This is a genomic window from Synechococcus sp. PCC 6717, from assembly GCF_022698185.1.
Lineage (GTDB): Bacteria > Cyanobacteriota > Cyanobacteriia > Thermosynechococcales > Thermosynechococcaceae > Thermosynechococcus > Thermosynechococcus lividus.
On record NZ_JAKLTV010000006.1, the window covers coordinates 1 to 115,343 of the forward strand.

95 protein-coding genes, 1 tRNA gene and 1 pseudogene (1 of these 97 running past the window's edge) are annotated in these 115,343 nt (G+C 54.1%); 52 read left to right on the plus strand and 45 right to left on the minus strand.

Features of this window, described 5'->3' with window-relative positions; translation table 11 throughout:
• From L5470_RS05785 to L5470_RS05795, 3 genes are all read left to right on the plus strand, one after another.
• The coding region (locus tag L5470_RS05785) for a hypothetical protein (RefSeq protein WP_499498755.1) at positions 1 to 235 on the plus strand (235 nt) is incomplete at its 5' end.
• 116 nt (positions 236 to 351) lie between these two features.
• Positions 352 to 654, plus strand: a complete 303-nt coding sequence (locus L5470_RS05790) for a carbon dioxide-concentrating mechanism protein CcmK (RefSeq protein WP_099799273.1) — start codon at positions 352 to 354, stop codon at positions 652 to 654.
• 124 nt (positions 655 to 778) lie between these two features.
• Complete coding sequence (locus L5470_RS05795) at positions 779 to 1,675, plus strand: CoB--CoM heterodisulfide reductase iron-sulfur subunit B family protein (RefSeq protein ID WP_099799272.1); 897 nt, start codon at positions 779 to 781, stop codon at positions 1,673 to 1,675.
• Positions 1,676 to 1,681: 6 nt separating this feature from the next.
• Here the strand turns inward: L5470_RS05795 and L5470_RS05800 are convergent, their stop codons facing one another.
• Positions 1,682 to 2,077, minus strand: a complete 396-nt coding sequence (locus L5470_RS05800) for a hypothetical protein (RefSeq protein ID WP_499498757.1) — start codon at positions 2,075 to 2,077, stop codon at positions 1,682 to 1,684.
• A 252-nt stretch (positions 2,078 to 2,329) separates the two neighbouring features.
• Positions 2,330 to 6,316 carry a magnesium chelatase subunit H gene (locus tag L5470_RS05805; RefSeq protein WP_499498759.1) on the minus strand — a complete coding sequence of 1,329 codons (3,987 nt, stop codon included), beginning with the start codon at positions 6,314 to 6,316 and terminating at the stop codon, positions 2,330 to 2,332.
• A gap of 302 nt (positions 6,317 to 6,618) precedes the next feature.
• Between L5470_RS05805 and L5470_RS05810 the strand changes: the two genes are divergently transcribed.
• The 3 genes from L5470_RS05810 to L5470_RS05820 all read left to right on the plus strand — a co-directional run bounded on the left by L5470_RS05810 (position 6,619) and on the right by L5470_RS05820 (position 10,268).
• Complete coding sequence (locus L5470_RS05810; RefSeq protein WP_499498761.1) at positions 6,619 to 9,504, plus strand: CHASE2 domain-containing protein; 2,886 nt, start codon at positions 6,619 to 6,621, stop codon at positions 9,502 to 9,504.
• A gap of 87 nt (positions 9,505 to 9,591) precedes the next feature.
• The gene (locus L5470_RS05815) at positions 9,592 to 9,900 is read left to right on the plus strand and encodes a hypothetical protein (RefSeq protein WP_499498763.1); all 309 of its coding nucleotides are present in this window, start codon (positions 9,592 to 9,594) and stop codon (positions 9,898 to 9,900) included.
• A gap of 2 nt (positions 9,901 to 9,902) precedes the next feature.
• Positions 9,903 to 10,268: a YtxH domain-containing protein gene (locus L5470_RS05820; protein WP_448515443.1), complete on the plus strand. Its 366-nt coding sequence runs from the start codon at positions 9,903 to 9,905 to the stop codon at positions 10,266 to 10,268.
• Here L5470_RS05820 and L5470_RS05825 read toward each other — a convergent pair.
• The 3 genes from L5470_RS05825 to L5470_RS05835 form a co-directional block, all read right to left on the minus strand.
• Positions 10,257 to 11,021, minus strand: coding sequence for an HAD family hydrolase (locus tag L5470_RS05825; RefSeq protein WP_499498765.1), 765 nt, complete (start codon positions 11,019 to 11,021; stop codon positions 10,257 to 10,259). The genes L5470_RS05820 and L5470_RS05825 overlap by 12 nt on opposite strands.
• Positions 11,022 to 11,041: 20 nt before the next feature.
• Positions 11,042 to 11,113 (minus strand) — tRNA-Gln (locus L5470_RS05830).
• Between the two features lie 73 nt (positions 11,114 to 11,186).
• Positions 11,187 to 12,203, minus strand: a complete 1,017-nt coding sequence (locus L5470_RS05835; RefSeq protein WP_448515441.1) for a sulfate/molybdate ABC transporter ATP-binding protein — start codon at positions 12,201 to 12,203, stop codon at positions 11,187 to 11,189.
• 389 nt (positions 12,204 to 12,592) lie between these two features.
• Between L5470_RS05835 and L5470_RS05840 the strand changes: the two genes are divergently transcribed.
• Positions 12,593 to 12,814 carry a DUF4327 family protein gene (locus tag L5470_RS05840; RefSeq protein WP_448515440.1) on the plus strand — a complete coding sequence of 74 codons (222 nt, stop codon included), beginning with the start codon at positions 12,593 to 12,595 and terminating at the stop codon, positions 12,812 to 12,814.
• A gap of 82 nt (positions 12,815 to 12,896) precedes the next feature.
• Here the strand turns inward: L5470_RS05840 and L5470_RS05845 are convergent, their stop codons facing one another.
• Positions 12,897 to 13,265, minus strand: coding sequence for a hypothetical protein (locus L5470_RS05845; protein ID WP_499498767.1), 369 nt, complete (start codon positions 13,263 to 13,265; stop codon positions 12,897 to 12,899).
• A 62-nt stretch (positions 13,266 to 13,327) separates the two neighbouring features.
• The gene (locus L5470_RS05850) at positions 13,328 to 14,869 is read right to left on the minus strand and encodes a bifunctional pantoate--beta-alanine ligase/(d)CMP kinase (RefSeq protein WP_499498769.1); all 1,542 of its coding nucleotides are present in this window, start codon (positions 14,867 to 14,869) and stop codon (positions 13,328 to 13,330) included.
• Positions 14,870 to 15,038: 169 nt separating this feature from the next.
• Between L5470_RS05850 and clpS the strand changes: the two genes are divergently transcribed.
• From clpS to L5470_RS05865, 3 genes are all read left to right on the plus strand, one after another.
• Positions 15,039 to 15,329 carry an ATP-dependent Clp protease adapter ClpS gene (gene clpS / locus L5470_RS05855; protein ID WP_448526002.1) on the plus strand — a complete coding sequence of 97 codons (291 nt, stop codon included), beginning with the start codon at positions 15,039 to 15,041 and terminating at the stop codon, positions 15,327 to 15,329.
• A gap of 114 nt (positions 15,330 to 15,443) precedes the next feature.
• Positions 15,444 to 17,159, plus strand: coding sequence for a diflavin flavoprotein (locus tag L5470_RS05860; RefSeq protein WP_499498770.1), 1,716 nt, complete (start codon positions 15,444 to 15,446; stop codon positions 17,157 to 17,159).
• Positions 17,160 to 17,268: 109 nt separating this feature from the next.
• Positions 17,269 to 19,002 carry a diflavin flavoprotein gene (locus tag L5470_RS05865; protein ID WP_099799261.1) on the plus strand — a complete coding sequence of 578 codons (1,734 nt, stop codon included), beginning with the start codon at positions 17,269 to 17,271 and terminating at the stop codon, positions 19,000 to 19,002.
• Here the strand turns inward: L5470_RS05865 and L5470_RS05870 are convergent.
• The 4 genes from L5470_RS05870 to L5470_RS05885 form a co-directional block, all read right to left on the minus strand.
• Positions 18,999 to 19,577, minus strand: coding sequence for a J domain-containing protein (locus L5470_RS05870; RefSeq protein WP_499498773.1), 579 nt, complete (start codon positions 19,575 to 19,577; stop codon positions 18,999 to 19,001). The two genes, L5470_RS05865 and L5470_RS05870, sit on opposite strands and share 4 nt — an antisense overlap.
• A gap of 103 nt (positions 19,578 to 19,680) precedes the next feature.
• Positions 19,681 to 20,820 (minus strand): CO2 hydration protein, encoded by a 1,140-nt coding sequence (locus tag L5470_RS05875; protein ID WP_499498775.1) that lies wholly within the window; start codon positions 20,818 to 20,820, stop codon positions 19,681 to 19,683.
• The gene (locus L5470_RS05880) at positions 20,817 to 22,313 is read right to left on the minus strand and encodes an NADH-quinone oxidoreductase subunit M (RefSeq protein WP_499498777.1); all 1,497 of its coding nucleotides are present in this window, start codon (positions 22,311 to 22,313) and stop codon (positions 20,817 to 20,819) included. Before L5470_RS05880 ends, L5470_RS05875 begins: the two co-directional genes overlap by 4 nt.
• Positions 22,298 to 24,127, minus strand: coding sequence for an NAD(P)H-quinone oxidoreductase subunit F (locus tag L5470_RS05885; protein WP_499498778.1), 1,830 nt, complete (start codon positions 24,125 to 24,127; stop codon positions 22,298 to 22,300). The genes L5470_RS05880 and L5470_RS05885 overlap by 16 nt, the downstream gene beginning before the upstream one ends.
• Before the next feature lie 108 nt (positions 24,128 to 24,235).
• Here L5470_RS05885 and L5470_RS05890 point away from each other — a divergent pair, with 108 nt between their 5' ends.
• The gene (locus tag L5470_RS05890) at positions 24,236 to 24,958 is read left to right on the plus strand and encodes an ABC transporter ATP-binding protein (protein ID WP_499498779.1); all 723 of its coding nucleotides are present in this window, start codon (positions 24,236 to 24,238) and stop codon (positions 24,956 to 24,958) included.
• Here L5470_RS05890 and gmk read toward each other — a convergent pair.
• Positions 24,955 to 25,530, minus strand: coding sequence for a guanylate kinase (gmk, locus tag L5470_RS05895; protein WP_448515430.1), 576 nt, complete (start codon positions 25,528 to 25,530; stop codon positions 24,955 to 24,957). The genes L5470_RS05890 and gmk overlap by 4 nt on opposite strands.
• Positions 25,531 to 25,612: 82 nt before the next feature.
• Between gmk and L5470_RS05900 the strand changes: the two genes are divergently transcribed.
• Genes L5470_RS05900 through ureG form a run of 3 tightly spaced genes read left to right on the plus strand, consistent with a single transcriptional unit; the run spans position 25,613 to position 27,647 of the window.
• Positions 25,613 to 26,104: an ExbD/TolR family protein gene (locus L5470_RS05900; RefSeq protein WP_499498780.1), complete on the plus strand. Its 492-nt coding sequence runs from the start codon at positions 25,613 to 25,615 to the stop codon at positions 26,102 to 26,104.
• Positions 26,105 to 26,116: 12 nt separating this feature from the next.
• On the plus strand, positions 26,117 to 27,040 hold the full coding sequence (gene era / locus L5470_RS05905; RefSeq protein ID WP_499498781.1) for a GTPase Era: 924 nt from the start codon (positions 26,117 to 26,119) through the stop codon (positions 27,038 to 27,040).
• 4 nt (positions 27,041 to 27,044) lie between these two features.
• Positions 27,045 to 27,647: an urease accessory protein UreG gene (gene ureG / locus L5470_RS05910; protein ID WP_099799255.1), complete on the plus strand. Its 603-nt coding sequence runs from the start codon at positions 27,045 to 27,047 to the stop codon at positions 27,645 to 27,647.
• Positions 27,648 to 27,692: 45 nt separating this feature from the next.
• Here the strand turns inward: ureG and L5470_RS05915 are convergent, their stop codons facing one another.
• The 7 genes and pseudogenes from L5470_RS05915 to egtC form a co-directional block, all read right to left on the minus strand.
• Positions 27,693 to 30,131 carry a molybdopterin-dependent oxidoreductase gene (locus L5470_RS05915; protein ID WP_499498782.1) on the minus strand — a complete coding sequence of 813 codons (2,439 nt, stop codon included), beginning with the start codon at positions 30,129 to 30,131 and terminating at the stop codon, positions 27,693 to 27,695.
• A 7-nt stretch (positions 30,132 to 30,138) separates the two neighbouring features.
• Positions 30,139 to 30,954 (minus strand): ABC transporter ATP-binding protein, encoded by an 816-nt coding sequence (locus tag L5470_RS05920; protein WP_499498784.1) that lies wholly within the window; start codon positions 30,952 to 30,954, stop codon positions 30,139 to 30,141.
• Positions 30,955 to 30,987: 33 nt separating this feature from the next.
• A complete protein-coding gene (locus L5470_RS05925; protein WP_099799253.1) occupies positions 30,988 to 32,991 on the minus strand; it encodes an ABC transporter ATP-binding/substrate-binding protein in 2,004 nt (667 codons plus the stop codon).
• A 20-nt stretch (positions 32,992 to 33,011) separates the two neighbouring features.
• Positions 33,012 to 33,851, minus strand: coding sequence for a nitrate ABC transporter permease (gene ntrB, locus L5470_RS05930; RefSeq protein ID WP_099799252.1), 840 nt, complete (start codon positions 33,849 to 33,851; stop codon positions 33,012 to 33,014).
• A 57-nt stretch (positions 33,852 to 33,908) separates the two neighbouring features.
• Positions 33,909 to 35,210: a CmpA/NrtA family ABC transporter substrate-binding protein gene (locus tag L5470_RS05935; protein WP_499498787.1), complete on the minus strand. Its 1,302-nt coding sequence runs from the start codon at positions 35,208 to 35,210 to the stop codon at positions 33,909 to 33,911.
• Positions 35,211 to 35,273: 63 nt separating this feature from the next.
• Positions 35,274 to 36,845 (minus strand): annotated as a pseudogene (locus L5470_RS05940) (ferredoxin--nitrite reductase); the annotation flags it as partial.
• Between the two features lie 471 nt (positions 36,846 to 37,316).
• Positions 37,317 to 38,171, minus strand: a complete 855-nt coding sequence (gene egtC / locus L5470_RS05945; RefSeq protein ID WP_499498789.1) for an ergothioneine biosynthesis protein EgtC — start codon at positions 38,169 to 38,171, stop codon at positions 37,317 to 37,319.
• 107 nt (positions 38,172 to 38,278) lie between these two features.
• Here egtC and L5470_RS05950 point away from each other — a divergent pair, with 107 nt between their 5' ends.
• Positions 38,279 to 38,989: a DUF2232 domain-containing protein gene (locus tag L5470_RS05950; protein WP_499498791.1), complete on the plus strand. Its 711-nt coding sequence runs from the start codon at positions 38,279 to 38,281 to the stop codon at positions 38,987 to 38,989.
• On the opposite strand, the gene fni is transcribed toward L5470_RS05950, so the two are convergent.
• Positions 38,986 to 40,014: a type 2 isopentenyl-diphosphate Delta-isomerase gene (fni, locus tag L5470_RS05955; protein WP_227517353.1), complete on the minus strand. Its 1,029-nt coding sequence runs from the start codon at positions 40,012 to 40,014 to the stop codon at positions 38,986 to 38,988. The two genes, L5470_RS05950 and fni, sit on opposite strands and share 4 nt — an antisense overlap.
• 54 nt (positions 40,015 to 40,068) lie before the next feature.
• Positions 40,069 to 41,667 carry a trypsin-like peptidase domain-containing protein gene (locus L5470_RS05960; protein ID WP_499498795.1) on the minus strand — a complete coding sequence of 533 codons (1,599 nt, stop codon included), beginning with the start codon at positions 41,665 to 41,667 and terminating at the stop codon, positions 40,069 to 40,071.
• A 146-nt stretch (positions 41,668 to 41,813) separates the two neighbouring features.
• Here L5470_RS05960 and gltX point away from each other — a divergent pair, with 146 nt between their 5' ends.
• Positions 41,814 to 43,271: a glutamate--tRNA ligase gene (gene gltX / locus L5470_RS05965; protein ID WP_499498797.1), complete on the plus strand. Its 1,458-nt coding sequence runs from the start codon at positions 41,814 to 41,816 to the stop codon at positions 43,269 to 43,271.
• On the opposite strand, the gene L5470_RS05970 is transcribed toward gltX, so the two are convergent.
• From L5470_RS05970 to L5470_RS05995, 6 genes are all read right to left on the minus strand, one after another.
• The gene (locus L5470_RS05970; protein ID WP_099799246.1) at positions 43,268 to 43,777 is read right to left on the minus strand and encodes a pentapeptide repeat-containing protein; all 510 of its coding nucleotides are present in this window, start codon (positions 43,775 to 43,777) and stop codon (positions 43,268 to 43,270) included. The two genes, gltX and L5470_RS05970, sit on opposite strands and share 4 nt — an antisense overlap.
• A 128-nt stretch (positions 43,778 to 43,905) precedes the next feature.
• The gene (locus L5470_RS05975; RefSeq protein ID WP_499498799.1) at positions 43,906 to 45,570 is read right to left on the minus strand and encodes a hypothetical protein; all 1,665 of its coding nucleotides are present in this window, start codon (positions 45,568 to 45,570) and stop codon (positions 43,906 to 43,908) included.
• A gap of 137 nt (positions 45,571 to 45,707) precedes the next feature.
• A complete protein-coding gene (locus tag L5470_RS05980) occupies positions 45,708 to 45,911 on the minus strand; it encodes a phycobilisome linker polypeptide (protein ID WP_099799245.1) in 204 nt (67 codons plus the stop codon).
• A gap of 144 nt (positions 45,912 to 46,055) precedes the next feature.
• On the minus strand, positions 46,056 to 46,541 hold the full coding sequence (gene apcB, locus L5470_RS05985; RefSeq protein ID WP_099799244.1) for an allophycocyanin subunit beta: 486 nt from the start codon (positions 46,539 to 46,541) through the stop codon (positions 46,056 to 46,058).
• A 56-nt stretch (positions 46,542 to 46,597) separates the two neighbouring features.
• Positions 46,598 to 47,083: an allophycocyanin subunit alpha gene (gene apcA / locus L5470_RS05990; RefSeq protein ID WP_499498801.1), complete on the minus strand. Its 486-nt coding sequence runs from the start codon at positions 47,081 to 47,083 to the stop codon at positions 46,598 to 46,600.
• Positions 47,084 to 47,319: 236 nt separating this feature from the next.
• Positions 47,320 to 47,637, minus strand: a complete 318-nt coding sequence (locus tag L5470_RS05995; protein WP_099799242.1) for a DUF3067 family protein — start codon at positions 47,635 to 47,637, stop codon at positions 47,320 to 47,322.
• Between the two features lie 135 nt (positions 47,638 to 47,772).
• Here L5470_RS05995 and petC point away from each other — a divergent pair, with 135 nt between their 5' ends.
• From petC to L5470_RS06035, 8 genes are all read left to right on the plus strand, one after another.
• Complete coding sequence (gene petC, locus L5470_RS06000) at positions 47,773 to 48,315, plus strand: cytochrome b6-f complex iron-sulfur subunit (RefSeq protein ID WP_099799241.1); 543 nt, start codon at positions 47,773 to 47,775, stop codon at positions 48,313 to 48,315.
• Between the two features lie 17 nt (positions 48,316 to 48,332).
• Positions 48,333 to 49,268, plus strand: coding sequence for a cytochrome f (petA, locus tag L5470_RS06005; RefSeq protein WP_499498803.1), 936 nt, complete (start codon positions 48,333 to 48,335; stop codon positions 49,266 to 49,268).
• A gap of 24 nt (positions 49,269 to 49,292) precedes the next feature.
• Positions 49,293 to 50,699 (plus strand): tRNA uridine-5-carboxymethylaminomethyl(34) synthesis GTPase MnmE, encoded by a 1,407-nt coding sequence (mnmE, locus tag L5470_RS06010; protein WP_198406256.1) that lies wholly within the window; start codon positions 49,293 to 49,295, stop codon positions 50,697 to 50,699.
• A gap of 4 nt (positions 50,700 to 50,703) precedes the next feature.
• Positions 50,704 to 52,434 carry an ABC transporter ATP-binding protein gene (locus tag L5470_RS06015; RefSeq protein ID WP_499498804.1) on the plus strand — a complete coding sequence of 577 codons (1,731 nt, stop codon included), beginning with the start codon at positions 50,704 to 50,706 and terminating at the stop codon, positions 52,432 to 52,434.
• Between the two features lie 130 nt (positions 52,435 to 52,564).
• Complete coding sequence (locus tag L5470_RS06020; RefSeq protein ID WP_499498805.1) at positions 52,565 to 53,605, plus strand: rod shape-determining protein; 1,041 nt, start codon at positions 52,565 to 52,567, stop codon at positions 53,603 to 53,605.
• A 13-nt stretch (positions 53,606 to 53,618) separates the two neighbouring features.
• The gene (gene mreC, locus L5470_RS06025) at positions 53,619 to 54,383 is read left to right on the plus strand and encodes a rod shape-determining protein MreC (protein WP_099799237.1); all 765 of its coding nucleotides are present in this window, start codon (positions 53,619 to 53,621) and stop codon (positions 54,381 to 54,383) included.
• Complete coding sequence (gene mreD / locus L5470_RS06030; RefSeq protein ID WP_499498806.1) at positions 54,349 to 54,876, plus strand: rod shape-determining protein MreD; 528 nt, start codon at positions 54,349 to 54,351, stop codon at positions 54,874 to 54,876. The genes mreC and mreD overlap by 35 nt, the downstream gene beginning before the upstream one ends.
• Positions 54,877 to 54,939: 63 nt before the next feature.
• Positions 54,940 to 57,039 carry a M3 family metallopeptidase gene (locus L5470_RS06035; RefSeq protein ID WP_499498808.1) on the plus strand — a complete coding sequence of 700 codons (2,100 nt, stop codon included), beginning with the start codon at positions 54,940 to 54,942 and terminating at the stop codon, positions 57,037 to 57,039.
• On the opposite strand, the gene L5470_RS06040 is transcribed toward L5470_RS06035, so the two are convergent.
• Positions 57,031 to 58,677, minus strand: coding sequence for an ABC1 kinase family protein (locus L5470_RS06040; protein ID WP_499498810.1), 1,647 nt, complete (start codon positions 58,675 to 58,677; stop codon positions 57,031 to 57,033). The two genes, L5470_RS06035 and L5470_RS06040, sit on opposite strands and share 9 nt — an antisense overlap.
• Before the next feature lie 254 nt (positions 58,678 to 58,931).
• Here L5470_RS06040 and L5470_RS06045 point away from each other — a divergent pair, with 254 nt between their 5' ends.
• Positions 58,932 to 59,807: an S-methyl-5'-thioadenosine phosphorylase gene (locus L5470_RS06045; protein ID WP_499498812.1), complete on the plus strand. Its 876-nt coding sequence runs from the start codon at positions 58,932 to 58,934 to the stop codon at positions 59,805 to 59,807.
• Here the strand turns inward: L5470_RS06045 and L5470_RS06050 are convergent.
• Positions 59,804 to 63,835: a GAF domain-containing protein gene (locus L5470_RS06050; RefSeq protein ID WP_499498814.1), complete on the minus strand. Its 4,032-nt coding sequence runs from the start codon at positions 63,833 to 63,835 to the stop codon at positions 59,804 to 59,806. The two genes, L5470_RS06045 and L5470_RS06050, sit on opposite strands and share 4 nt — an antisense overlap.
• A gap of 221 nt (positions 63,836 to 64,056) precedes the next feature.
• On the opposite strand from L5470_RS06050, the gene L5470_RS06055 reads away from it, so the two are divergent.
• The 6 genes from L5470_RS06055 (at position 64,057) to cruF (ending at position 68,626) form a co-directional block, all read left to right on the plus strand.
• Positions 64,057 to 64,452 (plus strand): hypothetical protein, encoded by a 396-nt coding sequence (locus L5470_RS06055; protein WP_448515332.1) that lies wholly within the window; start codon positions 64,057 to 64,059, stop codon positions 64,450 to 64,452.
• 37 nt (positions 64,453 to 64,489) lie between these two features.
• Positions 64,490 to 65,326: a 1,4-dihydroxy-2-naphthoyl-CoA synthase gene (gene menB / locus L5470_RS06060; RefSeq protein WP_099799230.1), complete on the plus strand. Its 837-nt coding sequence runs from the start codon at positions 64,490 to 64,492 to the stop codon at positions 65,324 to 65,326.
• A 42-nt stretch (positions 65,327 to 65,368) separates the two neighbouring features.
• Positions 65,369 to 65,617, plus strand: a complete 249-nt coding sequence (locus tag L5470_RS06065) for a Ycf34 family protein (protein ID WP_099799229.1) — start codon at positions 65,369 to 65,371, stop codon at positions 65,615 to 65,617.
• Between the two features lie 17 nt (positions 65,618 to 65,634).
• Entirely contained in the window at positions 65,635 to 67,092 is a 1,458-nt protein-coding gene (locus tag L5470_RS06070; RefSeq protein WP_499498817.1) for a TrkA-related ion transporter, read from the plus strand.
• A gap of 4 nt (positions 67,093 to 67,096) precedes the next feature.
• On the plus strand, positions 67,097 to 67,636 hold the full coding sequence (locus L5470_RS06075) for a hypothetical protein (RefSeq protein ID WP_499498819.1): 540 nt from the start codon (positions 67,097 to 67,099) through the stop codon (positions 67,634 to 67,636).
• A gap of 81 nt (positions 67,637 to 67,717) precedes the next feature.
• Entirely contained in the window at positions 67,718 to 68,626 is a 909-nt protein-coding gene (cruF, locus tag L5470_RS06080) for a gamma-carotene 1'-hydroxylase CruF (RefSeq protein WP_499498820.1), read from the plus strand.
• On the opposite strand, the gene priA is transcribed toward cruF, so the two are convergent.
• The gene (gene priA / locus L5470_RS06085; protein ID WP_499498822.1) at positions 68,591 to 71,077 is read right to left on the minus strand and encodes a primosomal protein N'; all 2,487 of its coding nucleotides are present in this window, start codon (positions 71,075 to 71,077) and stop codon (positions 68,591 to 68,593) included. The genes cruF and priA overlap by 36 nt on opposite strands.
• Positions 71,078 to 71,305: 228 nt before the next feature.
• Between priA and hpsA the strand changes: the two genes are divergently transcribed.
• From hpsA to L5470_RS06125, 8 genes are all read left to right on the plus strand, one after another.
• Positions 71,306 to 76,372: a hormogonium polysaccharide biosynthesis protein HpsA gene (gene hpsA / locus L5470_RS06090; protein ID WP_499498824.1), complete on the plus strand. Its 5,067-nt coding sequence runs from the start codon at positions 71,306 to 71,308 to the stop codon at positions 76,370 to 76,372.
• A 16-nt stretch (positions 76,373 to 76,388) separates the two neighbouring features.
• Complete coding sequence (locus L5470_RS06095; RefSeq protein WP_499498826.1) at positions 76,389 to 77,039, plus strand: hypothetical protein; 651 nt, start codon at positions 76,389 to 76,391, stop codon at positions 77,037 to 77,039.
• An 18-nt stretch (positions 77,040 to 77,057) separates the two neighbouring features.
• Positions 77,058 to 78,050, plus strand: a complete 993-nt coding sequence (locus L5470_RS06100; RefSeq protein WP_499498828.1) for a prepilin-type N-terminal cleavage/methylation domain-containing protein — start codon at positions 77,058 to 77,060, stop codon at positions 78,048 to 78,050.
• Between the two features lie 13 nt (positions 78,051 to 78,063).
• Positions 78,064 to 78,612, plus strand: coding sequence for a prepilin-type N-terminal cleavage/methylation domain-containing protein (locus L5470_RS06105; RefSeq protein ID WP_499498830.1), 549 nt, complete (start codon positions 78,064 to 78,066; stop codon positions 78,610 to 78,612).
• 151 nt (positions 78,613 to 78,763) lie between these two features.
• The gene (locus L5470_RS06110; RefSeq protein ID WP_499498832.1) at positions 78,764 to 79,357 is read left to right on the plus strand and encodes an IS607 family transposase; all 594 of its coding nucleotides are present in this window, start codon (positions 78,764 to 78,766) and stop codon (positions 79,355 to 79,357) included.
• A complete protein-coding gene (locus tag L5470_RS06115) occupies positions 79,281 to 80,408 on the plus strand; it encodes an RNA-guided endonuclease InsQ/TnpB family protein (RefSeq protein ID WP_499498834.1) in 1,128 nt (375 codons plus the stop codon). Before L5470_RS06110 ends, L5470_RS06115 begins: the two co-directional genes overlap by 77 nt.
• 92 nt (positions 80,409 to 80,500) lie before the next feature.
• Entirely contained in the window at positions 80,501 to 81,826 is a 1,326-nt protein-coding gene (locus L5470_RS06120) for a TldD/PmbA family protein (protein ID WP_499498835.1), read from the plus strand.
• A gap of 45 nt (positions 81,827 to 81,871) precedes the next feature.
• Positions 81,872 to 82,621 (plus strand): Uma2 family endonuclease, encoded by a 750-nt coding sequence (locus L5470_RS06125; RefSeq protein ID WP_099799221.1) that lies wholly within the window; start codon positions 81,872 to 81,874, stop codon positions 82,619 to 82,621.
• A gap of 147 nt (positions 82,622 to 82,768) precedes the next feature.
• Here the strand turns inward: L5470_RS06125 and L5470_RS06130 are convergent, their stop codons facing one another.
• From L5470_RS06130 to L5470_RS06140, 3 genes are all read right to left on the minus strand, one after another.
• On the minus strand, positions 82,769 to 83,485 hold the full coding sequence (locus tag L5470_RS06130) for a biliverdin-producing heme oxygenase (RefSeq protein ID WP_499498837.1): 717 nt from the start codon (positions 83,483 to 83,485) through the stop codon (positions 82,769 to 82,771).
• Positions 83,486 to 83,583: 98 nt separating this feature from the next.
• Positions 83,584 to 84,975, minus strand: a complete 1,392-nt coding sequence (argH, locus tag L5470_RS06135; RefSeq protein ID WP_499498839.1) for an argininosuccinate lyase — start codon at positions 84,973 to 84,975, stop codon at positions 83,584 to 83,586.
• A 97-nt stretch (positions 84,976 to 85,072) separates the two neighbouring features.
• Positions 85,073 to 85,291 carry a hypothetical protein gene (locus tag L5470_RS06140; RefSeq protein WP_198405986.1) on the minus strand — a complete coding sequence of 73 codons (219 nt, stop codon included), beginning with the start codon at positions 85,289 to 85,291 and terminating at the stop codon, positions 85,073 to 85,075.
• Between the two features lie 248 nt (positions 85,292 to 85,539).
• Between L5470_RS06140 and L5470_RS06145 the strand changes: the two genes are divergently transcribed.
• Entirely contained in the window at positions 85,540 to 85,959 is a 420-nt protein-coding gene (locus tag L5470_RS06145) for a photosystem I reaction center subunit II PsaD (protein WP_099799217.1), read from the plus strand.
• Positions 85,960 to 86,134: 175 nt separating this feature from the next.
• Here the strand turns inward: L5470_RS06145 and L5470_RS06150 are convergent, their stop codons facing one another.
• The 3 genes from L5470_RS06150 to L5470_RS06160 all read right to left on the minus strand — a co-directional run bounded on the left by L5470_RS06150 (position 86,135) and on the right by L5470_RS06160 (position 90,802).
• Complete coding sequence (locus L5470_RS06150; protein WP_499498842.1) at positions 86,135 to 86,854, minus strand: NnrU family protein; 720 nt, start codon at positions 86,852 to 86,854, stop codon at positions 86,135 to 86,137.
• A gap of 109 nt (positions 86,855 to 86,963) precedes the next feature.
• Complete coding sequence (locus L5470_RS06155; RefSeq protein ID WP_499498844.1) at positions 86,964 to 89,186, minus strand: transglutaminase TgpA family protein; 2,223 nt, start codon at positions 89,184 to 89,186, stop codon at positions 86,964 to 86,966.
• A 128-nt stretch (positions 89,187 to 89,314) separates the two neighbouring features.
• Complete coding sequence (locus tag L5470_RS06160) at positions 89,315 to 90,802, minus strand: phosphoglucomutase/phosphomannomutase family protein (RefSeq protein WP_499498846.1); 1,488 nt, start codon at positions 90,800 to 90,802, stop codon at positions 89,315 to 89,317.
• 197 nt (positions 90,803 to 90,999) lie between these two features.
• Here L5470_RS06160 and sodB point away from each other — a divergent pair, with 197 nt between their 5' ends.
• Entirely contained in the window at positions 91,000 to 91,602 is a 603-nt protein-coding gene (sodB, locus tag L5470_RS06165; RefSeq protein WP_099799214.1) for a superoxide dismutase [Fe], read from the plus strand.
• 435 nt (positions 91,603 to 92,037) lie between these two features.
• Here the strand turns inward: sodB and L5470_RS06170 are convergent, their stop codons facing one another.
• From L5470_RS06170 to L5470_RS06185, 4 genes are read right to left on the minus strand one after another with little or no spacing between them, the layout of a single operon-like run.
• Positions 92,038 to 92,883 (minus strand): nitrate ABC transporter ATP-binding protein, encoded by an 846-nt coding sequence (locus L5470_RS06170; protein ID WP_499498868.1) that lies wholly within the window; start codon positions 92,881 to 92,883, stop codon positions 92,038 to 92,040.
• A gap of 42 nt (positions 92,884 to 92,925) precedes the next feature.
• On the minus strand, positions 92,926 to 94,902 hold the full coding sequence (locus tag L5470_RS06175; RefSeq protein ID WP_499498848.1) for an ABC transporter ATP-binding/substrate-binding protein: 1,977 nt from the start codon (positions 94,900 to 94,902) through the stop codon (positions 92,926 to 92,928).
• Positions 94,903 to 94,911: 9 nt separating this feature from the next.
• Positions 94,912 to 95,748, minus strand: a complete 837-nt coding sequence (ntrB, locus tag L5470_RS06180) for a nitrate ABC transporter permease (protein ID WP_499498850.1) — start codon at positions 95,746 to 95,748, stop codon at positions 94,912 to 94,914.
• Positions 95,749 to 95,779: 31 nt separating this feature from the next.
• Entirely contained in the window at positions 95,780 to 97,108 is a 1,329-nt protein-coding gene (locus tag L5470_RS06185) for a CmpA/NrtA family ABC transporter substrate-binding protein (protein ID WP_499498852.1), read from the minus strand.
• Positions 97,109 to 97,497: 389 nt separating this feature from the next.
• Here L5470_RS06185 and L5470_RS06190 point away from each other — a divergent pair, with 389 nt between their 5' ends.
• The 10 genes from L5470_RS06190 to L5470_RS06235 all read left to right on the plus strand — a co-directional run bounded on the left by L5470_RS06190 (position 97,498) and on the right by L5470_RS06235 (position 108,961).
• A complete protein-coding gene (locus L5470_RS06190) occupies positions 97,498 to 98,649 on the plus strand; it encodes an NAD-dependent epimerase/dehydratase family protein (RefSeq protein ID WP_499498854.1) in 1,152 nt (383 codons plus the stop codon).
• Positions 98,650 to 98,764: 115 nt separating this feature from the next.
• Positions 98,765 to 99,226 carry a VOC family protein gene (locus L5470_RS06195; protein WP_099799213.1) on the plus strand — a complete coding sequence of 154 codons (462 nt, stop codon included), beginning with the start codon at positions 98,765 to 98,767 and terminating at the stop codon, positions 99,224 to 99,226.
• Positions 99,227 to 99,236: 10 nt separating this feature from the next.
• Positions 99,237 to 99,509 carry a glutaredoxin family protein gene (locus tag L5470_RS06200; RefSeq protein WP_448526685.1) on the plus strand — a complete coding sequence of 91 codons (273 nt, stop codon included), beginning with the start codon at positions 99,237 to 99,239 and terminating at the stop codon, positions 99,507 to 99,509.
• A gap of 31 nt (positions 99,510 to 99,540) precedes the next feature.
• Positions 99,541 to 100,266 carry a potassium channel family protein gene (locus L5470_RS06205; protein ID WP_499498856.1) on the plus strand — a complete coding sequence of 242 codons (726 nt, stop codon included), beginning with the start codon at positions 99,541 to 99,543 and terminating at the stop codon, positions 100,264 to 100,266.
• An 8-nt stretch (positions 100,267 to 100,274) separates the two neighbouring features.
• Entirely contained in the window at positions 100,275 to 101,009 is a 735-nt protein-coding gene (locus tag L5470_RS06210; protein ID WP_448526686.1) for an energy-coupling factor transporter transmembrane component T family protein, read from the plus strand.
• A 440-nt stretch (positions 101,010 to 101,449) separates the two neighbouring features.
• On the plus strand, positions 101,450 to 103,225 hold the full coding sequence (locus L5470_RS06215) for a M48 family metallopeptidase (RefSeq protein WP_499498857.1): 1,776 nt from the start codon (positions 101,450 to 101,452) through the stop codon (positions 103,223 to 103,225).
• Positions 103,226 to 103,317: 92 nt separating this feature from the next.
• A complete protein-coding gene (locus L5470_RS06220) occupies positions 103,318 to 104,277 on the plus strand; it encodes an FHA domain-containing protein (protein ID WP_099799209.1) in 960 nt (319 codons plus the stop codon).
• 64 nt (positions 104,278 to 104,341) lie between these two features.
• The gene (locus tag L5470_RS06225) at positions 104,342 to 106,717 is read left to right on the plus strand and encodes an endonuclease MutS2 (protein ID WP_499498858.1); all 2,376 of its coding nucleotides are present in this window, start codon (positions 104,342 to 104,344) and stop codon (positions 106,715 to 106,717) included.
• Between the two features lie 12 nt (positions 106,718 to 106,729).
• The gene (gene asnS / locus L5470_RS06230; RefSeq protein WP_499498870.1) at positions 106,730 to 108,121 is read left to right on the plus strand and encodes an asparagine--tRNA ligase; all 1,392 of its coding nucleotides are present in this window, start codon (positions 106,730 to 106,732) and stop codon (positions 108,119 to 108,121) included.
• 12 nt (positions 108,122 to 108,133) lie between these two features.
• Complete coding sequence (locus L5470_RS06235; RefSeq protein ID WP_499498859.1) at positions 108,134 to 108,961, plus strand: inositol monophosphatase family protein; 828 nt, start codon at positions 108,134 to 108,136, stop codon at positions 108,959 to 108,961.
• Between the two features lie 38 nt (positions 108,962 to 108,999).
• Here the strand turns inward: L5470_RS06235 and L5470_RS06240 are convergent, their stop codons facing one another.
• The 5 genes from L5470_RS06240 to L5470_RS06260 all read right to left on the minus strand — a co-directional run bounded on the left by L5470_RS06240 (position 109,000) and on the right by L5470_RS06260 (position 113,446).
• Positions 109,000 to 109,209, minus strand: a complete 210-nt coding sequence (locus L5470_RS06240; protein ID WP_099799205.1) for a D-alanyl-D-alanine carboxypeptidase family protein — start codon at positions 109,207 to 109,209, stop codon at positions 109,000 to 109,002.
• A 509-nt stretch (positions 109,210 to 109,718) separates the two neighbouring features.
• Positions 109,719 to 110,639 (minus strand): NAD(+) kinase, encoded by a 921-nt coding sequence (locus L5470_RS06245; protein WP_099797676.1) that lies wholly within the window; start codon positions 110,637 to 110,639, stop codon positions 109,719 to 109,721.
• Between the two features lie 10 nt (positions 110,640 to 110,649).
• Positions 110,650 to 112,209: a circadian clock protein KaiC gene (kaiC, locus tag L5470_RS06250; protein ID WP_499498860.1), complete on the minus strand. Its 1,560-nt coding sequence runs from the start codon at positions 112,207 to 112,209 to the stop codon at positions 110,650 to 110,652.
• A gap of 62 nt (positions 112,210 to 112,271) precedes the next feature.
• Positions 112,272 to 112,589 carry a circadian clock protein KaiB gene (gene kaiB, locus L5470_RS06255; protein ID WP_448513874.1) on the minus strand — a complete coding sequence of 106 codons (318 nt, stop codon included), beginning with the start codon at positions 112,587 to 112,589 and terminating at the stop codon, positions 112,272 to 112,274.
• A 5-nt stretch (positions 112,590 to 112,594) separates the two neighbouring features.
• Complete coding sequence (locus tag L5470_RS06260; protein WP_099797679.1) at positions 112,595 to 113,446, minus strand: circadian clock protein KaiA; 852 nt, start codon at positions 113,444 to 113,446, stop codon at positions 112,595 to 112,597.
• 112 nt (positions 113,447 to 113,558) lie between these two features.
• On the opposite strand from L5470_RS06260, the gene L5470_RS06265 reads away from it, so the two are divergent.
• Positions 113,559 to 115,343: the 5' portion of an ATP-binding response regulator gene (locus L5470_RS06265; RefSeq protein ID WP_499498862.1), read on the plus strand. 366 nt of this gene lie beyond the right edge of the window; 1,785 of the gene's 2,151 nt are visible here — the first part of the coding sequence; the start codon lies at positions 113,559 to 113,561; its stop codon lies beyond the right edge, outside the window.

Here is a 115,343-nt window from a genome sequence, read left to right on the forward strand (position 1 = left end):
TGATAGGGTCAACAACCCGCTTGGCTTTGGGGAATATTTGCACCTTCCTCTTCATGGGGAAGGCGATCGAATGGAAACGATCGCGGCGGCCTTGTCTTTCGCGGTGCCACACAGTCCTTCCTCTTCATGGGGAAGGCGATCGAATGGAAACGGAAAAACCCAACAACTAACCACATTAAGTATGCAGGTAACCTTCCTCTTCATGGGGAAGGCGATCGAATGGAAACTTAATTAATAAGACGGCTGTGCAACTTCGAGCAGGGGGTAGATTTCTGTCGCCTCCTCGTTAGCATTGCCTTGGAACAGATTAGAATCGCAGCCGAAGGTGCTAGCTCTTAGGGATAGGGTGTCATGAGCCAACAAGCCGTAGGAATGATTCAGGTCATGGGATACCCAGCAGCACTTGCGGTTGCTGACACCTTGGTGAAAGCAGCTAATGTACAACTGGTGAGTTGTGAAGGGATTGGAAGTGGCTACTGGACGCTGGTGATTCGTGGCGCAGTTGCGGAGGTCAATGCAGCAGTTCAGGCGGTGCGATCGCACTCGCAGCCACCGATTCTGTCTCACCAAATTATTGCGCAGCCCCAATCCAACCTAGAGCAAGTGCTGCCCATTCGCTCTCCCCACGCTCCCCTTGACGATTTTCTTCTGTAGCAGAGGCAGGATGATCTTCTGCTCGATATTGGCCTCATTGCGCTTGACATCCTCCCCGCCGCAAGCGGACGGGGTTTTCCGCTCACATTCGATAAACTAAGAGTACCTGCTAGGGATGCTGTCGATGACCACTCTTCGCTATGCCTATTATCCGGGCTGTGTGGCTCAAGGGGCTTGCCGCGAGTTAGATCTTGCCACCCGGGCGATCGCCCCCCGCTTAGATATAGAACTCATTGAACTGAAACAGGCAGCGTGTTGTGGCTCAGGCACCTTTAAGGAAAATTCATGGTTGTTAGAAGACACGGTGAATGCCCGCAATATTGCCCTTGCTGAAGCGTTGGAATTGCCATTATTAACCCATTGCAGTACCTGCCAAGGAGTCATTGGGCATGTGGATGAACGCCTAAAAGAGTTCCAGCGCGATCGCCCCGACTATGTAAATAGCATCAACCAACTGTTAGAGGCAGAAGGTTGCCATCCCTACCGTGGCACCACTGAAGTCAAACATTTGCTGTGGGCAATCATTGGTGATGTGGGGTTAGAGCAATTGCGCTTACGGGTCACTCGTCCCCTAACCAACCTACGCTGTGCTGCTTTTTATGGCTGCTATTTGCTTCGCGCCCAGCGCACCCTTCCCTTCGATCATCCGACTCACCCCAGTTCCCTAGAGAATGTCTTTGATGCCCTTGGGGCAACTGCCGTTGAGTATTCAGGGCGTACCCAATGTTGTGGCTGGCCAATCTCTAGCTATGCAACTCCCGCCGCCTTTCGGATGGCAGCACAACGCCTCCAAGGGGCGATCGCCGCTGGGGCAGATTGCATTGTTACCCCCTGCCCCCTATGCCACCTGAACTTAGATTCCCGGCAGCCAGAAATTGAACACCTCATTGGCGAAAAACTAAACTTGCCAATTTTACATCTACCCCAATTAATTGGCTTAGCCTTGGGGTTGGCTCCTCACCTCTTAGGTTTATCAAAACACGTCGTTTCGGTAGAACCAGTCCTAGCAAAGCTGGCGTAGATTCAGCTAATGGGTATGACGCGATAATAATTGCTCTTCTAAGGCAGCAATTTGATTGTACGCCGCTGTGAGTTGTGCCGTTAACCGCTGGATTTGTACCTCGGCACTCAAGGGGCGATCGCCACTCAGATGGCGGCTGTGGCTATAGTCATCATCCACTAAAATATCCTTATGTTCGGGCATAACCCCAGGGGCACGAGCCGGCACAGTTCCCCTCACCACCTGCTCATTGGCAGCACCGGCAGCAGCTTTGATTCGCCCCTCAGCTAGCGCTTGGGAAACTTTTTGGTTCAGTTGTTCAACAATCTGGTATAAGGCATCGATTTTGTTGCTGAGCACCAATATCTGCTTATGTAGTAAATCCACGGGACACGTCCTCTTGCTGTGGAGTGCAACAGTCATCAACCCAACCTAGCGTTTCCCTCAAGCAAACCACTTGAGTTAGCCGTTACCCCAACCAGACGATGCACGAGAGAATTACTCTATCCGTTGGCTGTCAAGATGCGCCTAGTAATTAGCGTTGGATATTCTATTCCCACAGTAGAGAACATAAATAATATACTGCAACTTTTTCAACAAGACTTAAGGGTGAATAAACTTTTGTAAATATTACTCACCACCAACATAAAAAAGGGGGAACACCCCCCATCCCTGCTACTCCACCCCTTCGATCTTGTCCTCTACCTCTTGGTAAAGCTGGCGCAGTAAGTCCAGATTGGCTTCACTCGTCTGCCAGTAGCCACGACCATTCAGTTCAAGGAACGTACTCACCATCTTGCGGAAAGAGTGGGGGTTCGTATTCAGCAACCGCTGCCGCATCTCAGCATCGAGGATAAAGGTGGCATTGGCCTCTTCGTAAACCCAGTTATCCACCGCCCCCGCCGTGGCCGACCAGCCCATCGTATTGACCAGTCGCTTCGAGATTTCTCGTACCCCCTCGTAACCATGGGAGAGCATTCCCTCGTACCATTTCGGGTTCAAGAGTTTAGTGCGGCTGTCTAAACGCACAGTTTCCGAAAGGGTACGCACCTGGGCATTAGCTGTTGTTGTATCGGCAATGTAGGACTTAGGCTGCTTGCCGTCCCCTCGCAGTGAGCCGACCAGTTTGGTGGGGTCTGAGTCAAAATAGTGGCTCACATCCGTCAGGCTAATTTCGGCAGAGTCCAAGTTCTGGAAGGTGACATCAACGGTTTTGAGGGCAGTCTCAAACAGGTCTCGCGCCTGAACCATCGCTCCCGGTGAATCCGCAGAAAACGCAAAGGACTTGCGCGATAGATACATCTCCTGTAGCTCCGATTCTTGCTCCCAAGAACTATTTTCAACCGCAAGATTCACGTTAGCAGCATAGGAACCAGAGGCATTGGTGAACACCCGGGTGGCAGCTTGGCGCAGGTCAATCCCCAATTCAGTGGCCTGTTGCAGGGCATGTTTGCGGATAAAATTCAGTTCCGTTGGCTCATCGGCTTCTGCTGCCATCTTCACGGCACGGTCAATGAGCGCCATCTGGTTAATGAACAGATCCCGAAATACCCCAGAGCAGTTCACGACAACATCAATGCGGGGACGACCCAGCTCCTCTAGGGGAATTAGCTCCACTTTATTGACACGGCCCAAGGAATCTGGCAAAGGCCGTGCCCCCACTAACCACAGCACCTGCGCGAGGGATTCACCGTAGGTTTTAATGTTGTCCGTTCCCCACAGCACCATGGCAATGCTTTCGGGCCATTGGTCGTTGTTCTCAGCTTTTTGCCGTGCCAAGAGGCGATCCACCACCACTTTGGCAGATTGAATGGCGGCAGCGGTGGGAATGGCTTGAGGGTCAAGGGCATGGATATTTTTGCCGGTGGGCAACACATCGGGATTGCGAATCGGATCGCCGCCGGGGCCTGGGAGGATGTATTCCCCTTCGAGGGCTTGTAGGAGTGCCCCCAGTTCATTGTCCGCAACAATTTGCTGCAAACAGAACTCGAGGTATTCCATCAGGGGTTTGAGGGAGCCTACATCGATGTGGGGATAGCCCGATCCATGGAGGCTTTCAATCCACGGCGCTTTGCGCCCCATATTAAAGAAGTTCAGCTTCGAGACTTTAGACACGCGGCCATCGGCATCGGCTTGGGCTTGTACCAGTGCGGTGACGGCTGCCCGGGTGGCTTGGTTAATCTGCTGCAATAGTTCCACATCGGCGAGAACACCGCGATCGCTCCCGCGATAAATGTCATCAATATCGCGCCCCAAGCTTTCGGCAATCAGACGCGGGAGGCTCTTGATTTCCTCTTCAGGGCGATCCAAGCTGGCAATATTGACTAAGGTAGCCACGGCCTCTTCGGTGCTCGGTGGCTGACCAATGACGTGCAGACCACAGGGCAGCAGCCGACTTTCAATCTCCATTAACTTGATATAGACCTTGCCAACGAGGGTATCGCGCTCTTCGGCAGTGAGGTTGGCTGCATCCTGATCCGGTAGCGCCACATCCTGATCTAAATTGACCAAGCGGCATTTATCCATGATCGTATTCACGATTTGTACCCCGCGCCCGCTATCTTTGAGGCTTTGGTAAGAGCCAATGAGATCGCTGAGTTCCCGCAGCCCTTTATACAAACCAGCATTTTCGGCGGGAGGCGTTAAATAGCTAATGGTGTTGGCGTAGCTGCGTCGCTTGGCAATGGTGGCCTCTGATGGGTTATTGGCGGCGTAGTAGTAGAGGTTGGGAATACTGCCAATTAAGTTATCGGGATAGCACTCGCCCGACATCCCCATCTGTTTGCCGGGCATGAATTCAAGGGAGCCGTGGGTGCCAAAGTGCAGCACCGCATCTGCTTTCCAGATGTGGTTTAAGAATGTGTAGTAGGCCGCAAAGCCATGGTGGGGACTGGCTGAGCGCGAAAAGAGTAGCCGCATGGGATCCCCTTCGTAGCCAAAGGTGGGCTGCACCCCAATGAAAACGTTGCCGTAGGCTTTGCCATAGATCAAGAGGTTTTGGCCATCGCTGTTGAGATGCCCAGGGGGTTTACCCCAGTTCTCTTCTAGGCGTTTGGCGTAGGGGGTGAGCCGCTCGTACTCTGCTACACTCATGCGGTAGGCAATATTGAGTTCGGGGCTGCCCACTTGGGCGCGGGCATCGTGAAGCACCTCCTGCATGAGGGCTTCGGCATTTTCAGGTAGCTCCGGTAGGTCGTAGCCGTTATTTTTGAGGGCTTCCATAACCTTGTAGATGGAGCCAAAGACATCGAGGTAGGCGGCTGTACCAACATTCCCCTTATCTGGTGGGAAGCTAAAAATGGTGATCGCTATTTTTTTATTGACTTTGGGTTTGCGGCGTAGGTTAACCCACTTCAGGGCACGCTGGACAATCATTTCTACCCGATCCTGTAGGGCGATCGCCTTGCCTGTCACGCCATCGCGGCCAGAGAGGATAATCGGTTCAATGGCACCATCCAGTTCCGGTAGGGCAATTTGCAAGGCCACTTGGATAGGATGCAACCCCAGATCGCTATCTTCCCACTCCTCTGTGGTTTGAAAGACTAAGGGCAGCGCTACCATGTAGGGGCGATTGAGTTTTTTCAGGGCGGCAACGGCTTTGCCATGATCCTGCTTGGCAGGGCCACCGACAAGGGCAAACCCCGTCAGGGAGACCACCGTATCGACAATGGGCTTCTCTGGCTGTAGGGGGTCGTAGAAGAATTTCTCGAGGGGGGTGGAAAAATCTAGCCCACCGGAGAAGACGGGGATCACCCGTGCTCCTTGGGACTCAAATTCTTGGACAATGGCGACGTAGTGGGCATCATCGCCGGTGACAAGGTGGGTGCGCTGCAGCAGTAGGCCAATGGTGGGCACCAAGGGATCCTTGAGGTCGTTGCCAATGTCGCCACGGCTGTTGAACCAGTTCAGGTATTCCTTCAGATCTTCAAACATCTGAGGGGCAAGGGGATGCCAAATGCCTGTATCCGGATAGGTGACCGGTTCTTGATAGGTGAGGGTATGACTGCTGTCTAACTGTCCTTTGAAGACGTAGCGATCGCCCAGCATCAGGAGGAAGTTTTGTAGGTTTTCGGGGGAGCCTCCCAGCCAGTACTGGAAGCTGAGCATGAAGTTGCGTGCATCTTGGGCTTTGTCGATGGGCAAATACTTTAGTACCTGTGGCAGGGTGCGCAATAGCTTGAGCATGGCATCTTGGAAGCCTGCTCCGGACTTCTCTTTGCGCTTTTTCATGAAGTTGGCAATCACGCTCTTGGATTGGCCGATCTGCGCTAAGGAAAAGCTGCCCATTTTGTTGAGGCGCATGACCTGTGGCAGGGAGGGAAACACCACGGCCACATCGAGGCGATCGCGGTAGGGCTGAACCGCTTCCACCACCTTGTCAGCTAGATCCTCAATAAAAATCAATGACGCAATAAATACATTCGCCCGCGCCACATCTTCACAAAAAGCCGCGTAGTTCTCGGAATTCCGCAGTTCTTCGAGGAGATAACCACTAATTTCAATGGCAACGTGGGGATGATTGTCGTTAATGCTGCGCACGGCTGCCGAAAGGGCACTTTGATACTGCGCTTCAAGTACCACATACACCACTCGCAAGAGCGATCGCCCCTTTAGCGCCGCTGGTGCGATATGCCGAATCGTGGACTTGACGTGGGTGAACATGCGTTCGGACTCCTTGTAACAACCGATAACAAACCCAAGAAGCGGGATGTACCTCTTGTGGTTGTAGCAGAAAATCAAGCTGTAGAGAGACTTTGCGCTGCTTCAGTAACAAATTGCAAAGTTTTACTGCCTAGGTATTAAAACTTATTACATCCCTTGACAAGAGCTTGCTGTTTGTGAATTTGCCAAAGCTAGAGGTGTGGTTCACTATAGGAAGCAACGTTAGTGCCCGGCCACGGCTTGGGCAGCAGCGATCGAGTTTGGTGTTGAGTATGGTGCCTTCGCCACAGCAACAGAGGTTGATGCCGTATTTTGCAGCTGGTATCGCGGCGGCGATCGCCACGGTGGGAGTGGTGGGGTTACAGGCACTGACCCTACTAGAGCCGCTGGAACTCAGGGTGTATGATCAATGGCTGCGCTGGCGACCCGCCACAGCCTCTGCTGATCGAATGTTGATTGTGGCTATTGGCGAAGAGGATATTCAAGCCCTGAAGCAATATCCTGTCCCTGACGAGGTACTGATCCAAGCCGTGGCAGAGTTACAGAAGCACCGCCCCAAGGTCATTGGGATTGACATTTTTCGGGACTTCCCTGTGCCGGATCGCTTTCGCCCCTCCACCCAGACCTTGCCATCCCTAGGGCGAGCAATGATGACCCAACCCAACACCGTCATTGTCTGTAAAGTGGGTCAAGGGGCTGAGCCGGATATTGCCCCCCCCGCTGGACTCTTGCCAAACCAAATTGGCTTTGCGGATATTCCGGTGGATAGTGATGGTGTCGTGCGCCGTGCCATTCTGGCCACCACTCCAGAGGCCAAGGCTCGCTGTCATACACCGCAGTCCTTTGCCCTTGCCCTCGCCAGCATTTTTCTGGGGACAGCCCCCCAACGTCGCGGTAAGGATGGCTTGGCGTTGGGGACGGCTCGCTTTCAGGCACTGACCCCTAACTGGGGAGGCTACAGCAACCTAGATGCAGCGGGTTTTCAGATCCTCATTAACTATGGAACTAGCCCACGCACCTACAAAACCGTGAGTCTCACAGATGTCTTGAGCGAGCGGGTGTTGCCCTCCCAAGTGCGCGATCGCGCCGTACTGATTGGGGTGACCGGCAGTAGCAGCAACGATAAGCTCCTAACGCCCCTTAGCCAACCTGAGCAGGGAAATCGCTTCACGGCTGGGGTGGTGGTGCAAGCCGCTATTTTAGACGACCTTTTAGCTGCTGCCCTTGACAATCGCCCTCCCCTCTGGACATGGCCGCAAGGGGCGATCGCCCTGTGGATTTTTGGCTGGTCACTCGTGGGGGCGCTGATTACCCTCAAAGGTCAGCGCTGGCTGGCTCTGCCCCTCTTTGTGACTGGTGGGGTTGGCCTTGGGGGTCTCACCTTTTTGCTATTTTTACAATCCGGCTGGATTCCTCTGGTCGCACCAGAACTGGGGTTTGTCAGTGCTGGGGTTTTGATGCTGGCGTACCGCGCCTTGGCCGTTTCCCCTTCTCAACGCTCGCGATCGCCCTCGACGGATGAACCAATGTCTGTTCCCCCCTTCGCATTGGTTAATGACCGCCCCTCCACCGCCCCGCAGGCCTTGTCTGAAGCGGCAGCTGATTCGCTCCTGATGGCGGATAACAACACAGATGTTACCCCCGATGCCAATGCCACCGTTGTGCAACCGGACACCTGCATTCCCTTTMCCCCTGTTCCCCAAGCCGCTGAAACCACCGTCAACCCAGATTTGACCGCTGCTGAGCCAGCGAGTCGCGAAACACTCTTGACCCCCGTTGTGGATGAGGTACCCGTCACCGAGATCCCCAGTGCCGCCGGCACAGCTACTAACCCCACGGAAATGGAAACCTTTCTCGTTGTAGAGCCTACAGACCCAGAAAGTGTGCCCACTGCCATCCAAGATGTCATCCCAGAGACCCAACTCACCCTAGACCCTTCAGACACAGCGTTGACCGCTGCAAGCAAGCTCACTGCCGCAACCTCAACAACTCCCTTAGAAACCCAGCTAGAGCTACCCGAGCATCCCGTGTCAGCCCCCTCAGCAGCAGAGTTACCAGAAACCCAAGTATCACTGCCAGAGCCGCTGCCTCCAACTTCTGCCCCAACCACGACTCGGTGGTTTACTGAGGTACCGGACACCCAAGTCGTTGTCCCCGAGGAGGGATCTGCCGTCAGCACTGATGTTGCCGTTGACAGCAGTTCCAGTGATCTCCTGTCGCCAACCCTAGTCAGCGAGGTAGCGGTCAACCTTGATCTAGAGCCGGTTGCCGCACCGGATACCACCGACACCCTTGCACCCCCTAGCACTTGCCCGTCTCCAGTTCCCAAAACCACGGTGCTCACGGATATTGAAGCGGCGGCAACCGAGTCCCTGCCCCACATTTTGGGGGGGCGCTACCAAGTGCTCAGCCAGTTGGGGAAAGGCGGATTTGGACGGACATTCTTAGCCGCAGACCAGCATTTGCCCGATCATCCGATCTGTGTGATTAAACAGTTAGTGCCCTCCCGCAAGGATGAGCGGTTTCTGGCCATTGCCCGCCGCTTGTTTCAGCGCGAAGCCAAAGCACTTGCCCAGCTAGGACAGCACCCGCGCATTCCACGGCTGTTGGCTTACTTTGAGGAGGAGGGGGTCTTTTACCTCACTCAAGAGTACGTGGAGGGGGAATCGCTCAAGGAAGAGTTTGAAAAAAAATTAACTCTGTCCCAAGCAGAGGCGATCGCCATCCTCAGAAGTATTCTTGAGCTACTCGAGTACGTGCATCAGTTAGGGGTAATTCACCGCGATATTAAACCCGCCAACATCATGCGCCGCCGCAGTGATCAACAACTATTTCTCATTGATTTTGGTGCGGTGCGCCACGTTCAACCGGAGGATCTACAAAAGCACGGCAAATATACAATCTCGATTGGCACCCGTGGGTACGCCCCCAGCGAACAGATGGCGGGTCGGCCAGTCATTGCCAGTGACCTCTACTCCTTGGGAATGGTGATTATTGAAGGCTTAACGGGGTTAGCACCCATGGATCTGCCCAATGATCCGACCACAGGGGATGTGGTGTGGGAGCCTGGGACGCATCTTGCACCAGCGTTTGTGGCTATTTTGAACCGCATGGTTCGGTACAATTTCCGCGATCGCTACCAGAGCGCCGCAGAGGTGTTAGCCGCTTTGGCAGCCGCGGGTCTCTAGATTCGCGGGCTAGTTGCCCCTACACTTGTGGCAATCTATGAAAAGATGAACCAGTAGTTGAAGGCAATGATGATACCCTCCACCGGCATGGTCTGGATTGTTGTTGGTTGTAATTGCCTGATTGCGATCATTGCCCTTTGGGTGGCTTGGCAATTGGTGAAACTGCGGCAGACGTTGCGGGGGGTTGCCCGGGCGCTGTTGGATGCCGAGCGCAGTACCCATGGCGTATTGGGGGGAGCGCCACAGGTCATTATGATTGGTCAGCGTGGGGTCGCGGGGTTGCGATCGCAACTGCCCCGCTGGGGACGGCAGCAGCGTAATGTCCGCCTGTTTTTAACCTTGATAAGCTGGATAAGTCGGTATAGTACCCCGTGGCTACGGCAACGAAGGAGATAACCATGGCAAATCAGCAAGGAAGTGGCGGTGCCTTTTTGGGGGGGCTGCTTCTGGGGGGGGCAATTGGCACAGTGGTTGGTCTGCTGGTTGCCCCGCGCTCTGGCAAGGAAACGCGACAACTGTTGAAAAAATCTGCCGATGCTCTGCCGGAGCTATTGGAGGACATTAGCAGCAGTTTTGAACAGCACCGCGATCGCCTCTCGGAAACCACCCAAGAGCGTTGGCAGGCCACCCTCGATCGCCTGAAAGACGCGATCGCCGTCGGCATTGAAGTCACTCAGCAGCAGCGCCAAGCCTTTAGCCGCGAAGCCAATGGCATGGCACTGAGCGATCTCGATGAGGAAAATTCTGGGGATCTACGGCGTTAAGAGGGCACAAAATTCGCCCAAGGTTAACGGCTGAATGCGGGGGTGCGCCTGCGCCTGTTGGCAATCGTCTGCGGTTGTGTAGCCCCACGTGGCCAAAAAAAGGCGAGTGGATACCAACTCTGGGGTAGCAGCGACCTCTAGGAGCGCCCCCAAACGATCCTCCACAAACCACAGTGGTGTACCGTAGGCTGCTTGCAGTTGCGAAAGAATCATCGGCTTGGGCTGCTGTTGCTCCTTGCCGTAGATAGCCGTAGCCGGAACAGTGATCCCCGCCTGCTCTAGCAAATAGGTCACAAAGCGCTGTTCTTTGGTGGTCACAATGGCCATCGCATGGCCTTGGGCTTGCCAGCGCTGCACAGCGGCCACCACTCCATCATAAAAGTCATGGAGCATCAACCAGTGTTGCCAGTCGTTGCGGATCCACTCATCCCGCAGCCCATCGACCCGCTGCCCCAGATCCGCTGCACTAAGGTGATAGGTGTGAAGAAGGCGATCGCGCACCTGGGGCCAATGGGTGCTGATCTCCGCAGTGGGGATTTCCTCAAGGATGGCTCGCAACAGAACTGGCATTTCCCAGCCCACCGTAATCACAGGCCGCAGTTGGTAAAATTGCTGCTCTAGGTCAGCAAGGGCAACATCAGAGGTCTGCCATACCTGTTGATACACCCGCCAACTGGTTTGAAAATACTCCCGCAGGCCATTACAGAGGACTCCGTCAAAGTCTAGAGCCAGCAGACTCGGCAAGACATCCATACCTTCGGATCAAAAAGGAACTGGGGCGGGAGGATTCGAACCCCCGAATGGCGGGACCAAAACCCGCTGCCTTACCGCTTGGCGACACCCCATTGCATCGCTTAGTTAGCATAGCAAGTTTGGCGCAATTTGTTCAAGCGATCGCTCCACTTTTCTCAGGCCGCCCTAAATACTGTAGTAGAGCGGAAACGACTTTGCTTCCTTCAGTTTAATAAACACCTGCTGCTGTGGCTCTAGGGTGAGATCATCAAATCGCTCTCGCGATAAGTGCGCCATTAACTCCTGCCCATCGTCTAGGCGTAATTCCACTTGAATTTCCCAGCCCAGATGAATAATGCGACTAATGCGCGCAGGCACGGTGTTGCCATTGGGGCGAGTTTCAATGAGAATGTCGCGGGGGCGCAGAAAAATATCGCAGTGCGGCGCACTATTGTCACTTTGCTCAAAGATGCGGGAGGTGCTGCGCAGAACATTCACCGGCCCAATAAAGCTCATGACAAAGGGACTCGCAGGGTGATCATAAATCTCAGCCGGCGTGCCTACCTGCTCCACTTGGCCTTTGTTCATCACCACAATCTGATCGGCAACCTCCATCGCCTCTTCTTGGTCGTGGGTGACAAATACCGTGGTGACATGGACATCATCGTGGAGGTGGCGCAACCATGCCCGTAGTTCTTTGCGAACCTTGGCATCGAGGGCACCAAAGGGTTCATCCAGCAACAGGACTTTGGGTTCTACTGCTAACGCCCGCGCTAAGGCCACCCGCTGCCGCTGCCCACCGGATAGCTGGGAGGGATAGCGATCGCCCAACCCAGCAAGCTGAACGAGATCCAGTAGCTCCTCAACCCGAGCTTTGATTTTAGCAGCAGGCACTTTGCGCAGCTCAAGGCCAAAGGCGACATTTTGGCGCACGGTCATGTGCTTAAACAGGGCATAGTGCTGAAATACAAAACCAATGTTGCGCTCCTGCACACTCTGGTAGGTGGCATCTTTGCCGGTGAGGAGAATACGTCCTGTATCCGGCATTTCTAAGCCAGCAATGAGCCGTAGCAGTGTTGACTTGCCGGAGCCTGAAGGCCCAAGTAAGGCCACCAGTGAACCGCTGGCAATTTCTAGATCCACCTGTTTGACCGCTTGAAAGGTACCAAACGACTTGGAAACATTGTCAATGGTGATGCCCATCGCTGTCCTGCTGCTAGCTATACTCTAGTTTCTCTATAAGATTACCGTAGTTTTTATACGATAGCGTCCTCGGTACCCTCAATTTGCCTGACGACCGTTAAAAGACTGGTTGAGGCGTGGCTGTGGCCAAGAGACAATGTCGCCCTAGCGAGTTGTGCCCCCAGCATTTGGGTTGGGGAGTATGTCAAGCAAACTGATTGAGTCCTGCTGACCTAGCAGCTCGAAAATTTTACGTCAAGACCCCCTGACCTAGGAAACATTTGTTATTATGAGCAGTAGTTCCCTAGAGCAAAAATAAGAATGGTTCAGTATTACAGACTACAGTTTGTTAATTCTGGCTGTTAACTCTGAATGCACTGCTAGGGTATCTTCCGCCAAACGAGGATGTTATGGTTCAATCCCTTCAATACTCCATCGAGCTAGTTCAAGACGAAGCCCGTCAACTGGTGGCCAAGGGAGTGGTCAGTCGGCAGCAGCCTATCTACACCCTCTGCCAGTACGTGCCAGTTCGGGAGTGGCCTCTGATTGAGGCGGAGCTAGAGCGTTGCGACTTTATGCTGCGAGATCGCATCGGTGATCTGATTGGTCGTGAGTGCTGGGATAACGATTAAACTTTGGTAACCTMCCCCGCCGCGTCGGGGGGTAGGCAATTCCACAAAACTAGGCCAACTGTTGTCTAGAGCGAACCTAGGGTTAGGGTGCAGGCGAGTTTTGTTCCTGCTGCAGATCGTGGCGAATAGCCCTCAAGGTTTCGATTAAAAGCTTAATATCAGCTTCTATGGCCTTAGCCTGAGCAGAGCTGGTCGGTTGGGGCGTAGAGGCTGCTGTTTGTTGGGTTACAAATGACTCAATTAACCTGCGAGCTTCTGCTTCAGTAACTCGACCCTTTTCAGCCCAAAGACTGGCCAGTTGGCGAAGATCGAGGCGCAGTTGGGCAAGATTTTCTTGGCGCTTGCCTTCGTCTTGGAGCGACTCAACAGCAGCGGTGACTGCCCCAATACCAGCATAATAGACTTGCTGTAGTAGTTCTAAGGGATTGCGATCCATGGTGTTGTGAGACATCTCCCAAAAAGGGGCATATGAAAGTATCTTCCTGACACTGTAAGGGAAGATTGCTCTGAGGATCAAGCCTGCGGATAGCGACTGCGGTAAAGGTGAACAATTTTGTCAATGACATCGGCAATACTCAAGTTGTCGGTACACACTTCGATGGCATCCGCTGCTTTGCGAAAGGGCGCACAGGCACGCTGCTGATCAGCGGTGTCCCGCTCAATTATTTGCTGTAGCAAGTCTTCGTAGGTGATCTCCTGTTGTCCCTGCTCCTGTAGTTCGTGCCAGCGACGCTTTGCCCGTTCCTGGGAGGAAGCAGTGAGGAAAATTTTCACGCCTGCCTCCGGAAAGACATGGGTGCCAATATCCCGTCCTTCGGCAGCTACCCCCCCCTGAGCGCCCATCTGCCGCTGTTGCTGTACCATCAGGCGGCGGACTCCTGGCAGGGCAGCCACCTGTGAGACCCGCTGGGTGACCTCAAGGGAGCGAATGGCTGCTGTGATGTCTTGGTCATTGAGCCATACTTGGGACGGTTGATTGGGATCGCGGCTGTCTAAGCGAATCCGACACTGGGCAACTGCTTCAACAACGGCCACTTCATCCGTGAGATCAATGTGATGCTGCAAACACCACCATGTGGCAGCACGGTACATTGCACCCGTATCTAGATATTGCAGTCCTAAGGCATGGGCCGCTTGCCGAGTGACGGTGGATTTGCCTGCACCAGCGGGGCCGTCAATGGCTAAAATCCCAAGGCGACGGTCTAACAAACAGTTATCAATAAGCCGGGTGTTGCCTACCCAAGCGGCGATCGCCAGCAAGCCAACGGTATCCACCTGCTCTAAAGGCACCAGCGTATCTGGGTGCACCAGTTCGGCATAGTCCAGACGCAGATCAGGAAACTGTTGCAAATGAGTCGTCACCTGCTGTCGCAGAATAGCCGCCGTAACACAGCCGTTGCGAAACGCCTGAGTTGCTAGTTGTAAGGCTTGGCTCAGAGCCAATGCTGTGGCGCGTTCTCTCTCACTGAGGTACTGATTCCGAGAACTGAGGGCGAGGCCATCGCTATCGCGCACAATTGGGCAGGCAATAATTTCCACAGCAAGGTTCAAGTCAGCGACACAGCGGCGGATGATGGCCAATTGCTGGGCATCCTTTTGGCCAAAGTAGGCGCGATCGGGTTGGATAATATGCAATAGCTTCAGAATAACTGTGGCAACGCCGCGAAAATGGCTAGGGCGAGAACGACCACACAAGCCGGTGGTTAACTCTCTTGGGGGGTCAACGGTTGTCAATCCGTCCAAGCCATGGGGGTAGAGTTCATGAACACTAGGGGTAAACACAATATCCACACCCAAGTCACGGCAGAGTTGCAGATCCGCTGTCAGTGACCGCGGGTAGCGCTCTAGGTCTTCGTGGGGGGCAAACTGAAGTGGGTTGATAAAGATACTCACAACTACCACATCACAGTCTTGGCGTGCCCGCTCAATGAGGGATTGATGCCCACGGTGCAGTGCCCCCATGGTTGGCACAAAGCCAATGGTTCTGGGAGGAGTCAGATGGCTCAGTGCTGTTTGCAAGCCAACAATCGTGTTCACATGATGAAAGGTACCCATAGGTTCATCACTGGTTCACAGCAGGCGATCGCCAAAACATTCTCCATCCTAGTCCAGATTGGTCACGCTAATCATTTGACTAAAATTGCTGTCAGAAACAAATCTCTTTCTGTTGCGGAACGGCTTGAGCTACACTAGGGGGTAACAGTGCTGAATTCGTATCTAGCCTATGCCTACTGTCTTACCGCAAGAGCGCCAATCACAGCAGGTGATTCGCAAGCACTACCCCAATTACAAAATCATTGTTCTTAACGATGACTTCAATACGTTTCAACACGTAGCAGCTTGCCTAATGAAGTACATCCCCAACATGACGAGCGATCGCGCTTGGGAGTTAACCAACCAAGTTCACTACGATGGCCAAGCAATTGTTTGGGTTGGGCCGCAAGAGCAGGCGGAACTCTACCATGAGCAGTTGTTGCGGGCTGGGTTGACCATGGCTCCCCTAGAGCCGGAGTAACATAACGATTATGATGGGTGAACTGGATTATTAGTCCCATTAGAAACTCTAAAGCCATTAACCTTTTTTAATATGTCAGGATAATAGGTAGTTTCAGAGGTTGAGGAACTGCCTATGATCGCCACTACAGCTAAGCGTCCGGCGCGATTGACGCTTCAGGTGTTGGACATCGCCGCTGACACAACAGCCATTCGCTGTCTAGACTGGGATCGCGATCGCTTTGATATTGAGTTCGCCCTTGAAAATGGCACGACCTACAATTCTTTTTTGATTCAGGGGCAGGAGATTGCCCTTGTGGATACTTCCCATGCCAAGTTTGGCGATCGCTACCTTGAGCAACTGTGGCAATTGGTGAACCCTAGGGATCTAACCTATCTCATCGTTAGCCACACCGAGCCGGATCACAGTGGCCTCGTCAAGGCGGTCTTAGCTAAAGCGCCCCACGTCACCGTTGTGGCCTCTAAGGTGGCGCTGCAATTTCTGGCGGATCTCATTCATCAACCCTTTAGCCAACGGCAAGTCAAAAATGGCGATCGCCTTGATCTGGGCAACGGGCACGTCTTGGAATTTGTCATGGCACCAAACCTCCACTGGCCGGATACTATCCTCACCTTTGACCACGGCACCCAAACTCTGTTTACCTGTGACGTATTTGGTGCCCACTACTGCAATGATGACCCCTACGATAGTGAACCGGAATTGCTGGCGCCGGACTTCAAGTTTTACTACGACTGCCTTATGGGGCCGAATGCCCGCTCGGTTCTGTCAGCCTTTAAGCGCTTGGAACCCCTACCAGCGATTCAGCAAGTGGCAACGGGGCACGGTCCATTTCTCAAACATCATGTCTCCCGCTGGTTAGAGAATTACCGCACGTGGAGCCAAGAGCAGGCCAAGGCAGCCACCACTGTCGCCATTTTCTATGCAGGGGGGTACGGTTATGCCAATGCCCTAGTAGAGGCCATTGAGCGCGGTGCCGCCAAAACCGGTGTGGTGGTGGAAACCATGGATGTGTTAACGGTAGAACCCCAAGATGTGCGAGAACTTGCCGAGATTGCTGCTGGGATGATTATCGGCACCCCCCCCACCACGGCTGTTGCCAAAACCGCACTGAGTACAATTCGTGCCGCAGCCCATGCCAAGCAAGCCATTGGCGTGTTCGAGAGTGGGGTGCCTGATGCCGAGCCAGCCTATCCACTCCTTAACCAGTTCCGGGATGCGGGGTTGACCCCAGCATTTCCCGTGATTCGCGTCAGCGCTGCCCCCACCGATGCCCTGCTGCAGGAAGCCGAAGAAGCCGGAACGGATATGGGGCAATGGCTACTGCGCGATCGCACCGTTAAGCAAATGAAAGCCCTTGACACCGACCTAGACAAAGCCTTGGGGCGCCTTAGCGGTGGCCTGTACATTATCACCGCCCAAAAGGGCCCCATCAACAGTGCCATGCTGGCCTCATGGGTATCCCAAGCCAGTACCGAACCCTTGGGCGTTTCCATCGCTGTCGCCAAGGATCGCGCCATTGAGTCGTTCCTGCATGTGGGGGATACCTTTGTGCTCAATGTTCTTGAAGACGAGAACTACCAGCCCTTGATGCGGCATTTCCTCAAACGCTTTCCCCCCGGCGCCGATCGCTTTGCCCACATCAAAACCTACGCTGCCGCTAACGGCAGTCCCATTTTGGCAGATGCCCTTGCTTACCTCGAATGTACTGTGGCGAGTCGGTTAGATGCCCACGATCACTGGATTGTCTATAGCACCGTGGATAGTGGGCGGGTCTCGAAGCCCGATGGCCTCACGGCGGTTCACCATCGCAAGGTGGGGAATCACTACTAGGGCGTCTTAAGCTCTGACTCAACCTCAGGATTTTTTCTGCTTAGGCCATGATTGGCTGCTGTGCCAGTCCACGCCGAGGATAACCTTGCTGCTCTTAGGAGAGTGTCTGATGCTAACCGAAACTCGACCCCGCGATGTCCAGGTGGCAGAACTTGTGCCACGGGTGCTGGTGTTGCGATCGCGAACATGGGAGCGGCTCAAATTTGAAGTGGAGTACGGTCGTCAGCAGGGAACCACCTCCAACTCCTATCTGCTCAAGGCGGCGCAGCCCACCCTTTTGGATCCGCCGGGTGAATCCTTTAGTCAGTTATACCTCAAGGAGCTGGCACAGCAAATTGATCTGCGCCAACTGCGCTATCTGATTCTCAGCCACGTCAACTCCAATCGCTTAGTGACGGTGAAGGCATTGCTCGAGCGTGCGCCCCAGATGACGTTGGTCTGCTCCAAAGCAGGCGCTGTGACCCTACGAGCCGCCCTTGGCGATCAACTACAGCTTTGGATTCCCCGTAGTGATACGCCCCTCGATGTGGGGGACGGGTGGCAACTGGAGTTTATCGCCGCCGCCACTCCCCGCTGGCCCGATGGCCTGATTACCGTTGACCGCCAGCATCACATTGTCTTTACCGACAAGCTCTTTGGCGCCCATGTGTGCAGCGATAGCCTTTACGATGAACAGTGGAAAAAACTCGATGAAGACCGCGCCTACTATTTTGAGTGCCTGCACGCAGCCCAACCTCGCCAAGTAGAAAGTATTCTGGATCGGATCGCGGAACTCACGCCACCGCCACACCTCTACGCACCAGCCCATGGCCCGATAGTCAAGTTTAGCCGTAGTCGCCTCTTTCAGGACTACCGCGACTGGTGCCATGCCCAAACAGAGCAGGAAACAACGGTGGCACTCTTTTATGCCTCTGCCTACGGCAATACCGCCATTTTAGCCAATGCCATTGCCCAAGGCTTAACCGCAGCGGGGGTACAGGTGGCTGCCATTAACTGTGAGACGACACCACCTGCGGAAATGCAAGCCCTGATCCACAGTAGCGATGGCTTTATTGTTGGCTCACCCACCCTTGGCGGGCATATGCCCACGCAGGTGCAAACAGCCCTAGGCTTTATTCTGGCCGAAGGCAATAAAACCAAGTTAGCGGGAGTCTTTGGCTCCTATGGCTGGAGTGGGGAAGCGATTGATGATATTGAGCAAAAGCTCTTGGATGCTGGCTATACCCTTGGCTTTGAAACCCTACGGGTGAAGTTTACCCCCACCGCAGCAGATCTCGAAAAGTGCCAAGCGGCGGCTCAGGAGTTTGCCCAAGCCCTGAAAAAACTACGGAAATCCCGCACCGTCCTTCAGCCCAGCCTTGTAGAAGCACAGGTGAATCGCACGGCACAGGCAGTGAATCGGGTGGTTGGTTCTTTGTGTATTCTCACGACGTTGCCGGAGGGTTGCACCTACATGACCCAAGCGGCGGCCATTCTGGTGTCGTCGGTCTCCCAAGCCTCTTTTAACCCCCCCGGCGTAACGGTGTCCCTGCCGCAGCAGTGGGCAGACAGTCTCTGCCTTGTGGGCGATCGCTTTGTTTTGAATATTCTCAAGGAAGGGAGTCCCCTTGTCCGCCAGTTCCAGCAGGCGCAACGGCTGGGGGAACAGCAACTGGCCACCTTAGGCTTGAAAAGTGCTAGCAGTGGTGCCCCCATTCTACTGGATGCCCTCGCCTACATTGAATGCACCGTCGAATCCCGCATGAAGTGTGGCGATCACTGGCTCATCTACGCTGTTGTCGATAGTGGGGAACTGCTGCAAACAACTGGCCTGACCGCTATTCAGCACCGTAAAACCAGTTAGGTGCTGGGGGCTTTGCCGTAGAGGCGATCAAGGGTACGAAAATCCTTTTCTGCTTCCTGCCAGAGGCTACGATTGTCGGGATCTGCTTTTAAGGCGCGGTGTAGATAGTCCCGGGCAGTTTGGGGTTGGCGATCGCGAATGAGTTGCCGTGCCCAGCACTGATAGGTGACCGCTTGCCACTGCCGTACTTCCGCATCTTGCGGTAAACGGCTTGCTAACCCCTCCACTAGGGTCAGCGCACGACCATAACAGCGGTACTTCAGAAATTCCTGTAGTTGGCGATAGCTGGCGTGCTTGAGCTCTATTTCAAAGGCAGTGATTGGTGATGCTGGCGCTGGTTCTGGGGCAGTGGCTTTCGGAGCTGGCTGAAAGGTGGGCAGCACGCGTGTGAGTTTCTCGTAAGCTTGTTGGAGCAGAATAAACTTATCGTGGGCAGAGCGATCGCCCGGATTAACATCGGGATGATAGCGGCGTGCCAATCGCCTGTAGGCAGACTTCACCTGTGCTAAGGAGGCTCCTTCTGGGAGGTCCAGCACCCGATAGCAGTCTGCTAAATTCATTGGAACCCACGGCACAACCCAACCTTTTAAGCATTGTGCAATGTTTAGATTGCCCCTGCAAGTAGCAGATGAACCTAGAAAGTCCGGCAGTTTTTTTGAGCTTCACCCAGCCTTCAATTCAGGCTTGAACAGCCCACAACCGCGAGGTTGCTAGTCGCTCTAGCCACTGCTCGTAAAATTCACGGTTAGCTGCCTGCTCAGCAGGGTGGCGGGTCGTCCATGGATAGGGCGCTAGGGCAGTGATCGCAGCAGTGGTGACGCAAAACATTGACTTTTGGAACGTTTGGCAGATTTTAACCCGCAGATCGTCTTCACCGCGTCCTTGATGACGGTAAAACTCGTGCAGGTACGGGGGCAAATAGTGGCGCATATCCTGCATGAGCAGCGTGGGCGGAATCCCCGCAGCACCGGTGGGAATGGGATCCGCAAAGAGGGCACCATAGCTAAACTCCCCTTGATCGCGGGAGATTTGCTGCGCTTGGGCATTAAAGGAAACAAGGCCAAAGAAGGGGGTGCCCCGCAGAAATACAGCTTCGACGTAGGGAATGGCCGTATCGGGCAAAAAGGTGAGTTCGGCACTGGCGGGGACAATATCGTAGCTGTTACCGCGGATTTGTACACGATAGGTGATGGGACGAGCGGCATCAGCAATGAGTCCTGAGCGAATGTGATCCACGACATCGGGAATGGTGCGAATCTCTCCGGCATCGTAGCGATCGCTCAGGGTGAGGAAAATCGGATACATGACGCTCCAAAATTGGCCAAGGCCGCTGTAGTAACAGAGCATTCGTACCGTTTCCAGTAAAAACTCAGGAAACAGCCCATTGACCAATTGCATCAAGGGGTTGCCCCGTAACTTAGCCGCGATGGCTTTAGTAGCCAGTTGCCGAAATTCCGCCGAGTCTAAAAAGGCATCTAGGCCACCGCCGCCGTGCCACATCATAGCTCGCATACAGTACTCGGCATACTCGTAGTTAATGCGGTCATGCCACCAATGTCGCAGGAGCTTGGGGAGCGTGATCTCGCCATTGAAGTACTTAAAAAAGGGAAACAGCACTAAAAATTGCCGCTCACTAATATCACAGAGAGTTTCGGCGTAAGCCTTGAGCACAATGCCATAGCTTTTGAGAATTCCCACCACTTCCATCACGTGGGTGGGGCTATCCGGCAGCAGGGCTTGGTTGTTGAGCAGTCGTTCAATGATCGCAGCGCGGAGTTCAGTAGCACGGGCACCAGTGACAGCGGTCAAGGGAGTCATAGCGGCATTAGGGTGGCAACAGTAGGGGTGAGCAGGCTAACGGTGGATTCACTCCAGTGGATGAGCCAGTTGGGCACAATCCCTAGGATCAAGATTAGCGCGGCCAAAACGAGTCCTGGCAGGCGATCGCCCCACGCAACGGGGGGGAGTTCCGTTAGGTCGTTGGACAGGCGGCCAAAAAAGACGCGGTTCACTAACAGCAGGAAATAGACAGCGGTCAAGCCGGTGCCCACAAGACACAGTAAGGTTTGCACCGGAAACGTGAGAAAGCTACTGCGAAAGATGAGAAACTCTGCGACAAAGCCCACCATTCCTGGAATACCACCACTGGCCATCACCCCCACAATCATCAGGCTGCCAATGAGGGGCAAGCCCCGCTCTGGGTTCAGCAGTCCCCGCAGGGTTTCAATGTTGCGGCTGCCGGTTTTTTCATAGACCACCCCCACCAGCAGAAAGAGGAGGGCAGAAATGAGGCCATGGCTAACCATTTGGGCAATGGCCGCCAAAATGCTGAGGGGAGTGGCGGTAGCGGTTGCTAAAAGGACAAATCCCATGTGGCCGATGGAACTGTAGGCCACCATTTTTTTCATGTCGGTTTGGGCGATCGCCATCAGTGAGCCGTACAGGACACTCACCACCGCCCACGTGGCCAGAACGGGCGCGACAACTTGCCATGCGTGGGGGAACAGTTGCACCCCAAAGCGCACCAGACCATAGGTGCCCAACTTTAAGAGCMCCCCCGCCAAAAGCACAGAAATTGGGGTTGACGCTTCAACGTGGGCATCGGGTAGCCACGTGTGAAAGGGCACCAGCGGAATTTTGATGCCAAACCCCACCAAAATCAAGCCGAGGAGAATCAATTGCGAGGTCAGGGGCAACAGCGTCGAACGCTGAGGATCGAAGTCAAAGGAGCTGGCTCCAGCCAACCAGACTAACCCCAAAAAGCCTGCTAGGAGCAGAACTCCGGAAATTGCGGTGTAGATTAAGAACTTTGTTGCGGCATAGCTACGGCGTGCCCCCCCCCAAATTGCAATCAGCAAATATAGAGGAATTAATTCCAGTTCGTAAAACAGGAAAAACAGAAGCAGATTATCGGCCAAGAAAGCCCCATTGACCCCCGCATTCAGCAAAAGAACAAGGGGATAGTACAGGCGAGGGCGCGGTAGATTGACCGAGGTTGCCCACAGGGCAATCAGGGTTAAGAAGTTATTCAGCACCACTAAGGGCAAGGATAGACCATCCACACTCAGGCGGTAACTTAACCCTAGGGTGTCTAACCACGGTAAGGCCTCTGTCAGCTGGGGAGCGGCATTACTGGGGTCAAAGAGGCGGGCAATGGCGAGGCTTACCACAAGGGCGATCGCCATCACCACGGCGGCTAAACTGCGATAGGTGCGACCCCCACTGGTTTGCGGGAGCAAACTGAGCGCTAGGGCACCGAGCAACGGCACCAGCAACACAATGCTCAATAGGGGCATTACAGGAGTAGCCATGCGATCGCCCCTCCGAGAATTGCCACCCCAACAAAGACCAGTAGGAGATAGGCTTGGGACTGCCCCGTTGCGCTGTACTTCAGCAGTTCCCCACCCACCAACGAAGCCATACCCGTTGTATTGACAATGCGATCCACAATGTGGCGATCCACCCAAGCGCTGCACTGCGAGAGCGATCGCACTGCCCAGATCACCGTATAGCGATAGAGTTCTTCAATGTAGAAGTCATAGGCCAGCAGATCCTGCACAAAACGCAGGGGCACCTTGATCGGACGAGTCCAACTGCGCTTCAGGGTAACAAAGCCCCCCAGCAGCACCCCAAAGAGTCCGGAGGTGACTAAAAGCGCCACAATGGTCCAATTAATGGTAGTAGGCAGCAATTGCACCCGCTGTAGGATGATGGGCACCAGCAAATTCAAGATTGAAAGAGTGACCATCGGAACCGCCAGTGGCCAAGGCACTTCCGGCGCACGGCGGGTTTTGGGCTGGGCAGCGCCTAAAAACACGAGCCGAAACACCCGCGTTAGGTTCACTGCCGTCAAAATATTGACCACCAAAATCAAAACAACTAGGGCAGGCATCGTTGACCAATAGTGGTTGATGCCGCGATAGAACGACCAGAACGCCCCCAAGGGTAACAGGCCAATAAGAGATAAGCCACCGATGACAAAGGCAGAACTGGTGGCTGGCATCCGCCCGCCTAGCCCCCCCAACTCGGTGAGATCTTGGCAATTCGTGGTCATAATGACACTGCCAATACTCATAAACAGCAAGGCTTTGGCAATGGCATGGGTGAGGAGTACAAAGAGGGCAAAATCTGTCCAGTTGGTGCCCACGCCAATAAAGACGAGACCTAAATACACACTTGTCGAGTGGGAGAGGGCGCGCTTAATATCAATCTGGGCGATCGCCACCAACGACTCACTAATGGCGGTTACTGCCCCAATTAGGATCAGAGCCGCATTGGCTCCTGGGCAGATAACGAGGATAGGTTGTAGCTTAATAAGGATATAGGCACCCGCTGCAACCACCACCGAGTTGCGCATAATTGACGCCGGGTTTGGCCCTTCCATGGCCTCATCTAACCACAGGTGTAACGGCACTTGGGCACATTTACCCGTGGGGCCAGCAATTAAGGCTAACCCCAGCAACACTCCCCAGCCTTCGGGGAGGTGAGCGGTTTCTGCCCAGTCGTAAAGCGCAGGGAAGTCATAACTCCCCGCCAAACTGCCCACCGCCACCACCCCCATCAGCAGAAGAATATCCCCCACCCGTTTTGTCAAAAAAGCATCCCGTGCCGCCTTCACCACCAGTGGCTGCGCATACCAAAAACCAATCAGCAAATAGGTAGAGAGGGTTAATACCTCCAGTAGGCCATAGCTCAACAGCAAGGAGTCACTGAGGGCAATACCACTCAATGCCGCCTCAAAAAAACCCATCAAGGCAAAGAATCGCGCCAGTCCCCAGTCCTTTTCGAGATAACCAAGGGCAAAGATCTGCGCCAGAATACTCAGGCCAGTCACCAACTCCATGGCACTGGTCGTGACGCTATTAATAAGTAGAGAAAAGGATAAATCCAGCCCCGGCGCTTGCAGCCAATGCCACACAATGGTCGCAGTAGCACCATTGCGAGTGTGTTGCAGCAACAAAAACCCATGCACAAAGGCAGCAAGAGTCATTAATAGATTAAAGTAGGCGGCAGGGCGAGGCCCGGTGCGCCGCACATAGCCCGTTGCCCACGGTAGGGTCAGGGTTGCGCCCACTAGGCCATAGCAGGGCACCCACCAACTGGTTTCTAAAAGTGAACTTGGCATGGCAACAATGACCCTTGCAGTTTTGTGAACATCTGGGCAGAAGCATCCTTAAGTATAACTTGTGGTTAAGGTGTAAGATGTTGCCTGTAGGATGCGTCCTCTTGCACCATGAGCTTGCTACAGGTTTGCGATGTCTATGCGGGCTATATTCCCGATGTGGATATTCTGCGGGGTGTTAGCATCCGCCTCGAAGCCGGAGAACTGATTGCCCTTATTGGCCCCAACGGTGCGGGTAAGTCCACGTTGGCCAAAACCATTGCTGGGCTGCTTACCCCTCGCCGCGGCACTATTACCCTAGAGGGGGAAGACATTACTTACCTGCGACCTAACCAAGTGGTAAAAAAAGGCATCGGCTATGTGCCACAAATTGCCAATGTGTTCCGCAGCCTCACGGTTGAGGAAAACTTAGACATGGGCGCATTCATTACGTCTGGCAACATCACAGCCCTGAAGCAGCGGGTGTATGATACGTTTCCCCGCCTTTGGGAGCGCCGTCAGCAGCGGGCGGGCACGCTCTCAGGGGGAGAGCGGCAAATGCTGGCGATGGGGCGAGCCATGATGCTCAACCCGCGTATTCTGGTTCTGGATGAACCTTCGGCGGCTCTCTCCCCAGCTCTGGTGAGTGATGTGTTTGCCAAAATCAAGGAGATTAATGCCCAAGGAACCGCCATTATCCTTGTGGAGCAAAATGCCCGTAAGGCATTAGCCATGAGCGATCGCGGCTACGTTCTTGAAATGGGCAAAGATCGCTATGAAGGCTTAGGGACGGATCTCCTTAATGACCCGAAGGTGGGGGAACTCTACCTTGGGATTACGCGGGCGCAGGCCTAACTTCCAGAGCTGAAAATCGCTGTTTCCAAGGCAGTCAAACTCTTTTCTAGGTCATCGTTGACAATTTGGACATCAAATTCTGAAGCAGCGGCAATTTCGGTTTCTGCTTGCGCCAGCCGCCGGGCGATCGCCGCTGCCGTATCTTGGCCACGGCTGTACAAGCGACGTTCCAGTTCAGCCATAGACGGCGGCAAAATAAAGATGTGCCGTGCTTGCGGGTAAGATTGGCGGACTTGGCGCGCCCCTTGCAGTTCAATTTCCAGAATCACGGTTTTGCCCTGCTCAATGAGCCGTACAAGCGGTTCCCTTGGGGTGCCGTAGTAATGGCCGGCAAACTCTGCCCACTCCAGTAATTCGCCAGCCTGAAGCATGGCTTGAAAGTCTGGCACGGAGACAAAGTAATAATCTACGCCATTGGTTTCCGTTGGCCGGGGGGGGCGCGTCGTGGCGGAAATCGATACGGCTAGCGCGGGATGACGTTGCCGCAATTGCCGCAGCAGCGTCCCTTTCCCAACCCCGCTAGGGCCAGTAATGACAATCAGTTGTCCGGGTTGGGGCACGCTAAGGGTCATAGGTCAACACATCCGAAACGTTTTCATCCTACTCTGTTGCTGGGGGATTTATCATTGAGAGCAGCGTGGTTGAGGATCCGGTGTGAAGATTCACGTGCCGAGCGACAGTGATAGTGCCCGCATTGAAATGCTGCCCCTCATTGATGTGGTCTTTTGCATTCTGACATTTTTTATTTTGGCAGCCGTGAGCTTGACGCGGCAGCAGGCGATTACCCTGAACTTGCCCCAAGCCAGCACCAGTCAAGCCCAATCCCAGAAAATGCTGGTGGTGAGCATCGATCCGGCAGGGCAGCTTTACGTGGACAAAGACCTAGTAAACCGCACTGAACTGTTTGAAAAGCTGGGCACTTACCTAAAAACTAATCCTGACGGTGTGGTTATTTTGCGCGCCTCCCAAGTGGTGAGCTATAACGAGGTGATCCAAGTGCTCGATCTCCTCCGCTCCGTTGGCGGTAATCGTGTTGCCCTTGCCACCCAACCGGTGGAGCGACCCATCCTAGGCAGCGATCCAGCTCCTATCGAGAGTTTGCCACAGGGAACGCCGAATGCCAGCCCTAACCCAACGGCCAACTGAGGAGTCTTTGCGGTGGAGTCCCTAGCGAGCTTTCCTACGCCGCCGCCAGAGTTTCGCTCTGGGTTTGTGGCCTTGGTGGGGCGACCCAATGTGGGGAAGTCCACGCTGTTTAATCGGTTACTGGGGCAGAAGGTGGCTATTACCTCCCCTGTGGCTCAAACCACGCGCAATCGGCTGCGGGGCATTCTCACCACGCCTACGGCGCAATTTATTTTTGTGGACACCCCCGGCATCCATAAACCCCACCACCGTTTGGGAGAGGTGCTGGTTCAGAATGCGAAGGGAATACTGAATCGGGTGGATGCTGTTGTGTGTGTTGTGGATGGCACTGCGCCACCCGGCACGGGCGATCGCTATGTGGCACAACTGCTAACGACCGCCAAAAGCAGCGTCCTCATGGTCGTGAATAAGATTGATCAGGTGTCTGCCAAGGATCGTGCCGCGCGCCTCCAAGCTTACCAAGCTTTGGGGGGATGGCCTGTCTATGGCTGCTCTGCCATGACGGGAGAGGGGGTTGAACGCTTGCAGGGGGCGATCGCCCATCTTTTGCCCCTTGGCCCCTACTACTATCCACCAGAGATGGTCACCGATCAGCCGGAGCGGTTTATTATGGCGGAACTCATTCGCGAGCAAATTTTGCACCACACCCGCGAAGAAGTCCCCCATTCCGTCGCAGTCACTATCGAGCACGTGCAGCAGCAGGGCAACATCACCCGGGTCAATGCGGCCATTTATGTCGAGCGTCCTAGCCAAAAAGCCATTCTCATTGGCAAAGGGGGGCAACTGCTCAAGCAAATGGGAACCGCTGCCCGGCAGGAAATTGAAACCCTCATTGGTGGCAACCTCTACCTAGAGTTGTTTATAAAAGTGCGCCCCCGCTGGCGGCAGGATCGCTCGCGTTTGGCAGAATTAGGGTATCGTCTGGACAACGATTAAGCCTATGGGAACAACAGAGGTGTTGCGGGTTGGTGTGGCTGGCCCTGTTGGGTCAGGGAAAACCGCGTTGGTCGATCGTCTCTGCAAACATCTGCGCGATCGCTATCGCCTTGCTGTAGTTACCAATGATATTTATACCCAGGAAGATGCCCAATTTTTGGTGCGCTCCCAAGCCTTGCCCCCGGAGCGCATCTTGGGGGTGGAAACCGGGGGCTGCCCCCACACCGCCATTCGCGAAGATGCCTCCCTCAATTTAGCGGCCATTCGCCAACTGGAAACGGCGCTGTATCCCCTTGATCTGATTTTTGTTGAGAGTGGGGGCGACAACTTGGCGGCTACCTTTAGCCCAGAGCTGGTGGATGTGACGCTCTACGTGATTGATGTGGCCGCTGGCGATAAAATTCCCCGCAAGGGGGGGCCCGGCATCACGAAGTCGGATCTGCTGGTGATTAACAAAATTGACCTTGCCCCCTACGTCGGCGCAGATTTAGCCGTGATGGAGCGAGATACAAAAAAAATGCGTGGCGATCGCCCCTACGTGATGACCAATCTGAAAGCAGGGATCGGGGTGGAGTCTATCATACGCTTTTTGTGTCAGTACCTCTAAGTTAATCATTAACTGTCACCCATGCGCCAACAGCATCAAAACGGCTCAGGGTTTCAGTAAAATGCCTGTTTGCTGCCCTTGCTGTGCCTCGGTGTGGGGCAAGTGGCGCAAGCGCAGGGGGAGCACTTGCACAGCACAGGCTTTGAGTTCCGGTTGGTGAGATTTCGGGCAGGCGGTGGGATGAGTCAGTTGATTGGCTTCCGCACTCTCAGCAAAGAGAAAACCCCAATGCATCGGTACAAATAGGGTGCCCGGACGAATCGAGCGGGTGATCATGATGGGTAGGCAAATAACCCCCCGGCGCGATCGCACCTCGACCCAATCGCCATCGTTTAGGTGCAGGTTTGCCGCATCCGTGGGGTGAATTTCTAAAAAAGGGTCTGGATGCATTTTTTGAATTTTGGCAATGCGCCCTGTGCGGGTTTGGGTGTGCCAGTGACCGTAAAGACGCCCTGTGGTCAAGGTAAAGGCATAGACCGCGTCCGTGGGTTCTGCGACACCGTGACTGTGCTCAACACAGAAGTGGGCACGGCCATCGGCGGTTGCAAACCGCCAGTCGGTGTAGAGTCGTTTGGGGGCACGCGCTTCATCATCACTACAGCCTGCCGGGCAAGGCCATTGCAGAGCACCTAAGCGCGCCAAGCGTTCATGGCTCAGCCCTGAGTGATCGCAGGGGCGACCCGCGGTGAGTTGCGCAAACTCGGCATAGACTGCGGCGGCATCCGCAAAGTCAAAAAGACGGCCATAGCCCAGTCGTCGCCCAACTTCTGCAAAAATTTCCCAGTCTGCCCGCGCCAGACCCGGCGGTGAACGAAAGGCACGCGCAAGGGTCACGCGCCGCTCTGAGTTGGTCATCACGCCGGTTTTCTCGCTCCACTGCGCTGCCGGTAAAATGAGGTGCGCATAGGCAGCGGTTTCGGTAGGGAAGTAGGCATCTTGATAGACGGTAAACGGCGACTTGAGGAAAGCGGCCTTGGCTCGCTCAAGGTGAGGAAAGCTGACCGCCGGATTGGTTGCCGCAATCCAAAACAGCCCGATTTCGCCGCGCTCTAGTCCTTCGACCATTTGCCACGCGGTGCGACCGGGGCGATCGCTAATTTGCCCCCGGGGCAACCCCCAAAAGTCTTCCACTTCCTGCCGATGGCGCGGATTGGTGACATGGCGATAGCCCGGTAACAGGTGGGAGAGTCCCCCCGCTTCGCGCCCCCCCATAGCGTTGGGTTGACCGGTCAAGGAAAACGGGCCACTACCCGGGCGGCCAATTTGCCCCGTGAGAAGGTGGAGATTAATCAGACAGCGCGCTTTAGCCGTGCCTTCCGCCGACTGATTGATTCCCATCGACCACAGCGACAGAACCGCTTGGGCATGTCCCCAGTAGCGGGCAGCTTGCTCTAGGTCGCTTTGGGCAATGCCGCAGCGATCGGCTACCCACTCCGGCGGGTAGCCCTCTAGGAGTTTGACGTAGTCGGCAAAGCCATGGGTACACTCTTCGATAAATTCAGCATCAAAGTGCCCCCACTTCAGCAGTAAATGGCCGATGCCGTGGCATAGATCAATGTCGGTGCCTGGGTGAATGGCAAGGTGCAGATTCGCCACCTCGGCGGTAGGGGTGCGGCGGGGATCCACCACAATTAACTTAACGTGGCGGTGGCGCTTATGGTGATTCCGCAGCCGGTTAAACACAATAGGGTGACACTCTGCCGTATTCGTGCCAATGAGAAAGGCGCAGTCGGTGGCCTCTAAATCGTCGTAGCAGCAGGGAGGACCATCGGCTCCAAAACTGCCCATGTAGGCAGAGACGGCGGAGGACATACACAGCCGTGAGTTAGCATCAAAGTTATTGGTGCCTAGGCAGCCTTTGATCAGCTTTTGGGCAACATAGTAGTCTTCGGTCTGGAATTGCCCAGAGCCGTACATGCAGATCGCGTCAGCCCCCTGTTCGCGCCGTACCCATTTCAGCCGCTGCACCAATCGTGTAATGGCCTCATCCCACGAGATGACCGTAAAGGGTTGATCCAGCCGCTCTCGCCACAGGGGATAGGCAAGGCGATCGCGCTCCATAGACTCCAAAATCGTTGCCCCTTTCACGCAGACCATGCCTTGGGACGAGGGATGCTGGCGATCGCCCCTGATCTTAAACGTCGTCCCTTGGGGCACCGCTTCGAGGCCACACCCCACGCCACAGTAAGGGCAAAGGGAGGCCACTGGCTCTGTGGGAGGACTCACCGGGCGATTCTTCTCCTGCACCTGAAGGTCAGCACAGGCGTAGTGACTCACCCCCTGCTCGGTGGTAACAATCAGCTGAGCAGTGGCATCGCCGTGAAACAGGAGTTGCTGCCCCGGAAAGAGCACCCGCTGCCATGACGGCTGGTTGGAAAGGGTAATCTGCTGTATTGCCGTGGTGCTATTGCGGTAGTAGCACAGGTAACGACTGGACTGTACCGCCAGCGAGCCAAGTTGGGGCCACTCCCTTGAGGTACTCATCCCTGATCTAGTGCCCAAAGCGCGTATATAAAAAGTCCACGACTTGATTGCGCAGATCGTAGTACTGCGGGTCTTCAAGGAGTTGCGATCGCCGCCGCGGTCGCGGAAACGGAATGTTAAGAATATCGCCGATATGGGCGGCTGGGCCGTTGGTCATCATGACCACGCGATCGGCTAAGTAGAGCGCTTCATCTATATCGTGGGTAATCATCAACACCGTTAGCTTGTGGGTACGCCAAATCTTCAGTAGCTCATCCTGTAGCTCTTCTTTGGTGATGGCATCGAGGGCACCAAAAGGCTCGTCTAAAATCAGCATTTCTGGGCGAATGGCCAGGGCACGGGCGATCGCCACCCGCTGTTTCATTCCCCCCGAGAGTTGACTAGGACGCTTATGGGCAGCAGCCGTCAGGCCAACCAGTTCGAGGTGCTCCGCCACAATTTGGCGACGGCGTTGGCGGGTCTTGTGGGGATAGACTGACTTCACGGCTAACTCAATATTTTGGTAAGCCGTCAGCCAAGGCAGCAAGGCATAGTTCTGAAAGACCATCATCCGATCCGGCCCTGGCTGGCGCACAGGCATCCCATTGAGGGAAATCTCGCCACAACTGGGAGCGGTGAAGCCCGCTACCATATTCAGCAGCGTGGTTTTACCACAGCCGGAGTGGCCAATGAGACAGACAAACTCACCCCTGTGCACCTCTAGGTGAATATCCTCGAGCACCACATGGGTACCATTGGCGGTGGGGKAGGCTTTKCTAACCCCATTAATCAGCAGATGATGGGTGGCGGTGAGCTGGGGGTCAAGGCGGTAGAGGGTTTCCATAGTATTGTGCGTGTGCATCCTAAAGAACAAGACTTAAACCGTGACTGGGGAAGAGGCTCCAGCCTCAGGGACAATCGTTTGAATATCGAGTGCACGGCGAATGGCGGCGGCTTCGATATAGGCGAGGGGATGGTCAGGGTCAAACACCACCCCATCAAAGAGGGCAAAGGGACGACGATCCGGCTCGTTATCGACAACCTTAAGTTCCCGAGCGGCTGCCCCAAAAAGATCGACCCGGCGCACCTGCTCAACGATCTCCAACCAGTTTTGGGGAAAGGGCGTGAGTTGCCAGCGGGCCAATTGGGTCATGATCCACAGCCCTTCTACCCGTCCGGGACAGGGGGAGCGATCCACATAAAACTGGTGAAAGCGGGGTTCAAAAGCGGCGGCAATGCCATCCCCCCAGTCTAGGGGGCTAACAAACCCAGAATGGGCATCTTCAGGCATACAGCCCACATAGGCTGGCTGGCATAGCAATTGGGCAATTTCAGGGCGGTGCTTGATGGTATCGCAGTATTCACAGGCTTCAATGAGAGCCTTGACGAGGGCTAAATGCTCGTGAGGATGCGCCTGTGCCCAATCTTGACGCACACCGAGCACTTTTTCAGGATGCCCCGGCCAAATATCGAGATCCGTGGCCACTACTACCCCAATGCCTTCGCGCACCGCATGGGAGTTCCACGGCTGCCCCACACAGAAGCCGCTGATATGCCCCATTCTCAGGTGATATACCATCTGAGGGGGCGGAATCACCAGTAACTCCACATCCTGATCCGGATCAATACCGGCGGCGGCCAACCAGTAGCGCAGCAGCAGGTTATGCATGGAAGCTGGATGGACAATGCCAAAGCGGAGGCGATTGCCCGTGCGGCGCAGGTAGGCACGCAGGTCTTCAGCCGTCCTAACCCCTTGCTCCCACAGGTGGCGACTAAACGTGATGGCATTACCGTTGCGGCTGAGTACCAGTGAGGTCATCAGAGGCTGGGAAGGCTGACCATTCAGACCAAGGGTAATGGCCAAGGGCATAGCCGCCAACATGTGCGCCCCATCTAAACGACCGTTCACCACCCCCGCTGCCAAGTCCTGCCAACTCTCTTCTCGGTGCAGCGTCACCGCTTCCAGACCATACTTAGCAAAGAAGCCGAGTTCCTTAGCCACCACCAGAGGAGCACAATCCATCAGGGGGATAAACCCAAGGGTCAGCACGCCACGGGTCGAGGTCGTCGCAGCACTCACCACCGCAGCGGGACGGCGTTTTTGCTGATTTAAGAACGAAATCATCTCATTGCGCAGACCATAGTAGCCGGGATGATTCAGTACATCATGGCGGTTGCGCGGACGAGCAAAGGGAATTTTTAAGATTTGGCCGATGTGGGCTTCCGGCCCATTAGTGAGCAGTACCACCCGATCCGAGAGCAGCAGTGCCTCATCGACATCGTGGGTCACCATAATACAGGTCGTTCCCGTGGCTTGACACACTTGCATCAACTCATCCTGAAGCGAGCCGCGCGTTAGCGCATCCAGCGCCCCAAAGGGTTCATCGAGCAGCAGCACTTGGGGTTGAATCGCCAACGCCCGGGCGATCGCCACCCGTTGCTTCATCCCCCCCGACAGTTGAGCGGGGTACTTATCCCGTGCAGAGCCAAGGTGTACCTGTTGAATGGCTTGTTCAACCCGCTCCCGCCGCTGCGCCCTACTCAGATCAGTGAGCACCGCCTCCACAGCCAGCGCCACATTCTGGTACACCGTCTTCCACGGCAGCAGAGAATAGTTTTGAAACACCACCATGCGATCCGGCCCCGGCTCCGTTACTTGCCGACCCGCCATCACCACCCCACCACTGGTGGCACGCTGAAACCCAGCAATAATGTTGAGGAGAGTGGACTTACCACAGCCGGAATGGCCGACTAGGGAGATAAACTCACCTTCTTCGATTTTGAGATGGATATTCTTCAGGGCAATGTAGCGATCGCCGCCACCCAGATCAAAGACCTGATCCACGTGGTCAATTTCAATGAAAGGCAAAGGTTTAGACATAGGTTTGAGTAAGGGTACGCTTAGGAATGAGCTTCGTCGCCGTGGCTGAGCAGCCGCCCCGCAAACGCCACAGAGCGATCCAGCACCAAACCAACGATACCGACATAGATCACGGCCACAATAATTTCACTGACAAGGGAACTGTTCCACGCATCCCAAATAAAGAAACCAATCCCCACGCCACCAATGAGCATCTCTGCTGCCACAATGGCCAACCATGACAGGCCAATGCCAATCCGCAGACCCGTGAACACGTAGGGCACCGTTGCTGGAACCAGAATGTTCAAAAAGTAATCCTTCCGGGAAAGTCGCAGTACCCGCGCCACATTTTTGTAATCCTTGGGGATTTGCTGCACGCCAACAATCGTATTGATAATGATCGGCCAAATCGCCGTAATAAAAATGACAAAAATGGCCGCCGGCTCATTGTCTCGCATGGCTGCCAGCGAAATCGGTAACCAAGCCAAGGGGGGAACCGGTCGGAGCACCTGCAAAATGGGATCTACCGCATCATAAAGCACCCGGCTAGCGCCAATGAGCATTCCCAACCCCACGCCAGCGATCGCTGCTAGAGAAAAACCAATCGCCACCCGCCGCAGGCTCGACAGAATCTGCCAACCTAAACCGACATCATTACCGCTGCCGGTGTAAAATGGATCAATGATTAACTCCCACGTATCCGCAATCACCTTCAGGGGAGTGGGCAATTTTAATAGACCCACCATACAAATCAATTGCCAGAGGGCTAAAAAACACACCACCCCCAAACTACCGAGGAGCACCTTGCGAAAGACTGGCAACCTTTGCACGTGTTTGAACCACCGTTGCCGCCGCGAAACTCTCAAAGAACTACTTGTCATGATGTGTATCCCTGTCGTTAATGTTTCACTAATTGTGACCAGCTACCTAGGGTTGGGCTAAACCTTCTTGAACGTCAAACTGCTCAGATAAGCTTGAGGATTCTGGGGATCAAAGGCCACCCCATTGAAGAATGTCTCCACCCCACGGGAAGTGGTTGTGGGAATCTCCGCTGCGGGTACTCCAAGCGCTTTTGCTGCCTCTCGCCACAGATCTTCGCGATTGACCGCCTTAATTAGGGCGGCTGTATCCGTATCAGCAGGTAGGTAGCCCCAGCGAATGTCTTCCGTGAGAAACCACAGATCGTGACTTTGATAAGGGTAGGRGGCAGAATCCCGCCAGTACTTTTGCATCAGGTTCGTATCCTCAAGGGTGCGACCATTGCCAAAGTTAAATTTGCCTAGCGATCGATCCAAAATGTCCTCCACCGGCACCTTAAACCACTCCCGCTTCGAGAGAATCTGCGCCATTTCTGGCTTGTTGCTATCTTGATCGCACCACTGCTGCGCCTCCATAACCGCCATTAAGAGCGCCTTGGCTGCTTTGGGATGTTGATCGACCCAGTCGGCTCGCAACGCAAAGGATTTTTCCGGATGATCTTGCCAGAGTTCCCCTGTGGTAATGGCACCTACCCCCACCTGTTGATTCACCGTTTGCAGAGGCCAAGGTTCACCGACACAGAAGGCTTCCATGGTTCCCGTTTTCATGTTGGCCACCATCTGGGGCGGGGGCACCACAATTAACGACACATCCTTGTCGGGGTCAATACCGCCTGCTGCCAGCCAATAACGCATCCACAAATCATGGGTTCCCCCCGGAAAGGTGACGGCCACTTTGACCTCTTTGCCCTGTGCCTTCGTCTTGGCAAAGGCTTCCTTGAGGGGGCTACTGTCTGTACCAACCTTTAGGTCTTTGTAGGTATTGGCCAGAAGAATCCCTTGGCCATTGGTGTTGAGGCGCGCCAAGATATACATAGGCACTTTTTTGCCATCAGTAATGGTGCCTGCGGTCATTAGGTAAGGCATGGGGGTAAGGATATGGGCACCGTCAATGCCACCGCCTGCAGAACCAAGGACGAGGTTATCCCGAGTTACCCCCCACGAGGCTTGCTTGAGCACCTCCACATCCGGCATCCCGTACTTGGCAAAATAGCCCTTTTCCTTAGCAATGATTAAGGGTGCCGCATCGGTGAGGGCAATAAAGCCCAGTTTGGCAGTGGTGACCTCAGGCGTTTCCGCCACTGTTGTGGGCTGTCCCTCGCCAGCGGTTTGTTGGTTGCTACTACAACCATGGGAGAGGAGAGTGACGGCGGTGGTGGCGGCGGCAGTTACTAGAAAACGGCGACGGGAAAAATGAGTCATAGTGTGTTCAGTCCTTATGTTCTACATTGCAAGAGGGGAATTCATGAACTGGGTGCGGTATCTTTAGTGCACCACCATGGCCACCGCAGGGGTAGTAGCAGGCGGGGTATCCGAGGTAATGGGTCGCGCCCCAAAGTGCTCAATTAACAGTTGCCGTAGGACGTCGGGTAGCTCATCGCAGGGGATGGCTTTTTTGACACAGGTTCCTAACTGGGCGTCTTTGCCTACTTTGCCTCCCATGTACAGATCGACCGCATCAACGGTTTCGCCATTCCGGCGGGTTTTGGTGCCCATCAGGCCAATGTCGGCAACTTGGGGCTGGCCACAGGAGTTGGGGCACCCTGTCCAGTGGATGCGCACCGGTTGCGGCAGCACCAGTTGTTGATCCAGCCAGCGAGCTAACGCAAGGGCACGGTTTTTGGTTTCAATGAGGGCAAAGTTACAGAATTGCGCCCCGGTGCACGACACCAACGATCGCTGCAAGGGTGGCGGTTCTAACTGAAATTTTTGTAACAGGGGTTCTTTAAGTAGGCTAGGTAGCACTGCATCGGGAATATGGGGGATGAGAATGTTTTGCTCAACGGTGAGGCGGACTTCCTTTTGGCCGTAGGTTTGGGCAAGGCGCGCCAATTCGTAAAAGTCTGGGGCATAGAGCCGCCCTACGGGCACATGCAGGCCAACATAATTAAGTCCTCGCTGTTTCTGACGGTGTACTCCCAAGTGATCCCGTTTGTCCCAGTCAATTTCATCGTTAGGAGCGGCACTCAATAGCTCAAAGGGCAKTTTCGCCGCCACTTCAGCGCGGAATCGATCGATCCCCCATTCATCGATGAGCCACATCAGGCGAGCTTTTTGGCGGTTGCCGCGCAGCCCATGATCCCGGAAGAGTTCTAAAATAACTCGGCACAGTTCGACAACGGACTCATCGGGGGGAACCCAAGCATTGAGGGGAATAGCCGCAGCGCAGCGCCGGGCAGAGAAAAAGCCACCCACTAAGACATTAAACCCCAGCCGCCCTTCGCGGTAGGCAGGAACAAAGGCAACATCATTAATTTCCGCGTGGACGGAATTATCCCGCCCCCCCTCGATGGCAATGTTGAACTTGCGCGGTAGGTTCGTGAACTCAGGATTCCCTTGGCCGTTGTTGGTGATCATGGCCTGCAACTTCATGATCAGCGGGCGAGTATCAATGAGTTCGGCAGCATCAATGCCTGCAACAGGTGAACCGGTCAAGTTGCGGACGTTATCCATCCCTGATTGCACAGATGTTAGGCCGCATTCGTGCAACTGCTGAAGAATGCTGGGAATATCCTCAATGGGCACGCCGCGAATCTGAATATTTTGGCGGGTGGTAATGTCGCCGTTGCCGTGCTCACCATAGCGATCCACAATGCTGCCGAGGGTGTGCAATTGTTGACTGGTGAGAATGCCGTTGGGTACCCGCAGCCGCATCATGAACTTGCCTGGGGTGACGGGGCGAAAGAAAACCCCCAACCACTTCAAGCGCACATCGCGATCGGCTTCGGGAATGTTTTCCCAGCCAATGGCAGCAAAGTGCTCTAACTCATTTTTGACGGCAAGGCCATCTTTCTCACGTTTGATGGTTTCAATTTTGTTGCTCACGGTCTTAGCCTTTGCGTCTCGTTGGGTAACTTGACCCCCAGTTTAGGGAGCTAGACCATGAATTTTTGTAAATTCAGCTACATTTTTCTTGCTATTATGCAACTTATGTATTAAGCATATACGTTACTTGTATTAATCGGCTCTACCCAGCGACTCGGCCAGCAACCAGCTATGGACTTATTGCTTCAGGGACGCGAAGAGTTCACGAATTACAAGCGGCAGCGCTTCTGGTGAAATATGCTTGCCTAAAGCAGTACCTAATGTTGGGTTTTGATACGTCTGTTCGTAATACCTGTCCTCCTGCAACAAAACCTAATGTGGTAGTTCTAAAGATGTGAGGATAGGGAAGGCGACGTTATCTCAATTACATCTTGGCAACGACTTCGCTGACCTGCCCTTGCTGTCACTCCACTCATATCGTCAAGAACGGCAACATCCATAATGGCACGCAGGCCTTTAATCAGGAAAACGTTATCATTTGTGCTAGAAGGAGTAGGTTTCCGGTTCACTTTGCAAGCTCATCAACAGCAGCTTATTTTCCGGTAGCGGGTACCACTGGTTTTCCTGATCTAGCGGCTCAGAGGCTACTTGCAGTTTTTCGGCATCCTGACTCCAGTAGAGGGKGGGGGGAGGCACCGATCGCGCACAGCGCCCCGCCAAAACATACATGCCATCGGTGAGAATAATGGCGGCACTCACACTGGTACGCGCTGCTTGGGCAAGGGAAAAAATAATCTGTAGGGTTTGCCGTAGCACCATCACGGGCGACAGTTGCGGGTTCAAGACAAGCTCATTGCAAAAGAGAGCAAAGATGTGTTCTGAATCTGTCGAGCCTTCGACAATGTTGTAGCAAATATCCGAGAGGCGATCGCGCATTGGCCGATACAAGGTCTGGCGAAAGTTATCGATAAAGCCATTGTGAACCCCCAGCCAGCGTCCCCAACGAAACGGTTGGGTATTGGTGATCTGCACAGGCTGGCCGACGGTGGCACTGCGGACATTGGCCAGAAAACAGGGAGCGTCGATGAAACGGCTCAGATGCTCTAAAAAGTTAACATCGTGCCACATGGGCATCACTTGCCGATATAGATAAGGCAGCAGATCCTGACGGGTGTGGTACCAGCCAACTCCAAAGCCATCGGCATTCAGGAGTCCCGAGGTCATCTCGCGGGGGTGATAACTTTGCACCAGTAAGGAATGGGGCGCATCCACAAGGGCGTAGGCAAGGCTTGTTTTGCGCCCCATATAGGCGTAGAGACGACACATAGGTTCAATCGTAAAATCTATTAAAGGTCGGACGTGGCTAGGCTGAAGCGCGAGGGGGTCATCGTTGATCATAACCAGACACCAATGCCTGTGGGGGATAGGATGCATCCAGTTTGGTAGCTGGCAACAAGACTTGCTAGAGTGTTAACACAGCGTTGTAACCCTGACGACACCTTTGGATGAAACCCACCGATCCCTTGGATGATGATTTTCCGGCAGTGCCCCCCATCGCTTCCCATGAGCACGCTCAAGCCCTAGGGCGATCGCAGGTACAGCGTACCTTGGTCATTACTGAAACTGCCTTTCTGGCGAGTACCGCTGCCTTGATGTGGGTGATTAACTTTTATCTGCCGGTCGGTCCGGTGCTGCGCCTCTTTTTCCCCATCCCCATTGCCTTGGTGTATCTACGCTGGGGGCGGCGTGCCGCATGGATGGCCGCCATCGTCAGTGCGCTGCTGTTGTCGGTGTTGATGGGGCCGCCGCGCAGTCTGCAATTTTTGCTGCCCCACGGCATCATGGGGGTGATCTTTGGCGGCTGCTGGGCAAAACAACAAGGCTGGGGACGGTCTATCCTGAGTGGGGCGGCGATCGGCACGGCGGGGKTTTTCTTTCAAATTACGCTAGTCTCAATCCTTTTAGGAGAGAACCTGTGGATTTACTTTAATCAACAGGTAACAAATTTTATCGATTGGGTACTGGTGAACCTCAATCTAATGCTGGAACCAACGGTCACCCTTATCCAAGTGGTTGCGCTGCTGCTTGTCTTTTTGCAGTCCACGGTCTATGCCTTGGTTGTCCACATTTTGGCATGGACACTTCTAGAGCGCCTTGGCAACCCCATTCCGGATCCGCCCCCGTGGCTACGAGCCGTTTTGGAAGAGCCTCGCTAGCAACGCTCAAGGCAAGGGCGTTGCTGCAGGTGGGCAATACTCTGGTTCCCCGTACAAAACAAGATGGTTTTTAACTCAGCCAAAATTAGCTCAATGCGTTCGTAAAGAGCGTTCTCTGATTGGTGGGCAGCTTGCAAAAAGGGTCGTGCCAAACCCGCTAGATTCGCTCCTAAGGCTAAGACCTTGGCCACATCAGTTCCGTGCTGTAGCCCACCAGAGGCAATCAGGGGAACCTGCGGCAACCTAGCACGAATTTGCTCAATACAGGTCGCTGTGGGAATACCCCATTCTCCAAAGGCTTGGCCGAGGTAGCGTTGCCGTTGATCGTGAGCACGGGCAGCTTCCACTTTCGCCCAAGAGGTACCGCCAGCGCCAGCAACATCAATGGCAGCAACCCCTACGTCTATGAGCCGCTGTGCCACCTCACCACTGATGCCATTCCCCACCTCTTTAACGATGATGGGGACGGGTAAGGTCTGGCAGAGCATGGCAATTTTCGGCAGTAGCCCCTTAAAGTTGCGATCGCCCTCGGTTTGCACCGCCTCCTGCAGGGGATTTAAGTGCAAGATCAAGGCATTCGCTTCCAGCATCTCAACAATTTTTTGGCACTCTGCCACCCCACAGCCATAGTTCAACTGCACTGCCCCTAAATTTGCCAAGAGGGGGATGGTTGGGGCGTCTTGGCGGATCGCAAAGGTGTCGCGCACCTGCGGTTGCTCCAGCATAACCCGCTGTGACCCTACCCCCATGGGAATGCCAATCTGTTGGGCAACCCGTGCTAGCCGTCGGTTAATTTCCCCAGCGTCGGGGGTGCCGCCGGTCATGGAGGAAATCAGGAGGGGAGCCGCCAGGGGCCACCCTAAGAAGGTGACCCGCAGGTCAATATCGGCAAAGTCCAGTTCCGGCAGGGCGCAGTGGCGAAAACGGTAGCGCTCCAGCCCTGTGGTGCTCTCCTTGGCGGCTACATCATCACTCATACAAAGCTGGAGGTGCTCTGCTTTCCGTTGCTCTATGGGGCTGTCCACCGTGGGTTGTTCCTTATGGCTGGTTGTACTGGCAATTGTGCAGTTATGGTAGCCCTAGAGGCGTTCAATCTCACGAATCACACTCATCAATTCTTCATAGGATTCGCGATTGCCTTGGCGGCGATACAACTCCGCCGCTTGGCGCAGATCCGGCAAGCTTGCCCGCGGGTTTTCTTCCAGCAGGTAGGTGACTCCGCGTACGGCAAAGGGCATCGGATCGTTGGGGGTGAGCCGCGCTAGCGCTGCCCAACTCGGGCGGCTGAGGGCATAGTCGCCCATCAAAAAGGCGGCGACACCTCGGAGCAAATGGTAGTCGGTGCTATTGGGATTGGCGGCAATCAGCTGATCAAAGGCAGGAATGCTTTGGCGAAAATCACCACTTAAAAAGAGTGCCAAGGAGCGAATGACTTGAAGATCACTGTTATTGGGGCTAATGGCTAGACTGCGATCAATATCGGCGACTGCGTTGCCAAAGTTACCCAGCAACAAATTCAAAAAGCTACTGACACCATAGGCTTCCGCATAGCTGGGGTTCAACGCTATGGCTTTGGCAATATCCTGCTGTAGGGTTCCGGGTCGCTGGGCGACATTGCGGCTAAAGGTTTCTAGCAGGGGGGTTGGTGGGTTCGGTGGAAAGGCATCTTTGAGGATGGGGTTGCCTTGGGTGAGGCGGCTGAGGTGTTTAACCCCCAGCTCTTCGCCCAGTTGGGTAAAGTCTTGGTTGGGTACAAGGGCAAAAAACTGGGCAACGGCACGGCCAAGGTAGGCTTCGGCGTAGTTGGGATTCAGGGCGATCGCCTGAGTGTAGGCTTCGGCAGCCCCAGCAAAGTCTTTTTTCTGAAAGCGAGCTTCAGCGGCTAGGAAGTAGTCCGCTGGCTTCATGGGCAAACTGGGGGGGGTGTTTGCAGTGGCGATCGCCGGTGAACCGCCGGTTCTAGGCAAGGAGGGTGGTGTAGCAAGGCTGACGTAGGTGTTGATGGGAATCCCTAAGTTAAAGCCCCGCTTCACAAACACACTATTGGTCTTGCTGCCCTCTTGAATCAGGGTCGAGGCGACATCCCCACTGCCGTGCACCCCAATGAGTCGGCCATTTTCATCCAGCACAGGCCCACCGCTCATCCCCGGCAGAGTGGCATTGCTATAGACCAATGCATACCCATCTTGGATCGGGCGTGAGGCATTGGCGGTAAGTCGCCCCTCCGTAAATTGGTAAATGCCGCCGAGAACGGAGGCATTTTGGGAGGGAAACCCAGCCACAAAAACGGTCATGCCTTCAATGGCCTCCGTAGAGTTGCCGAGGGCGGCTAGGGCATACTCCCGGTTGGTTTCAATTTCTAGGGTTGCTAGATCAACCCCCGGCAATGGTCGAATGGAGTTGGGTTTAATGGTATGGCGCTGGCCATCAGCCGTTTTGACCGCATACTCGCCGGGCTTTTCGACAACGTGGTGTGCGGTGAGGATGGTATAGGTATTGCCGCTGCGCTTGAGTAAAATACCGGAGCCATGGCTGCCCTTGCCCTCAATGAGGACGGTGATATTTTTGGCAATGCGAGCCACTTCGGTTACGGATGCCGCGTGACTTGCCCGTGGCTGCACAATCTCTACACTGGCGATCGCCATCCCCAGAACTGCCCACACGGTCCAGCGAGCCATACCAGCACTCCCAAGCCATCTAAAGGTATGTCACCCCTATCTTACCGCCTTGATTTGGCAGACGCTAAGACGCGGTGTGGCACAAGTCCTAAGGGCTGTGCACGGTACTGATAGGATCAAAAAGGCACGTGGTCTTGAGGTTAGCCGTGACAGTTCGGGTTCGCTTAGCACCTAGTCCTACGGGACATCTCCACATTGGCACAGCACGCACCGCCGTGTTTAACTGGCTCTATGCTCGCCATGAGGGGGGAACCTTTATACTGCGGGTGGAAGATACCGATCGCGAGCGCTCTCMCCCCGCCTATACCCAAAATATTCTCGATGGCCTGCAGTGGCTAGGCTTGCAGTGGGATGAAGGCCCCATCTTTCAGAGCGATCGCCTCGCGCATTACCGTACGGCGATTCAATCTCTCCTCGACCAAGGCTACGCCTACTATTGCTACTGCACCCCCGCAGAACTCGATGCCCTACGGACAGAGCAAAAGGCAAAGGGGGTAGCGCCTCGCTACGATAACCGCCACCGCCACTTAACCCCTGAGCAGCAGGCTGCCTTTGATGCAGAAGGACGGATGCCAGTGATCCGCTTCAAAATTGACGATGATCGGGTTATCCAATGGCAGGATCGAGTGCGGGGGCTGGTGTCATGGCAAGGTGCGGATCTAGGCGGTGACATGGTCATTGCCCGGGCGGCACCCCGCGGGGAGATTGGTTACCCCCTCTATAACTTAGTGGTGGTTGTGGATGACATTGCCATGGGGATCACCGATGTGATTCGCGGTGAAGATCACATTGGCAACACGCCAAAGCAACTTCTACTGTACGAAGCGTTGGGGGCACCACCGCCAACCTTTGCCCATACCCCTTTGATCTTGAACCAAACGGGTCAAAAGCTGTCTAAGCGAGATGGGGTGACCTCTATCTCAGAATTTCGTGCCATGGGCTATCTCGCACCCGCCATGGTGAACTATATGACCCTGCTGGGCTGGTCTCCCCCAGAGGGTATTGGCGAGCTGTTTAGCCTAGAGGTAGCAGCGCAGCACTTTAGTTTCGAGCGCATTAACAAAGCGGGGGCTAAGTTCGACTGGGATAAATTGAACTGGCTGAATCGTCAGTACATTCAACAACTGGATCGTGAGTCTCTGTTGCAGATGTTGATTCCCTTTTGGCAAGAGGCAGGCTACACCTTTGACCCCCAAGGCGATCGCCCGTGGCTGCTACTGCTAGCAGAACTCTTGCAACCCAGCTTGAATACGCTACAGGAGGCCGTGTCCCAAGCAGCGCTGTTTTTTGTCCCTGAGGTGACGCTAGATAGCGAGGCAACCACACAACTGGCGCAACCCCAAAGCACCGAAATTATTGCTGCCATTGCCAGCCAACTGAGCCAACAAACCTCTTTTAGTGTGGAAGTCGGTCAACACCTTGTGCAGCAGACCACCAAGGCACTGGGGGTAAAAAAAGGTGCGGTGATGCGATCGCTGCGAGCCGCCTTAACGGGTGCGGTACACGGCCCAGACTTAATGGTGACTTGGCAAATCCTGCACCTGCGGGGTTGGGATCAGTCTCGCCTCAGCGCCGTCCTTCAAGATGGAGCAACCACTGCCTAGGGCTGCCTTGATTCGTCAAACAGGGTCTGACTGAGATTGGCACCGCTGAGGTTGGCGCGATCTAGGTCGGCACCCTTCAAATTAGCGCCGCTGAGGTTAACATCAATCATGTTTGCCCCTTTCAGCACTGCGTTTTCAAGGTTGGCACCCGCAAGGTTGGCGTTCACCAAATTGCTCAGCGTCAGGCGTGTCCCCACTAACTGGGCACCCGATAGGTCGGCATTCACCAAAATAGCAAGGTAAAAGCTGGCACGGCTGAGGTTGGCATTTTGCAGGTTCGCCCCAAACAGGTTTACCCCAGCAAGGTAAGCACCTTCCAAATTTGCCCCCGCCAAATTTGCCTTAAAGAGATTGGTATCCATCAAATTCGCCCCCCGCAGGTCGCAGTTGGGGCACTGGCGCGTCTGTAGCAATTGGCGCACATGAGCCGGGTTTTCAGCAGCAGCCCTAGACGCAATTCCCAGAGACAGACTACCGATAAGCGTCACTAGAATTATTTTGCCCATGACTGAGTCCTCGTAATGCTCCCCTCGGCTTGCGCCAAGTCGCAGTGTATAGCAAATCACGCCCCTTGCCTATGCCAACTGGCGCTCCGAGGACGCTGTGAACCGGGAAAAGCATTGCAGGAGGAGCCTCAAACATCCGCTTCCATGGGGTTAAGGGCGCGGTTGACTAAGGCTTGTAGGGTGGGTAGCTGCTGGGTATGGGGGCAGTAGTAAAGGTTGACGTTGCCGCGATCGGTATCTTCCCAAAACTTAGGTTGGGCCTGCCGCAGGCGATCGCAGTTTTGTAAAAACGCCCGCCTAAAGGTTTCGGTGCCAAGAATACTCGCATCTTCAACAATATCGGCCACGATGCGCTCTGCTAGGCGTAGCTGCTGCCGCTCTAGATAAAATAAGGCCAAGCCCATTTGTAACAGTCTCACACCAGTACTTTTACTGCTGGGGCGATCGCCATTTTGGGGCTGACTCAACTCTGGTGGGTTGTCAAGGCGCAGCATTTCTTCAAGCAATTCTAGTTGCAGCGCCTCATCCCACTCCTCTTCGTTCACAAGAATCAAAATTTTCTTTAGCTCAGCTGCAAACACATCAACAATAAAGAAAAGGGCAGGGCTATGGTGGGCAAGCTGGTAAATTTCATTGCCATACTGCCGCAGATAGTGCACACTTTTTTGGACAATGTAAGGGCGGCGATAATACACTAAACTTTCAATGAATCGGCGATAATGAAAGGCAAGATTGTACAGGTTACGGGCTTCATTATGGCGGTTACCGTGCTTGATGGTGAACCGCAGCATCGTATTAAAGCGAATAACCATTAACTCCAGCAGATCATCATCACCTTCGTTGAGAATGGCCTGGGCGATCGCGCACATTTCTGAGCCACACAGTGAGGCTAAATTAAACTCGTTTTCCTCTAGAAAGCGGACGTAGGCATTGCCCAAAAGGCGAAAGCATTTTTGTTCATAGAAACTATGCTGCTCCTCAATTTGCTTAAACTGATCAAACATCGTCTTGAAGGAAATATCAGCCGCCACAGAGCTACTGAGGCGAAAAAAATAGGGCGTATAGCTCTGCTTTAGGCAAATATAGTGCTGTAGTAAGCCACTCATCGCCTCAATAATTTCTGCTTGCGGCCCGCGAAAGGCAACGTAGGTGAGCAGAGCATCCAGTTGGTTTAGCCCTTCGATTAAGTAGGATTGGCTGCGCCGCACCAGTCGCGGTTGATACTGCTGCTGCCCTAAGACCCCTTTTAACCGTGTCATAAAGTGATGTTGGCGTTGATAGATCTGCTGCACAACACTTTCTGGTTGAATGGACTTGAGAATGTAGAAGATATAGGGTAGAGCCGTAATAATCGCAAGGGGAAGTAACCCATAGAGATTCAGCAGCGTGCTACCAACGGGATGGGCACCGAGATCCCACAACACGTTAACGTAGAGAATATGGGCACCACTGAGGGCTAGGCACCAGACATAAATAAGGCTGATCCAATCATTCAGGTACAGCTCAGTAATTTTAGGAATGTTTTGAGCTGCAATGGAAACGACAATAATCAGCGTGCCAAGGGTCAGGCCAATGACCGCTAGCCATACCTCTGGGGCAAAAGCAACATCAATTTCAACACTAGAGCTGCCCAAGAGGTGTGCAAGGCCGGGATGATAGGCACTGAGAATAACTAAAAGGCGATTCACGGCCACATCCAAACCGGCGATCGCCCCGAAGCTAATGACAAATGCCACAAGGGAGCGCGGTAAGCCATCAATGGCATAGCTGAGCAGCCAATGGCGCAAACCCATCAATAGTTCTCAATGGTGTTGACTAAACAATAAAAACCAAAAACTCCACCGCTGTGATGATCGTCAAAGCAAGTTTTGCACTGCTCAGACGACTATCCTAGCGGTGAAGTCTCTACTAGGCGTAGGCAAGGGCAAGTTTAGGCCAGACCCGTGTTGATGCCCGGCTTACCGGTCGAAAGCTCCACTTTCACAATTTTGCCACCCATTTTCTGGATGCGTTGCTGCTCGCGGAACCAGTTTTCGTAGGGCACCAGCTTCGTGAAGTAGGTATTTTGTAACTCGCGCTGCGTACGAATGCGAGTCTGGCTCGGAACGCAGGCGGTGATTTTGAACATGCGCATGGGATCAGTGACTCCAAATCTGCGTAGGGTGATTACACGTCTGGGAGCTAAAGGCCAGAATCAGACTGTTTAAGCAGAATTGCCATGACAGGCTGACACCCTAACCCCTAACTCCCAGACAGGCGTGCTACTGGAGAGCCGTAATTAGCTTAAACCAGAGCAGATGTAGTCGAAGTAGATGCCCATTTCCTTACCGGCATCGGCACCCACCAAGCTGGCGGTAACTTCTTTCATGGCTTGGATGGCTTGCACGGTGGCAGCAATAGGCACACCCAAGGAGTTGTAGGTCTCTTTCAGACCATTGAGTACCCGCTCATCGAGAATCGAGGGATCACCTGCCAGCATCGCATAGGTGGCATAGCGGAGGTAGTAGTCGAGGTCGCGGATACAGGCGGCATAACGACGGGTGGTGTACATGTTGCCACCGGGGCGGGTGATGTCAGAGTACAGCAGCGACTTGGCTACAGCTTCTTTGACGATACCAGCCGCGTTGGCACTGATCACCGTTGCTGCACGAACGCGCAGCTCGCCAGTGGCGAAGTAGGCTTTCAGTTTTTCCAGAGCAGCGGTATCAAGGTATTTGCCCTGAACGTCAGACGAGTTGATGACAGCGGTAATCGCGTCTTGCATGGTTCGTTTTCCTCAGAAGATTTTCTAGTGATGGATACAGTTCAAGCGCACGAGACCTACTGCATGGCCCCAATGACGAAGTCAAAGTAAGAACCAGCTTCGGCAGCATCTTCAGCAGAGAGCAAGGAGGCAGCAACGTTTTTCATCGCCCGTMCCCCTTCTGCAACCGCCGGAATGGGGGTGCCCAAGGAGTTGTACATTTCCCGCACGCCCACCAAGCCAATTTCTTCGATGGGGGTCACATCGCCAGCAACGATACCGTAGGTGACTAACCGCAGGTAGTAGTCAAGGTCGCGCAGACAGGTGGCGGTCATTTCTTCACCGTAGGCATTGCCACCGGGGGAGACCACATCAGGACGTTTTTGGAACAGTTGATCGCCAGCTTGCTTAACAATCCGCTCGCGGTTTTCCGTCAGGGTTTGGGCAATGCGCAGACGACGCTCACCAGTACTGACAAAGCTTTTGATGCGATCCAGTTCGCCGGGGCTGAGGTAACGGGCCTCGGCATCAGCATTCACGATCGATTTCGTGACGACGCTCATTGAGTTCCTCCAAAGTTGGAATTGTAAAACAAGGGGCTTGATAATGTGGCATCTGCCATCGGAATGCTACGGTAACCACTGACCTCCTGCGAGGTTGGCTGTGGCACTGCCCCCCTAGGGCTGACGTAACCTTCCGCAAACATTCTCAGGCATAGCGGGGACATGTCTCACATCATCGCAATCCTTTTTAACATTTTTAACATTTTTTCAAACTTATACGGCCAAGCCAGCTCGACCTACTCCAGCCATTCGATGATGCGGGTTCCCAGTTCAAGGGGAATACTCACGGCTTTCCCAAGGCGGGGTTTTTCGCGGGTTGTTTCGAGGTAGTGGCACACCTGCTCGGTGCAGCCCCAATCGTTGAGATGCTGGGCGATCGCCGCCAAATGAGCAGCATAATCTTCGGGGCTATCGGGGTAGGAGGCTTGCTCAAGGTAGCGCCACATCACCTGCAGGAAAATGCGATCGCCGGCGCGGCGGAACTGTAGATCGAAGGAGCGCCCCCATTTGCGTAACAGTAGAGCGTGCAGTGCTTCGCCAGTGAGGAGAGTCATCGCCAGCAGCAAAAACCTAAAGGGGAATGTTTGCGGAATTGATCGGCATTCGATCGGCGGGAGTGTGATAATAGTTAACAAACGTAATTATTTTACGGCTGTCTATTTCGATTCCTTAGTAAATAAGCGTAAACCATGGCTCAAGTTTCTGGAATGTCTGATGTGCCCGATATGGGGCGACGGCAGTTTATGAACCTCCTGACCTTTGGTACCATCACTGGTACAGCGTTGGGAGCGTTGTATCCGGTTGTGAAGTACTTCATTCCGCCCTCCAGTGGCGGCACGGGGGGTGGCGTTGTCGCCAAGGATGCCTTGGGCAACGATATTAAGGTATCTGACTATCTGAGTAAGCATATTGCGGGCGATCGCTCCCTCGCCCAGGGCATTAAAGGGGATCCCACCTACATCATCATTACCGACGATCACCAAATTGCTAACTACGGTCTCAACGCCGTTTGCACCCACCTTGGCTGCGTGGTGCCTTGGAACGTCAGTGAAAATAAATTCATTTGCCCCTGCCATGGTTCGCAGTACGATAGCACCGGCAAAGTAGTGCGCGGTCCGGCTCCCCTCTCGTTGGCCTTGGTCAACACGAGCATTACCGAAGACGACAAACTTGTCTTTTCGGTATGGACAGACACCGATTTTCGCACGGGTAAAGAACCGTGGTGGACTTAAAAGACTTAGGGAGTGGTATGAAACGTTTCTTGCAATCTTGCACACTGGCGATCGCCCTTGCCGCCAGTTTATTGCTGTGGGCACCCCGCGCCGATGCCTACCCGTTCTACGCGCAGCAGGGCTATGACAGCCCCCGTGAAGCCACAGGGCGGATTGTTTGTGCCAACTGCCACCTAGCGGCTAAACCCACTGAAGTGGAAGTGCCCCAAGCGGTAACCCCTGATTCGGTCTTTGAAGCGGTGGTCAAAATCCCCTACGACACCAGTGTGCAGCAGGTGTTGGGGGATGGGTCTAAAGGAGGCTTAAATGTTGGAGCAGTGTTGATGCTGCCTGAAGGCTTCACCATTGCCCCTCCGGATCGCATTCCTGAAGACCTCAAGGCCAAAACCAGCGGTGTGTTCTACCAGCCCTACAGCGAGGATAAGCAGAACATTATCTTGGTTGGCCCGCTGCCGGGTGAGCAGTACCAAGAAATTGTCTTTCCGGTGCTAGCTCCCAACCCCGCCAATGACAAGTCCATCCACTTTGGCAAGTACTCTGTGCATGCGGGGGGGAACCGCGGTCGCGGCCAGATTTATCCCACGGGCGAAAAGAGCAATAACAATGTCTTTACTGCACCGATCGCGGGTACCATTACCAGCATCAGTACCAATGGGGATGGCAGCAGTGCCGTGGTCATTACCGCGGACAGTGGTGACACCGTTACTGAAACCGTTCCCCCAGGGCCAGAGCTCATCGTTAGTGAAGGTCAAGCCGTTGCGGCAGGGGAGGCCCTTACCACCAACCCGAATGTGGGAGGGTTTGGTCAGAAGGATACTGAAATTGTGCTGCAAGATCCCAACCGGATTAAGTGGTTACTAGTCTTCTTTGCCGCCATTACCCTCTCGCAAATCCTCTTGGTTCTGAAGAAGAAGCAGGTGGAGAAAGTGCAAGCGGCGGAAATGAATCTCTAGGAGTTCTATTGCGCGCCCTTTGTGCTGCCTCTCAGTGACACCATTGTAGCGATCGCCACGGCTATTGTGCCCCAGCAAGGGAGTATCGGCATTGTTCGTCTCTCGGGAGCCAAAGCGGTTGCGATCGCTCGGTGTTTATTTGTCGCCCCCGGTAAACAGCCGTGGGACTCCCATCGCATTCTCTACGGCCATATTCGGGATCCAATGACTCAGGAGCAGGTGGATGAAGCCCTGCTGCTGCTAATGTTGGCACCCCGCTCCTATACCCGCGAAGATGTTGTGGAGTTTCATTGCCACGGCGGCATGATTCCCGTACAGCGGGTTGTACAACTCTGTGTCGCGGCGGGAGCACGCTTAGCGGAGCCYGGGGAGTTTACCCTGCGAGCCTTTTTGAACGGTCGGCTGGATCTCACCCAAGCCGAAAGTGTTGCTGAGCTAGTAGCAGCGCAATCCACAGCCGCTGCACGAATTGCCCTTGCCGGGTTAGAGGGGAAACTCGCCCGCCCCCTCAAACAACTGCGCCAGACCTGTTTAGCCCTACTGGCTGAGATTGAGGCTCGCCTTGACTTTGCCGATGACCTGCCACCGCTTGACGCTGGTGCCATTGCTGAGCAAATCCATCACGTACAACGCCAAGTAGAGCAATTGTTAGCAACCGCAGAGGGCGGCCAACTCCTGCGCACGGGTTTGAAGGTGGCCATCGTCGGTCGCCCCAACGTGGGGAAATCTAGTCTGCTGAATGCGTGGAGTCGCTGCGATCGCGCCATTGTCACCGACTTGCCAGGTACGACCCGCGATATTGTCGAGTCGCAGTTGGTCGTGGGGGGGATTCCCATTCAGGTACTTGACACAGCCGGAATTCGAGTCACAGAGAACGTGGTGGAGCAGCTTGGTGTGGAGCGATCGCGCCAAGCCGCCTTGAGTGCCGACATTGTTCTATTTGTCCTAGATGCCAGCCAAGGGTGGACCGCAGCGGATCAGGAGATCTACGATCAGTTAAAGTTAGCTGAGCGCCGCCAACAGTCCCCCAACGCTGTCCTCATGGTTGCCAACAAAGAGGATTTACTGCCCGCTGCGGCCAACTGCCATGATCTGCACCTACCCATGGCACCCATTCCCACAGTGTTCCTGTCTGCCCTTACCCAAACCGGCATCAACCATCTAGAAACAGCGATCTTAGACTTAGTGCACGGCCATAACCTGCACGCTGCCAACTTAGAGTTTGCCCTCAATCAACGCCAAGCCGCCCTACTGCAACACGTCCAGCATTCATTAACCCATGTGTTACAGGCCATTGATGAGCAACTGCCCCTCGATTTTTGGACCATTGACCTGCACGCAGCGGTACGCGCCTTGGGCACACTGACGGGGGAAGATGTGACTGAATCCGTGTTAGAACAAATCTTTAGCCGTTTTTGCATTGGAAAATAGCCCCATGCTCTGGAATGCCAGCTACCGTCCGCTGTTTCCCTACATCCTTCCCCATCGGCGACGGTTGGCAGTGGCCTTCCTCTGTACCTTGGGCTATGTCTCCACCATGCCGGCGATCGCCTACCTCATTGGCCAAGCAGCCAAACTCATTGGTGCAGGAGATCTCCGGGGGCTGATCCAGTGGTGTGCCGCCTCCTCACTGTTGTTTATTGGTCACAGCGTTTGCCAGTTTGGCCAGGATGTCTTAATGGCCGATATTTCTCTGCGCATTGTCTATGATATTCGCCTTCGCCTCTATCGGCACCTGCACCGCTTAGGAGTGGACTATTTTGAAACTGCTGCCACAGGGGATCTCACCTATCGGCTCACCGAAGATGTAGATCGCATTGGCGAGGTCATCAACCGCAGCTTTCATCGCCTGCTCCCCTCCGCCTTGACCACCATTGCCGTCATTGGCTACATGTTTTTGCTCAACTGGCAACTAACCCTGGGCACCATGATCATTGCCCCGTTGATGACCTTTCTCATTGGTTGGTTTGGCAATCGCCTCATGCGCCAGTCGCGGCTGAGTCAAGATCGAATTGCCAGTTTAGCCTCCCATTTAACCGAGGTCTTTTCCGGGATCCGTCTAATCAAAGCCTTTGCCGCCGAAGACTATGCAGTGCAACAGTTTGAGCAGCAAGCGGACAAAAACCGCCGTGCCCGTTACCGCGCCGATCGCATCAAAGCCATGCAGTATCCCGTGATTGGGTTTCTAGAAGCCTTGAGCATCATGCTGCTATTTATCCTTGGGGCATGGCAAATCAACGCTGGCCACCTCACCGGTCCTGAATTCCTTAGTTTTGTGGCGGCGGTAGCGCTGCTGATGGAACCCATTAATATGGTTTCAACCGACTACAACGAACTGAAGGTGGCGCAAGCCTCCGTAGATCGCAGTTTTGGCCTACTGGCGATCGAGCCGACCATCAAAGAGGCCACCAATGCCCAACCCTTACCCGCTATTTCCGGAAAAGTCGAGTACCGCGACATTACCTTTGCCTATCAGCCCGGACAACAGGTGCTGCAGCACTTTAGCTTGATGGCCTTTCCGGGAGAGGTAATTGCCTTGGTGGGGCACTCTGGCGCGGGTAAATCCACCATTGTCAACCTTCTACCCCGCTTTTACGATCCCCAAGCTGGTACAGTACTGGTGGATGGCATTGATGTTAAAACCGTCACCCTAAAAAGTTTGCGGCAACAGATTGGCATTGTCCCCCAGGAAACCATCCTCTTTTCGGGCACCATTGCCGACAATATTGCCTTTGGTCACAATCAAACGGATCATGACCTACTCATTGAAGCGGCAAAAATTGCCAATGCCCATGACTTTATTTCGACGTTTCCCGATGGGTACCAAACGTGGGTAGGGGAGCGCGGGGTGAACTTATCCGGGGGGCAGCGGCAACGGTTGGCGATCGCCCGTGCCGTCTATGCCGATCCACGCATCTTAATTTTAGATGAAGCCACCTCTGCCCTTGACTCCGAATCCGAAGCCTTAGTACAAGATGCCCTTGAGCGTGCCATGAAAGGTCGAACCGTATTTATCATTGCCCATCGCCTTGCCACCGTGCGCCGTGCCGATCGCATTCTGGTGATTGAGCAAGGGCGCGTCATTGAATCCGGTACTCACCACGAACTCATAGCCAGCCCCTCTCGCTATGCCCAGTTTTATGCCCACCAGTATTTTCATGGATAGCCTGAAACAGTCTTTAGAGGCAGTTGACCCGCGGCAATTTTCCAAACAAAACGTACTACAATCTTGCCATTACACGTCTCGGTAACAACCCTGTTACAATTAGCGCGTTCAATAGAAGAGGTGCACCATCGTGGGAGTATTTAGTCGGCTATCACGGGATATTGGCATTGATCTAGGGACAGCCAATACATTAGTTTACGTTTCTGGTCGGGGGGTAGTCTTAGAAGAGCCGTCGGTGGTGGCTATTGACCAAAATAGTAAGCAAGCCTTGGCTGTAGGTACCGAAGCCAAACGGATGCTAGGGCGTACCCCCGGAAATGTGGTCGCCGTGCGCCCCCTGCGCGACGGGGTGATTGCCGACTTTGAACGTGCCGAGTTAATGCTCAAACACTTCATGCGCCAAGTCCACGGCGGCAAGAATCTCTTTGCCCCCCGGGTGGTGATTGGCATTCCCAGTGGTGTGACCGGGGTTGAGCGGCGTGCCATTGAAGATGCGGCTCGAGGCGCGGGTGCTCGTGAGGTGTATCTCATTGATGAGCCAGTGGCCGCTGCCTTTGGTGCCGGTCTGCCGGTCGAGGAACCCACCGGTAACATGATTGTGGATATTGGCGGTGGCACCACAGAAGTTGCCGTTCTCAGCTTGCAAGGCACTGTACTCAGTGAGTCCGTCCGTGTGGCCGGCGATGAAATTTCCGAGGCAATTGTCCAATACCTGAAAAAAGTTCACAACCTGATCATTGGCGAGCGCACCGCCGAAGACATCAAAATCCGCATTGGCTCTGCCTACCCCAACGACAGTTACGACTCTGAAGCGATGGAAGTACGTGGCCTGCATCAGCTGTCAGGGCTACCGCGCACCGTAGTGGTCAAATCCGAAGAAATCCGCGAAAGCATGGCAGAGCCGTTACTCGTGATTATCGAAGCCATTAAGCGCACCCTTGAGCGAACCCCCCCCGAGTTGGCTGCCGATATTGTTGATCGGGGGATCATGCTGGCAGGGGGTGGGGCACTACTGCGGGGATTGGATACACTCATTAGCCATGAAACCGGCATTGTGGTGCACGTGGCCGCCGACCCACTCCGTTGCGTTGTTATGGGAACGGGGCGTGTGTTGGAAAACTTTAAAGACCTCGGGCGCGTTTTTTCGGCTCAACCCGCCATTATCGGTTAAGGATGAAGTCATCATGGCCGTTTTTTGGCGTTGGTGGGGACGATATGCGGGGGGGCTGTTGCTGACCGTGCTGATTTTAATAGGGGCATGGATTTTACGGGAAACCAATGGTGCCGCCATCCGCGAATTTTACCGTCTGCTCAATTTGCCCTTGCAACAGCGTGGGGATGAGCAGCAATCATTGATCCAAGCTCGCACATGGCAGTTAGAGCAGCAATTGGCGGAGCTACAGGCAGAAAATGCGCGACTGCGGCAACTCTTAAATACACCGATGCTGCCTAACTTAGAGGGGCGCATTGTACCGGTGATTGGCCGTAGTTCAGATCAGTGGTGGCGATTCCTGCTGTTGGGGGAAGGCAGTCGTCAAGGGCTGAGCATTGGTGGCGTGGTCATTGGCAATGGCGGTCTGGTGGGTCGCATTACTAGCATTACCCCTAATACCAGTCGCGTGATGTTACTCACGGATCCGGCCAGTCGCATTGGCGTGGTGGTTGGCCGCACGCGGCAGATGGGGATTCTGCGCGGACAACTCAATCAGCAGGTGATTGTTGAATTTTTGGAGAAAGATCCGAAAGTACAGCCGAAAGATACCCTCTTTACCTCTGCCCTCAGTAGCCTTTTTCCGGCGGGTATTCCCGTAGGTGAGGTGCAGTCGGTCGAGCTAGAGGATCCCACCCGTCCCCATGCCACTGTGATACTGGGGGCACCGATTGATCGTTTGGAATGGGTCACTGTGATTCCCTATGCTGAATCGACAGACACATTTACGCCAAACTAGCCTTAACTGGTTAGTGATTACCGGGTCGGTGGGCGTTTGCACGCTGCTGAGCCTGATTCATGTGCCTGCTCTAGCGGTATTAGCGCCTGACTGGTTTTTGATTTGGGTTGTGGTTTGGAGTGTCAAGCGTACCGTTTGGCAAGGGGTGATTGCAGGTGTTGCCCTCGGCTGGATCCAGGATGGCTTGACAAGTCCTCACCCGAGTCATGCCGTTGCCTTGGCGCTGGTGGGTGGCCTTACGGCACTGATGCAGAAGCAGCGGTTTGTCTCCGAAGATTTTATTTCGATTGCCCTGATTACCTTTGCCATGGCGATGATCAACCAAACGGTCATAGCGATCCAAATGAGCGTTAGTACTGACTTGCCTTTACAGGATATTTGGCAGCACCATCGCCAAGTTGCCCTCAGTTCGGCAATTATGAGTAGCCTGTGGGCACCGTTGGTCTATGCGCCTCTCAACCGCTGGTGGTCGTGGCTGCAGGAGCAAGAGTAAGGCCAGACCAAGGTTATCATGGGGAAAGTGTCGATAGCATGAATACTCTGGAAAGGTTTTGGCATGATCGTTGCAACCACGCCTCACACTGAAAATCCTCTATTGCGTGGGGATGGGTTCCCCCCCTTTGATCAAATTCAGGTGAGCCATGTTGAGCCAGCGGTGACTCAACTCCTGCAAGAACTCAGCCAAGCGTTAGAAACCCTTGAACAATCGCTGACCCCAACTTGGGACGGGTTAGTTGAACCCTTGGAACGGCTGGGCGATCGCCTCGGCTGGACATGGGGAATTATCAGTCACCTAACGGGGGTGAAAAATAGTCCAGAACTGCGACAGGCCTACGAAAGGGTTCAGCCGCAGGTCGTGGAGTTCTACACCCGCATGGGGCAATCGCGCCCCATCTATGAAGGCTTTAAGGCCATTGCCGCCAGCCCAGAGTTCAAAGAGATGACTCCTGCGCGTCAGCGCATTGTGATGGCTGCCATCCGCAATGCGGAGCACAGTGGTGTGAGCCTAAGCGGTGAGGCCAAGGAGCGGTTTAATGCCATTCAATTAGAACTAGCAGAGCTTTCGACCCAATTTTCCAACAACCTACTGGATGCCACCAAAGCCTTTCGCCTCAAGCTCACGCAACCAGAGGAGGTGGCGGGGCTGCCCCCCAGTCTGTTGGCCTTGGCAGCCCAAACAGCGCGGCAGGATGGCGAGGAAACCGCAACCCCAGCCCAAGGACCATGGCATATTACACTCGACTTTCCCAGCTTTGGCCCATTTATGCAGTATAGCCAACGCCGCGATCTGCGGGAGCAGGTCTATCGTGCCTATATTTCCCGTGCTAGCAGTGGCGAGTGGGACAACCGTCCGATCTTGGAGCGCATTTTAGCCCTGCGGCTCGAAGAAGCAACGCTGTTAGGGTTCGAGACCTATGCCGAGCTGAGTCTGGCTAGTAAAATGGCGGATAGTGTGGCCAGTGTTGAAACACTGCTCGAGGAACTCCGCCAAGCAAGCTATGCCGCAGCAGCCCGTGAACTAGAGGAATTACAGGCCTTTGCAGCGGCACAGGGGGCACCTGAGGCCAAGGAACTCCAACACTGGGATATAGCCTACTGGGCTGAGCGGCAGCGGGAAGCTCTGTTTGCCTTCAACGACGAGGAGTTGCGTCCCTACTTTCCCTTGCCCCAGGTACTTGAGGGACTATTTAGCTTGGTGCAACGACTCTTTGGGGTCACGGTTGTTGCTGCCGATGGTCAAGCGCCGGTGTGGCATCCCGATGTCCGCTTTTTTGCCATTCTGGATGAAAATAACCTCACGATTGCCCACTTTTACCTAGACCCCTACAGCCGTCCAGCCGAGAAACGGGGTGGGGCATGGATGGATGATTGCCTAGGGCGTGCTAAGTACCGCTACCAAGGGGAGTGGCGTACTCGCTTACCGGTGGCGTACTTGGTCTGCAATCAAACCCCACCGGTGGATGGTCAGCCTAGCTTAATGACGTTTGCGGAGGTGGAAACGCTCTTCCATGAGTTTGGCCATGGGTTGCACCACATGCTGACCCAAGTGGATGAGGCGGGGGCGGCTGGCATTAACAATGTTGAATGGGATGCGGTGGAGTTACCCAGCCAGTTCATGGAAAATTGGTGCTACCATCGCCCCACCCTCTTTGGGATGGCTCGCCATTACGAAACGGGAGAACCCCTGCCAGAGCACTACTATGAAAAACTGGTGGCGGCTCGCACCTATCGGGCGGGCAGTGCGCTGCTGCGACAGTTGCACTTTAGCTTGTTGGATCTGGAGCTTCACCATCGGTATCGCCCGGATGGCAATGAAACCCCTCAACAGGTGCGCGATCGCCTTGCTCAGACCACAACAATTTTGCCTCCCCTCCCGGAAGATGCATTTTTGTGTAGCTTTGGCCATATTTTTGCCGGAGGCTATGCGGCGGGTTACTATAGCTACCTTTGGGCTGAGGTTCTGAGTGCAGATGCCTTTGCTGCCTTTGAAGAGGCGGGGCTAGAGAACGAAGCAGCGATTCGGTCGCTGGGGCGCCGCTATCGCGATACGGTCTTGGCGCTAGGGGGAAGTCGCCCGCCGATGGAGGTTTTTAAGGCCTTTCGCGGGCGGGAACCGATGACAGCGCCGCTGCTGCGCCATCGCGGCTTACTGTAGTCGCTGTAGCCAGAGAAAGCGTAGCCAGTTGCGCAGCAGACCCACGCTAGCTAAACCCGCTAGGGTAAAACAGGCGATCGCCCCCCCAGGCGCTTGAGCGAACCACAGCACCGTCCCCGCTAGGAGGGTAAAGCCACTCAAGCCTAGGTAGAGGAGGCACACCAGTAAGCGTTCAATACGGCGTAGTTGGCGATCGGTGGTCGGCGTGCGCACCGAAACCTGTAGCTCCCCCCGTGCCAGCCGGTCTTCTAAGCGTTGTAAGCGCACCTCAAGGCGGCTGGGGTGTTGCAGGCGGTGGTTGAGGAAGGTCTGAGTTTGCCGGAGCAGTTCGCGCCAGCCTCCGCGGGCAGGATGCATTAGTTCTTTGACAAAGGGCTGAGCGGCAGCGGTGAGATTATACTGCGGGTCTAGACTGCGGGCAATGCCATCAAGCGTGGTCAAGGATTTGAGAATGTAGGTCATTTTGGCGGGCAGGCGGAAGGGTTGCTGCTCAAAGAGGGCATAGACCTCCTGCTGTAATTCAGCAAAGACCGCTAGATCCACAGGCCGCTCCGTAAAGCGATCTAAGATGAGCTGCATAATTCGCTGTAGAGGTGTCATGTCCGCCACGGGGGTGATTAAGCCCATCTCTATCAGGGCGGCAATGACGCGATCGCTATCCTTGTTGAGCACAGCAAAAAACGTTTGCACCATCTGCTGCTGGTTAAGGGCGGGGACATCGGTCATCATGCCGTAGTCATAGAAAATTAAGTCCCCCTCGCTGCTGACGGCTAAATTACCGGGGTGCGGGTCGGCATGAAAAAAACCGTCGATGAGTAATTGCTTGAGATAGCAGCAAATGCCCCGCTGGTTGATGAGGCGGGGGKCAAGTCCAACGGCTTCGATGGCTGCACGGTTATCAATCCGAATGCCGGGCACATACTCCATCGTCAGGATATAGCGGCAGGTGTGCGTCCAATAGACTTTGGGTACCCGAATGTGGGCATCGTGGCGAAAGTTAGCCTGAAAGCGATCGGCATTCTCTGCCTCTTGGAGGTAGTCAATTTCCCGCAATAAAATGCTAAAAAACTCTTCGTAAATGTCCTGAAGGGCGTAGGGACGGGTAAAGGGCAGCCAGCGATCGCCCCAGCGGATGATTTCACCAATGGCCACGTAATCTAAATAAAGTTGAGACTCTAGGTTTGGACGCTGTACCTTGACGACCACCTCGTCGCCACTAAAGAGCTGCGCCCGGTGCACCTGTCCTAAGCTAGCAGCGGCTAGGGGGTTGGGGTCAAAGCGGGCAAATAGATCCTCAAGGGGTTGACCTAGGTGCTGTTCAATCAGGGCGATCGCCACGTGTGAGTCAAAGGGCGGTACTTGATCCTGCAACGTTTTCAGAGCGTCAATATAGGCCAACGGCAGCAGATCAAACCGCGTGGACAAAAACTGACCAATTTTAATAAAGGTGGGGCCTAGGGTGAGCAACTGCCGCACCAACCAGCGGGCGCGGCGGCGTTGCTGAGCAGGGCTGCGACGCTGCCAAAGGTGATCCCACAGCAATTGATGACCAAATACACCCAACACCCGCGTAATCTGACCAATGCGGCGCAGAATGAGCCAACGGTTGGGACGATAGACAGCGGGAGTGAGCGGCATGAAACAGGTATCACCAAATCAGTATGCTCTACCGAAGACAAGATTCATCAGGTTCATGGGTTAATTTGCATCTAGGAAACAGTATTTCTCATCTAGCGGCTTCGCTCAAATCTACAGTATTCCCGAGTATTCTGGAACTCGTTTTGACAAAGGAATCCAGAGTGTTGGTACTCTAACTTGTCTAACTTGCTATCAATCCCCCTGTGATGGACGAGGCATGGTAAGCTAATCCCCGTGAGTGTTTAAGGAACATCATGTCCCCTTCCCCAAAGATTGGCATTATTGGCGGTAGTGGTCTCTACAAAATGGAGGSTCTCACAGAGGTCGAAGAGGTGCGACTAAGTACCCCCTTCGGCGATCCCTCCGATGCGTTTATTTGTGGGCGGATTGGGGAGGTTCCCGTGGCCTTTTTAGCTCGCCATGGCCGAGATCACCACCTGTTACCAACGGAGATTCCCTTTCGCGCCAATATCTACGGGTTTAAGTCCCTTGGTGTGGAGTACCTGATCTCGGCTTCAGCGGTTGGCTCCCTCCAACAGGAGGTAAAACCCCTTGACATGGTGGTGCCCGATCAGTTCATTGACCGCACTCGCAATCGCATTTCCACCTTTTTTGGCGATGGCATTGTGGCACATATTGGCTTTTCTGAACCCATTTGTTCTGCGCTTGCCGCGGTATTAACCGCAGCCATTAGGGATTTGAACCTACCCGAAGTGACGCTGCACCCACGGGGTACCTATGTGTGCATGGAAGGCCCTGCCTTTTCTACATTGGCAGAGTCCAATCTTTATCGCTCTTGGGGGGGAACGGTGATTGGCATGACGAACCTGCCGGAAGCCAAGCTGGCGCGGGAGGCGGAAATTGCCTACGCCACCCTAGCGTTAGTGACAGACTACGACTGCTGGCATCCAGAGCATGACTCGGTAACGGTGGAGATGATTATCAGCAACCTACMCCGCAATGTGAAAAATGCCCAAGCCATTATTTGTGAGACAGTGAGGCGACTGGCGGCTCATCCCCCTGCTTCCAAGGCACATCACGCCCTGAAAAATGCTATTTTAACTCCCCTAGATAAGGTACCTGCACAAACGAAGGAAAAACTCAGTCTGCTGCTGGCTAAGTACTGCTAGGGCGCTAACGGGTCGGATGGGTATGTACCCGCCTCGTCAGCCTCTGTGTCACAAAATTGTGGGTAGGTAGATTTTGGGCTTAGGCAGCGACAGCGATTGAGGGCATCGGCAAGAGCCTCAAGTTTAATGGGCTTGCTCACATAATCGTCCATGCCTGCTTGAAAGCAACGTTCGCGATCGCCTGCGAGAGCATTGGCGGTCATGGCAATAATCCAAGGCCGCTGACTGGGCGGCCATTGGTTGCAGATCCGTTGGGTGGCTTCTAGGCCATCCATCTTCGGCATTTGCACATCCATGAGAATGACATCGTAGGGGCGCTGTTTCAGGGCTTCAAGGACTTCAGCCCCATTGGCCGCAACATCCGCACGATAGCCCATCCGCTTGAGGATGTGCAGCGCTACTTTCTGATTGACTGCATTATCTTCAGCAAGCAGAATCCGCAGGGGAAAGCGCACTGCCAAGCTGGGGTCAATGACGGATGCTGACACAGCAGGCTGTTGACTGGGGTTGGGGTTCAAAACCTTCACTAAGGTTTGCCGCAGTGCACTGGGGCGGATCGGCTTAGTAACGTGGGTGGTAATGTGTTCCTTGTCACTGGCGGTTTCTAGCCAACTCAAGGGAGTAAGCAGAATGACCGGGCGATCGCCCCGCTCAAGTCTGGTGGCTAGCTGCACCCCTGTCATGTGCCCCAAGGAGAAATCCAGCAGGGCAATATCCCACCTAGGAGCCTCCTGTAGCACCTGATCGGCATCCCCATAGGGGAGAGGCACCATCCCCCAGTCCTGTAATAGGGCGCAGAGATTCTCACGGCTGGCCGCATTGTCATCCACTACTAAGACGCGCCGCCCTTGTAAACAGGGGACAGCAGGCGGCGGTTTAAAGGGAACTGGGTCAACAGCCGAAATTGTAAATGTAAACGTTGTCCCTTGGCCTAGGCAACTGTCCACCTGCATGGTACCGCCCATGAGTTCACACAACCGTTGACTAATCACCAGTCCCAAACCCGTCCCCCCATACTCACGGGTAGTGGAGGCATCAACTTGGCTAAAGGGCTTGAAGAGGCGATCGAGGCGATCGCTAGGAATGCCAATCCCCGTATCTTGAACTGCAAATTGTAACGTTTCGCTATCAGAGACATAATCCACCTGGACGAGCACATGACCCTCAGGGGTAAATTTAATGCCATTACCCACTAAGTTCACTAGAATCTGGCGCAGGCGGGTGACATCTCCCTTGACTTGGGCGGGGGTTCTTAGTGTGCAGGTGTACAGTAACTCCAGGTGCTTTTCTTCTGCTTTGCTGGCCAGTAAGCTCAACACATCCTCAACACACTCGCGGACATCAAAGGGGTGTTGCTCAAGCACCAGTTTGCCAGATTCAATTTTAGAAAAGTCGAGAATATCGTTAATGATGGTGAGCAGTGCCTCACCAGCTTGGTGGAGGGTTTGCAAGAAGTCCCGCTGTTGATCGTTGAGGGGGGTATCTAAAAGTAAGTTGGTAAAGCCCAAGACCGCATTCATGGGGGTGCGGATTTCGTGACTCATTGTGGCCAAAAACTCACTCTTGGCACGGTTGGCCAGCTCTGCCTGTAACCGCGCTTGCTCCAGTTCTTGGTTTTGCTTGGCCAGTAATTGTCGCTGCTGCTGTTCGTGGTGCAGCAGGTCTGCCTGGGCGATCGCAATCCCCACTTGCGCCGCAACGGCTTCAAGGAGTTCAATTTCTTCGGCAGTCCACTCCCGCTGGCGATCGCACTGGTGCAGGCCAATAACCCCATTGGGTACCCCTTTATAGGACGTCCGCACGGCCAGCATCGATTTAATCTGAAATTGCTCTAATAGGGACGTGGCCATTCGCAACAGTGGGTCTTGACTGACATCATTAGAGACAATTGCCCTATCCGAGGCTAGGACGGCTTCGGCGTGCGGGTTACCTGCCACCGGTACATTGACACCAAACATTGACCCATAGCCCGGTTCTAGGTACTCCGCGACATTGGGGATCTGGGGCGGTGGCCCCGGCTCATAGCGATGAATTAAACAGCGGCTCACCCCAAGGGCACGGCCAATTTGACTGACGGTTGTATTAAAAATGGCCTCTGTATCTAAGCTCTGGCGAATTTGTTCCGTAATTTGGTTGAGTAACAACGTCCGCTGCATTTGCTGCTGGAGTTGTTGCCGCTGTCGGGTTTCCTGTTCCAGCAAATGCACCTGTGCTAGCCCAATTCCCACTTGCGCTGCCACACTACTGAGGAGGCTCTTAATCGCATCCGTCCATTGCCGTTGGCGATCGCATTGGTGCAACACTAGCAGACCATTGGGGCGGTTGCGATAGGAGGTTCGCACAATCAAGGCAGACCTGACACGCAATGCTATGCAATAGTCGTGAATGGAGGCTAAACGCGGGTCATTGGCCACATCCTCAAAACTTAGGATCTGATCAGAGATCAATGCTTGCTGTAGGAAATCAGCCCGCCCCAGCGCTAACCCTACGGTAGTTACCGATGGAATCCCTGGAGCGCAGTATTCCGCCACCAAGCTCACTGGAGAGGTGGCCTCCTCGTGGTACACAAAAAAAAGGCAGCGGCTGACATTTAAAGTCATGCCCACTTGCTGAACAGCGGTTTGACAGATGTGATCCCGCTCGATTTGCTGGCGAATTTCCTCCGTAATGCGGTTCAACAGCAGCGTCCGCTTCACCTGCTGCTGCAAGAACAGTTGCGCCCGCTGCCGTTCAGTGACATCACTTTGAATCCCGATGTAGTGCGTAATTTCACCCACTTCGTTAAAAATGGGTGAAATCGCCAGTTCATTCCAGAAGGGTTTGCCATTTTTGCGGTAGTTGCGCAAAATCACGCGGCAGGACTGTCCCTTAGCAATAGCATTGCGAATGGCTTCAGCCCCCGGCTGGTGGCGATCGCGCCCCTGCAAAAAGCGACAGTTCTTGCCAATGACTTCAGGGGCGCGGTACCCCGTCATTCGCTCAAAAGCGGGATTCACATAAATAATTGGGTTATCCGGCTGACGATAATCGGTAATGACAATGCCATTGGTACTGGCAATAATGGCGCGCTCCCGTAACCGTAGTTCTGCTTCAATCTGTTTCTTGGCAGTGATGTCAGTGGCCAGAAACAGAAACCCCAGCAACTGCTTGCGGCCATTGCGAATGGGCGTTACTGAAAGGAGCACGGGAAACTGCGAACCATCCCGGCGGATATACCTCCACTCCCGCTCATCCGGCAAGCCTCGCCGTGCCTGCGCCACAAACACCTCAAATCCCACTGGAATCGGTTCGCCCAACTGCTGGCTAAGGAGTGTTGCATAATGTTCAACCTCCTTCGGATCATGGAATTGCTCAGGGGTTACTTTGCCCACTAATTCAGTAGCACTGTACCCCAACCATTCCTCAGCAGTGCGGTTCATAAAACTAATCGTGCCGTTGGTGTGAGTTGCAATGATGGCATGATTAGTGCTATTAAAGATGGCTGCTTGTAAGCTACTCAACTGTTGAATGCGAGCTAGGTGCCCTTGGGTTGTCTCAAGATGATGACGGACTTCTAACTCACTAATCACTTGCCGGGCAAGGGTACGCAGTGTTTGAGCTTGTAACTCGGTTAACTGCCGGGGCTGGTAGTCGATGACGCACAGGGTACCAATCCGGTACCCTTGGGGTGTCACCAAGGGCATGCCAGCATAAAAGCGGATATAAGGCGGTCCTGTAACCAAGGGATTATCAGCAAAGCGGGCATCTTCCTTGGCATCGGCAACAACCATCAATTCCGATTGCAAAATCACATGGGCGCAGAAGGCGGCATCACGGGGGGTTTCACAGGCATCTAGCCCGACTTTGGCCTTAAACCATTGTCGGTTGCGATCAACCAAGCTAATGATGGCAATGGGGGTCTCACAAATAGCTGCGGCTAAATGGGTTATATCGTCAAAAACAGGTTCAGGAGCAGTATCAAGGATGTGGTACTGATCAAGGGCATATTGCCGTTCATTTTCATCGACTGGTATAGGAGCGGCAGGCATAACCCAAGTGACCGTTGATGTTAGGGTCTAATTTCTAGCTTAGATTATAGGAATTTGTTTTATCAAAACCATGGCAAAGCAAAACCCACCTCAATTTACGTCTTAGACGGGAAGGCTCGCGCTGTACCCGGAACGGGGCAGTGTCGAGATTAAGTATTTGTAAAGTCATGGCTGGCGAAGCACTCTGCTAGCATGGAGGTATCGCCCGTGGTGAGGCTGTTATGAAAGTCAATCGGCAAAATGTTGTGGTGGCGATCGCCTTGATCGTGAGTCTGAGCGGTGCTCTTGTCGTCCCTGTGGCTGTTGGCCAAAGTGGCGGTGGCCTACTAACGGCGGCTCAGATGCAAAAACTCAACCTCAGTGTGGCGCAAAAACAAGCCCTACTGCGGCTGACGATGAAAACCAACGAGCGTATTTTAGGCATCCTCGACAGCAATCAACAGCGCCTGTTCCGCAATGCCATTAAGCAAGGTAAGTCCACGGGTGAAGCCATGGATATGGTGGCACTACGGCCAGAGCAGAAAACACAAATGAACAAAGTGATGCAAGACACCCAAGCTGAAATGCTAACCATTTTGACCACCGAGCAAGTCAAACAACTAAAAGGCTCCCGCTAAGCTCTCCGTTGACATTGATCCGTTGACATTGAAATTTATGAGCGATGTTCTTTGGCAACCCATAGACTGCTACAGCGATATTCTCTATCACAAAGCAGCAGGCATAGCCAAAATCACCATTAACCGCCCCCACAAGCGGAATGCCTTTCGCCCCCAAACCATTGCTGAGATGAGCCATGCCTTTGAGGATGCTCGCAATGATCCGAGCATTGGCGTTGTCCTCTTGACCGGAGCCGGCCCGCATACGGATGGGAAGTATGCCTTCTGCGCTGGTGGCGATCAGAGTATTCGCGGTGAGGCAGGCTACTTAGATGCGCAGGGGGTGGCACGGCTAAATGTATTGGACTTGCAACGGCAAATTCGCAGCTTACCGAAGGTCGTCATTGCGCTGGTGGCCGGCTATGCCATCGGTGGGGGGCATGTGCTGCATTTGGTGTGTGACCTCACGATTGCTGCGGAGAATGCCATTTTTGGCCAGACCGGTCCTCGGGTAGGTAGCTTTGATGGTGGGTTTGGCGCCAGCTACCTTGCCCGAATTGTGGGGCAAAAGAAAGCCCGTGAAATCTGGTTTCTCTGCCGTCAGTACACTGCTGCCCAAGCCCTAGAGATGGGGCTAGTGAATACGGTTGTGCCGGTGGCAGAACTGGAAGCGGAGGGAGTTCGCTGGGCAAAGGAGATTCTCGGCCATAGTCCCTTGGCGATTCGCTGCCTGAAATCGGCCTTTAACGCGGACTGTGACGGTCAAGCGGGTTTGCAAGAATTGGCGGGTAATGCCACGCTGCTGTACTACCTCAGCCAAGAAAGTGCGGAAGGGAAGCAGGCATTTTTAGAAAAGCGTCCCCCCAACTTCCAACAGTTTCCTTGGCGACCTTAAGGGATGCGTTAGAGTAAATGCATGGCATTGGGAGAATCCGCTATGTGCATCTGTGTCAATTGTGCCCTTGTGGATCGCTGCACCACTTACCATGCGGTTGAAGCACAGCATCAGCAGCCCCACCTGACCCTAGCCCCAGACTTCACGCCCATTGAACCCACTATTAACGTCAATATCCGCACCTACGGTGACGAAATTCAACTGGAGTGGGATGTGGTCGGCTGTGCTAGTTTCATGGAAGAGCAAGGTCGGTGGTCGCGTTTACGCCCTGGTGAATTAATTCCCACGTAGGAGTTATCCTGCCATTGGTGGGCGATCGCCCCTTACGAGGACATTTGGGGATACCCATGGGACGCGGTCGCCTACGTCAGCAGCTTGACTTTTTTATTCACTCCCCGCGGGTGGAGGTGGGGTTAGTCATCTTAATTCTTACCTCTGCCGTGTTGGTCGTGGTGGATATCTTATGGGTGGGGCAAGGACGACCTAACGTTGTCCTGATGCTGGCAGAGCTGCCCCTGCGGATGTGTTTTTTTATTGAGCTATTTGTACGGTTTGCGATCGCCCGMAAAAAAAAGCGATTTTTCCGCCACTATTGGCTGGATATCATTGCCATCTTGCCCATGCCACCACAGCTAACCCTATTCCGCCTGCTACCGCTGCTGCGGCTGCCGCGCGCTGCCATTCTCATCAACCGTAACCTGCATTACCTTTCACCGCAGGTCTCCGGCGTGTACAGTGTCCAAATTTCGGCGCTGTTAATGATTGTGTTGATCATGCTCTTTGGGGGGCTAGCCTTTTATATCATCGAAGGAACGAGTAACCCCGACATTCAAAACTTAGGGGATGCCCTGTGGTACAGCTTCTTTTCACTCATCTCGGCAGAGCCGATTGGTGCCTATCCGCAAACCCAGGCTGGGCGCGTCATCACCCTTGTSGTCGTGCTGGCAGGAGTAACCCTCTTTGCCGTTTTTACCGGTTTGATCTCTGCCTTGATGGTGAAACGCCTGCAGTCCGTTATGAACATTAAAAACTTTGACCTTGATGAACTGCGCAACCACATTATTCTCTGTGGTTGGAATCGCAGTGCCCCCCTTGTGCTGCAAGAATTACAGAGCGATCAGCAAACTCGCCACGCTCCCATTGTCATTGTGGTGGAGCTAGAGCAACTACCCCTCAATGAACTGCGCTCCGTGRATCAAAACCGCCTGTACTTTCATCAGGGAGACTATACCCGCATCGATGTTCTGGAAAAAGTGCAAATTTACCATGCGTCGCGGGCGATTCTTTTGGCAGACACCAGTCAACCCCGTAGTGACCAAGACCGTGATGCCCGCACGGTGTTGGCCGCCCTCACGATTGAAAAACTAAACCCTAGCATTTACACCTGTGCCCAACTGTTAGATCGCAATAACAATGTGCAGTTGCAGGCCGCGGGGGTAGAGGACGTGGTGGTGGCTGATGAAATGGCCGGACACCTGATTGGGAATGCGGTGCGCAACCAGGGCGCGATGGATGTGTTTGCCGAGCTAATTACAGTACAGGTGGGAAATCAGTTTTATCGCTTGCCCTTGCCGGCTCCATTGGCCTCGCAGTCCTTTTGGCAGGTACAAAGCTACTTAAAAAAAGAGTACGATGCTCTACTCATTGCGGTGGAGCGCCGTACAGATGGCCGTCGCCAAACCTATGTCAACCCTCCGGCAGACTATCCGTTACAGTTAGGGGACTACGTTGTTATGATTGCACGGCAATGTCCGCAGTGGAGTTAGCCCCATGGAAATCTCTAGCCAAGTGCAACTCCCCTACCCTCGCGAGCAAGTGTATCGCACCTATCGCGATCGCCTGCCGGAACTGGTGGCGTGGATGCCCAATGTCCGCCAAATTGATCTCAAAGAACGCTCAGAACAGCCCAATACCTTGGATATGGTCTTAGTCTGGCATGGCGGTGGTGAAATTCCTGCGGCGGCGCGTGCCCTCCTCAGTGAGGCGATGCTGTCTTGGACGGACTACTCCCACTGGGATGATCAAGGCTATCGCACGCAGTGGCGCATTGCCCCCCACGCTTTTACTGAGGCGATTGACTGCCAAGGGGAAAACCAATTTATTGCCACTGCCGATGGCACGATCATTACCAGCCGCGGGCACCTCCGCATTGACCCGAAACACATTCATGGGGTGCCCTCATTTCTGGCGGGGATAATTKCCCGAACCGTTGAAGACTACTTAGGACAGCAAATTGAGCCAAATTTTCAACAACTAGCCGCCAGTGTGGCAGCATTTTTAGCAGTAACTTACCACGTCTCCCCAGAGTAGGGAGAATCTTCTTGCCTTGAGGTGATACATTATAAACATTTGTAAACAGGGTCGCTACCCCTTGTTGTTGAGACTGCCCCTATGAAACCCATCAACCGCCTCTACCGTGCTGAGCAAGTTTGCCTCATCAGTCATATTATGGCCATGGCCTTTGGCTTGGCGGGCTTACTGCTAGTGGTGCCCCATCCAGAATTTATTCTCGCGTTGCCGCCGTGGGGGCAGCAGCTCTTTCAACTCAGTATGGGGAGCGGTGGTGTGGTGTATATTGTGCTGGGGGCGGTTGCGATCGCCCTGCACGCCTACCGCAACTTTGGCCTTGGCAAACTCTTGGGGTTTTTACTACCCGCCCTTGGCATCTCCTTAACCAGTGAATTGCTAGGGACAAGCACGGGCTTTCCCTTTGGTCACTATGGCTACCTCAGTGGCTTAGGCTACAAGGTTGCGGGGTTGGTGCCCTTCACCATTCCACTGTCATGGTTTTATATGGGGCTGGTGACCTTCCTGTTCGCCTACAGCGGTTTTATCAGCCGCCCGCTGCGGGAGGGAAAGCGGATCGGTCTTGGGGCAGGGGTGATCACAGTGGGGCTGGCCGCCATTTTTTTGACCGCGTGGGATTTCGTTTTGGATCCCGCCATGAGTCAAACTGCGGTGCCCTTCTGGCAGTTTCAGGATGTCGGCGAATTTTTTGGGATGCCCTACCGCAATATTTTAGGTTGGACGGGCACTGCTGCCGTGTTTATGGGCTTGGGGCTAGTGGCGTGGTGGCCTAAACCCMTGGTGGTGAACCGTACACAACTCATTACCCCCCTTGTTATTTATCTTGTGAACTTTGCCTTTGGGGCTATGATTACTCTCACGGCCCTTGACCAGCGGTTTTGGATTCCCACGACCCTAGGGGTAGTGCTGGGGGTGGTTCCTGTGGTTGCGCTGTGGTGGAGTGCCGATGCCACCCCCCTAGAGGAAGTTCAAGGGGTCAACATCAATACTTAAGCGTACCTCCCGCGGGCACTGCTCCTTGAGGGTGATCAGGTGGGGGCTGAGGGTGGCTAGGGTGCCAAACCGCCCCTTGAGGAGAATTTGCCAGCGGTAGCGCTCGGCAATTTTGGCGATCGCCGCTGGGGCGGGGCCGAGTACCTGCCAGTCCCCAGTTTGCATCGGTGGTAGTGCAACCAACTGATCCGCCACCATGGCCGCGGTGGCAGCAACGCGATCGCCATCCTTGCTACTGAGGCGCAGCAAAATCAACTGGCAATGGGGGGGGTATCCGAGGGGTTCACGGCTGGCAAGTTCCTGCTGGGCAAACTCCTGCCAAGCGTAGGCTTTAACCGCACCAATCACGGGATGCTCGGGCACATAGGTTTGCAAAATCACCTGTCCGGGCAGGTGCCCTCGCCCCGATCGCCCCGCCACTTGCGTGAGAATTTGAAACGTGCGCTCTGCCGCTTGGTAGTCGGGCAAATGGAGCAGCCCATCCGCTGCTAGAATCCCCACCAGAGCCACCTGGGGTAAATCAATCCCCTTGGTCAGCATTTGGGTGCCCACCATAACATCGGCCTCCCCCGCGGCAAACGCTGCAAGCAGCTGGCGATGCGCTCCCTTGCGCTGGGTGGTGTCACTGTCAAACCGCAGCACCCGCAGATCTGGAAAAAGGCGATTGAGCTCGGCCACCACACGCTGGGTACCGCTGCCAAAGGGCTTGAGGTACGGCGAATCGCAGACTGGGCAGCGCTGCGGCACCCCTTGGCTGTAATTGCAATAGTGACAGCGCAGCACCTGGCTATGCTGATCGTGCAGATGCACCGTCAGGGAGACACTGCAATGGGGGCAGTCAATGGCACTGCCACAACTGCGGCAGGACACAAAGGTGCTGTGGCCGCGCCGCTGAATAAACAGAATGGCCTGTGCCTGCTGTTGCGGCAGGTGTTTTAGGGCATTTTGCAGCAGGCGGCTAAACATGGTGCGGTTCCCCCGCCGCAACTCCTCGCGCATATCCACGACGGTGATGGGCGGGAGGGGCACCGCATGAATGCGCTCGGGCAAACTCAAGTAGGTGATGTGCCCCGCTTGGGCACCCTGCCATGTGCTCAGGGCTGGCGTGGCAGACCCTAAAATTAAGGGGCACTGATCCTGTTGCGATCGCCACCGCGCCACCGTGCGGGCATGGTAACAGGGCTGCGGTTGATCCTGCTTGTAGCCACTGTCGTGCTCCTCATCCAGCACAATTAGCCCCAACCCCGCAAGGGGCAGCAAAATTGCCGACCGGGTGCCAATCACCACCCGTGGCTCTGCCAATAGCGTCAGCCGCCACGTATCGTAGCGCTCGCCATCACTGAGGCCACTGTGGTACACCACCACCCGATCGCCAAAGCGTGCCCGCACCCGATCCGTTAGCTGGGGAGTCAAGCCAATTTCTGGCACCAATAGCAGCGCCGATCGCCCCTGCGCCAAGCACGCCCCAATCGCCTGTAAATACACCTCAGTTTTGCCAGACCCCGTCACACCGTGCAGCAAAAACTCCTGCGCCCGTCCTAAGCTGGCCATAATTGCCGCTAGGGCGCTCTGCTGCGCCAACGTCAACCCTTGCGGCTGATCCGCTGGCACCGCCATCCCCTGATCAAGGCGACAGCGCTGCCGCGCCACAATGGCCACGTACCCGCGCTCTACCAAGCGTTGGATCGTTTTAGGACTGCTGCCCGTAGCCCGCAATAGGTCTTGCAGCCAACAGTCTTGGGGCTGTTGCCGTAAATAGTCCACAATCCGGCGTTGGCGATCGCTCAGATCAGCCCCATCGCAGCGCAACAGCACCACCGCCTGTTGCCACTGCGCCTGTGCTTGAGGTGGCGCAGCCCAATAGACCTCAACCACCCCAAGGCGCACTAACTCAGCAATTCCCCGCTGCGATCGCGGCACGTGCTGCGCCACATAGCGCAGACTGTAGTCCCCCGTCGCACTCTTTTGCAAAAACGTGAGCACCTGTTGCGCCCCGACCGATAGGGGCGGTATCGCGGTTGTGCGTAACCGCAGCCGCCGTTGCGATCGCCCCAACACCCCCGGCGGTAACGCCGTCCGTACCACCTGTATCAGCGGCGTACAGTAATAGGCGGCCACCTGCTCTAGGACGTGCCAGTAGCCCACCGGCAAAAACGAGGTACCCACCACCGCCGTCAACGGCCGCACCTGCTCTGCGGCCACCGCCTCCGGCAAATCGCTTAGCACCTGCAAGACAATTCCCCGCAGCAGTTGTTGGCCAAAGGGCACCTCCACAATGTCCCCCGCCGCCACGGTCCAGCCCGCCGGCACCCCGTAGGTATAGGCCTCCTCCACCCCTGGGCAATCCACGAGCACACTCACCCACTGCCCCAGCGTAGGTGCAACAGACGATGTCAAGCGCTCCTCTCGCCCGTGATCTAAGTCACCACCAATGACCATCGCAGCCGTCAAAATACAAAATTAGAGCATATAGTGTTGCGGCATATCCAAGATTCTTGGCGGGTGGCACGCGATCAAGGGCAACATCCCCTGAGACGCTCACCCCTAAACCACAAAAAGTAAAATTTTATGAAGAGCCCACCGTCACCATGAAATTTTTTAAGAAAAAATAACCACACTAAAGTAAACCCTTGCCGGTTCCGATCACCGCTCCTTGCTTGTCTTTCATAAGGTTACCCTATGACTCAGCAGCACCGACGCTTTGGCCTCTCTAAACGGCAGTATCGCAAGCTGATTCGCAGCATTCGCCATCTTTTCTATCAACTGCGGCTGTGGTTACAGCGTCGCCTTTCGCCAGTGCTGCGACAACGCCGAGGGCGACCCGCGCGCTTTGGCCGAGCCGGTTTTGTGTTGCCCACCGCCATCATCGTTATCTTGGTGCTGACCCTAACGGTGGGTGCCCTGATGCTGCGCACCCTGAATCGCACCAGCCAAGTGGCCGGCGAACGTCAAGATATTCAAGTCCTCAACGCCGCCACCCCGGCCATTGACCGTGCCAAAGCCAAACTGGAATACCTCTTTACCCGCGAACCCCGCCGTCCCAGTGGGGTACCCGGCGAGGCGCGGCTACAGGAACTGATGCTCAACGAGGGCGCAAACCCTGACCCCTACACCCTTGCCGACGAACAGCGAATTGACATCAATGGCGATGGCGCGGTGGATAACGCGTGGGTCTTTCAGCCCACCCCCAACTCCATTGTCGCCTACTCCATTTTGATGACCCGCCCCAACGATACCCAAATCAACCAAAGCGATGCCGCCAAAGCCGCCGCCTTAGTCACCCGTAACCGCGCTCTGAATATTGCTGAAGCGGGTGGTCAGTGTGCCAGTGTGGGTGGCACCGCCGCTGGCAGCGCAGAAGCAGGGTGGGATAGTATTGGCACCGCTAGTTTGCGCAAGAACTTTCAGGTCAACGCCTTTGTCTATGAAAACCGCAATGGCGGTCAARCCCTTGCCACCCTTGATTTTGTGCAAGAGCGCGAGTTAGATCGCGGCAATAAGTGGGGGGCATGGTTCCGCAATGACCTTGAAATTTTTCCAGGGCCGCCCTTCCGCTGGAATGGTGCCATACACACAGAGGGGAGTATTTTTGTGGGTGGCGGCAACAACTTCACCGCCTATCTTGTCAGCTCCCCCAACTCCTGCATCTATACCCGTGCCGCCTCAGAAATTACCGCCGCCCAGGTTCCGGATATTTACGACATGGATCGCGATGGCAATACCACAGAACCCGTGTTCCAAGGACAGTTTATTGCCGGTACCCTGCGGGACAATAACACCAACGGCATCACCACGGTGCACTCCTACCGCGAGCCACCAGCCAGCCCCTACACCACTGGTGATAGCGACCCCCCCGGCCAAAATACGCAGTTTCGAGCCAGCCGTGACTCTGTTGTCGATTCCGTTAGCCAACCGGCCCAACTCGCCCTGAATCCGGTGCTGATTGTAACTCAAGATCGCAGTCGTTCGCGTGCGACAGACACCAGTAACGCCAGTTTTCGGGCGAGCAACTGGAACCAGCAGTTTTATGGTCCAGCAGACAGCGGCGGCACAGGGCGTTTCTCGAACCAGCAGGTCTCAAAGCCCTACGTGGATGATACCTACCGCGCCGACGATCGCTACGGGCCTAAACCGGTCTATGCCAACGTTACTCGCGATGCCCTTGAGAATGATCCTGCCGTAGCCGCAGAATTTGCCGATCGCGTCGTGCCGCCCGGCACCCTAATTGGCAGCCAAATTCCCAGCACTAACCAACTCCTGCTGCGCAATACCGTCCCCGCCTCTGCCGAGGTCGATCGCCGCACCGAAGTCGGCCTCGATGGTTACTGGGAGCGCCGCGCCCGCCAAGAAGGGCTACGGGTGATTGTGGGTGAACGTCTTGAACTCGGTAAACCCCTCGACCCGCCCGCAGGCAACACTGCCAGCAACAACCGCCGCAACGAGTTTTACCAGCATCGCACCCTGCGCGATGACCTCGCCGCCGTGCAAGCCACCGCCATTTACCACTACAAAGCGGCGGGCACCACTATTAACTCCAGCATTCCCGATCCCTTTGTGCAGCCCTATCCTGGCCAAGATACCGGCGGTTACCAACCCGTTGCCTGCCTCGCCACCACCCACCACCACGGTACCCCCCAAGCAGCGCTGCGCAGCATTATGTTTAACCAGTACGCTGGGGTAATCCTGCCTGATTGGTTTCGGTTCTTTGACTTCTTTACTGGCCGCGGCACCAACGGCTGGGAGTTTATTCCCCCTGACCCGAACACCCCCGCGATGCAGCAGGCACTGGCCAACTTAGTGGCCTATGCCGCTGACACAAGCCAAAATGGCACCGGCATGCTGGGTGCCTTTCCAGCGCGTCAAGAAGCAGGCCAAATTCACCCCGACCCTGTGCGTACCCGTGCCGGTAACTTTTCTAACCTTGCCCGTGCCCTCGACCCCACCTACGGCAACAATAGCTTGGCCGACCAAAGCACCAAGCAAACAGCGGCCTGTATGCTAGGGATGCTCGCCCACAGTGTTAATACTCTGGAGCGTCTTAGCTATGATAGCCCCAATGAAGATAGCCTCGATGAAACGCAGCTTAAAAAGCTCAACGAGGCGATCGGCAAGTTAGATGAGTTTCAGCAGGTCCCGTCAGCACCAAAGCCCCAAACCAACGGGGCAGTCTTTGTCCTCCGCGACGGCCCCACCACGAGTGTTGTGCAAGTCTATCGCCAAGGCATTTCCCCGAATTTCACCCTCTCCTATCGTGGCGGCTATCTGGATGCCAATGCCTACATCAGCGCCCTCATTAAGAACTGGTCAGCGCGCCCACTCCAAGAAACCGATGCCGATGATGTCAATGCGCGGCTGGCACGCCTCATTGCCCTCAAAGAGCAAGTCAAGTATGACCGCGACCCAGAAAAATACACCTGCGATATTCCTAGGGAGAAATACCCCTACTTATGGGATGCCTTTTGTTTAGTGCGGCGCGGCTTCGTCATTGGCCAGCAGTTTACGATGCCCAAGGCTGACGACAAGCCGGTCAAAGTTCAGATTGAAGATGCCCCCAGCTATAACTTTCATGTCCGGCCGGATGATAAGAACAAGGATGTCTATATTGCTGGCGTAGGTCGTATGCAGTTAATAGACTTTCGCATTGATGACACGGGCAAATTGCTGTGGGTAGAATTGCGAAACGCCTATCCGCCTGAACAGGCGGGTCCCTTCCCTGGTGCTGAGATTCTGGCAGGTGCCTCCGCCTCGATCATGGACGAGCCACCACCACTAGCTGGAACGGTCACTGGCACGCTGACCATTCCCAGCCAAGCAGGCGATATAGTGAGCGGCACTCTGAACATACCAGACGTGAAGGAGGGCGATATTCTTGAAATGCGCCTTGGAAAGACTTTTGCGGGTCGCTATGTGGTGACTCAGGATAGCCCTCTCCAACTGCGCTACCTTGGCGGCAGCTCTTCCGGAGCTTCTTTTAAAGACCCTGTTTTTGTCCATCTAGGAAATCGCAACCCAGATGACCCAAGTGCGCTAACACGCATTCTCGGCACCTTTAACACCGCCATTAAATATCCCGCCCTAGCCGCAATCTTCAAGGGTATGGATCTGGCGGACATTGAGGACATTGCGGCAGACCCCCGCCGCAATACGGGTGAGTTCCTTATTCCTAACGAGGCGGCCACGGGTGTAACCATTAATTCCCAGCGTTTTCCCAATCGCCTCAATCAAATTATTGACTTTGCGGGCAATGCCCGGAATGTGGCCTTTTTGGACAATACCCTGTTTAATGGCCGCGAGGAAATGGCCGTGCGGGAAATGGACTTCGACCTCGACCTGCTGCGGCGTACCCCCATTGGGGGTGACACATGGCTGCCGATGGGGGGCATTGTCTATGCCTTCCGCGAAGATGCCGTGCGCGAAGATGGCATTGCTCGGCCCGCGGTCAGTGGTCAAAACTGGATGAATACCAATCCAGCCGCGCCGCACGATCCGACATTGGCGGCCAATGGCATTTCCACAAAACCGGTGGACTTCTTCCCCGATCCCATGCGCCGCCCCAATGGCTTCCGCCTCTGGAATGGCGTGCGCCTCGATCGCCAAGGCATTAGTGCCGATCGCAACATTGCGGGCTTGTCGTTTATTAGTGATAACCCTGTGTATATCCAAGGGCACTTTAACTGGCATAGTACCAATGGCAGCACCAGCGAAGCGAACCGCATCGAAGAGTTTACCCAAAAACTACCCAACGACTTTGATGCCACAAGCTTCTACAACAACCGCACCACCCTCGACGGTCGCTTTGCCCGCCCCACCTCAGATACCTGGCGCCCCACAGAAATTATCGGAGATGCTGTCACCATCCTCTCGAATAACTTCTGTAATGGTTCTGCCAACGATTACTTTGCCCAAGCCTACAACAATAACATCCAAGAGTACGGCAAGGAGTCACCGGAAAACGTGGCCACAAACTATACCCAAGAAACAGCGAACAATGCGCGGGTGAACAATCCCGCCAATACGCCGATCTATACGACCTGTGCCACCAGCGCTAACCTGCGCACCTCGTTCCTCAATGCCAACCGCCCCAGCGCCGATCTGCCGCGGAATTCCGTTTGGCTGCGGGAAAGCCCCTTTGACCCCAGCTCCCCCATTTTTGTGGATCGCAATGGCACACCATGGGCGGTGAATCATACTAACGGTGAGCGAGTTGATCGCACTTACAATGCCTATTACGATTTCACGAACGGGCGATCGTTGATTTCCCCAGCCGACACTCGCGTCAATGCCGTGCTGATCAGCGGGGTTGTGCCCYCCCGCCCCACCCAGTCCTACGGCGGCATGCATAACTTCCCGCGCTTCCTTGAAGCATGGGGCAACCTCTGGATTCAGGGAGCCTTTATTCAGCTCAACTTTTCCACCCAAGCGACAGGTCCCTTTGATCAAGACCAGTGGGAAGTGCCCGCAACCGCTGCCTGTCGCGATGTCAACACCGCCTTTAACTGTGCTGCCGATGGGGCTGAGCGCATTAACTACTATGGTGCACCCACTCGGCGCTGGGGCTACGATGTTGGCCTCCAGCTAGCGCCCGCCGGGCCCGTTGCTAGCCGCTTTATTACCCCCGCCCGCCAACGCAGCGAGTACTACACTGAGTTGCCCGCCGATGATCCGTACATTCTGCGGCTGCGCTGTGCCCAACGCCCAGGCGGCGGCGGCAGGGTAGATCCCAGCGTTACCGGTTGCCCCGCCTAATCTGGAGGTTTCTGCCATGGGTATCGTGTTTACACCAGTCCGTTATGCCCAACGCGGTCTTACCCTTGTGGAGTGCATTGTGGCCATTCTTGTCGTGAATGTGGCGGTTGCCGCCTTAGCTGCGCCCCTTATGCTCGTGGCAGCCACGCGGGTGCAAAACGATCGCATTGCCCAAGCCACTGCCCTTGCCCTTGCCGAAGCCGATCGCATGCGCGTCCTGATGGAGCAGGGGGTAAATGTGACCACTAACGTCATTCCACCCCAAAGCTCAGTAAGTGCAACACTGGGGGAGCCAAATCTGCTCTCAAGCCAGCCCCCTCCCACGACCGTGACCACCTGTACTGGCGGCGGCATGGGGTTGCCCACAGCCGCCACCCAAGGCTGCTTGCGCACCTTTAATAACGCTCAATTTGTCGTGCAGATGTATCGTGGCACCCTCACCTTTGGCCCCAATAACCGCATCGTTGGTTACCCAATGCAGGTGCGGGTCTATAACCGCGCCACATTTACTGATGGCAGCCCCAGTACCGCCACGCCCATTCAGCAGCAACCCGCCACCATGACGAGTTCCATTGGTAATGTTGGCTTACCCTTAGCGGTCATCACCACCGATATTGTGCAGGGGGATTCGAGCACAACGCTTTGTTCGATTAGTAAATGTTCCTAAAATCAAGGCAGACGAGCGATGAAACTGCGGCATTGGCGGCGGGCAACCCAAGGATTTACCCTAATTGAGCTATTGGTATCGTTCCTGATTGGCTCAGTGATCACGGTCTCTCTGGGCGCCATTTTAATTGACATGATTGAAACCGAATCTCGGGAAGCCTCCCTGAACGAGGTGCGGCAAGAACTTCAATCCGCCATGAACTTTATTATGGCAGATTTGTCCCAAGCCACCTTTGTCTATGATGGCAACTGCTTACAGGGTGCTGGCCTGTGCGCTAGCGCTAATGGCAGTAGCCGCACCCCCATTACCAATTATTTACCTAACTTTGGCGCCAATATCCGCCCCATTTTAGCCATGTGGATTTTAGAGCCGTTGCCCTACGATAATAACCCTGCCTTTGTGCTGCCCACCAGTTGCCCAGCCAATAATCAACAGTGCCTGCGAATTCAAAATGCCCGCCGGGCTTACACGCTGGTGGTTTACTACCTCGATACAACCGCAGATAGCCAATGGCAGGGTGTTGCTCGGCTACGGCGCTATCAATTACGCCAGTATGCCACCATCAACGGCACCACAATTACCCAAACCCCCGGCTATGTGGATCCAACGGTGAATACAAACTTTGTGGCATGGCCGTTAGATTTAAATACCAATGCGAACTTGCAAGCATCCAGCCCCAGTAATGATCTAGCCAACGCACCGGTCGTTGCCGATTTTATTGATAGCAACTGGACCGATGTTGCCAGCACCCCGATTGCCTGCCAAGGGGCTGTGAGTAGTCCTACTATCAATGCCTATGTGCGCACTCCCCTGCTGAGCACTTCACCCCCAAACAGCTTTTATGCCTGTGTTCAGAGTCGTGGCTCGAACTTCAACACCSCCACCTTTGTGTATCTGCGCGCCAATCCTCGGGGCAAGCCCGCCATTCGCACCCAAGATGAAGCGGTACGGCCGGTCTTAACCACCACAGTGCTCAGTCGTGGCGTATATCAAAAAGTGCCCGGTAACTAAAGGAGGACTCAGCATGACTCAGGTGCCTAACATAATGGCAGTGCGGCGGCGCTACAGTGGCTTTACCCTTATTGAAACTCTAGTTATTGTGGTGCTTGTGGCGCTGATTGCCAGCTTGGCCGGGGTGTCGTGGTTCTCGTTGTTAAGCGAGCAACGGATGCGATCGGGGGTCAATGAAGTCATTTCCGCGATGCGGCTCGCGCAAGCCGGAGCGCGGCGGGAAAACCTCCGCTGGACGGTGGCCTTTCGCACCCAGGGTAACCGGGTGCAGTGGTCTGTGAATCGCGCCACGACCCCTGTTGCCCAGTGGCAGTGGCAAAACCTGCTCGAGAATGATGCGGATAAATTGCAGATTGTTGCTGCGCAAACAACCTTGCCCTTAGATGGGGGAATCTATCGCCTGACCTACGAGTTTAATGGTCGTGTGGCCATTACCAATACGCCACCGCAACAAATTACCTTGCAGCCAGTGGGGAGTGCTGCCGCCAATAGTCAGCGCTGTGTCCAAGTGGTCACGCTGCTGGGCACGATTCGATCGCGCAAGGGTAGCGAGTGCGCGTAATTGCCCTCATCCCCAACCCTTCTCCCCAGGGAGAAGGGAGCTAAGGTTTTTGTGCCCTCTCCTTTGGCAGAGAGCTAGGGTGAGGGTTAGCCAAAAGCTAATATTTTGATAACAATAGATCATATACACTCACGAATGCTAATATAGTGGTATGACTTATGTACCACTACGAAAAGCAGTCAAAAGGCTGGGACTACACCCAAATACACTAAGGAAGTACGCCGATAATGGGAAGATCGAAAGCATCAGAAACGAAGCAGGGCAAAGACTCTTTAACGTCGAGTCTTACTTGCGCGGTGCAACTAGAGCTTCCATTGTTTGCTACTGCCGTGTCAGCTCAACCAAGCAACGAGATGACCTTGGTAGGCAAATCGCTTACATGCAATCACTCTACCCAGAAGCCGAAATCATCAAAGATATCGGCAGTGGAATCAACTTCAAGCGCAAAGGACTGCAAACCTTACTGGACAGACTTATGCGCGGAGATAAGCTCACGCTTATTGTTGCCTGTCGTGACCGACTGTGCCGGTTCGGGTTTGAACTCATTCAGTATATGGTCGAACAAAACGGTGGACAAATCGTGGTTCTCGAAAACACTGTACACTGTCCCGAATCAGAACTTACCTCGGATCTTCTCTCCATTCTCCACGTCTTCTCGTGTAAGATGCATGGACTCAGGAAATACATTAAAAAAATCAAGGAAGATCCGGATATTCCTAAAAGCAACTCAAAAGCAAATAATTAAACAGTGGTTTGGTGTTTCTAGGTTTGTCTACAACACCACGGTTAAACTACTGCAAGATTCGACTATTAAAGCAAATTGGAAAGCAGTTAAGACCGATATATTGAATGGATTACCTGATTTTTGTAAATCCGTTCCCTATCAAATTAAGTCAATTGCTATCAAGGACGCTTGCAAAGCTGTTAGCAATGCTAAGAAAAAGTTTAAAAATGGTGGTGGTATTAGCAAGGTAAAATTCAGGTCTAGAAAAGACCCAATTCAGTCTTGCTACATTCCTAAATCTGCGGTTTCAGACAGGGGAATTTATCACACTATTTTAGGTGAGGCAACATTCAAAGAAGCCTTACCCCAAAGCTTTGGTGATTGTCGATTAGTAAAAGCCTATGGCGACTACTACCTGACAGTACCAGAGGAAGTGTCACGGCAACAGTCCGAGAACCAAGGACGTGTCGTGGCGCTAGATCCGGGCATCAGAACGTTTATTACCTTCTTTTCGGAGTCTAGCTTTGGTGAAATTGGAATTTCAGCTAATATCCAAATTCAAAAACTTTGTTTTCGACTAGATAAAGTAATTTCTAAAATTGCCAAAGCTAAGTGTAAATCCAAAAGAAGATTGAAACTTGCTGCGACTAGACTGCGAGGTAAGATTAAAAACCTTGTAGATGAACTGCACAAGAAAACCGCCCGATTTTTGGTTGATAACTTTGACGTTATTCTGTTGCCAACCTTTGAAACATCCCGAATGTCGAAGAAGGCAAAGCGACGAATTAGGTCAAAGTCAGTGCGCCAAATGCTGACACTATCTCATTATCGCTTTAAGCAGTTTCTCAAGCATAAAGCTTTTGAGTCTAACAAAGTGGTGATGGATGTCAATGAAGCGTACACATCAAAAACAGTTAGTTGGACTGGTGAAATAATCCACAATCTTGGTGGTGCTAAATTTATCAAGTCTCCAACTGACGGGCGGGTAATGCCAAGGGATCTAAATGGTGCGCGAGGGATTTTCCTTCGTGCATTGGTTGATACGCCCTCACTTCGTGAGTGTATTTGTTAACAGATGTTAGCAAAAAAGTATCGGTCGCAAAAGATGCAAACCTGAAAATCATACTCCTATTCAGCAACCCCTAATTGACACTAAATGACTAAATGACGATTGATTTTTCGACGGCACAGCAGCTTAGTCACCAGCTCTTTGCAGCTCTTAAACCTGCGGAAGCTTTGTTCATTGAGTTTACGGGGGAGTCGAGCCAATTCATCCGCTTTAATCGGGCACGGGTACGCCAAATTGGCACAGTGGCGCAAGCAATGGTGACCCTGCGGCTGCAAACCCAGCAGCGGACGGCCAGCAGCTCGTTTCCCTATACTAGCGATCTCGATCAAGCGGGGGCGATCGCCCAGCTTGAGGCGCTGCGCTCAGAGACGCTACAACTGCCGGAAGACCCCTACCTCAGCCCGCCGGTAGATACTGGCTCGATTCAAGAGACCTATATGGGCTGTCTGTTGCCTCCTGAGGCGGCGGTGGAAGCGCTCCTAACGCCGGTGCAAGACTTAGATTTTACTGGCATTTACAGTGGCGGCACCATCGTGCGGGGGAGTTTTAATTCCGCCGGTCAGGATCACTGGTTTGCAACGGAAACCTTTTGCCTCGACTATTCGCTCTTTACGGCGGCGGGCAAGGCCGTTAAAAATACCTACGCCGGTACCCATTGGGATCAGGGGGTCTATCATGCCCAAATTGAGGGCGATCGCCAGCAGTTATCTCAACTAGACCAACCCGTGCGCTCCCTCAGTCCCGGACGTTACCGCACCTACTTTGCCCCGGCGGCGGTGGCGGAATTGGTGGGAATGCTCTCGTGGGGTGCCGTCAGTGAGGCCAGTTATCGCCAAGGGGGGAGTGCTCTTGCCAAGCTGCGGGATGGTGCTGCCTCCCTATCGCCCCTATTCAGCTTGCACGAAGACTTTACCGCAGGAACCGTTCCCCGTTTTAATGCCGATGGCGAGATTGCCCCAGCCTGTGTGCCCCTCATTACGCAGGGACACCTGCACACGCTCTTGATCAGCCGCCGCACCGCCCAAGAGTACGGCCTGCAAGCGAATGGTGCCAGTGCCCACGAAGGATTGCGATCGCCCCTAGTTTTACCGGGAACACTGGCGGCAGAGGATTGCCTCAGCGCCCTAGACACCGGCCTTTACGTGGGTAACTTGCACTACCTCAACTGGAGCGATCGCCCCAGTGGCCGCATAACCGGCATGACCCGCTACGCCTGCTTTTGGGTCGAGCGGGGGAAAATTGTTGCCCCCATTACGGATATGCGCTTTGACGATAGCCTTTACGCCTTTTGGGGCGAGCAACTAGACGCTTTCACCAACACACCCGTCTGGATTGCCAATACCGATACCTACGAGCAGCGATCGCTGGGCGGCACCACAGTCCCCGGAATGTTAGTAAAAGCTTTTAACTTCACCCTTTAGTGACTATCTTCTGTGCCGTATCCCCTATAACTTGTTGAGGTGACGATGAACCGTTCCCTTTCCCACACTACACCACCCCATCCTACCCTGCCACCGCTAGAAAATGGTGATGCCCTGACGCGCTGGGAATTTGAGCAGCGCTATGCCGCCATGCCCCAGGTCAAAAAAGCCGAACTGATTGAGGGAATTGTCTACATGGCCTCTCCCCCGGGCTTTGAATCCCATGCCGAACCCCACGCCAACCTGATTGGTTGGCTCTGGAGTTACAAGGTGTCAACTCCTGGCACTCGTTTGGGGGATAACTCTACCGTACGGCTAGATTTGGACAACGAACTCCAACCCGATGCCATCCTGTTAATTGACCCTCGTGCAGGGGGGCAAACCCGCTTCAGCACCGATGGTTATATTGAGGGGGCACCGGAACTGGTGATCGAAATTGCTGCCAGTTCGGCCACAATCGACCTGCGAGATAAGAAACGTGCCTACCGACGTAACGGCGTACAAGAGTACTTGGTGTGGCAAGTGCTTGATCGCAAGCTGGACTGGTTTCACCTCCAAAACGGTGACTATATTCCCCTGCAACCCGACTCTGCTGGTATCCTGCGTAGCCCTATGTTTCCGGGTCTTTGGCTGGCTTTACCCGCACTGCTAGCAGGTGACATGGTGCTGGTGCTGGCAACTCTGCAACAGGGGCTACAGACACCAGAGCATCATGCCTTTGTCCAGCAATTGCGGGAGCAGATTCCGCAAGATTTTGCTCAACGATCGCCCGAAACACCACAAGAAACTGTCTGACTTAACCAGTAAGGCGATTTTTGAAAAAGACTGTACCATCAGTAATCCTTGGAAGGGCATGGTAACCACGCCCCTACAGTGTTGCCTATGAGGAGCGAGAAGAGACTCTCCTCTTTTCCCTATCTCCTGTTCCCTCTCCTTTACCAACTATTCTGCTGTGGCCAGTTCCGTGCTGCCCCGCTGCTTGCGACGAGTGAGGCTGTTGAAGAGCAATTGACCAATCGCCTTAATCAGATTCCCTTCCAGCTCTTGGAACAGCTTCATATTCATGCCAAAGGCAGCATTGGCTTCATCCACGATGCGATCGGCGGTCGCTTCATCCACCGCTAGCTCATCTAAGCGTTGGCGATAAAGCTGCTTAAAGGCTTTTTCATCACTGATGGCCTCAAAGTGGTAAAAGGCAGTGCCTTCACCATCGTGGAGGTTCATGGCTCGCTCCGCAATCCCTTTAAGGATTTGCCCCCCGGATAAGTCTCCGAGGTAGCGCGTGTAGGAATGCGCCACGAGCAGTTCAGGAGCCGTAGTAGTAACCTCGTGAATACGAGCCACGTAAGCTTGAGTCGCCGCAGACGGAGTCACCTCCTCACGCCAGTTGGCGCCAAAGTAGTAGGCCAAGTCCTGCTCAAGGCTATGCTTACGATTGAGTTCGGGAAAATAAATTTTGCCCACGATGGGGTGGTCTTTCAACCGCTCCATTTCCATTTCCATGGCACTGTACACGTGGTAAAGGCTGGCAACGAGCTTGCGGTAGGAGCTTTTTTCAACCGTTCCTTTGAGGAAGCAACGCACAAAGCCAACATTCTCCGCCATTGTATGGGCTTTTTTGGTGCCTTCGCGCAATTTCGTTGCTAGAGACGTAGTCATTACGGAATCCTTCTTAAGAGCTTGCAACGTTTTGTATCTAAACTCGACCGCAAAAACAGTCTAATTCTCAGGCTACGGGCAAGCGGTACCGTTTTTCATTAAAAATCATTAAGGCGTCGCCGCGCCTCCTCAAGAGCGGTGCGGACTTGGGCAAAGCCGGTGCCGCCATAGCTATTCCGTGCCGCCACCACTTGCTGTGGGGCAATGCGCTCGTAAATGTCGTTTTCAAACGCGGGGTGCAGAGCCTGCCACTCTTGCAGGGTTAAATCCTTAAGAAATTTACCTTGCTCTAGACAGGTTTTGACCACTCGCCCCACGAGGTTATAGGCTTCGCGGAAGGGCACCCCCTTACTGGCCAGATAGTCTGCGACATCGGTGGCATTGGCAAAATCACTATTGACTGCTGCGGCTAAGCGCTGAGGCTGAAAGACAATCCCTTGCGCCATTAAAATGGTCATGGCCTCTAGGCAGGCAGTAACGGTATCCACCGCATCAAAAATCGCTTCTTTGTCTTCTTGGAGATCTTTGTTGTAGGCCAAGGGCAGCCCCTTCATAACCACTAAGAGCGCTTGAAGATGGCCAAACACCCGCCCAGTTTTCCCCCGCACCAGTTCAGGCACATCGGGGTTTTTCTTTTGCGGCATAATGCTTGAGCCAGTGGCGCAGGTATCGGTGAGCTGGATAAAGGCAAACTCCTCCGATGCCCAGAGGATGACCTCTTCGGCCAACCGCGACAGGTGCACCATAATTAAACTAGCGGCGCACAGGAATTCAATGGCAAAGTCGCGATCGCTAACGGCATCAAGGCTATTGCGATAGGGTTCAGCAAAGCCGAGTAATTGCGCACTGTAGTGGCGATCGATGGGAAAGGTGGTTCCCGCTAGCGCACCTGCTCCCAAGGGAGAGACATTTACCCGCTGCCGAAGTTGAGCCAAGCGTTGCCAGTCGCGTTCTGCCATCTCCACATAGGCCAGCAGATGGTGTGCCAAGCTCAGGGGTTGCGCCCGCTGTAGGTGGGTATAGCCCGGGATCAGGGTCTCCACGTGGGGGGTGGCCACCTCAAGGAGGGTGCGCTGCCACTGCCGCAGTTGCTGCTGGATCTGATCAATTTCGGCGCGCAGATAAAGGCGAATATCCGTGCCCACCTGATCATTACGGGAGCGAGCCGTGTGGAGCTTTTTGCCCACATCTCCCACAAGTTCTGTTAAGCGCCGCTCCACGGCAAAGTGAACATCTTCGGCATCGATGCCGGGGCTAAAGCGCCCCTGACGGTATTCTTGACGGATCTGCTCAAGGCCTTGGATCAGGCGTTCCCCTTCTTCAGGGCTGATAATGCCGGTTTTCGCCAACATTTTGGCATGGGCTTGGGAACCGGTCAGATCATACTCAATCAGGCGAATATCAAAGCCAATACTGGCGTTAAAGCGGGCGATCGCCGGATGTAGAGCGCTCTCAAAGCGTTGACTCCAAGGTTGCGGTTGAGTACTCACATGCTGGCCTCAGATGGAAAGGAATGATGCCCAAGATGAATTACCCCATCGGGGATAGGGACGTCCGCGGCATTAAACACTACGCTAAAACAGTACGCTAAAAATTGAGTAACTTACCAAATATCCAGCCGAGGGCAAGGCCAATGATCAGTGCCCAAAGTTGGCCGGAATCAACAAAGTTATTCCACGCTTTGGCAAAGTCATCCCCAAGGGTATCCTTAAACTTCTGCGCAACCAGAATTTGTGGCTCAACAGTCACGGTGGCGGGCATCAAGGTGGTGTTTTCTGTGGGCATGACCATAGAGTACGTATCCATAGGGGCAACAGAACTCAAGTTTATCCTAGCGGAGGCGGGGGCGATCGCCAAGGGATAGGGCGGCCACTGACCAACCCCATTGGGATGCAAGCCCCGTCCTGTAGGATGGTGGAGGATGTCAATAACAAACTGTTACAGTTTCTCGCAAACCTATACCAAGGCTACAGCTTCAATGTTACGATGCCGTTGAATCTAGCTGAAATGCCTAGATCATGACTATCTCGTGGGAGATTGGGAGTTAAATTCGCATGACAACACTAACTGGGCAACCCCCGCTGTACGGTGGCAGCACTGGCGGCCTCCTCAGCAAAGCCGACATTGAAGAAAAGTACGCGATCACCTGGACTAGCCCCAAAGAGCAGGTTTTTGAAATGCCAACCGCTGGGGCAGCCGTAATGCGCGAAGGCGAAAATTTGGTTTATCTTGCTCGCAAAGAGCAGTGCCTCGCGTTAGCGGCTCAGCAACTGCGTCCTCGCAAAATCAATGACTACAAGATTTACCGTATCTTTCCTGATGGAGAAACGGTACTCCTCCATCCGAAAGATGGGGTATTCCCAGAAAAAGTGAACCAAGGTCGCGAAGCAGTCAACACCGTTCCCCGCTCAATTGGCCAGAACCCGAACCCTGCCCAACTTAAGTTCAGTGGCAAAAAGCCCTACGACCCTTAGGCCGATTACCTCAGTGCCCGTCCATCAGTGCGGTCAACTTAGCTCCCTTCTCCCTAGGGAGAAGGGTTGGGGATGAGGGAATTCATAGCCACATTCAGCAACACCGATGACCCCTATGGTTCAACCGTAGGGGTATTTTTGTGCCGCTATGCCGTTGATGCGTTGAACAGGTTGTTCACAAGGCACCTGTAGCGGTGCTGATGCCGTAAAAATAGGGATGCAACCACCAGATCAACGCAACAAACACCGCAACCCCAACATAGGCGGGGCGCAAAAACTCGTGCCACAGGAGGGGTTGCTTGCCTTGCCAAATGGCTTTGAAGGGAATGATTGAGGTGCGAGCTTTGATGGCACGAAATGCTTCGCCATGGCGGTTCTCCCAGCGGCGATCGCCATGCCAGACGCCAAAACAATGATGGGCAATCAGCCCCAAGGAGGTCAGTAGAGTAAAGGAGGTTCCTAGCCAAAGGGTATGGGCAACACACCAGATCACCTGTCCCCAGAGTTGAGGGTGGCGGGTAATGCGGATAATGCCAGTTTCGTAGAGATGGATCTCGGGTTTTTGGATGGCGGCAATTTCCAGCAGGTTAAAGGTGGCGGGATACAGAAAGAGAAACGACAGTGCCGACAGCCCCCACACTATTGCCGATAGCCCCGGCACCCCTTGCAGTTGCCACAGTTGCACCCCATCGTAGCGATGCGCCAAGAAATAGACAATTAGCCCCGTGGCCAACGGCAGGCTCACCAACGCAAAAAAGATACGGTACAGTCTCGCACCAATACGTTTTTCGGCCCAAGGGCGCAAACTGGCCAAGCCGCTGTGGGCGATCGCAAACAACAGGAGTAACCCTACCATGATCCACTGTGACGGAGTCTGCCACGTATGGGCATCCATGCCTGAACCCTCCACCAATGCAAACCTGTAAGTGCTATCCCCGATCCTAACCGTTGGGGCGATCAGAAATCTCAGTCTTCGAGTGTACGGGATTCCATGGGGACTGTTCTCAGCGGCTGCCACCCTTGCGAATCAACCGATTCAAATGGGTGGCGGTGTGTTGTAGCGATCGCCAGCGTTGATCCTTAAGCTGGCCTAGGGCACGCCGCAGGGCGGGTAATGGTAGGGCGGCGCCGCCATACCGCCACGAGACGTAGGCGTGGGTGAGGGTGTCAATGGCGCGTTGGCTCAGGGAATCTAGCTGGGGGACATCTCGCAAGTACTGGGCATATTCCCAAGGGGTTTGGCTGTTGCGCTTGGGGAAGCCTTGCTGCGCCAGCCAGTCTAGCATTTGCACATAGAGTTGCTCAATGGCACTGAGGCGCCGGAGTCGTTGCCGATAGCGCCAACTCTGCCACAGGTAGATGCCAAACCAGAGGGCGATCGCTGCCCCACACAGCAACAATATGCCTTGTATGATTCCGCCCAGCCCTTGGGAAAATAGATCCATAAACTGCGTCAGTAGTGATTCTAGGGCAGCGAATAGGGTGCCGAAAAAGCCCGTCACGGGTGTCGGTAGCCAGCCGGTCACCCAGTTCCAAAACTGTTGCAAAACGCTAAAGGTTTGATCCACCTCTAGGGTCGCCGGATAGAGATCGTGACCCGGAATCGGATCAAACAGAAACCAGCCCAATTCAGGGAAATAGGCTTCTGTGAGGGCATAAGCATCGGTATTGCGCACAATATACAAGCCCGTAAAGGGGTTAAATTCCCCCGTGCCCAGGCCAGTAACCAATCGTGCTGGAATCCCGATACTGCGCAGCAGTAGGGTCAAGGCGCTGGCAAAGTGATCGGGGTAGCCCCCCTGCCATTCAAAGAGAAAGGTGGCCACTAAATCCTGCTCCGCAGCTAGCTTAGGGATTTGGGTATCGAGGCGGTAGGACTGTTTGAGGGCTTGGGTCAGGTAAAGAGCTTGTTCGTAGGGTTCCTCAATGGGGCGATCGGCTTTAGCCAACAGGTCTTGGGCGAGGGTTTGCAGCCGGGGGGTTAAGGCTTCAGGCACCTGCAGATACTGACGGTAGGCAGCGGGGTTGCGAATTTTGCCAGCAGTGCGCAAAACAGAGCGATCGCGCACGGGAACGTGGGAAATGACGGAATAGGTCAGCCCCTCTGGTAGGGGAACCGGAGCACGTAGCCCGCCTTCAGGATCGCGAGCAATTTCACGGGTGGGGAAGTACAGTTCGCGGGGGTCGTACAGGTGCGGAATGAGATTACTAAATTCAGAGACCACCGTATAGGTTTGAATGACTTCGCGGGTGGGTACCCGGGTGGGGAGCTGGGGGAGCAAATAGCGAAAACTCCACGGCGATCGCCGCAGAATTTCAGCAGCATCGTTAGTGCTAATGCGCCAGCCCCGTCCGGTATATTCATCAAACGCCAGTACTCGCCAGAATCCGGGAGCTTGGGATCTCACCCGCAGAATTTCCTGAGGGGTCATCACACCACCCAAGGTTTGATCGATTTCGGAGCCAAAGCCGTAGTAAAAGTTACTATCGAACTGTTGGTTGGCCAGTTCCTCCCCTACACCAGCCCCGCCCCTGCCACTCACATAGCCGGGGTTGATCACCCGCGTTTGATCAAACTCCCCATCTACTTGAATTTCAGCACTCACTGGCAGGGTGCGGATTTGATACCCCGGAAACCGTGGTAACACCACAAACACCCCTAGCCCTAGGCTCAGGATTAAAACAAACAGCCCAAACCACTGCCGCCACGACATCCCTAGGGAGTTAACTGCCAGCGGCAGCAGCCCTAAGCGCGAGCGGTAGTCTAACACTAATACCGGCAGGGCGATCGCCAAAAACACCAGCAAAAATACACCAAACATCATCGTTTGGCTAAGGGTGGCAGCCACACTGATGAGAATCAGGGCAATCACCATCGAATAACCCAGATCCTTACGCCGCGGCAGGTCAAAACTATGGAGAACTTGCAGTTGAATGAGCAGCTCAGCGAGGAGAAGGCGGGAATCGTGGGAGAGGGCAGCTAAACGCCCCAAAAAGACAACTAGGGCAATCATCATTCCCAAGGCAATCGCTAGTTTAGCGACTACATTCCTTTGCCGACGCGACCACCAACTCCAGCTAAACCCAGCGATCGATAACGGAATTGCCCAAACACTCGTTTGGGTCTCAGCGGCAACGTCCGTGGCCACAATCCCGACAATGACCATGCAGAGCACCCCCAACCGCAGGATGAGAGAGTCTTCAACATGCTTGGCCGGAGCCAGCATGGGGGAGGCAGAAATCGGGCGCAGCCAAGCCTGGAACATTGGCACCATCGTCCATAAGCAACGCTTTGGATCCTAGCAAGGGTGCACCCCCTTTGGTGGCCGGGTGCGCCAGCCAAGATGGGCAGTGCTTAAGTTTCAGGCGGGCTAAGGCGCTCTTGCAGCCATGCCTGCATCCACGCCAGTATCGCCTGTACGTCTTCTGGGGAGGGGGCTTGACAGTACAGTCGTAGGAGGGGTTCAGTGCCGCTAAAGCGCACCAGTAGCCACGCGCCGGTCTCGAGGTAGAATTTATAGCCATCGCTCCGGTTGCAGGCCACAACAGCGCTGTCTAAAATCCGCTGTAGGGGGTTCGTCGCCAGCAGGTGCTCTAGCTGCTGACGCTGATGTTCAGTCTCAAGCCTTAAGTCGATGCGATCATAGTGGCTAAAAAATCCCACCTGGTGCTGCAGAGAGTGGTAGTATTCGCCGACACTGCGCCCGGAGGTGACGATCGCCTCTAGCAGGTACAGCGCAGACAGGAGGGCATCCCGCTCAGGAATGTGGTGGCCATAGCCAATCCCCCCCGATTCTTCCCCCCCCAGTAAAATGGCATCTCCGGCCACCATGCGATCGGCAATATGCTTAAAGCCAATGGGGGTTTCAATGACCGGTAAGCCGTGGAGGGCAGCCACGTTACTCATCAAGTCAGAGCTACTGATCGACTTGATGACGGCACCGCGATAGGGGCTGTGTTGCGCCAGATGATCGATCAAAATGGGCATGAGTTCTTGGGCGGTGTAAAGGGTTCCCTCCCCGTCAATCACGGCGAGGCGATCGGCATCCCCATCAAAAACCAAGCAGACCGTTTGCCCCGTGTGTGGCATCTGCCGCAGTTGCTCCTGCGTCTGGTGTAAATATCGACCAATGGGTTCGGGAGCACCCCCACCAAACAGTACGTCGCGATCGCTGCGAAACTCCGGCACTGCAATCCCTAGGATGCGAGCCAAGCCCCCTGCTGCCACCCCATGCATCACATCGGCATAAACCCTAAGTTGCCCAGCCTCAATCGCTGCCCGAATTGGCGTGCAGTTCACCTGCTGTTGCAGTGCCTCGCAATACATTGGCCACGGGTCAAAGAAATGGAGCGACCCACAACCGAGTCCTACTGGGGGTGGGTCACCGCTGGCTAATTGCGCTTCAATGGCTTGGGTCACAGCAGGGGGAACCGAGCCAGCAAAGGCTCCCTTGACCTTTAAGCCACTATACATGCCAGGGTTATGGCTGGCCGTAATTACCAATGCCCCTAGGGCAGTCTCCGCTTTCACCGCCCAGCTAAGGGCAGGGGTCGGTGCCGGATGACTCGCGAGCCACACCTCATACCCTGAAGCGACCAACACCTCTGCCACCGCCGCCGCAAACTGCTCCGCCAAAAAGCGGCGATCGTAACCAACAATCATCCGAGGCGTACCCGACCCATAGGTGCGATGCAACACCCAAGCCGCTGCTTTTGCTGCCCGCACTAGCCGTGAAAACGTAAAGTCAGCCCCAATAATGCCGCGCCAACCATCCGTGCCAAAACGAATGGGGGCGTTTTCAGCGACTAACACCTGGCAGAGCGGTAACGATGGAGAAACCATGGGGTAGTCAATCACCAGACTGCTCTGACCATATCATGGGCGATTCAGAAATTCCATTGCACCTTTCACCCTAGACCGTAATAATATATTTATTGCGAATTATTAATGAGGCGATTAGTACCCCATAGTAGTACTAGTCGCGAAATGATCACCTTAGTCGCCTAACCCTCAGCCCCTTTAGAGAGGTATTGAACACTATGGCATTTGTACAAGACCCCTTACCCTTTGATCCCGGTGCCCTTGAACCCTACGGCATGTCGGCCAAAACCCTTGAGTTTCACTACGGCAAGCATCATAAGGCCTATGTTGATAATTTGAACAAACTCACCCAAGATACAGAGTTGGCAGAGAAATCCTTAGAAGATGTGATTCGGCTCAGCTATGGCGATGCGGCTAAAGCCGGAATTTTCAATAATGCGGCTCAAGTTTGGAACCATACCTTTTTCTGGAATAGCCTCAAGCCCGGTGGGGGCGGCACCCCAACTGGCGATGTGGCTGCCCGTATTAACAGTGCCTTTGGCAGCTTTGACGAGTTTAAGTCTCAGTTCAAAACTGCTGCCGCCACTCAGTTTGGGAGTGGTTGGGCATGGCTCGTACTTGAAGCGGGTACGCTGAAAGTCACGAAAACCCCTAATGCCGAAAATCCGCTGGTTCACGGTCAGGTGCCCTTGCTCACCCTCGATGTCTGGGAGCACGCCTACTACTTGGACTTTCAAAATCGCCGCCCTGACTTTATCGATAACTTCCTCAATCAACTGGTGAACTGGGACTTTGTTGCCAAAAATCTTGCTGCCGCCTAGGGGCTAGCGCTGATTGGCAGCAGGGGAAGTAGAGGGTGTAGGGAGTCTCACTGCACCCTTGTTTGTTGTGTGTAGTTGCCTAGGGTAATGTAAATTTTTGTGGGTTTGAGACGCGATAGGTGCCCGCCAATCACCACAGGATCAGTTTCTGGGGGCGTAGATGTACATCTAGCCACCGCTTACACACATCAATGCCAATCCATCTTGCGTCATGCGGGTTCTACTGTCCCAACCGATGATTCGAGTTTGACCTGTTGCATCAGAGAGATGACCCTAGCTTCTCCATGATGTCTCGCATCTAAGGGGTGACGGTCTGTCTCTCTAAGTTTTAAGATACAAGGGTTGGGGATGAAGGAATTCATAGCCACGTTCAGCAACACCCCCACCGCAAAGCTCAGGCGGGGTACAGTTATCTGTTTTTTGGTTTAATTGGTTTTACGCTGCATCGGACTCCTGCAGTTGATGACGATGGTAGAGGAAGTCTAGGGCATTATTGCGCAGTTCATAGTAGGTGGGATCTTCTAAAATGCGTTCGCGATCGCGGGGGCGCACGAAAGGAATGCTCATGATTTCGCCAATTCTGGCTTCCGGCCCATTGGTCATCATCACAACGCGATCGGCCAAAAAGAGCGCCTCATCAATGTCGTGGGTAATCATTAGCACCGTGCAGCGATGCTCCTGCCAGATATTGAGCAGTTCCTCTTGGAGTTCTTCTTTCGTAATGGCATCTAAAGCACCAAAGGGTTCATCCAGAATCAAAATCTCAGGACGGATGGCTAGGGCGCGGGCGATCGCCACCCGCTGCTTCATCCCCCCCGAAAGCTGGGAGGGGTACTTTTGAGCAGCATCCGCCAAGCCCACCATGGCCAGATGCTCCCGGACAATCGCCATTTTTTGGGGGCGTGACTTTTGTGGCCACACCGCATCTACCGCCAGATAGATATTGTCCGCTGCTGTGAGCCAAGGCAGGAGCGCATAGTTCTGAAACACCACCATCCGATCCGGCCCCGGCTCTTTAATTAACTGACCTTTGAGGCGCACTTCGCCAGTGGTTGGGCGCACAAACCCCGACACCATATTCAGCAGGGTGGTTTTACCGCAGCCCGAGTGGCCAATGACACAGATAAACTCACCGGCCTGAATATCCAAGGTAATATCCGTCAATACGGTAAACGGACCATTACTGGTGGGATAGACTTTACTGACCTGCTCAAGGCGCAGGAACGATTCATTAGAGACAACAGCCACAGGGGTAGTCATGGGTCGAGTTCCTTGGGTCATCATGTACAACTCCAATCAGTCTTGAATTATGAAAAACAGAAGTTAGGCAGCTTGCCGCAGGGGCAGACTGAGGGGAATCTCGGCCATATAGACTTCGTGTTTGATGGCTAAACTGTTGAGATAACTAATTGGGTCATCCGCATTAAAGGTCGTGCCATCGAACAGTTGAATCGGGCCAGTACGGTACTTAATGTCCAGCAGTCCCAATTCCCGCGCCGCAGTGCTAAACACACTGACCCGGCACACCCGCTCCAGAACCTCAACCCAGTTGCGGGGAAAAGGGATGGTTCCCCAGCGGGCGATCTGGGTCATCATCCACAGGTGTTCAGTGCGGCTGGGGCGATTGACACCATCGCCAAAGAACAGGTGGTGCACCGAGGCACCGTGTTGATCCACCCCCAGTTCTAAATACGCGGGGTCAGTCGCGACATAAGCTTTGCGGCTCAGGAGTTGCTTAATTTCTTCACTGTTGGCCGGATCAGCGCAGTAGCGACAGGCATCCAGCAGGGCTTTAACTAGGGCGATGTGGGTATTGGGGTAGGCCATGGCCCAGTCTTCGCGCACGCCTAAGACCTTACCGGGGTGCCCTGCCCAAAGATCGACATCACTGGCAATGGTAAAACCAATCTGTTCTTTGGCGGCGCGTAAATTCCAAGGATCGCCAACACAGTAGCCATCAATACTGCCCGTCCGCAAATCTGCCACCATTTGCGCCGGTGGAATGGTTTGCAACAGTACATCCTGATCCGGATGGATCCCCCCCGCAGCCAGCCAGTAGCGCAGCAGTAGGTTATGCATCGATGCCGGATGTACCATGCCAAAACGGTGGAGGCGATCGCGACTCTGTAGCAGATAGCGCTGAAAGTCACTGAGGGTGACAATGCCCTGCTCAGCAAGTTCTTTTTTGAGGGTAATACCATTGCCATTCCGACTGAGGGTAAGGGCACTCACCACGGGCAACGGTCGCTCCTCATGGCCACCACAAGTCAGCCACACCGGCATCCCCGCCGGCATTTGGGCAGCATCTAAATACCCCGCAACAATCCCATCCACAATACCCCGCCAACTGCTCTCGCGCACCAGCGAGACTTCCTCAAGGCCGTGGTGAGCAAAGAAGCCTTTTTCGTAGGCAACTGCAATGGGTGCACAGGCCGTCAGGGGCACAAAGCCAATTTCCAGATTAATTTTTTCTAGACCATGGCGGGCGATCGCCGGCTTACGGCGAGCCTGCAACTGCTTCACCCGCTTCTGCTGGTTAAGAAAATAGATAATTTCACTGCGCAGGCTGTAGTAGCTAGGGTGCTCCACGACTGCCATCCGTTGCCGTGGCCGCGGAATATCCACGTTCAGAATGCCCCCAATTTTCGAGCCGGGGCCATTGGTGAGCATCACAATCCGATCTGAGAGCAACACCGCCTCATCGACATCGTGGGTGACCATCACCGCCGTGACCTGCTGACTCTCGCAGATCTGCATCAATTGCTCCTGCAAGTTCCCCCGTGTCAGCGCATCCAATGCTCCAAAGGGTTCATCCAGTAACAGCAATTTCGGCTGAATCGCCAAGGCACGGGCGATCGCCACCCGCTGTTTTTGCCCCCCCGACAGCATTGTCGGCGGCTTATGGGCATGGGGACGCAACCCCACCAGATCGATATAGGACTCAACCAGTTGCCGCCGCTCCACTGGGGTCAGATGCGCCAGCACCTCATCCACCGCCAAGGCAATGTTATCCCGTACCGAAAGCCACGGCAGCAGCGAATAGTTCTGAAACACCACCATGCGATCAGGGTCTGGCTGCCGCACCCGCTGGCCTTCGAGAGTCACCACCCCACTGGTCGGCAAATCTAGCCCTGCAATCATATTCAGCAACGTGGACTTACCACAGCCGGAATGCCCAATGAGCGAAATAAACTCCCCCTTTTTGATGGTTAGATCAATTCCCTTCAGGGCAACGTACTGGCCACCATTGCTGAGGTCAAAGACCTTTTCCACCTGATCAACCGCAACAAAAACCCCCATGGAACCCTCCTATCGGCTTGTCGGTGCAATTTTTGCTTGCAGGAACCCAACAGCCCGATCCAAGATCAGACCGATCGCTCCGATATAAACCACCGCCACAATAATTTCCGTGACATAGTTTTGCTGGTAGGCATCCCAGATAAAGAAGCCAATCCCCGCCACCCCAGACATGACAATTTCTGCAGCAATAATGGCTAACCACGCCAAGCCGATGGCAATCCGCAATCCCGTAAAGATGTAGGGCAGTGCCGAAGGCAAAAGCACTTTCAAAAAGAACGTCTTTTTCGAGAGGCGTAGCACCCGTGACACATTCTTATAGTCTTGCGGGATTTCTCGCACCCCAACAGCGGTATTGATCAAAATTGGCCAAATTGCCGTAATAAAAATCACAAAGATGGCTGCTGGTTCATTTTGCCGCAGCGCCGCGAGGGAAATAGGCACCCACGCCAAGGGAGCCACCATCCGCAGAAATTGGAAAATTGGATCAAGGGCTTTGTTGAGCACCTTACTAGTGCCCACCAAAATGCCAAGGCTAATTCCGGCCACCGCTGCCAAGCCATAGCCCTGAGCCACGCGGGTTAGGCTAATCAAGGTTTGCCGTGCCAACCCCTGATCCAGCGGACTATTGTAGTAAAACGGATGCAGAATAAGGTAGCGGCTCCGCTCATCCGCAAATACCTGTACAGGCCCCGGAAGTGCCAAGATTTTTGTGAATGAGAGAGCTTGCCACACAACTAAAAAGCCAATGACACCAACGATCGGCAGATAAAAATCTGCGCCCCGTTGACGCAAAAATTTAACGAAGGGATGGGTTGTGCCATTGCGACGCACCGATGCAACTGCCATAGATCGCTCCTGTTGAGTAACACATCAATCCTTAGGACTTGACTTTGATTTTCAGGCTGTCCAGGTAAGCTTGGGGATTTGCCGGGTCAAAGGTGACCCCATCGAAAAAGGTTTCCACGCCACGAGAGTCGCTGGTGGGAATGTCTGCTGCAGCAACGCCGAGTTCTTTAGCCGCTTCCCGCCACAGATCGGAGCGGTTCACCCGATCAATCATTTGTTTCATGTTGTCGAAATCCTTCAGCTTATCCGCATTGAAGCCCCAGCGCAGGTTTTCGGTTAAAAACCACAGATCATGACTCTTGTAAGGGAAAGAGATACTGTTACCGTTCGGATCCCGCCAGTAAAGGGGGCCAATGTTAAAGTCGTTAAATTTGGGTTGGCCATCCCCCATCGTGTAGGTTCCCTCGTAAGGTGGCGTGAGAATGTTACCGGGAATGTTGAAGTACTCACGGCGACCACAAATTTCAATTAATTCCGGACGGTTAGCTTTATCGTCACACCACTGCTGCGCCTCCATGACCGCTTTGAGGAGGGCTTTGGTGGCTTTGGGGTTTTGGTCAACCCAATCCGCTCGCACCGCTAGGTATTCCTCCGGATGGTAGGGCCACATTTGAGCTGTCAGGGTGGCCATAAAGCCAATATCGTCGCTGACAATGCGAAACGGCCAAGGGTCACCCGTACTAAAGGCATCCATGGTGCCATTGCGCATCCCCGCCACCGTTTCGGCAGGGGGCACCGCTAGCAGTTCAATGTCCCGATCCGGATCGATGCCATTGGCGGCAAACCAGTAACGGATCCATAGATCTTGGTTGGCTTGGGGAAAGGTGTAGGCCGCTTTGAATTTGCGGCCATTGTTGGCGGCAAACCCTTTGATGTACTCAGGATCTGCCATTTTTAGGTGAACTCCCTTACCCTTGTGACTGCCAGAGATCGCAATGCCGTTGCCCTGGGTGTTCAACTGCGCTAAGACGTACATCGGCATTTTCTGGTTGTTGAGGGTGATAATGCCTTCGCTAATGAGGTAGGGCATAGGCATCTGCCATTGGCCACCATCAATACCACCCCCGGCTGCGCCAATCACGACGTTATCCCGCGCACTGGCCCAGTTAGCCTGTTTGGAGAGTTCGGCATTGACCAACCCATGCTTGGCAAAAAAGCCCTTTTCCTTGGCAATAATGAGCGGGGCAGATTCAACAATGGGGATAAAGCCTAGCTTAATGGTATCGGTTTCAATATCAGCAGTGCTGCCCCCTGCTTGCTGGGAGGGGGATTCTGCTGGTGCACACCCCTTGAGGGCGATCGCCCCTACAGCAGTAGCCGTGGCAGTCATTAAAAAGCGACGACGTGACAATTGAGACATAGTCCAACCTATATCAAGAACCGTAAGATTAAATTGACAAAAAACGGTTTCCCCAGAGAGCACTGGGAAAAGTACAGTCGTTTGCGATGCACACACCCGGAAAACCGGATTGAAATCAATCTATCACTGTAGATGTAAAAAAAGATATATCTCTATTGGATAAGCTCGGCTAATTTTTTTTATTCCATAAATAAGTTGAACCAATTTTAGCCATTGCAGTTGACGGAAGACTCCCTAGCCTGATCTCCTGCGCTGCTGTTGGCTGGGGAAACGGTGACAGGTTCCCCGATTGGAATTCTACTGAACTCGATACCGATGTCCCCATTAGCTGGTAACGTGGTATGGAAGCCATCCAATGGCGAAGCAGTATTGATTTCAGCACGGTTAGCATGAGAGTCCTCGTAATTGGCGGTGATGGTTATTGTGGCTGGGCAACGGCGCTTTACCTTTCAAATCGCGGGCATGACGTGGCTATTTTAGATAGTCTGATTCGGCGGCATTGGGATGCAGAACTGTGCGTAGAAACCTTGACTCCTATTGCCCCCATTCAGCATCGCCTACAGCGCTGGCACGATTTAACCGGCAAGAAAATTGATCTTTACGTGGGCGATATTTGTAACTACACATTTCTTGAGCGGGCAATGCAGGCATTCCAGCCTGATGCGGTGGTTCACTTTGGTGAGCAACGGTCTGCCCCCTATTCTATGATTGATCGCGAACACGCGGTGTTAACGCAAGTCAATAATGTGGTGGGCACCCTCAACCTGCTCTATGCCATCCAAACCCATAACCCTGAATGCCACTTAGTTAAACTGGGCACGATGGGCGAGTATGGCACCCCCAACATCGATATTGAAGAAGGTTACATTACCATTGAGCACAATGGCCGCAAGGATACCCTGCCCTATCCCAAGCAGCCCGGCAGCTTCTACCACCTCAGTAAGGTGCACGATAGCCACAATATCCATTTTGCCTGTCGCATTTGGGGGTTGCGAGCCACTGACTTGAACCAAGGGGTGGTCTATGGTGTGCTCACCGAAGAAACAGGGATGGATGAGTTACTGATTAACCGTCTTGACTACGATGGCATTTTTGGCACCGCCTTAAACCGCTTCTGTATTCAAGCGGCCATTGGGCATCCCTTGACGGTCTATGGGAAAGGCGGGCAAACCCGCGGCTTCCTCGATATTCGCGACACCGTGCGCTGTATTGAGTTGGCTGTGAATCAACCGGCAGCCCAAGGCGAGTTCCGAGTACTCAACCAGTTTACAGAGCAGTTTAGTATCGGTGATCTGGCTCATAAAGTACAGGAAGCAGGGAAAGCCCTAGGCCTGAAGGTGGAGATTAACCACCTTGAGAACCCCCGTGTTGAAAAAGAAGAGCACTACTTCAACGCCAAGAATACTAAGCTGCTGGATCTGGGGCTGCAACCCCACTACCTCTCCGATTCGCTGCTAGACTCCCTCTTAAATATTGCGATTAAGTACAAAGAGCGAGTGGATGCGAACCACATCTTGCCTAAAGTAAAGTGGCGCCCCTAGTTGCTAGACCTTACAGCACGGTTTTGATCCGCTGTTAAAACCGAAAGATGGCCTGCTAGAATTGCTTATTATTTTCGTCTTTGCACGATATTTTAGTGATTCTTCGAGGCTCTCCATGGCTCAGTTGGCGATCGCTCCAGTGCTATTTCACTTGGCGTTTCCCGTTAGTAATATTCCCGAAACTAAAGCATTTTATGTGGAGGGGCTGGGGTGCGAGCCTGGGCGCGAAAACCCCCATTGTCTGATCATGAAGCTCTATGGCCATCAGTTGGTGGCTCACGTTACCTCGGAGCCGTTAACACCGCCCAGTAGCATCTATCCCCGACATTTTGGCCTCATCTTTTTGGCAGAGGCCGATTGGCAGAACCTGCGCGATCGCGTTGTCGCCAAGGAGTTAGGGTTTTATCAGCCACCGCGCACCCGGTTTGTGAACACACCGCTTGAGCATAAAACCTTCTTTTTGGCCGACCCATTTCATAATTTAATTGAGATCAAATTTTATCGCCACGCAGAGGCTATTTTTGGCAACCGCGATCAGCACGCCGTGGGAGACACACCTTTAATATCCACACCCTAGGGGTGGCGCTGTGGCTCATTTGATCCTTTACAGTAAACCCGGCTGTCACCTTTGTGAAGGACTGCAAGAAAAGCTGGAATCCCTAACAGCAAAAGGGTTTTCCTTAGAAGTTCGGGACATTACTCAGCAACCGGAGTGGCAGCAAGCGTACGAATACGATGTTCCCGTATTGTACTTGGTGGTTGAGGGTCAAACCCTTGGCGTGCCGCGATTTTCCCCCCGACTCAGCGCCGCGGAAATTGAGCGCCGCCTACAACGACTTGCGTTAGAGCGGAGTCATTAAGGGCATAATCGGCATAGCGATGCCAAATCCTTTGAGGACTGAACAAATGGACTTAGGAGCCATGCTATTTCGTGGGCGCGAACTGAACGTGACCCAGCAGTTTGCCGTGATTGGTCTAGGGCGCTTTGGCCGTGGCGTTTGTGGTACTCTACACGACTCCGGTTATGAAGTCTTGGGTACCGATAATCAGGAGCGTTTAGTCAACCAAGTCTTGCAAGATCGCCTTGTTAACCATGCGATCCAGTTAGATTCTACGGATCCACAATCTCTGAAAGAAGCTGGGTTATTTGAGTTTGAAACCGTCATTGTTGCCATTGGCAACCACCTCGATGCCAGTATTATTACCACCCTGAATCTCAAAGAGGCTGGCGTGCCCAAGGTCATTGCGAAGGCCTCTTCAGAGGTTCATAAAAAACTCCTAGAACGGGTGGGGGCAGATTTGGTGGTGTTTCCTGAGTATGAAGCAGGGTGTGAATTAGCGCGATCGCTGACACGTCCGGCGATTCTTGACTCCTTAGCCCTAGATCCTGAAAAAAGCATTATTGAGGTCAAAGTACCAGATGCCTTCCATAACAAAACGATTATGGAAGTAGGACTCCGCAGCCGCTATGGTCTGAACCTCATTGCCCTGCGCTGCGATCAAAAATTTGAAATTATTCCTGACCCTAACCAAAAACTCAAGCGAGGGGACATCATGGTTGTCATTGGTGCTAACACTGACATTGATCGCTTTTTGAGTAGTCACCACGTTACTTGACAGCGCTAGTGCCTCAGTCTCCCTTTTATCGTTGGTCGCCGCCAGCGCGGGTTGTAGCTCTTCTCTCGCTCATGTTTGGCATTAGTAGCTTGCAAACCCCTAATAGCTTAGGCGTTGCCTCGGTTGTGGTTGTGCTGTGCTGTGTTGCTAGTCAAGTGTCGTGGCGGCAGTTTGCTCACCGCTTGCGTCACTCCCGTTTTTTCTTGATCGGACTTTGGGTATTTCTGCCCTTGGGTGGCGATGGCTCCCCCCCCCTAGGGTGGATTTCCACCACAGGGCTACAGGTGGCCTGTCTTCTCTCGTGGCGGTTCATCCTCTGCCTAGCGCTAGCAGTGACCCTCCTCGAGACGCTCACCTTTAGCCAATGGTTGGCCGTCTGTCGCTGGTGCTACTTACCATCGCTGCTTACCGATACCTTGGCGTTGACCTATCGTTATCTGTTTGAGTTAGAGTTTTTGCTTTCACAGATGCAGCAGGCTCTTTTTTTGCGTGGTTTTCGCCTACATTGGCAACGACTGGGGGCGTGGGCACAACTGATTGGCGCCTTTCTCATTCGTACTGAAGAACGGGCGCAGCACATTTATCTGGCCATGCGTTTGCGGGGCTACGGCCTACGGGGGCAGATGCGTCCCACCTTTGCAGATGCTGCCCCTTGGAGTTGGGGATTGACGGGTATCGTGCTCCTTGGGGTGGGGGTACTCATTGGATGGGATAGTGGCTGGCTAGAGCGGCAGTTACGGTGATTCTTACTGACTAGCGGCCTGAAGGCGCTAAGGCTGCGCAGCTTCCATACTAGTGGCTGCCATTCCTTTGGTGGCGGCAAGTTTAGCAACTTCTTGATCGGTGAGCATGGTGTAGTCTCCATAGCAACAAAAAACGTTTCTCTCACCCCTAGGAGCAGTCGCTTTGTGTTCGAGGGGTAACACTTGGTTTTATTGCACAACTATTCCTTGAGTGACCGGAGGTCTAGACGCTTGGGCTTTAGCGTTATTGGAAGGCTGCTACTCGCTTATTATAATCGAGAGTATCTTAAGAGTTGTGTTGTGGGAGGGTGTTAGCCAGTACCTTGAGGGCACAGAGGATGGCTGCACTGCGTCAATCCATGGCAGCGCATTCATATAGATAGTGCTAAGGGTTCCCATCGATTTAGTGGCCACATAAAGGGTGTGAAGACGGACGGCCTATGGTTGGGTTACGCTACGGGTTGTTAAGTATGGCGGTGCTGGCTAGCCTGTGGGTGGCACCCGTCAAGGCACAGGAGCAACGTCCGCTTGAATCCATTGATTCGGTTGATCTCGTTGATTTCGTCGATGCAGTGGACTATGGGCTGACTGTGGTGGCGGGCGATCGCCTTGCCCAAGCGATGCCATCGTTGCCCCAGTCCCAAGGCTCGGCCATTGATTTATTGCCTTCAGCGCCAGCCCCTGCACCACCGGACCCCGTTGTGGAGGAATCCCCTGCCCCCTTACCTTCTATGGCAGATATTAAGGGCGATCGCCCCCCGACAGAGGAGAGTGAGGTAGAGGGCACGATCGAGCCTGCGACACCGGAGCGCAGTGCTGAGCAAGCGGCTCGCGAAAGACGCTTAGCCATCTTGATGGAGGGCGATCGCCACTTCCAAGCGGGCGACCTTACCCTTGCCAGAACCTATTACCAAAAAGCAAAAGCAGAGACTAATTTACCACCACCGCGCTTCACGCCGCCAGCCATCCTTGAAATTAGCCAACTGCCCCCCGCCGCCCAAATTTATTGGCGCGAAGTCCAAGGGGGATCGCAACTGTACAGTGCCCAGTCTGTACCGTTGCGGCTTCTCGTTGAGCAGTTTCCTGAATTTATTCCCGCACACGTTAAACTCGCTGAATTTTTATTCCAGCAAGGGTCTCGGCAGGAAGCTCACGCTCAGCTTGAGCAAGCCACCAGCCTCTATCCCGACCAACCAGAGCTGCAGCGCGCCCTTGTTGCGTCTTACGATCGCCAAAAACAATGGCTAGAAGCGGCACTGACCGCCCGCCGTTTTGCCATTCTGAACCCCGACCATCCCGCTGCGCCTGAATTTGAGCACCTAGCCGCCGAGCGAATGCAGCGATTTCGCCGTCAAGTTCAAGGCCAGCTGCGCGAAAGTATGATTGTTGGTGCCCTGACGGGCTTAGTGGGGGTGGCTATTACCGGTAACCCCCTCCTCTCCCTTGACTCCATTCAAATGATGGCCTTAATGATGCAGGGGGAAGCGGCCATTGGTGCCTCTGCCGCCCGGCAAATTAGCCGTCAAGTGAAGCTTTTAGACGATCCCGATGTCCAAGCCTACGTCAATGAGGTGGGGCAGAAACTGGCCAATGTGGCTGGACGGAATGAGTTTGAGTACGAGTTTTTCATTATCAACGATGATAGTCTGAATGCCTTTGCCTTACCCGGGGGCAAAATTTTCATTCACTCAGGCGCCATCCTCAAAGCCAACACCGAAGCAGAGCTAGCGGGGCTGCTGGCTCACGAACTTGCCCACGCTGTCTTGTCCCATGGGTTTCGATTGGTGACCCAAGGCACGGCTACAGCCAACTTAACTCGCCTGCTGCCTGTGGGGGGCTACATTACAGGGCTGCTGGTCACAAGCTACAGCCGTGACATGGAGCGGGAGGCGGATATTTTAGGAACCCGCATCCTTGCCCGGGCTGGCTATGCTGCCGATGGCTTACTAAACTTGATGCACACCCTCCAAAAAGAGTACCGCAACCAAGAACCGTCCTTGCCATGGTTTTCCACCCACCCACCCACCGCCGAGCGGATTCGCTATATTCGTGGTCTGATGCGGGAGCAGAACTACACCCCCTTTGCCTTTGAAGGGGTTGAACGCCATCAACAGATTCAAGCCCACCTGCGCAGCATTTTGCAGCCTGCGAACCCGAAAACGCCCCAACAGCAGACTGCGGCAGAGCCAACCCTCACACCGACCTCATCGCGGTAAACTGGTAAGAGTATTCACCAAAATATTTTTTCATCGATAAGATAGCAACATCACAAAGCGCTAAATTATTCCGACGTTTTTTATCTGCCCCTATGGATGCCTCGGCCAATCGTCCCGATACCTACGTTCCGCATCTGCAATCCCCAACACGCTCCTCAGGAGAGTCGCAACGGGGTTTCATGCGGCCAACGGAACTGATTCTTGCTGCCCCGACACCACGGTTGCTGTTTCACTCTATCTATATACAGCGATCCATTGTGCTGGATCAGTTACCCAGGTGGCGCATTGGCCGCAGTAAAGACTGTGATATTGTCATGCCCGATCGCTGGTGCTCTCGTGCTCATATTGCCATTGAACGCCAACCGGATCATCGCTACCGGCTGATGGATCTCAAGAGTATGAACGGCACATTTATTGGCAATAGCCGCATTCAGGGAACTCATATCCTCCACCACGGCGATCGCATTGCGATTGGAGAGTCTGAACTCGAATACATCGATCTGCGGGATGCCCCCAGCCCTCACCCCTATACCGATCACTCCCATGAAAGCTATGGCCAAGCCACCGTGTTGATGACCCATTCCTCGCGCACCCAAGGGGAAATGTGGCGGGAACTCCTCAACTCTCAGGGGATTTCCACAATTTGGGCGACCTCCCACTTTGAGCTGGAGAAAATTATTGCCCACGTTGAGTCCCTCAATTGCAAAATCAGTCTGCTGTTGTTAGACTTGGGGATGCCGAAAACAAATCCCTATGACTTTTGTCGCCAGTACCGTCAGTCGTACCCAGAGATGCAGGTGATTTTACTTAGTGGGATGCGCACCCGGGTACACGAATCAGAGTGCAAGTGGGCGGTGAATCAAGGGGCAATGGCGCTGTTTGCGGGGTTGCCCCGGGAAAATATGTTTGCTGATCTGACCAGTATCACAGAACGGTTGCAAATCATTTCAAAGACGATTAATTGGCCGTACCTGAATGCCGAAGCGCTGACCAGCACGCTGTTGAAATTACAGGATAGTATCGATGCAGAAATATCGGGCTTGGTGCTCTAAGGCTGCACGGGGAGATTGGCGGTGTTACATTCAGTAGCAGTGGTGTTTTTAGCAATAACGAACATTGGTTCCTACAGGTTTAGCGATTAGTGCCCTAGAAAAGTCGTTGGTGCGTTTGGAGTGGCCGTGTCTGTGCCAGCAGTTGGCCACKTTTGCCGCCACAAAGCGTGGGATGCGTCAGCTTCAGTCCGGCGATATTTTGGCGGGGACGCAAGCCGCCAGTGAGGTGCTCTTGGCGCAAACGAGGGAGATCATTGCGCTAGAGACAACGTACCAAGGGCGGTTAGATTTTAGTTTGGTGACGGATATTGAGCCTTACCTAGAGCGGCTGCAACATCGCGGCTGTTTACTGGGCAACGAGTTGTTGGCGATCGCCCACGTGTTAACCACGGCTCGCCAGCAGCGACGGCACATCGATGCCCACCCCCTCCTTGTGGAATTGAATCGCCTTGTCAGTGGCTTGCGCACCTATCCAGAGGTCAGCCAGGAAATTCACCGCTGTATTACCGATCAAGGAGAGGTGAGCGATCGCGCCAGTCCTGAGCTTGCCGCCATTCGCCAACAGCAACGTCAGGCTCGTGCCACGTTGCATAGGGCTTTGCAACAGATTGTGCAACGGCGCGCCACCGCTTTGCAAGACGCCGTAATTACCCAGCGTCGCGATCGCCATGTCCTCGCCGTTAAGGCCACCCACAAAGATCACGTTCCCGGCATTATCCATGACCTCTCCGCCAGTGGTGCCACCCTCTACATTGAGCCGCAGGAAACCATTGAGCTACAAAACCGCTTACAACAGTTAGGGCATCAAGAAGCAGAAGCAGAGCGAGCGGTCTGTCAAGCCCTCTCGGATCAGTTGGCAACGATGACGGATGACCTGTGGTACATCCTTGACGTGCTGACGGCGCTGGACATGGCCGTGGCGCGTGCCCACTATAGCCTGTGGCTTGAGGGCAGTTGCCCCGAATTTTGCGATACGGCCTCCCTGCGGCTACAGCAGCTACGGCACCCACTGTTGGTGTGGCAGCACCACCACGAACAGGGGCAAGCGGTTGTGCCTATTGATGTGGACATTCCCGCCAGCATTGCCGTAGTCACCCTGACCGGTCCCAATACTGGCGGCAAAACCGCCACCCTGAAAACGGTGGGACTCGCGGCCTTAATGGCTAAAGCGGGCTTGTATATTCCGGCTGCCGCCACCCCCCAATTGCCGTGGTTTAGTGGCGTGTGGGCAGATATTGGCGATGAGCAATCCTTGGCTCAGAATCTTTCGACCTTTTCCAGTCACATCTGCAACATTCGCGATATTTTAACGGAGTTGGATGTAGCAGGGGGAGCTACCCTCGTCTTGTTAGATGAGGTGGGGGCAGGCACAGATCCAAGCGAAGGAACGGCCTTGGCGATCGCCCTGCTGCGGTACTTGGCGGATCATGCCACCCTCACCCTAGCAACCACCCACTATGGCGAACTCAAAGCCCTGAAGTACCAAGACTCCCGATTTGAAAATGCCTCCGTCGAGTTTGACGAACAGACCCTTGCTCCAACTTATCGCCTGCTGTGGGGGATTCCCGGCCAGTCGAATGCGCTGGCGATCGCCCATCGTTTGGGGTTGCACGAGAGCGTCATTGAAGGAGCCAAAAAACTCCTAGCAGGAGATACAGGTTCAGTCAATCAAATGATTGCTGGGCTGGTGGATCAACGGCAAGAACAAGCAGCAAAAATCAGCGCCGTCACGCAGTTACTACAGGAGACCGAGCACCTGCATCAGGAGGTCGAGCGCAAAGCGAAAGAACTGCGGCAGCGGGAACAGCAATTGCGACAGCACCAAGAGGAACAAGTGCGCAGCAGTATTGTTGCCGCCCAAAAGGAAATTGCAAAGGTGATTGCCCAACTGCAACAGGCCGCCAGTCCCGAACAGATCAAGAGCGCCCAAACTGCCCTTGACCACATTGCCCAGACCTATCTACCACCACCTGCCCCCAGTGGATTTATCCCCCAACCGGGCGATCGCGTTCGCTTACCCCAGTGGCAACAGGTCGGCGAAGTCCTGAGTGTTAGCCAGCAGGGCGATATTGTCGTGCAACTTGGGCAGCTAAAACTGGCGGTGCCCCCCCACGCCGTTGAATCCCTCAGCGGCGAACCCGTCCAGCCCCCCGTCAAAGCCAAATCCGCGAGCATCAGCCCCCCTACCCAAAGTGCCCCAGCCATCCGCACTGAGTCCCGTACCCTAGACTTGCGGGGCAAACGCCTGCGGGATGCAGAACCCCTCCTAGAGGAATTTTTGAACCGTCAACAGGGAACAGTATGGATTATTCACGGTCACGGCAGTGGTGCACTGCGGCAGTTTGTCCATGAGTTTTTGTCCCACCATCCCAGTGTTCAGAGCTATGAACTCGCCGCTCCCGAAGAGGGCGGGCGGGGCGTAACGGTGGTGCAGCTATAGGAGAGCAAATAGATCATGCAACAACGCATTTGTGAGATTGTCCGCCACGGCGAAGCTGGCACTCAGGTCACCGTCAAAGGCTGGATTCGCACCAAACGAGAACTGAAGGAATGCACCTTTGTTAACGTCAACGATGGCTCATTGCTAGCGGGCTTGCAGGTAGTGATTCCCCACACGCTTGAGGGATACGCCGACCTGATCAAGCACTTAACCACAGGAGCCGCTGCTGAATTTAGCGGTGAGCTTGTCCCTTCCCCCGGCAAAAACCAACGGATTGAACTCCACGCCAGTTATATCCATGTATGGGGCACAGCGGATCCCGACACCTACCCCCTGCAAAAGAAACGCCATAGCTTTGAGTTTTTGCGCACCATTAGTCACTTGCGCCCCCGCACCAACACTATCGGTGCCGTGATGCGCATCCGCAATGCTTGTGCTACCGCCATTCATCAATTCTTTCAAGAACGGGGCTTTCTCTGGGTGCACACCCCCATTATCACCGCCAGCGACTGCGAAGGAGCCGGAGAACTCTTTACCGTCACGAGCCTGAATCTAGCCGCCCCACCCAGAACGCCTACGGGAGCGGTGGACTTTAGCCAAGACTTCTTTGGTCGCCATGCCTACCTCACCGTAAGTGGCCAACTAGAGGCAGAAATTATGGCCACTGCCTTTAGTCAGGTCTATACCTTTGGACCAACCTTTCGGGCTGAGAATTCTAACACCTCGCGCCACCTAGCCGAATTTTGGATGGTAGAGCCAGAGATGGCCTTCTGTGATCTGCAAGGGGATATGGATCTGGCTGAAGCCTTCTTGCAATATGTGTTTCGCTACGTCCTTGAGCACTGTCCCGACGATCTGGCCTTCTTTCAGGAGCGGGTGGACAACACCGTCATGGCCACAGCACAGCAGATGGCGAGCCAAGCCTTTGCCCGCTTGAGTTATACCGAAGCTATTCACCTGTTAGAAAGCAGTGGTCGTCCCTTTGAGTTTCCAGTGGCGTGGGGTCTAGATCTACAATCAGAGCACGAGCGCTACCTTGCCGAAGAGTACTGCCGCCGTCCGGTCATTGTCTATGACTATCCTGCTAACATCAAAGCCTTTTATATGCGCTTGAATGACGATGGTAAGACCGTCGCGGCCATGGATGTGCTTGCCCCCAAAATTGGCGAAATTATTGGTGGTTCCCAGCGGGAGGAACGCTACGATGTGTTGCACAGCCGGATTACCGAGCAGGGGCTAGATCCAGCGCCCTACTGGTGGTACTTGGACTTGCGCCGCTTTGGCAGCGTCCCCCACGCCGGATTTGGGTTAGGTTTTGAGCGCCTAGTGCAATTTATGACAGGAATGGATAACATCCGCGATGTCATTCCCTTTCCCCGCACCCCCGGCAATGCCGAGTTTTGAGGAACCCTGTTTGTGACGCCTGAATTTTGGAACGATGTTCTAGAGACCTGCGCGCAGATGCAAACCATTGTTGCCCCCCGTCTGATGGAATGGGCAGGGCAGTCTTCTATAGAGCACAAAGCCGACGGCAGCTTAGTGACCCGCGCGGATCTGTGGGCAGACCAAAAAATCCGTGAACTTCTTCAGGAGGTGTTTCCAACCCATGCTTATCTGACTGAGGAAGGCAACCACACCTATCAAGGTGAGCCATGGTGCTGGATTATTGACCCCATCGATGGCACGACCAACTATAGCCATGGGTTGCCGATCTGGTGCATTGCCCTGAGTTTGCTCTATCAAGGTATGCCGATCTTTGGCTATGTCCATGTTCCACCCCTAGGACAAACCTTCCACGGCTATTATCATGCCCCCGGCCACCCCAATGGGGCATTTTTGAATGGGCAGCGAATCGGGGTGAAGCTAGCTGAGCCTAACCAGCACGCGTTTTTTAGCCTTTGTGCCCGCAGCACTGAGGTTCTGAAGCGATCGTTTCCGTGCAAAATTCGCATGTTGGGGTCTGCCAGCTACAACCTATTGACCGTAGCGGTGGGCTATACCCTTGGTGCGGTGGAGCGCACCCCCCACATCTGGGATATTGCCCCAGCTTGGCCAATTCTCCACGCAGCGGGAGCAGACTGGCGCTGGCTGAATGCTCCGATGCTAGGGCAAAAACCATTTCCCCTCACCACCAATGAAGATACCAACCACCGTACATTTCATACATTAGTAAGTGCCAACACTAGTCTTGGCAAATTTTTCTCAGCCTATATTCTTCCAAACACTTTGAATAGGGGTACCTGACATTGCATAGGGGTATTATGGCTGCCACGTTACAAACATTACCGAAATCTTGGCCGAGCGGCTCTAAACACAGCTTCTGCCTCCGGAGTGCCGACAAATCGCCAATGCCAAGGTTCGTACATCACTCCTTGGCGGTTATTTTCGGGAAATGAAAGCTCAAAACCAAACTCACGACCATGACTGTTCAGCCACTCAAAGGCCTTGGTATTGTTGACTTCTCCCCTCCTTGAAAGAGAGGGGATTCCCAAAGGATGCTACGCAACGGGCTGAAGCCGCGTTGCTTCGCTTTTCCCTTGAGCTGTCACCCACAACTTAATGCGGGTGGGGGCAGTCAAAGACCCCCTACTCACCTCAAGCATTTCTGCTATTGGGACTACGTTTATGTTTCGGTTCGTGGTTTCGCGCTTTTTAACACTAGCCAATTCGATACGCTCAACATCCTGCCATTGCTTGCAGTGGTTTAGGCTTGCCGCCAAAGCGGTAGTGACTTACTTGCCGGGATTTCTCCGTACTAGGATGTTTCTTCGCGTAGTTGATACGCCTACTTTCCACGTCTCTAGTTTAACACATAGAGAGGGCTAAAGCCCCCTGAGTTGGCTGTATCCCCTCGCTAAAGCGGAGGGGTTTTAGCCCGCCCACATCACTCCTATAACGCCTGATGCACTAGCAGCAGTCACTGAGAAGCCCGCACGCTATACGTCAGCATGAGTGTCCGGAGTATGTCACTGAGAGCAGATCCGCTACCTTCTAGTTACGACTAGTTACGATGATTATTGTGGTATGGAATCCGTGCGCCTGCCCACGCTAATTTTTCCCGCAGGGTTTGATAAAACGAATAATGATCGCGCAGCAGAATAAAGCGGGCTTGGCAATCAGCCATCGACACCTGCACTCGCTGCCCCGGCCAAATGGAGGTAGCCATGACCCCATCCATCCATAGTTTGGTATTAAGGCTATGATCCTCCAGCGGCCAAATACTCACGAGAGAGCGCGACGGTAAGACAATGGGACGACTAGAGAGACTCAGGGGGCAAATGGGGGTGACCACCAAGGCTTCCATGCCGGGGTGCACGATGGGACCGTTGGCCGCTACGGTGTAGCAGGTGGATCCGGTGGGAGTGGCCACCAGAAGGCCATCTCCTTGGTACTGATCGACCACATCGCCATCAATTTCCATTTCCAGAATGGCGGTAATCATGCGATCCGCTGAGGCGGGTTTGATGCACATTTCATTGAGGGCATAGTAGCGATCGCCCACGGGTTCGGCGTTGGGTTTTGGGCCTTCAAACACTTGCGCTTGCAGCATCATCCGTTGCTGCATCGCGTACTCATCCCGCTCTAGGCGATCCCAAACGGTTTCCAACTCCGCAAACAGATCAAAAGGTTCGGTTAAGAATCCCAAATGCCCACCAACATTGACCGCAAGAATCGGAACTCCTGGAGCGGCCAAGTGCCGTGCTGCGGCTAGGGAGGTGCCATCTCCGCCTAAGACAATGGCCAGATCAATAGGGTCTGTGACGGAGGCCATAAAAACGGGATAGGGATTATCTCGCGGACCGCTTGGTCCCACGAGCACCCGTGCCCCTCGCTGTTGCAGTTGTCGCACCACCCGATCGGCCCAGTCTTTACTTTGGCGATCGCCCGCCTTGTGTACTACGATCACTTGGTTTAACTGCATCCAGCTTGGCCTACTCCTCGCCTAGGTTTTTCACCTCTTTGACAATACGCGCTAGCTCAGTCTTTTCATCCACAGAAATACGGGTGGGGGTACCGCTGATAATCCCTTCAAAATTGCGGAAGGAGTCGCGAATTTCTGCACCTTTCTCTGTAATCACATACTCACGAATCCCCTTGTCATGCCAAGAACCACGCATCTTAAAGACATTAATAGCTCGCGACATTTCACCGCGAATTTCTACGTACTGCAATAGCAAAATCGTATCCGTAATCGTAGAAATATGGGACTCAGTAATGGAGTTAGACCCCATGAACTGGTCAGTGGTGTTTGTAAAGAACCCCGTGATCTCTTCCTGCTTGGCAAACCCTGTGACCCCAATCACAAACTGGCGGAAGGCATTATTACTGACACCGCGATCTAAGGCCGAAAGGGAGTCAATCGCCACCCGCGACGGCTTAAAGTCAGCGATTTCCGACTTGATAATTTGCAAGTGATCCTCTAAGCCGGCGGATTCAGGATAGGCACAGACAATACGCAGTAACCCTCGCTCCTCGAGTTCCTCAAAGTCAATCCCCCACGAAGAGGCATTGCGCGACAGCTGCGCCCGCGACTCTTCGTAGGCAAACAGCAGAGCACGCTCGCCCTGTTGGCACCCTGTCTCTAAAAACTTACTGACCAAGAGGGTTTTGCCTGTACCCGTGGCTCCTGTTGCCAGAATAATCGAATCTTTGAAGAAGCCGCCCCCACACATTTCATCGAGGGTCTTGACCCCAGAGGACACCCGGGCATTAGAGGATCGCTGTGTCAAACGCATGGCTCCTAAGGGAAAGATATTAATGCCATTGTTAATGGTGAAGGGATATTCTCCCTTCATGTGGGTGGTACCCCGCAACTTGAGGATTTCTGCGGTTCGCCGCCGCCGCTCTCCCTCTAGGACATTGCGCAAAATCACCACATTATCAGAAACAAATTCTTCGACCCCAAAGCGGGCAACCGAACCATACTCATCAATCCGCTCCGTGGTCATGATGGTCGTTACGCCCAACTGCTTTAAGCGAAAGGCTAAACGAAAAATTTCCCGACGTACAACCGAGGCGGCATCGTATTGTTGAAAGACTGCGGTCACCGAGTCAATTGAAACCCGGGTGGCTTTGTACTTACGGATGGCATACTGAATGCGTTCAATCAGCGCCGATAGGTCAAAATCGCCGGCAACATCTTGGCCATCGGGATCGGGGGAAGCATCGAGAATGAAGAGTTTGCCCTGATCAATTAACCCCTGTAGATCCCAGCCAAAGCTCAGGGCATTCTTGATGATGTCGTTAGGAGACTCTTCAAAGGTGACGAAAACACCCGGCTCATTAAAGATCGTAATGCCATTGTAGAGAAACTGCACTGCAAAAAGCGTTTTGCCTGTGCCAGAGGTACCGCTGACTAAGGTTGTGCGCCCTTGAGGTAAGCCACCATGGCTAATGTCATCAAATCCCTCCACCATTGTGCGGATCTTCTTGACTTCGGTGGCGATCGCTGGTTTTGAACTGATCTGATTTTCAGGGGTATCTGTGCTCATAGAGGTCTAGGTACGCACTCGCTAAATAAATTCCAACAAACAGAACAGAAGGGCGATCGGGATCAGGTGAGATCATCAGCTTGATCACTGATCTCTTCGTATAGTAAATCAAGGCCAATGAGAACTTTTTCTCGATCCGAGAGATCGCCAATAATGCGCCGCACGGGTGGCGGCAACACCTTTGCCAAGGTGGGGGTTGCCAGAATTTTATCTTCCTCCGCAAGCTGGGGGTTTTTCAGCACGTCAATAACTTTCAGGGCATAGACTCCCTTAAATTCTTTTTCAAGAATATTATTCAAGGTTTTCAGTGCACGTACCGAATTAGGGGTATTACCGGCAACGTAAAGTTTTAGCACATAGGTTTTCCGCAGTGGTGTCATCAGGGTTATACCTCACGCGGAATTGAGCGACGGTACATTTCACATAGATGGGCAATGACATCAATTAACGTTAGACGATAATCCAGCAGAATATCCTCACTACGGCCTTCAAGCTTGAGTTGCTTGGCAAAACTGTCCATGAGTTCAACGTGGAGTTCTATCACTTGGGAGACTGAAATATCAGCAAAGAATGCTTTACTAACAAACTCGTCGATATGTTCATTCGTCTTGGCTTCAGCGCTAAAGTACTCCAGAATAATCGTACGATAAATCGCACGCAGTTCATCTAGGAGCCTGCGTTTCTCGGTGCTGGACATCCGCCGAAAAAAGAACTGCGTGTCTCGCTTGTAATACACGCCCAAGTATCCCAGCCGCTCCTTGAGCTTCTGCGACAGGCGGTGCTGCGGATCTTGACCGCTGCTGTCTTGCAAAGCAGGCATACGAAACATGACGTGGGGGGGCACCGCACAACCCGGACAGAGCTTGACAAAGGCAGTAATGGCCTCCTCGATCACCTGATTGAGTCGATGCAGTTCTACTGCCGACAAGAGAATTTCTGCAACATGATAGTGCGGGCCAACGGGTAACGATGCACCCTGCTCTGGGAAGACAATAACTGCTGGCAATAAGGTTGCGCTGTGGTGCAGATACTTAATAATTTGCGCTGTGGTCTCTGCCCATTCTAGAATTAAACAGGCAACACTGTGGCGGTGCTGCTCTAAATACGTACAGAACTCCGCATCGTTGGCAAAATAAACCAGCTCATCAATTCCAGAGTTATGGAAGCGGACTAACTCTTGAGCGATGGTGGGCGAGTAAACTAAGCCACAAATTGTGAGTGCGGTTGACTGCGCCACGACGATTTAAGAGTTGAGTGTACACTTAGTAGCATCCTATCATTTTCCCGTTGACGATAGCAGGGTGCCCTAAAGCCTAGTCAAGATTTTCTTGCAGCGGTCAGAATAACCTATGGATCACCTGTATCTTCAGACGTTTGGTGAGGTCGCTGTAACTGTAGCGATGGGGCTACCGCTGGCAGAGGTGCACCGTCTGTGGCAAGAAACATTACCAGAAATCATGATCATTGTTGACAACGCCTCAGTGCCTATCGGTGTCGTCCACGGCTGGCGCTTAGCGTTGAGTTTAAGCTACGACGGCACAGTAGCGACTCTACCGGTCGGTCGGGTGAGTGGATCTTGGCGATCGCCGTTAACCACATTGCCTGCAACTTGGTCACTGCGGCAGTTTCAGCATTGGGTCTCTCAGCAAGCCCAGATACCTGCCTATATTGCCCTCGTGGATGAGCAGCAGCGGTTTGTTAGCCTCCTTGATCAGCAACGACTCCTCCACTACTGGGCGGGACAACCACACTTACCTTGGGTTGAGGTACTGGCACAATTACCCCTGCCCTTGCAAATTCAAGCCTCAAATGGCTCAGTTCTTTGGCAAAATACGGCGTGGCTCACGCACTTGGGAACTACTCCTGCGGCTCAGCAACAATTGACAGGGATGAGTTGCCAACAGGTGGGGGAGCGATCGCCTTGGCAACTGTGCTCTGTCCCCCTTTACTTGAGCCAGCCAGAGGTTGCCACCCTCAACGGTGAGACAGCTCCCGCCATCGCAACCGTTGCATCTGCTGTAGAGCCGTACTGGCTCTTTTTTGCCCAAGCTGCCAGCCACCTCACGACTACACCGCCAAACCGTATTAATGAACTGCGTCTTTTGCAGCAGAAACGCTTTTTACTCAGCCTTGGCCATGAACTTAAAAACCCCCTCACCGCCGTGCTGAGTTTAACCCAGTTACTCTGGCAAACGTCTCAGCCCCAGCAACAGGATTACGTTGCTCTCATTCAGCGCAGTGGCTGGCAAATGAATCGGCTCATTCAGGCATGGCAGGACTATACCCGCGCTCTTTGGCGGGAGATGGAATTGCAATGGGAGGCGGTGGAGCTGGCGAACCTATGGTTTCGCGCCCATGAGTTAGCAGGACATCTTTATGAAGCACAGTTCCCCGACCTCTCCTTACAGTGGCAGATAGACATCTCCTTGGCTGACATTTACCTGTATGGGGATGCACTACGGCTGCGCCATATCTTTGCCCATCTCATTGGTTGGGTGGCACTCAGCCGGGGCGATCGCCGTGGGGTACGTCTATGCCAATGGCAAGAGTGGCTCGTTGTGCAATTGTGGGAAGAAGGCGGTGGCATTCCCCTCACTTACCATGAACGCCTATTGCACCAATGCCTTGAAGACTACGCAGAAGTCACCATGGGGCTAATGCTCGCCCATCAACTGACTCGCCTACATAATGGCGAACTCTCCTTTATTGCTCAACCCGATCAGTACAGCGAATGGAGTGTGCTGCTGCCCTTGGCCAGTGATCTCAGTATTCCTGTACCCAACGCCCGACATATCATCCTGCTTGTGAGTAACGATGCCGAGTGGCTGATGACCGTTGTCAAGGCTCTTAAGCAGCAAGATTATGGCTATGTTGTGGCTCGCCAGCCTCTAGAAGCCCTCGATAAACTAGAGCAACTGCATCCCAGCGCTATTGTTATCCGCGCCGCCACCGGTTTGGTCTTAGCAGAGGTGACCGAAGTGCTCACGAGCGCCGACCATAGCGAAACGATTCCCATGATGATCATTGCTGATGAGTCGCCTCCCTGTGCTCTCCCGGGGCTGGTGCAGCAACTACCAACTCAGAGTTCAACGGCTCTACTAATGGAGGTTTTGGAGCGGTGGTGCTATCCACGG

Excerpts from the sequence above, each read along its gene's own strand:
- L5470_RS05790 (WP_099799273.1), top strand. The coding sequence starts at position 352 with ATGAGCCAACAAGCCGTAGGAATGATTCAGGTCATGGGATACCCAGCA.
- L5470_RS05795 (WP_099799272.1), top strand. The coding sequence starts at position 779 with ATGACCACTCTTCGCTATGCCTATTATCCGGGCTGTGTGGCTCAAGGG.
- L5470_RS05800 (WP_499498757.1), bottom strand. The coding sequence starts at position 2,077 with ATGACTGTTGCACTCCACAGCAAGAGGACGTGTCCCGTGGATTTACTA.
- L5470_RS05805 (WP_499498759.1), bottom strand. The coding sequence starts at position 6,316 with ATGTTCACCCACGTCAAGTCCACGATTCGGCATATCGCACCAGCGGCG.
- L5470_RS05815 (WP_499498763.1), top strand. The coding sequence starts at position 9,592 with ATGGTCTGGATTGTTGTTGGTTGTAATTGCCTGATTGCGATCATTGCC.
- L5470_RS05820 (WP_448515443.1), top strand. The coding sequence starts at position 9,903 with ATGGCAAATCAGCAAGGAAGTGGCGGTGCCTTTTTGGGGGGGCTGCTT.
- L5470_RS05825 (WP_499498765.1), bottom strand. The coding sequence starts at position 11,021 with ATGGATGTCTTGCCGAGTCTGCTGGCTCTAGACTTTGACGGAGTCCTC.
- L5470_RS05835 (WP_448515441.1), bottom strand. The coding sequence starts at position 12,203 with ATGGGCATCACCATTGACAATGTTTCCAAGTCGTTTGGTACCTTTCAA.
- L5470_RS05840 (WP_448515440.1), top strand. The coding sequence starts at position 12,593 with ATGGTTCAATCCCTTCAATACTCCATCGAGCTAGTTCAAGACGAAGCC.
- L5470_RS05845 (WP_499498767.1), bottom strand. The coding sequence starts at position 13,265 with ATGTCTCACAACACCATGGATCGCAATCCCTTAGAACTACTACAGCAA.
- L5470_RS05850 (WP_499498769.1), bottom strand. The coding sequence starts at position 14,869 with ATGGGTACCTTTCATCATGTGAACACGATTGTTGGCTTGCAAACAGCA.
- clpS (WP_448526002.1), top strand. The coding sequence starts at position 15,039 with ATGCCTACTGTCTTACCGCAAGAGCGCCAATCACAGCAGGTGATTCGC.
- L5470_RS05860 (WP_499498770.1), top strand. The coding sequence starts at position 15,444 with ATGATCGCCACTACAGCTAAGCGTCCGGCGCGATTGACGCTTCAGGTG.
- L5470_RS05865 (WP_099799261.1), top strand. The coding sequence starts at position 17,269 with ATGCTAACCGAAACTCGACCCCGCGATGTCCAGGTGGCAGAACTTGTG.
- L5470_RS05875 (WP_499498775.1), bottom strand. The coding sequence starts at position 20,820 with ATGACTCCCTTGACCGCTGTCACTGGTGCCCGTGCTACTGAACTCCGC.
- L5470_RS05885 (WP_499498778.1), bottom strand. The coding sequence starts at position 24,127 with ATGCCAAGTTCACTTTTAGAAACCAGTTGGTGGGTGCCCTGCTATGGC.
- L5470_RS05890 (WP_499498779.1), top strand. The coding sequence starts at position 24,236 with ATGAGCTTGCTACAGGTTTGCGATGTCTATGCGGGCTATATTCCCGAT.
- gmk (WP_448515430.1), bottom strand. The coding sequence starts at position 25,530 with ATGACCCTTAGCGTGCCCCAACCCGGACAACTGATTGTCATTACTGGC.
- ureG (WP_099799255.1), top strand. The coding sequence starts at position 27,045 with ATGGGAACAACAGAGGTGTTGCGGGTTGGTGTGGCTGGCCCTGTTGGG.
- L5470_RS05915 (WP_499498782.1), bottom strand. The coding sequence starts at position 30,131 with ATGAGTACCTCAAGGGAGTGGCCCCAACTTGGCTCGCTGGCGGTACAG.
- L5470_RS05925 (WP_099799253.1), bottom strand. The coding sequence starts at position 32,991 with ATGTCTAAACCTTTGCCTTTCATTGAAATTGACCACGTGGATCAGGTC.
- ntrB (WP_099799252.1), bottom strand. The coding sequence starts at position 33,851 with ATGACAAGTAGTTCTTTGAGAGTTTCGCGGCGGCAACGGTGGTTCAAA.
- L5470_RS05960 (WP_499498795.1), bottom strand. The coding sequence starts at position 41,667 with ATGGCTCGCTGGACCGTGTGGGCAGTTCTGGGGATGGCGATCGCCAGT.
- L5470_RS05970 (WP_099799246.1), bottom strand. The coding sequence starts at position 43,777 with ATGGGCAAAATAATTCTAGTGACGCTTATCGGTAGTCTGTCTCTGGGA.
- L5470_RS05975 (WP_499498799.1), bottom strand. The coding sequence starts at position 45,570 with ATGGGTTTGCGCCATTGGCTGCTCAGCTATGCCATTGATGGCTTACCG.
- L5470_RS05980 (WP_099799245.1), bottom strand. The coding sequence starts at position 45,911 with ATGCGCATGTTCAAAATCACCGCCTGCGTTCCGAGCCAGACTCGCATT.
- apcB (WP_099799244.1), bottom strand. The coding sequence starts at position 46,541 with ATGCAAGACGCGATTACCGCTGTCATCAACTCGTCTGACGTTCAGGGC.
- L5470_RS05995 (WP_099799242.1), bottom strand. The coding sequence starts at position 47,637 with ATGACTCTCCTCACTGGCGAAGCACTGCACGCTCTACTGTTACGCAAA.
- petC (WP_099799241.1), top strand. The coding sequence starts at position 47,773 with ATGGCTCAAGTTTCTGGAATGTCTGATGTGCCCGATATGGGGCGACGG.
- petA (WP_499498803.1), top strand. The coding sequence starts at position 48,333 with ATGAAACGTTTCTTGCAATCTTGCACACTGGCGATCGCCCTTGCCGCC.
- L5470_RS06015 (WP_499498804.1), top strand. The coding sequence starts at position 50,704 with ATGCTCTGGAATGCCAGCTACCGTCCGCTGTTTCCCTACATCCTTCCC.
- mreC (WP_099799237.1), top strand. The coding sequence starts at position 53,619 with ATGGCCGTTTTTTGGCGTTGGTGGGGACGATATGCGGGGGGGCTGTTG.
- mreD (WP_499498806.1), top strand. The coding sequence starts at position 54,349 with ATGCTGAATCGACAGACACATTTACGCCAAACTAGCCTTAACTGGTTA.
- L5470_RS06035 (WP_499498808.1), top strand. The coding sequence starts at position 54,940 with ATGATCGTTGCAACCACGCCTCACACTGAAAATCCTCTATTGCGTGGG.
- L5470_RS06050 (WP_499498814.1), bottom strand. The coding sequence starts at position 63,835 with ATGCCTGCCGCTCCTATACCAGTCGATGAAAATGAACGGCAATATGCC.
- L5470_RS06055 (WP_448515332.1), top strand. The coding sequence starts at position 64,057 with ATGAAAGTCAATCGGCAAAATGTTGTGGTGGCGATCGCCTTGATCGTG.
- menB (WP_099799230.1), top strand. The coding sequence starts at position 64,490 with ATGAGCGATGTTCTTTGGCAACCCATAGACTGCTACAGCGATATTCTC.
- L5470_RS06065 (WP_099799229.1), top strand. The coding sequence starts at position 65,369 with ATGTGCATCTGTGTCAATTGTGCCCTTGTGGATCGCTGCACCACTTAC.
- L5470_RS06095 (WP_499498826.1), top strand. The coding sequence starts at position 76,389 with ATGGGTATCGTGTTTACACCAGTCCGTTATGCCCAACGCGGTCTTACC.
- L5470_RS06105 (WP_499498830.1), top strand. The coding sequence starts at position 78,064 with ATGACTCAGGTGCCTAACATAATGGCAGTGCGGCGGCGCTACAGTGGC.
- L5470_RS06110 (WP_499498832.1), top strand. The coding sequence starts at position 78,764 with ATGACTTATGTACCACTACGAAAAGCAGTCAAAAGGCTGGGACTACAC.
- L5470_RS06115 (WP_499498834.1), top strand. The coding sequence starts at position 79,281 with ATGGACTCAGGAAATACATTAAAAAAATCAAGGAAGATCCGGATATTC.
- L5470_RS06120 (WP_499498835.1), top strand. The coding sequence starts at position 80,501 with ATGACGATTGATTTTTCGACGGCACAGCAGCTTAGTCACCAGCTCTTT.
- L5470_RS06125 (WP_099799221.1), top strand. The coding sequence starts at position 81,872 with ATGAACCGTTCCCTTTCCCACACTACACCACCCCATCCTACCCTGCCA.
- L5470_RS06130 (WP_499498837.1), bottom strand. The coding sequence starts at position 83,485 with ATGACTACGTCTCTAGCAACGAAATTGCGCGAAGGCACCAAAAAAGCC.
- L5470_RS06140 (WP_198405986.1), bottom strand. The coding sequence starts at position 85,291 with ATGGATACGTACTCTATGGTCATGCCCACAGAAAACACCACCTTGATG.
- L5470_RS06145 (WP_099799217.1), top strand. The coding sequence starts at position 85,540 with ATGACAACACTAACTGGGCAACCCCCGCTGTACGGTGGCAGCACTGGC.
- L5470_RS06150 (WP_499498842.1), bottom strand. The coding sequence starts at position 86,854 with ATGGATGCCCATACGTGGCAGACTCCGTCACAGTGGATCATGGTAGGG.
- L5470_RS06155 (WP_499498844.1), bottom strand. The coding sequence starts at position 89,186 with ATGCTGGCTCCGGCCAAGCATGTTGAAGACTCTCTCATCCTGCGGTTG.
- L5470_RS06160 (WP_499498846.1), bottom strand. The coding sequence starts at position 90,802 with ATGGTTTCTCCATCGTTACCGCTCTGCCAGGTGTTAGTCGCTGAAAAC.
- sodB (WP_099799214.1), top strand. The coding sequence starts at position 91,000 with ATGGCATTTGTACAAGACCCCTTACCCTTTGATCCCGGTGCCCTTGAA.
- L5470_RS06170 (WP_499498868.1), bottom strand. The coding sequence starts at position 92,883 with ATGACCCAAGGAACTCGACCCATGACTACCCCTGTGGCTGTTGTCTCT.
- L5470_RS06175 (WP_499498848.1), bottom strand. The coding sequence starts at position 94,902 with ATGGGGGTTTTTGTTGCGGTTGATCAGGTGGAAAAGGTCTTTGACCTC.
- ntrB (WP_499498850.1), bottom strand. The coding sequence starts at position 95,748 with ATGGCAGTTGCATCGGTGCGTCGCAATGGCACAACCCATCCCTTCGTT.
- L5470_RS06185 (WP_499498852.1), bottom strand. The coding sequence starts at position 97,108 with ATGTCTCAATTGTCACGTCGTCGCTTTTTAATGACTGCCACGGCTACT.
- L5470_RS06190 (WP_499498854.1), top strand. The coding sequence starts at position 97,498 with ATGAGAGTCCTCGTAATTGGCGGTGATGGTTATTGTGGCTGGGCAACG.
- L5470_RS06195 (WP_099799213.1), top strand. The coding sequence starts at position 98,765 with ATGGCTCAGTTGGCGATCGCTCCAGTGCTATTTCACTTGGCGTTTCCC.
- L5470_RS06215 (WP_499498857.1), top strand. The coding sequence starts at position 101,450 with ATGGTTGGGTTACGCTACGGGTTGTTAAGTATGGCGGTGCTGGCTAGC.
- L5470_RS06220 (WP_099799209.1), top strand. The coding sequence starts at position 103,318 with ATGGATGCCTCGGCCAATCGTCCCGATACCTACGTTCCGCATCTGCAA.
- L5470_RS06245 (WP_099797676.1), bottom strand. The coding sequence starts at position 110,639 with ATGCAGTTAAACCAAGTGATCGTAGTACACAAGGCGGGCGATCGCCAA.
- kaiC (WP_499498860.1), bottom strand. The coding sequence starts at position 112,209 with ATGAGCACAGATACCCCTGAAAATCAGATCAGTTCAAAACCAGCGATC.
- kaiB (WP_448513874.1), bottom strand. The coding sequence starts at position 112,589 with ATGACACCACTGCGGAAAACCTATGTGCTAAAACTTTACGTTGCCGGT.